Here is a 115,343-nt window from a genome sequence, read left to right on the forward strand (position 1 = left end):
AACCCCGCACTAATCTGCCGCAGCGATCTGCAACCACCGATTAAGCACGCCTCAACATCGGTGCCTTAGTCTTGCCCCACTCACTTTTCGCAAACAACGGTGGCCTATTCTGCCGGGCGAAGTGACATCAGGGGGTTCATCATGCGCATTGCGTTGCTGCTGACCGCAACCATTGTCGGCGCGCTCTTCGCCAATCCATCCCAAGCCGGATCGCTCGATGCCGATGCAGCGCAGTCGCTGCCGCCGGGCTTCCAGAGCTATCGCGGCTACATGTTCGACCTGTCGGAGAACTCCGATCGTAAGGATGTCGATAAGCTCACCGACAATCTGAAGGGCCAGATCGACACGGTCGAGGCGGCCGGGCTGTCGCCGCGCGTGCTGCGCTTCTTCCGCACCGTGCCGATCATCGCCAGCGAGCTCGCCTGCCTCGACGAAGGCGCCGCCACCGCCTGCTACGGCCGCATCGCCCCCAACGTCGAACGCCGCGTACCGCGGACGCTGACGGTCTGGGACCACGACAAGCAGCGCTGGACCAATCCGAACGCCGTCGACCTCGCGGTCGATTCGGGCCTCGGCGTGATCATGCTGCGGCCGGACATGATGCGCTACGAAAAGGAGGCGGTGCTGCTGCACGAGCTCCTGCACGCCTATCACGCGCGGCTGTTGCCGGACGGCTACGCCAACAAGGGCGTGATCGCCTACTTCGCCCTTGCCAAGTCCAAGGACTTGCTCCCCAAGGAATCCTATGCGTTGAAGAATCCCATGGAATTCTTCGCCGTGACCGCCAGCATCTTCCTGGCCGGAAAGAGCGAATTCCACGATCCGAAGTCGCGCGAGACGCTCAAGGAGAAGATGCCGGACTATTACAAGTACCTGGTCGGCGTGTTCGGCTTCGACCCGGAGCCGGCGACGGCAAACGGCCCGGTCGCCTCGCTGAAGTGAAGCGAACGTAGAGCTGCCTTAGCCAAATCAGCCAAAGAGCCGCGCGAAATGCGCGGCTTTTTTGTTTCGCAGGCCGGAAGCTGCGGATGACGCCCAGGCGGGAATTGCCAAGGCGGGGCCCGATCTGCATAGTCCCGCCCGCATCGAGACCCATTTTTCGAAGAGGATAGAACAACATGGCGGACGCCGACCTGGATGTCGTGATCCGGCAACTGGCCAGACAACTGCATACGGGCCTGATGACCCGCGCAAAAGAGCGGCGGGATCGCTTCAACGGCCTGGCGGCCAAGGCCAAGGGCAAGGAGACCGGCGACCGCTTCAAGATGATGGCCAAGGCCACCATGGAGCAGGCCACCGCCGCCGCCAAGCGCCTGCAGATGTCCGCCGACAACGTCGCCGACAGCTACGCGCGGTCAATGCGGCTTGCCGCCAGCACCCCGCTGGCGGCGAAGGTCGAGAAGAAGGCGAACGGAGAGAAGCCGGCGAAGAAGGCCGCGAAGGCGAAGAAGGCCAAAGCCAAGAAGGCGAAGTAGGCGGATGAGGAGTATCCCTCCGCACAATCGGCGCCGTAGGGTGGGCAAAGCGAAGCGTGCCCACGCGTCTGTTGCCGTATTGTAGAGATCGTGGGCACGGCGCAAGGGCGCCTTTGCCCACCCTACGATTCCAGGATTCGGTGGATAGAGCCCCCTCACCGCCTCGGCACTGACACCTGCGTCGGCTCGGCGCTGGCGAGTTCGGCGAGCCTGGCGCGCGCGGCTTCTCGGGTGCGGCCGTCCTTGCCGGCGGGCAGCGCCAGCGCCGCCTCGAAATCGGCGCGCGCATCGTCGGCCTGGCCGCGGGCGAGGAACGCAAGGCCACGGTCGAGGCGGGCCTGCGCATCCGAGGGGTCGAGGCGGACCGCCGTGTTGTAGCTCAGAATCGCGCGGTCGAGATCGCCCGTGGCGGCGAGCGCGAGACCGCGCTGGTGATAGGGCGCAGCGCGCTTGGGATCATGCGCGATCGCCTCGTCATAGTCGGCGATGGCGAGTTCAAGATCGCCGTTCTGACGGCGCGCGAGCGCGCGGTCGCGATAGAGCGAGGCGCGATTGGGATTGAGGTGAATGGCCTCGTCGAAATCGGCGACTGCCCGCCTGAAGTCGCCATGGCGCAGCGCGATCCGTCCGCGCCCCTCATAGGCAAAGGCGATCAGCGAGCCGCGCAGCGGCGAGAAGCCGATCACGGCCGAGCAGATATCGGGATCGTCCTCGTCGCCGCAATTGACGACCATGTGCGTGGACAGGCCGACGAGCACGCACAGGACGATCAGCAATGGTACGGCAGCTCTGGTCATCTTCGACGGTGGCCGGCAGCGAGCCGGTCACGCATCCCCTTTCGAAGGAAGTGTCTCGCCGGGGTCTTAACACCGGCTCCGACGATCCTGTGTGCGCCAGGTCACAAAGCCGACCGCAAATTGCCGCAGGTTCCGTATCAGCCCCAGGGGCCGCGTGAAGGACCACGCGAGGACGAGCGCCCCCATGGGCTGCGCGGGGGATAGTTCTCGTTGGCGCCAACCGACGGCGCCGGCCGCGTGCCGAGCTCGGCCGCGAGCTGCTGAAGCGCCGCGATGCGGTTCTGCGTCGAGGGATGGGTGGCGAACAGATTGTCCACGCCATGGCCCGACAGCGGATTGATGATGAACATGTGCGCGGTCGCGGGGTTTCGCTCGGCCTCATAGTTCGGCACCTGATGCGCGGCGCCCTCGATCTTCACCAGGGCGGAAGCCAGCCACATCGGCTGCCCCGCGATGCGCGCACCGAGATTGTCCGCGGCATATTCGCGGGTGCGGCTGATCGCCATCTGCACCAGCATGGCGCCGAGCGGGGCGAGGATCATCATCAGGATCGAGCCGACGATGCCGAGACCATTGTTGTTCTCGCGGTTGCCGCCGAAGAACATGCCGAACTGCGCCAGCATGGAGATCGCGCCCGCAATGGTCGCAGTGATCGTCATCAGCAGCGTGTCGTGATTCTTGATATGGGCGAGCTCGTGCGCGATCACGCCGGCGAGCTCCTCGCGGCTGAGCTGGCGCATCAGGCCTGTGGTGACGGCGACGGCGGCGTTTTGCGGGTTGCGGCCGGTCGCGAACGCGTTGGGCTGCACCTCATCCATCAGGAACACGCGCGGCATCGGCAAGCCTGCCCGGCCCGCAAGTTCCGCGACCAACCCGACCAGCTCCGGGGCGGTCGAACGATCGACCTCATGGGCACCGTACATCGAGAGCACCATGCGGTCGGAGTTCCAGTAGGTGAAGAGATTCGTTGCCGCGGCGATGACCAGCGCGATCATGGCGCCGGAGGCACCCCCGATCAGATAGCCCACGCCCATGAACAGGGCGGTGAGGCCTGCGAGCAGCATAGCGGTACGAAAATAGTTCATGGCCGTCTCCCAAGGCGGCCGCGGGCGAACCTCTGGCCGGCACCCCGGAGGTATGAATGCTGCCTGCCACCGCAAGGTTCGTGCGTCGCCCGGCCGCACATCCATTGCGGCGTCAGCCTTTCCCGTGCCGCTAAAGCTTGAGCGGGATTTGCGCAAAAACACCCGCATAAGTTTAGCAACCTGGAAAGCGCAATCGCGGCTTAATTCGTGGTAACCGGGCACGCCGCGCGGTCGCGGCGCATTGACCGGTTCCGTTGGCACCCCGTCAGCAAGGTGACCGTCATGATGGACCGCTCGAGCGCCGCCTCCGTCGATCCCGCATCTGCTCCCTCCCCTCACGACGCCAAGACTGACGCCAAGATCGACGCGAGGACTGACGCGAGGACTGACGCGAAGGGTTTGCAGGAGGCGTTGTACGAGCAGATGTTCGCCAATGACGAGCCCGGCCCCGCGCCCGATGCGCAGACACAGCCGGAATCGCAGCGGCGCTGGCCACGTCTGAGGCGCGGCGCGAAGATCGCGATCGGACTTGCCCTCATCGCCATTTTCGGCTGGCTGCCGCTGCGCGCGGTCTGGGAGTATTCAAGCGTCGAGGCCGTGTTGAATTCCCGCCTCGTCACCCTGCGCACCCCGATCGGAGGCCGTGTGGCAGCCGCGCAGCGCTTGACCGATCAGGCCAGGCTCGACGCCGGGACCGTGGTCCTGCGCGTGGTCAACCCGCGCGGCGATCGCACCCGGCTCGACGATCTCCGGCGGCAGAAATCGCGCCTGGAGAACGAGCGGCCGAGCCTTGCCGCCAAGCTTGCCTCGGCCCAGGCAGCGCAAAAGGACCTGGCGCGGCAGGCGACGCAATTCCGCGACGGGCGCGTGCTCCAGCTCGAGGCCCGGATCGCCGAGATCCAGACCTCGATCGAGGCCGCGGCAGCGCGGCGGGAGGAAGCCAGTGCCGCAGTCGAGCGCGCATCCTCGCTGGCGAAATCCGGCAACGTCTCGACCGTCGAGCTGGCACGGCTGACGCGCGAGCTTTCCGTATCGCAGCAGACCGAGCTCGGTGCGCGAAAGCGGCTGGACGCGGCCAAGGTCGAGCTTGCCGCGGCACGGAACGGCTCCTTCCTCGGCGACAGCTACAACGACCGGCCGAGCTCGGTGCAGCGCGAGGAAGAGATGCGCCAGCGTGCCGGCGACCTCGACGCTGACCTCGCACGCACCGACACCGAGATCGCCTGGCTCGCCAGCGAGATCATCACCGAAGAGATTCGCTTCGCCGATCTGTCCGAAGCCAACATCACGACACCCGTCACAGGGCGCGTCTGGGAGATGATGACCTCGCCGGGCGAGGACGTGCAAGCCGGCCAACCGCTGCTCAAGGTGCTCGATTGCAGCGGCGCCGTCATCACCGCGAACGTCACCGAGAGCGTCTACAACCGTTTGCAGCTCGGCGACCACGCTACCTTCGAGCCGAACGACGGCGGCGCAGCGATTTCCGGCACCGTGGTCAACCTGACCGGCGCCGCCGGCGCGCCCGCCAATCTCGCCATCAATCCCGACGCGCTGAGCAAGGAGCCCTATCGCGTGACCGTTGCGCTCGGTGATGGCGCTGCCCACGCCTGCACGGTGGGACGCACCGGCCGCGTGGTGTTTGCAAGGCAAGAGACCGCGCCGTGACGACGGCGCTGACGCCCGGCCTGATTGCGCTCGGCGCCTTCATGGCGATCGTACCGCTGCTCAGGCGCGACAGCACGATGGCACGCTCGTTCCTGGCCATCGTGTCAGTCGTTTTCCTGCTCCGCTATCTCCATTGGCGCGTCACAGCAACTCTCCCGCCGCCGCATCTGACCGCGGATGCCGTGATCGGCTATCCCTTCATGCTGCTGGAAGCGGCCTCGCTCGTCGCGGTCACGTTGTCTCTGCTGTTCCTGAGCCGAACAATCGATCGTTCCAGATCAGCCAGGATCGATAGCCGCGCCTTCAATCCCGGCGCGCCGCTGATCGACGTCTTCATCTGCACCTACAACGAGGAACGATCGATCCTCGAGCGCACGATCATCGGCGCGACCGGCATGACGTACGGCAACTACCGCGTCTGGGTGCTCGACGACGGCCGACGGCCCTGGCTGCGGCGACTCGCGGGTGAACTCGGCTGCCATTATCTCACGCGGCCCGACAACCATCACGCCAAGGCCGGCAATATCAATCACGCGCTCCGACATGTCGGTGCGATGCCGAAGCCGCCGCAATTCGTGGCCATCCTCGATGCGGACTTCGTGCCGCGGCCCGACTTCCTGGCGCGGACCATCTCGCTCATGGACGATGCTTCGGTCGGGGTGGTGCAGACGCCGCAGCACTTCATCAATCCCGACCCGATCCAGAGCAACCTTGCTGCAACCGACGTTTGGCCGGACGAGCAACGCTTCTTCTTCGACATCCTGCTGCCGGCGAAGGACGCCTGGGGCGTCGCATTCTGCTGCGGCACCTCCTCACTCATTCGCTACGACGGACTGGTGCGGATCGGCGGATTTCCGACCGATTCCGTCACGGAAGACTATCTCGTCACCCTTCGCCTGAAGGAACGCGGCCTCAACACGATCTATCTCAACGAGCGGCTGACGATCGGGCTCGCGCCGGAAGGGTTGAAGGAATACATCACCCAGCGCGCCCGCTGGTGCCTCGGCTTGATGCAAATCGTGCGCGGCCGCAGCGGACCGCTGTCGAGGGAGTCGAAGCTCTCCTTCATCGACCGACTCTCGCTGGTCGATGCTTTCATGAGCTGGTCCGCGGTCTACACGTCGAAGGTGGCGGGCCTCGTGGTGCCCTGGCTGTTCCTGCTCTTCGGCATCAAGGCGGTCCGGGCCGACCTGACCGAGTTGCTCCGGTTCTTTCTGCCGTTCTATGTCTGGCACAGCCTCAGCATGGCCTGGCTGTCGCACGGCCGCTCGCTGGCCATGATGACGGACGTGTCGCAACTCATCGCCGCGCCCGCAGTGCTGAGGGCGGTGGCAACCGGTCTACTGAGGCCGAAAGGACACAAGTTCAAGGTCACGGCGAAAGGCGGGGACCGGGACAGGAGATTTGTCGAATGGCCGCTGCTGCGGCTCTATGGCACCGCGCTTCTCGTCACGCTCGCAGCCATCGCCTATGCCTTCATCCTGCACCTGCGCGGCGAGAACATCGCCTACGGCGGGCTGGCTCTGACCTGGAGCCTCTACAACGCGTTCATCCTCACAGTGGTCTGCTTCGTCTGCATCGAGCAACCGCGAAAGCGCAAGGCGGAGCGTTTTGATCGCAATGAGACGGTGCTGCTGCGCCAGCAAGGCAAGTCGCATCTCGCGCGGCTCGCCGACATCTCGATCACCGGCGCCCGCCTGATCGATCCCGATCCGCCGCACCCCGGCAGCGCGATCGAATGCCGGATCTATGGCCGCCCGATCGCCGCGGTCGTGGTGCGGCGGACCGCGGATGGATTCGCGGTGCGTTTCGAGGAAGGCATGGATACACGCGTGCATGCGATCAGGGCGTTCTATGCTGGCGAGTATGTTCGCGCCTATCAGGGCGTCAGGGCGCTCCCGGTCGGGAAAGCGCTGCTGATGCGGCTGTTCGGCTAGGCCGGCATCCACTCGCATTCCGTATGCTGGCATGGGACGGAAAGGATGGCCTGAGGCCATCACTTCACCTAAACTTCGGGCGAATCCACGCCTGCCCCTTCCCCGCCGGAACCCCAATGGTCCAGACCCGATTTCTGATCGCGGCCGTCGCGCTCCTCGCATGCTCCGCCACCGCCTCCGCCCAGTTCGCGCCGCCGCCCGCCAAACCCGTGGCGCCCAGGACCACCGCAGCCTCGCCGCGTGCGGCGTCGTGCCATAACGGTGCGAACTTCGATCGCTTTCTCGCCGACGTGAAGCAACAGGCTGTGGCCGCCGGCGTATCGCAGCGGACGATCGCGGAGGCTTCGCCGTACCTCGTCTACGACCAGGGCATCGTCAACCGCGACCGCGGCCAGCGCGTGTTCGGCCAGCTCTTCACCGAATTCGCCGGACGCATGGCGGCGCCCTATCGCATGCAGAACGGGCAGCAGCACATCAAGCAATACGCCGCCGCGTTCGCACGCGCCGAAAAGGAATATGGCGTGCCGCCCGCGGTGATCGCCGCGTTCTGGGGGCTGGAGAGCGACTTCGGCGCCAACATGGGAAATCTGCCGACGCTGAAATCGCTGGTGTCGCTGGCCTATGACTGCCGGCGCTCGGAAATGTTCGTGGGCGAGACCATCGCCGCGCTGAAGATCATCGACCGCGGCGATCTGCATCCCGACGAGATGATCGGCTCGTGGGCCGGCGAGCTCGGGCAGACCCAGTTCCTGCCTGTGCATTACGTCAACTACGCCGTCGATTATGACGGCGACGGACGGCGCGATCTGTTGCGGTCGCCAGCCGACGTGATCGGCTCGACCGCGAACTACATTGCCAACGGCCTGAAGTGGCGGCGCGGCGAGCCGTGGCTGGAAGAGATCAAGGTGCCGCAAAACCTGCCGTGGGAGCAGACCGACCTCACGGTGCGAGAGCCGCGCTCGAAATGGGCGCAGCTTGGCGTCACCTATCCCGACGGCCGGCCGCTGCCGAATGACAATCTCGCAGCCTCCGTGCTGCTGCCAATGGGACGCAATGGTCCGGCCTTCATGGCGTACCCGAATTTCGCGGCCTACACCGAGTGGAATAACTCGCTGATCTATTCGACCACCGCAGGCTATCTCGCCTCGCGCATTGCAGGTGCCGCGCCGATGCGCAAGCTGATGGCGCCGGTGGCGCAGCTGCCGTTCAACGAGCTCAAGGAATTGCAGCAACTGCTCGTGCGTGCCGGCTTCAATGTCGGCAAGGTCGACGGCGTGCTGGGCCAGCAGAGCCGCGCGGCCGTCAAGGCGATGCAGATCAAGCACGGCCTGCCGGCCGATTCCTGGCCGACCGCCGACCTGCTGGCGCGCATGCGCGGCGCCACGGCGCAGGCGCAGCCGGCGGGGATGGTGAGGTAGAATTTTCGCACTGCACAAGCGGCTTCCCGCGATTGTATTTTTCCGTGAGCCTCCCATGTGAGTAGCTCAGGTTTTCTCCTGAGATTTCCCATTCACAAGCGAGCATCACATGTCCCTCTACGACGCGGCCGTCCCCGCCTATTTGCAAATGCTGAACAGCCTCACCGGCCTGCTCACCAAAGCCGAGGCGCATTGCGCGGCCAGGAAGATCGATCCCAGCGTCCTGCTCGGCTCGCGGCTCTTCCCGGACATGCTGCCGCTGTCGAAGCAGGTCCAGCTCGTCAGCGATTTCGCCGCCAAGGGCTGCGCCCGGCTGACCCATAGCGAGGTGCCCTCGACACCCGACACCGAGACCAGCTTTGCGGAATTGAAGCAGCGGCTGGCCAAGACCATCGACTATGTGAAGTCGTTCAAGCCCGAGCAGTTCGAAGGTGCCGAGACCAAGGACGTCACCTTCCCCGCCGGCCCCGACAAATCCATCACCATGAAGGGCCAGCAATTCCTCAGCGCGTTCTCGCTGCCGAACTTCTATTTCCACGCCACGACCGCCCACGGCATTTTGCGCCACAACGGCGTCGAGATCGGCAAGCGGGATTTCATGGGCGCGAACTGATTTGCGAAATTGCACGGCCGTGGCGGTCGTAATCCACTGTCACGGCCAAAATCGCACATGAATTATGCTACGCGGGCCCCGTCGCGTAGCTCGCCTGCACTTTCCGTATGGCTTCTCCCTTGCGCCCGATGTCGCGATGCACAAGTGTTCGGGACCTCACACCCCTGGAAGCATTCCCCATGAGCCGTTCGACCAAATTGTTTGAGACCTATAAGCTCGGCCCGATCACGCTGGCCAACCGCCTGGTGATGGCGCCGCTGACGCGCAACCGAGCCGTGCCCGGCACATTCGTGCCTGGTGCGCTCGCCGCCGATTATTATGGCCAGCGCGCCTCCGCAGGGCTCCTGATCACCGAAGCGAGCCAGATCTCGCAGCAGGGCCAGGGCTACCAGGACACGCCCGGCATCTATTCCAAGGACCAGGTTGCCGGCTGGCGCAAGGTCACCGACAAGGTGCACGCGCGCGGCGGCAAGATCTTCATCCAGCTCTGGCATGTCGGCCGCATCTCGCATGTCGATCTGCAGGCGGGTGGCGCAGCCCCTGTGGCACCGAGCGCGATCCGCGCCAAGGGCAAGACCTTCGTGAACGGCGGCTTCGCCGACGTCTCCGAACCGCGCGCGCTCGAGCTCGCCGAAATCCCCGGCATTATCGACGATTTCAAGCGCGCCACGAAGAACGCGCTGGAGGCCGGCTTCGACGGCGTCGAGATTCACGGCGCCAACGGTTATTTACTTGAGCAGTTTGCCAAGGACGGCGCCAACAAGCGCACCGACGCCTATGGTGGCTCGATCGAGAACCGCGCGCGGCTGATGCTGGAGGTGTCCAAGGCCGTGGTGGCCGAGGCCGGTGCCGACCGTACCGGCATCCGCATCTCGCCGGTGACGCCGGCCAACGATATCTCGGATTCCAACCCGCAAGCCCTGTACGACCATATCGTCGACGGCCTCAGCGCGCTGAAGCTGGTCTATCTCCATGTCGTCGAAGGCGCCACCGGCGGCCCGCGCGACATCGCGCCGTTTGATTATGCATCCTTGCGCAAGCGCTTTGCCGGCGCCTATGTCGCCAATAACGGCTACGATTTCGGTCTCGCCACCAAGGTGCTGGACACCAATGCGGCCGACCTCATCGCCTTCGGCAAGCCCTTCATCTCCAACCCCGACCTCGTCGAGCGGCTGAAGCAGGGCGCAGCACTGAACGACTGGGACAAGAACACGTTCTACGGCGGCGGCGCGAAGGGTTACACGGATTACCCGACGCTGGCGGCCGAGCCGGCGGAGTAAGGCTTCGCGCTCTCCGCCGTCATTGCGAGGAGCCGGCGACAAAATTGCGAAGCAATTTTGCGCTGGCGACGAAGCAATCCAGACTGCCTCCGCCGGAAGATTCTGGATTGCTTCGCTGCGCTCGCAATGACGGTGTGGTGAACAGAGTGGCTCACAACAAAAAGGCCGGGATCGCTCCCGGCCTTTCGATTTTGATGGATGGCCGGGTCCAGCCCGGCCATGACGTCTCACGACGTCACTTCGCTTCCGCGCGCTTGGGCGGGGTGGCCGGCCACGACTTGATCAGGGTGTCGTAGTCGACGGTCTCGCCCTTCGGCTTCTCGTTGGCGAGCTTGCGCTGCGGAGCAATCGTGCCGTCCTTCTGGGCCTTGGCGAACCAGTATTCGGCCGTCTCCTTCTTGTGCAGCTTGGGACCGCAGGCGCCCTGCACGCCGGACTTCTCCAGGCGCTCCATGACGGAGTCCTGAGCGGCGGCCAGCGCGTCCATCGCCTGCTGCGGGGTCTTCGCACCGGACGACGCATCGCCGATGTTCTGCCACCACAGCTGCGCGAGCTTCGGGTAGTCGGGCACGTTGTTGCCGGTCGGGGTCCACTGCACGCGCGCGGGCGAGCGGTAGAACTCGATCAGGCCGCCGAGCTTCGGCGCACGCTCGGTGAACGACTTGTCCCAGATGTCGGATTCACGGATGAAGGTGAGACCGACATGGCTCTTCTTCAAGCTCACCGACTTCGAGATGATGAACTGGAGATAGAGCCAGGCCGCCTTGCGGCGATCCGCCGGGGTCGACTTCAGCAGCGTCACGGAGCCGGCGTCCTGGTAGCCGAGCTTCATGCCTTCCTTCCAGTACGAACCGTGCGGCGAGGGGGCCATACGCCATTTCGGCGTACCGTCCGCGTTCATCACGGCGATGCCCGGCTTCACCATGTCGGCGGTGAAAGCGGTGTACCAGAACATCTGCTGGGCGATGTTGCCCTGCGCCGGCACCGGGCCTGCTTCGGAGAACGTCATGCCCTGCGCCTGCGGCGGCGCGTACTTCTTCAGCCACTCGAGGTACTTGGTGATCGAGTAGACCGCGGCGGGACCGTTGGTGTCGCCACCACGCTCCACCGAGGAGCCGACCGGACGGCAGCCTTCCATGCGGATGCCCCATTCGTCGACAGGCAGGCCGTTCGGAATGCCCTTGTCACCGTTGCCGGCCATCGACAGCCAGGCGTCGGTGAAGCGCCATCCGAGCGAGGGGTCCTTCTTGCCATAGTCCATATGGCCGTAGACCTTGACGCCGTTGATCTCCTTGATGTCGTTGGTGAAGAACTCGGCGATGTCCTCATAGGCGGACCAGTTCACGGGCACGCCGAGCTCGTAGCCATACTTGGCCTTGAACTTGGCCTTGTAGTCGGCGTTGGTGAACCAGTCGTAGCGGAACCAATAGAGGTTGGCGAACTGCTGGTCGGGCAGCTGATAGAGCTTGCCGTCCGGCCCCGTGGTGAACGACTTGCCGATGAAGTCGTTGACGTCGAGCATGGGATCGGTGACGTCCTTGCCCTCGCCGGTCATGTAGTCCGAGAGCACGACGGTCTGGCCGTAGCGGAAATGCGTGCCGATCAGGTCGGAATCGTTGATCCAGCCGTCATAGACGTTCTTGCCGGACTGCATCTGGGTCTGCAGCTTCTCGACGACGTCACCTTCCTGAATGAGGTCGTGCTTGAGCTTGATGCCGGTGAGCTCGGAGAACGCCTTGGCCAGCGTCTGCGACTCGTATTCGTGGGTCGTGATGGTCTCGGAGACGACGTTGATCTCCATGCCCTTGAAGGGCTCGGCGGCCTTGGCGAACCACTCCAGCTCCTTCTTCTGGTCTTCCTTCGACAGCGTCGAGGGAGTGAATTCCGCGATCCACTTCTGGATCACGGCGTCGTCGGCGGCGCGGACCGGCGCCGAGACGGCGAACGACACCGCAATGATGGCGGCGGCGCTGGACATGGTCAGAAAGCTATTCTTGGCCAATGGACCTTTCCTTCTCCTAAACTGTCGCATGTTGTTCCTCCGTTGCAGCGACAAACTTTTATACAGACCCGGATTGCCCCCGGATCTGGCCGTCCCTTCGCGAGCTTCAGACCGTGCGAAAAATGAGCACGGCCGTGACCAGCGAAATTCCACTTGCGAGCCACAGGCGCGAGATTTCAACGCCCTCCTCGCCGATCGGCAGCGTTGCGATCGCATCGGTGCCGAAGAAGCCGATCCAGAGAAGGTGGATGACCGCCGCCGATATCAGCGAGATGAACAGGCGGTCGCCGCGCGTGGTCGGAATTCGGAGCACGCCGACGCGCTCGGCTTCGGGATAGACCGCCGCAAGCCACGTCATCACGGCGAGCGTGCAGGCGAGCGCGGCGAAGAAGATCGCCGTCGGCAGCGTCCAGGCCATCCATGCGATGGATTCCATTGATGCCTCCTTACACGCGACCGAGCGCAAAACCGCTCGCGATGTAGTTGCGGACGAACCAGATCACGAGCGCGCCCGGGATGATGGTGAGCACGCCGGCCGCTGCCAAGAGGCCCCAATCCATGCCCGATGCCGATACCGTGCGGGTCATGATCGCCGCGATCGGCTTGGCCGACACTGAGGTCAGCGTGCGCGCAAGCAGAAGCTCGACCCAGGAGAACATGAAGCAGAAGAAGGCGGCGACACCGATGCCGCTCGCGATCAACGGCACCAGGATCTTGATGAAGAAGCGCGGGAAGGAATAGCCGTCGAGGAAGGCGGTCTCGTCAATCTCGCGCGGCACGCCGGAGACGAAGCCCTCGAGGATCCACACCGCCAGCGGCACGTTGAAGATGCAATGCGCGAGCGCGACCGCCCACGGCGTATCGAACAGGCCGATCGCCGAATAAAGGTTGAAGAACGGCAGCGCGTAGACCGCGGCCGGCGCCATGCGGTTCGACAAGAGCCAGAAGAACAGATGCTTGTCGCCGAGGAAGCGGTAGCGCGAGAAGGCGTAGGCCGCAGGCAAGGCCACCGAGATCGAGATGATGGTGTTGAGAACGACATATTCCAGCGAGTTGATGTAGCCGGAATACCAGCTCTCGTCGGTGAAGATGCGCTTGTAGTGCTGCAGCGTCGGGGTATGCGGCCACAGCGTCATCGTCGAGACGATCTCGCTGTTGGTCTTGAAGCTCATGTTGACGAGCCAGTAGATCGGCAGCAGCAGGAAGATCAGGAACAGCCCCATGATGAGGCGGCGGCCGGGAATCGAATGCATCAGGCCACTCCTTCCTTTGGCTTGAGCGCGGTCACGGGCTTGAGCGCGGCCGCAGGCTTCGGCTCCGCCGCCGGCTCACTTTCGGCCTGAACCTTCCGCTCGGCGCCGGCATTGGTCATGACGGTATAGAAGATCCAGCAGACGATCAGGATGATCAGATTGTAGACCAGCGACAGCGCCGCGGCCTTGCCGAGGTCGAACTGGCCGAGCGCGATCTTGACGAGCTCGATCGACACGAAGGTGGTGGAGTTGCCGGGCCCGCCGCCGGTGACCACGAACGGCTCGGTGTAGATCATGAAGCTGTCCATGAAGCGGAGCAGCACGGCGATCAACAGCACCCGGTTCATCTTCGGCAGCTGGATCGCCTTGAACACGGCCCAGCGCGAGGCACCGTCGATCTGGGCGGCCTGGTAATAGGCTTCGGGAATCGATTTCAGGCCGGCATAGCAGAGCAGCGCGACGAGGCTGGTCCAGTGCCAGACGTCCATCACGATGACGGTGACCCAGGCGTCGATGTCGTTGGAGACGTAATTGTAGTCGATGCCCGCGGCATTGAGGACGTAGCCGAGCAGCCCGATGTCGGGACGCCCGAAGATCTGCCAGATCGTGCCGACCACGTTCCACGGAATCAGCAGCGGCAGTGCGAGGATCACGAGGCAGGCCGCCACCGTCCAGCCCTCGCGCGGCATCGACAACGCGACGACGATGCCGAGCGGCACCTCGATCGCGAGGATCACCAGCGAGAAGAACAGATTGCGTCCGAGCGAGGCAAGGAAGCGGCCGCCGAGATCGGTCGACGGATCGAGCAATTCCTTGAACCAGCCGACGCCGTTCCAGAAGAACTGGTTGTTGCCGAAGGTGTCCTGCATCGAATAGTTCACCACCGTCATCAGCGGCAGCACCGCCGAGAAGGCGACGACCAGGAACACCGGCAGCACCAGGAACCAGGCTTTTTGGTTGACGGTCTTGTCCATCAGGCGGCCCCCTCCACCAGAAGGCTGTCGGCATAGACGTGGACGTGCGACGGATCGAATTTCAGTCCGGCCATGCCATCCGAGCTGGTGAATCCCGCGGGCGCGCGCGCCGCGAGCTTTGCATCACCCAAGCGAGCGCGCGCAAAACGGATGCGGCCGAGATCGTCGAGGCGCTCGATCTTCGCGGTGAGCAGGCCGGGCGCGGGGGCCACGACCTCCACGAATTCGGGACGGACGCCGATCTCGATCTTCGCGCCGACAGGCAGATTGTCGTAGGCACGGTTCAGCGCGATGACGTGACCGCCGATGCGCGCCTCGCGCCCCCTCACCTCGGCCGGCAGGATGTTCATGCCCGGCGAGCCGATGAAATAGCCGACGAAGGTGTGCGCCGGCTTGTCAAACAGCTCGGCAGGCGTACCGCTCTGCACCACGCGGCCGTCATGCATGACGACGACGGTGTCGGCGAAGGTCAGCGCCTCAGTCTGGTCGTGGGTGACGTAGATCATTGTGAGGTCGAGCTCACGGTGCAGCGCTTTCAGCTTGGAGCGGAGCTGCCATTTCAATTCGGGATCGATCACCGTCAGCGGCTCGTCGAACAGCACGGCGGCGACGTCGGAGCGGACGAGGCCACGGCCGAGCGAGATCTTCTGCTTGGCGTCAGCGGTCAGCCGCGTCGCCTTGCGGTTTAGATAGGGTTCGAGATCGAGCAGGCGGCCGATCTCGGCGACGCGCTTGTCGATTTCGGCCTTCGGCACGCCGCGGTTCTTCAGCGGAAACGCCAAATTCTGTCCGACCGTCATGGTGTCGTAGATCACCGGAAACTGGAACACCTGCGCGATATTGCGCTTCTGGGTTGACAGAGGTGTGATGTCCTTGCCGTCGAACAGGATTTGCCCTCGCGACGGCGTGATGATGCCGGAGATGACGTTGAGCAGCGTGGTCTTGCCGCAGCCGGACGGACCAAGCAGCGCATACGCGCCGCCCTGCCGCCAGGTCATGGTCACCGGCTTCAGCGCAAAACTGTCCTGCGGCGCATCATTGCCGCCGTAGGAATGGGCGAGATCGACGAGGTCAATGCGGGCCATGGCGCATCCCCTCCTACGATCCAGGTGCTGCGACCAGCCGGTCGGCAGCGTCGAACACGAAGACATCATTCGGATCGAGCACGGCATCGAGCATCTGGCCGGGCTCGAACTCGTGAACGCCGTGCAGCACCGCCACCCAGTTCGATCCTTCGCGGGTCAGATGCACGAAACTCTCCGAACCGGTGATCTCGGTCACCGTGACAGTGGCATGGAAGGCATGACGATCAGCCTCGCCATTGGCGAGCGCGAGCTGATGCGCGCGAAAACCGACGCGATAGGCGCCGTCGGCAAGGCCTGAATAAAGGCCGGAGGCAGGCGAAGCGGTGCCGCCGGCATATTGAACGGAGCCGCTCTTCTTCTCGATACCGACGAGATTGAGCGGCGGATCGGAAAACACCTGAGCAACGCGCAGCGTCTGCGGCCGGCGGTAGACATTGGCGGTCTCGCCGATCTGGAGCGCCTGGCCTTCCCACATGCACACCGTGTTGCCGCCGAGCAAAAGCGCCTCGGTCGGCTCGGTGGTGGCATAGACGAAGATCGCGCCCGAGGCCTCGAAGATGCGCGGCAGCTCGGCGCGCAGCTCCTCGCGCAGCTTGTAGTCGAGATTGGCGAGCGGCTCGTCGAGCAGCACGAGATCGGCGCCCTTGACCAGCGCGCGCGCGATCGCGGTGCGCTGCTGCTGGCCGCCGGAGAGTTGGAGCGGCGTGCGCTTCAGAAACGGCTCGAGCCGCAGCAGTTTTGCGGCCTCCGCCACCCGCGTCTCGATCTCGTCGCGTGGCTTGCCCTGCACGCGCAGGGGCGAGGCGATGTTCTCGTAGACGGTGAGCGAGGGGTAGTTGATGAACTGCTGGTAGACCATCGCGACCGAACGCTGGCGCACGTCGGCGCCGGTAACGTCCTTGCCGTTGACCAGCACCTTGCCCGAGGTCGGCTTGTCGAGGCCGGCGAGCAGCCGCATGATCGAGGTCTTGCCCGACAGCGTCGGCCCGAGCAGCACGTTCAGCGTTCCGCTCTCGAGCGTCAGCGAGACGTCGCGGATATGCTGGACCCCCTCGACGGTTCGGGTCACGTGATCGAGCGTCACGGTCATGAGCGTCCTCCCGCTTCCAGCAGAGGACTTTGCGGCACGGCGTGGGTCCTGATCCAGTCGTCAAGCGCAGCAATCTCATCGGCAGATAGTCGCAGGCCGAGCTTGGAACGGCGCCAGACGACGTCCTCGGCGGTCACGGCCCATTCGTTGGCCATGAGGTAGCGGACCTCGCGCTCGGTCAGCGTCGCGCCAAAGCTCTGGCCGAGATCGGCCGATGATTTGGCGTCGCCGAGCAGCTTGATGGCCTTGGTGCCATAGGCGCGCGCGAGCCGCCTGGCGTGCTCGTGGCTGAGGAAGGGATAACCGCGCTGCAGCTCGGCGATCAGGCCGTCGATGTCGGACACATTCATGTCGCCGCCGGGCAGCGGCCATTTGCCGGTCCACCCTTCCCGCGCTTTTGCGCTGCGAAGATAGGGCGCGAGCCGCTCCAGCGCTTCCTCGGCGAGGCGGCGATAGGTGGTGATCTTGCCGCCATAGATCGACAGCAGCGGCACGCCGCCGGGCGTGTCGAGCTCGAACACGTAGTCGCGCGTCGCGGCCTTGGCTTCGCTGGCGCCGTCGTCATAGAGCGGCCGCACGCCGGAATAGGTCCAGACCACGTCGTCCGGGGTCACGGGCTTTGCCAGATATTCGCTCGCCGCGGTGCAGAGATACTGGATCTCCTCCGCCGTCGCCTTCACCTTGGCGGGATCGCCGTCATAGTCGCGATCCGTGGTGCCGATCAGCGTAAAATCGTCCTGGTACGGAATCACGAAGATGATGCGGCCGTCCGCGTTCTGGAACATGTAGGCGCGGTCGTGGTCGTAGAGCTTCCTGACCACGATGTGCGAGCCCTGCACCAGGCGCACCTTGGCTTTCGCGTTGACACCGGCGCCGCGGCCGAGCACGTCCTCGACCCAGGGGCCGCCGGCGTTGACCAGAGCCTTTGCCTGGACCTGCGAGCGCTCACCGGTCAGCGTGTTGACCATGCTCACGGTCCAGAGGCCGTCGGACTGCTTGATATCCGTTGCGCGGGTGCGGGTGCGGATCTCGGCGCCCTTGTCGGCGGCATCGCGTGCATTGAGCACGACGAGGCGGGCGTCATCGACGAAACAGTCGGAGTATTCAAAGGCGCGACTGTAGCGATTCGGGATCAGCGGCTTGCCGACCTCGTCACGCCGCAGATCGACCGAGCGGGTCGCCGGCAACAGATGACGGCCGCCGATGTGATCATAAAGGAAGAGGCCGAGCCGCAGCAGCCAGGCGGGGCGCAGACCGGCGTGATGCGGCAATACGAAACGCAAGGGGCGGATGATGTGGGGCCCGATGCCCCAGAGGATCTCGCGCTCGATCAGCGCCTCGCGAACGAGGCGAAACTCGTAATATTCGAGATAGCGCAGGCCGCCATGCACCAGCTTGGTCGACCAGGACGACGTCCCGCTCGCCAAATCGTTCATTTCGCACAGGAAAACCGTGTTGCCGCGGCCCACCGCGTCGCGCGCGATGCCGCAGCCATTAACACCGCCTCCAATGATGGCGAGGTCGAAAATACGCTCCAACAGACGCATCCCCCGGCGACCGCTCGTTCCGTCGAGCGGCTACTTTCGTTTCTGATTAGATCACACCGAAAAACGAAAGCAAGACGAAAGATAGGATGAAAGGAAGTGAAAGCGAAACTTTTTCAGCGCCAATACGGCGGAGAAATCAGCGGAGAGCGGACAAGTTTTGAGGCACGGGGGGTGCACCGCACCGCTTCATCTGATCGGAAACTTGAATGTAGCAACATACCTACATATAATTTACCCCAACGCAGGCGAGGAGGCGCGAACGATGGTCACCACCCTGACCAGCCGAGAGTTCAATCAGGATACGAGCGGCGCCAAGAAAGCAGCATCAAAGGGGCCCGTCTTCATCACCGACCGCGGCCGTCCAGCCCATGTCCTGCTGAGCATCGAAGACTATCTGCGCCTGAGCGGTGGGCACATGAGCCTTGCCGAAGCTTTGGCACAGGCGAACGCGGACTTCGATTTCGATCCGCCTCGCATCACCGGCGGAATCTCCAGGCCAGCCGATCTCGACTGATGTTTCTGCTGGACACCAACGTCATTTCCGAACTGAGGCGGCCGGATAAGGCTGATCGCAACGTGCTTGCTTGGGCCAATACAGCGCCCGCGGCGAATTTCTTCATGTCCGCCATCTCGATTCTCGAAATTGAACTTGGCGCGCGCCTGATCGAGCGCAAAGACGCGGTGCAAGGTGCTGTCCTGCGCGCCTGGATCGACGATCACATTCTGGCCCGCTTCGAAGGGCGGATCCTGGCTATCGATACGGCCGTGGCGCAGCGTTGTGCCCAACTTCACGTTCCCAATCCGCGGGCCGAACGCGACGCCCTTATTGCAGCCACCGCGCTTGTCCACGGCCTGACCGTCGTTACGCGTAATGTGGGGGACTTTGAACCTACGGGCGTCCCGCTGCTCAATCCTTGGGACGACGTCTAAGCCCTATCTCAGCCGCACCACCGGCGCGGCTTCCGATGCGGCTTCCGATGCGGCTTCCTGGGCATCGGCCGGCACATCGTCGATGTCCGCGCCCTTGGGCATCGCCGCCATCACCTCGATGCCCTTGCTGTGGCAGATCGTGGCGAGGCGCTCGGGAAGCTCCTGGTCGGTGACGAAGGTCTGGATCTGGGTCATGTGGGCGATGCGCACCGGCGCGCTGCGGCGGAGCTTGGTGGAATCGGCAACCAGCATCACGCTGCGGGCATTGGCGATGATGGCCTGGGCCACCTGCACCTCGCGATAGTCGAAGTCGAGCAGCGCGCCCTCCTCGTCGATCGCGGACGCGCCGATGATGGCGTAGTCGACCTTGAACTGGCCGATCAGCTGCGTCGCGGTGGAGCCGACCACGGCGCCGTCGGCCCGCCGCACCGTGCCGCCGGCGACCACCACCTCGATGCGGGGATGACGGTAGAGCAGCATCGCGACGTTGAGATTGTTGGTGATGACGAGGAGATCCTCGTGCGAAGTCAGCGCGCTCGCGACCTCCTCCGTCGTGGTGCCGATATTGATGAAGAGCGAGCATCCGTTCGGGATCAGCGAGGCGGCCGCGGCTCCGATCGCCTTCTTTTCGTCGGCGGCGACGAAGCGCCTTGCCTCATAGGCGAGGTTTTCGACGCCGGAGGCGATGATGGCGCCGCCATGGATGCGGGTCAGCGATCTCCGCTCGCAGAGGTCGTTGAGATCCTTGCGGATGGTCTGCGCCGAGACTTCGAAGCGGCGCGCGAGCTCCTCGACCATGACGCGGCCCGAGGCCCGCGCGATGTTGAGGATTTCGGCTTGGCGATGGGTCAATCCGGTCACGGCAAAGGCCTCAAATCAGGAGAATGCATGGTGCTGCGGTTCGCGCCTTCGGTCAATGCGCGCGCCGATCACGGTTAACTTATGCGGCCGGTCACCACGCCATTTCTTACCAGGTCATGGTGCTCGCGAGACGCGCGAGCAGCTGCGGATCGTCGAAGGCGCTGGCGGACGCGACTGCGCCGGCTGCAACCAGGTCAGCATGGCTGAGGCTGGTCCGGACGCCGATGGTCGGAATGCCGGCCGCCGTGGCCGATTGCACGCCGGTACGGGAGTCCTCGAATGCGATCGAGGCCTCTGCGCTCGCGCCGACGAAACGCAGCCCTTCCTGATAGGGCAGCGGATGCGGCTTGCCGTGCGGCAGCTCGGCGCCGATCACGAGCGCCTTGAAACGATGAGAGATGCCGAGGCCGGAGAGCAGCAGCTCGGCATTGAGACGCGGCGCGTTGGTCACGGCGACCATGGGAATGCCGGCAGCGTCAGCCCGGTCGAGCAGCGCCATCAGGCCCGGCAGCGGCTCGATCTGCCCGGCCACGAGCGTCCGGAAGACCTCCTCCTTCTCATCGAGGATCGAGGCGCGCCGTTCCGGCGCCTCGTCAGGCAGGAATCGCTCACTGATCGCGACATTGGCGAAACCTTGCAGCTCTCTGGAGAAGCGCGCGTGATCGAAGACGTGGCCGCGAGGGCCGAGCACCTGGTTGAACGCCTTCAAGTGCAGCGGGTCGGTGTCGGCCAGCGTGCCGTCGATGTCGAACAGCAAAGCCCTGCCCATCGCTTCCGTTTTGGCTTCGATCATTTCCGTACTTTCCCAAATCCACGGCGCATTGATGCGCGAGGCGTATCAATATGGCTTCGACCGCGCAATGACGCATGGAGATGACGACGACGTGACACTCGACAAAGCCGCGCGCGGCTGCAACACTCGCCGCAAGATCAAAAAGGAGGAAACGATGACGATCAACCGACGCGATCTGGCTCTCTCGACTCTGGCCGTCTCAGCTCTTGCCGTCTCCGTGCTTGCGCTCACGACACCGGCGCTCGCCGCTTCGGCGGACGAGGACGCCGTGGCGAAGAAGGTCGAGGCCTTCCGCCTCGCCCAGATCGCGGCCGATCCGAAGGCGCTCGGCGCACTGTGCTGGGACGACCTCAGCTACAGCCATTCCAGCGGCAAGGTCGAGGACAAGGCGACGTTCATCGCCAACGCCACCGACGGTAAGTCGAAATTCCTGTCGATCGACTACAAGGACCCCACCATCAAGGTCGTCGGTCCTGCAGCGATCGTGCGCTTCCACTGGCTGGGCGAACAGGAGATGGCAGCCGACGGGAAGAAAGTATCGACCAACCTTCACATTCTGATGAACTGGCAGAAGCAGGGCGACGAGTGGAAGCTCCTGTCGCGGGCAGCAACGAAGTTGTGATCAACGACGTCATTTTGGCTCGCGCCGAAAGGCGCGGGCCAAGGTGCGCAATTGCGCATCTGAGAATCCATTCATCGGCATTCTCTGTGGCAGATGGATTCCGGGCTCGCGCTTCGCGCGCCCCGGAATGACGCGTACGGCTCTTCGCGCCACCTTCTCCCGCAATGGGAGAAGGAAGAAACCAGCAGTATCAAGGGCTGCAAAAAATTCCGACCACGCATTGCGTGTCAGAAATCACCAGCCGGCGCTTTACGCCGCTTCCTTCACATCACCGTTCACCAGCTTGCGCGCGGCGCGCTCGGCTTCGCGGGCGTTGCGGAAGAGCTGGCCTTCGAGACGGTTGAATCGATGGGACGAGGCAAAGAAGCAATAGCCTCCCGAAGAACGAACGACGATACCTGCGGTCTGCGAATCGACTTCGATGATGTAGCTGTCCGGCATGGTCCGTGGCTTCCTCAGTGCGGGCAAATAACGGCACTCATGCCCAAAGGTTCCCAGGCATTTTGAGGCCGTTTCCACCCCAAATCGACACGCAATTGAGTACGCCGAGACCTCATCCGTTTTATGACTGGTTCTTGACTGGTTCTTGGCGAAGCCGCCACGAGAATGACTCGCGCGCGCGACGTTAAGCAGCGCGGCACGGGTTCGCCAGATGAGGCAGAGCGTCGCGCGCGATTACGTCGCGATCGTCGTGTCGGTCGAGCGAACGGCTTGCGGGCGGCCGTGCTCGTCGATCGAGACGTAGGTGAAGTTGCCGTCGGTGACGAGGAAGGGATGCTCCTCCCCGCGGCGCAGCGCCCACGCTTCCAGATGCACGGTGAGCGAGGTGCGGCCCACGCGTACGAGATTGGCCTAGACCGACACGAGATCGCCGACGTAGACCGCCTTGCGAAAGTTCATTGCCTCGATCGCAACCGTCACGGTGCGCGACTTCGCCGCCTTTGACGCAAACACGCCGCCGCCGACATCCATCTGGCTCAGCAGCCAGCCGCCGAAGATGTCGCCATTCGCATTGGTGTCGGCGGGCATCGCCAGCGTGCGGATGCAGAGATCGCCGCTCGGCCCGGTGTCGGAGTTGATAGGGGCGTGGACGTGCGTGTCGGTCATATGGTTGATCTCCCGCGGCTCTCGGCTCTGGATACAAAGCCGAGGCGCCTTGCGCAACATCGACACGAGGCAAGCTCGCGCTATCCAATCGGCCGCGGCGACCCGACGAAGATTCCGGTATCGTTCAGTTTGCGTTGCCACTCCGCATCGTCGGCCCGCGGCGCGCGTCCGGTCGTTGCCGTTACCAACAGTTCCAGCCTGGTCCATAGCCGCAGACGGTCGCACGGATAGTTGGCCCATCCATTGATGACACAATAGCGGATGGTGTGGTCACGGTGATGACACCAATGATGCTCGGGTGAGCAGACCAGATGCAGCCGTTGCGCCATGCGCAGGAGCAGCGGGCGGACCGGCCGGTGCGCGAGATTGTGAAAGCTCATGCCAAACAGCATGCAGGTCGCGATCACGAACCAGACGATCATCAGCGCATAGGTGAGCGCGGAAACCGGAAACAACGCCGTGAGGGTGGCCGCGACTCCGACCACTGCCGCGCTCGGCGCCGCACCGAGAGACGCCTGGTCGAGGAATCCGTAGAGCAAAACGTGGCCGGGGTGGGTGTGATGCTCCCGCGTGATCGCGATGCCGCGGCCGAGCATCCCCTCGTCGAGCCAGGTGTCGACCACCCAATGCACCAGCCCTGAAAACAGGTCAGCGAGAAAATACCCGGCCAGGAGCGCCCCGATCAACCACGGCCAGCGCAATTCCACCGCGGGATAACGTCCGACGAGATAGCCTACGCAACAAAGGATCACGACGATATCGGCCCCGCAGCACAGCCGCGTGATGATGATCTCGCGCAGGGTCGCGTGCTTGAAGAACGGGATCGTCGGCATCGGCGATACTCCCCACGGGCTCCGCCACCCATGATAGCATCTTTTTACCGACGGCCCCCTATTGCAAACTGTCCCAGCCCGCATCCGGCGCGAAACGTCCGCCGAATCGCTCGGCGAGCCCGCGCAAGGTGGACACCACATTCTCCACGCCGCGCGTACGGGCATAGTTCAAAGGACCGCCGCGGAACGGTGCATAGCCGGTCCCGAAGATCATGGCGCCGTCGACCGCATCGGCGTCGTCGACGATGCCCTCGCGAAGGGCAGCAACGCAGACATTGGACATCGGCAGCACCAGGCGGTCGATCATCTGGTCGGTGACGCGTGGGCCGGTCTCGAGGAGCGGTGCCTTCTCGGCCTTGCCGTCCTTCCAGGTGTAGAAACCCTTGCCGGTCTTGCGGCCGAGCTCGCCCTTGGCGACCTTGTCGCGCAGCCACGCTGGCGTCGGCGGCAGGAAATCGCCGAACTTGGTGCGCAGCATGTCACCGACGTCGAGGCAGATGTCGAGCCCGACCTGATCGGCCAGCTCGATCGGCCCCATCGGCATGCCGAACTGCTCCGCCGCGGCGTCGATCAGCCGCTGGTCGATCTTCTCGTCCAGCATCACCATGGCTTCGAGCATGTAGGGCGTCAGCGCGCGGTTGACGAGGAAGCCCGGCGAGCTCTTCACGGGCAGCGGCAGCCGGTCGATCGCGCCGACGAAAGCGAGCGCGTCCTTCAGCACCTGCGGGTCGCTGCCGTCGTGACTGACGACCTCGACCAATTGCAGCCGAGACACCGGATTGAAGAAATGCAGGCCGACCAGCCGCTCTGGTCGCGCCAGCGTGGTGCGCAGATCCTGAAGCGGGATGCTCGACGTGTTGGTGGCAAGGATCGCGCCCGGCTTCATGCGCGGCTCGAGGCTGGCATAGACTTTCTGCTTGAGCTCGAGCTTCTCCGGCACGGCCTCGATGATCAGATCGGCGTTACGAACACCCTCCCCGTCCATGTCAGGGATGAGACGATCGAGCGCGTCGCGCACCTCGGTCGGCTTGCGGATTATCTTGCCGTAGAGTTCGGCGGCGCGCTTCACCGCGCCGGCGATCGGCTCGGCTTTCATGTCGGCCAGCGAGACGCGCAGCCCCTGCCCGGCTACCCACGCCGCGATGTCGCCGCCCATGGCGCCGGCGCCGATGACATGGACGTGCTTGATGGTGTTGCCGCTGCCGGCTGCCTTCTTCATCTGCTCGCGCAGGAAGAAGACTCGGATCAGGTTCTGGGCGGTCGGCGTCACCATCAGCTTGGCGAAGGATGCCTGCTCCGCCTTCAGCATCGCGGCCCTGCTGCCGCCATGGGTCTCCCAGAGGTCGATCAGCGCGTAAGGCGCGGGATAGTGCTCGCGGGACGCGGCCTTCGCTGCCTCCGTGCGCATGCGCCTGGCCAGGAGACCGCGCACGAAGCCAAAATTGGCCGCACGCGTGAGCAGGCCAGGCTTGACTCGTTTCAGCCGGCCGAACAGTGAATCCTTCACCGCGCCGCGGACATGCCGCTCCTGCGTCACGGTGTCGACGAGGCCGAGCGATCTGGCGCGGCGCGCGTCAATGGTGCGGCCGGTCAGCATCAGCGCCATCGACTGGGCGGGATTGACCAGCGCGGTGAAGCGCGCGGTGCCGCCGAGGCCGGGATGCAGACCGAGCATCACCTCCGGGAAGCCGAAGCGCGCGCCGTCGATGGCGATGCGCGATTGGCAGGCCAGCGCAACCTCGAGCCCACCGCCGAGGCAGAAGCCGTGGATGACAGCGACCGTCGGCAGCTTCAATGCCTCCAGATGGTCGATCACCGCATGCGCGGCGCGGATGCGCGTCTCCACCATGTCGGGATCGCTGGCACCGCGGAATTCGTTGACGTCGGCGCCCGCGATGAAGCCCGACGGTTTGGCGGAGCGGATCACGAGGCCGGCCGGGCGTTCGGTCTCGATCACCGCGAGGACGGCGTCGAACTCCTCCATCACATCCGAGGACAGTGTGTTGGCGCTGGCATTAGCGCGGTCGAACAAAAGCCAGGCGACGCCGTCTTCGTCGCGCGTCAGCTTGAAGTTTTTGTACGGACTGTCCGTCGCCGGCCTGGGCCCGAGCGCCAGGACGCGATCACCGAGCGCGGTCATGATCTTCGAGTCCATGGTCACACCGCCTCGATCAGCATGGCGCCGCCGAGCCCGCCACCGATGCACTCGGTAGCCACACCGCGCCGCGTCCCGAGCCGCTTCATCGCGTTGACGAGGTGCAGCACGATGCGGTTGCCGGAGGTGCCGACGGGATGGCCGAGCGAGATCGCACCGCCGTCGACATTCAGCCTCTCACGGTCGATCTCGCCGGCGGCGCCGTCGAGGCCCAAAATCTCGCGGCAGAACTTTTCGTCGTTCCAGGCCGCAAGACAACCGAGCACCTGGGTGGCAAAAGCCTCGTTCAGCTCCCAGGTCTCCACGTCCTTGATGGTGAGGCCGTTGCGCTGAAGCAGAGGCGTCGCTGACATCACCGGACCGAGGCCCATGATGCTGGGGTCGAGCGCGGCCCAGTTACTGTCGACGATCGCAGCCTTCGGCGTCAGCTTGTGCTTTGCGACAGCCGCGTCGGAAGCCAAAATCACCCAGGACGCGCCGTCGGTGATCTGCGAGGAATTACCGGCAGTGACCTGGCCCCAGGGGCGCTCGAACACCGGCCGGAGCTTTGCCAGCGTCTCGGCCGTGGAGTCCGGACGCACGCCATCGTCGTGGTCGAAGAACTTGCCGTCGCGAGAGAATGCGGTCTCGACTTCGCCCTTCAGATGACCCGCGCCTTGCGCATGCGCGAGCCGGCGATGGCTTTCGGCAGCATAGGCGTCCGACTGGGCGCGGGTAATGCCGAAGAGATGGCCGACGACTTCGGCGGTCTGGCCCATGTTCAGATCGGTGACGGGATCGGTCAGCCCGCGCTCGAGGCCGATGATCGGCTTCAGGTCGCGCGGGCGCAGCTTGAACGCGGCGGCGAGCTTCGCGGCGATGCCCTTGGCGGTGGCGAGGCCGGCGAACCAGCGCACGCCGGAGTTCGGCCAAACCAGCGGCGCATGGCTGAGCGCCTCGGTGCCGCCGGCGAGGATCAAGTCGGCATGGCCTTCGCGGATGTAGCGGTAGGCGGTGTCGATCGATTGCATGCCGGAGCCGCAATTGATCTGCACGGTGAAGGCGACCATGTCCTCGCCCATGCCGAGCCGCAGCGCGGCAACGCGGGCCGGGTTCATCTCGTCGGCGATCACGTTGACGCAGCCGAGGATGACCTGGTCGAAATCCGTGGGCGCAAACGGCTGGCGCGCCAAGAGCGGCCGTCCGCATTGCACGGCGAGATCGACCGGCGTAAACGGCCCCGGCCCCGAACGCGCCTTCAGGAACGGCGTCCGGCTGCCGTCGACGATGAATACCGGTCGTGCCATCAGCTCGCCGCCCTCTGTTCACCGAGTTCCTGGAAGAACTGATGCACGTCGCCGGATTTCTTGTAAATCGGCGACAGCGCTTCCGGCGCAAAATCGTCGACCTCGATCACCTTTGTGACGGCTTCGTGGGCCGCGGCCAGCTGCTCGCCTTCGACCTGTGTGATCACGCCCTTTGTAACAGCCTCTTTCCAGTCGCGGATATGCGCGGCGCGCATGCGCTTGGCGATGGCATCGGTGCTTGCGACCAGCAGGAACGCGCCATCCAGCCGGGCAAAGCCGCCGTCGTCGTCGACATGGGCAAGATCCGGCGTGAGGCGCTCGCGCGCCGCCGACGGCTCCAGCACGATGGCAGCGCATTGGTGTACGACCCGGTCGGAGGGGCCGAGCACACGGGCGCCGAACGGCTGGACCACGAGCTTGAGGAAGCCGGCAACAAAGCGGTTGGGCAGATTGGCGAGGATTTCGGCCAGCCGGTTCTCGATCGTCCTGAAGCCGGTCGCCATGCACCATTCGAGCGCGGCAAAGTCTTCCTTCTGACGGCCCTCGTCCTGCCAACGTTTCAGCGCGGCAGACAGGAGATAAAGTTCAGAGAGAATGTCGCCGAAACGGGCCGACAGCATCTCCTTGCGCTTGAGCGCGCCGCCGAGCGTCAGCAGCGCCATGTCGGCACAGAGTGCAAACGCAGCGGAGTAGCGCGAGAGCTGGCGGTAGAACTGCGTGGCATCGCCGGCGTCCGGCGCCATTGCGAAAGCGCCAAAGGTCCAGCTGCGGCCGAAGGCACGGAACAGGGTCCGGACGCTGTGGCCGACATGCTTCCAGAACGCTTTGTCGAACGCGGTGAGCCCACGCTCGCGATCGGTATCGGCCAGCGCATTCATCTCGTCGAGCAGATAGGGATGCGCACGGATGGCACCCTGCCCGAACACGATGAGATTGCGGGTCAGGATGTTGGCGCCCTCGACCGTGATCCCGACCGGCACGGCGCGGTGGAGATTACCGAGATAGTTTTGCGGACCGTCGATCACGGCCTTGCCGCCATGGATGTCCATGGCGTCGTCGATCGCGGTGCGCATGCGCTCGGTGGCGTGCAGCTTCATGATGCCTGAGATCACGGCGGGATGAACCCCGGCATTCAGCGCCGCGCAGGTCAGCCGCCGCGCCGCATCGAGCTGGTAGGCGGTCGCGACGATGCGCGCGAGCGGCTCCTCGACGCCTTCGAACTTGGAGATGGAGATGCCGAACTGCTCGCGGATACGGGCATAGGCACCGGTGGTGCGCGCCGCATAGGCGGCGCCCGCGGCAGAGAGCGATGGCAGCGAGATGCCGCGGCCGGCGGCGAGCGCGGTCATCAGCATCTTCCAGCCTTGCCCCAGCCGCTCCTTGCCGCCGATGACGTAGTCGAGCGGAATGAAGACGTCGCGGCCCCGGTTCGGGCCGTTCTGAAACACCTGCATCGACGGCAGATGGCGATGACCGATCTCGACGCCGGGCAGATGGGTCGGGATCAGTGCCACGGTGATGCCGAGCTCCTCCTGGTCGCCCACGAGGTGGTCGGGATCATAGGCCTTGAAGGCGAGGCCCAGCAGCGTCGCGACAGGGCCGAGCGTGATGTAGCGCTTGTGCCAATTGAGCCTGAGGCCGACGACCTCGCGGTCCTCGAATGTGCCCTTGCAGATGATGCCGGTGTCGACCATCGAAGCCGCGTCGGAGCCGGCTTCCGGGCTGGTGAGGCCGAAGCAGGGAATGTCGCGGCCGTCGGCGAGGCGCGGCAGCCACCGCTGCTGCTGCTCCTTCGTACCAAAGCGCATCAAGAGCTCGCCCGGCCCGAGCGAGTTCGGCACCATGACTGTGACGGCAGCGGCGATCGAGCGGGTCGAGATCTTGCGCACCACCTCCGAATGGGCATAGGGCGAGAAGCCGAGGCCGCCGAACTCCTTCGGGATGATCATGCCGAAGAATTTTTCGTGCTTGACGAAGTGCCAGACGTCCGGCGGCAGGTCGCGCCATTCCCAGAAGATCTTCCACTCGTCGAGCATGGCGCAGAGCTCGTCGACGGGTCCATCGAGGAAGGCCCGCTCCTCGTCGGTCAGCGCGGCCTGCGGAACCTTCAGCAGCTTCGACCAATCCGGGTCTCCGGTGAACAGATCGGCATCCCACCAGACATCGCCCGCCTCCAGCGCCTCGCGTTCGGTATCGGACATCGCCGGCAGCACGCCGCGGGCCCAAGAGAAGATCGGCTTTGTGATTTTGTCGCGGCGGAAGCTCATGGCGGACCTCATGCATCGGCGCGGTTGTCGGGCATTTTAGCGGAAAGCGGCCGGCGGCGGTGAAGACTTCGCCTGCGACATTGACGCGGCCAAGCGCCCCCGGACCATAACGGCCAGGGTGCGGCGGCAGTTCCGGGAGGGCAAAATGGGGTAGTCATTCCGGGGCGCGCCTCTTGGCGCGAGCCCGGAATCCATACTCCCGATGGTGGTTATGGATTCCGGGCTCGACGCTACGCGTCGCCCCGGAATGACGGCGGAGAGAGAGAGCTCGGCCTAATCCGGCCGCACCATCTCGAACATATTTTCCGGCTTGATCTCGAAATAATCGCCGCGGCGGCCGGCGCGGACGATCGGGCGGGCGGCGGCGGTCTGGTAGACGCCGTCCTTGATCATGGCCTTGTCGATATGGACGGCGACGACCTCGCCCAGCGTCAGCCAGGCGTCGGCCTCCTTGCCGTCGGCGCCCTTGAGGCGGACGATGTCGGACACCTTGCACTCGAAGGCGACGGGGCTTTCGCCGACGCGTGGCACGTTGACGAGCTTGCCGGGTACGGCGGTGAGGCCGGCGATCTCGAATTCGTCGACCTCAGGGGCAACATGCGCGGCGGTCGCGTTCATGTGTTTGGCGAGGTCCATGGTCGCGAGATTCCAGACGAACTCGCCGGTCTGCTGGATGTTCTCGACCGAATCCTTCCAGTTGGTGGAGGAGAAGCCGATGATCGGCGGCACGTAACAGAACGCATTGAAGAAGCTGTAGGGCGCGAGATTGACGTGACCCTTGGTATCGCGCGAGGAAATCCAGCCGATCGGCCGCGGCGCGATGATGGCGTTGAAGGGATCATGCTTGAGGCCGTGGCCCTTGGAGGGCTCGTAGAAGTACAGGTCTTTGTCGGTCACGCGCTGCTTCTCCGCTATCCGTCATTCCGGGGCGATGCAAAGCATCGAACCCGGAATCTCGAGATTCCGGGTTCGGTTCTGCAGACCGCCCCGGAATGACGGCAATCGTGCTTATAGGAAGAAACCCGCCGCCCCGTTAGTGGCGCGGCGACAGACCCGCGATGACGAAATCGATCATCTGGTCGATGGTCGGGCCCGGCTTGGTGGCGCACTGGGCGATCATCTGGGGGTGGAAGAAGCGTATCATCGCGGTGCAGGCGCACAGCGAGGCCAGCTGGAGGTCCGGCGCCTCGAACTCGCCAGAGGCAACGCCTTGCGCGATCATCTGGCCGATCACCCCGGCAATGCACTCCATATGGGCGACGCAGACGTCCCAGTCCTCCTCCATCGCGATCGCGACCATCTCGTGCAGCTTGTTGTCGCCGACATAGCGCTCGGTGTTCATGCGATGGATGGTGGTGAGCAGCTCCCGGAAACGCTCCTTGACCGGACCGGGCCTCGCCACGATCCGCTGCGCCTCGAGCTCGACCTCGCCCATCAAGCCCTGCGCCACCGCCTGATGGATCGCCTTCTTCGATTCGAAGAAGCGATAGACGTTGGCGGGGCTCATCCTGAGCTCCTTGGCGATGTCCCCGACCGTGGTCTTCTGGTAGCCGATCTGGCGGAACAGCCGCTCGGCCACCTCGAGAATACGATCCCGGGTGTCGCCTTCGATATGTTCCGCAATCAGTGTCATCGGTCAGGACTCGTCAATCAGCACTTCATCTCACTTATTCAGCCGCTTCAGCAAGCGGAATTGCGTGCGGGTCATTGCTCCCATGCTGCGGCGCGGCAGGCTGCTCGGGGGTACCCGCCTCGTCCAGGCTCTTCCTGAACCACAGCGCGTAGAGGCCCGGCAGGTACAGCAGCGTCAGGAAGGTCGCGACGAACAGACCGCCCATGATCGTGATCGCCATCGGGCCCCAGAAGGCCGAGCGCGACAGCGGGATCATGGCGAGGATGGCGGCGAGCGCCGTCAGCACCACCGGACGGGCGCGGCGGACGGTTGCCTCCACGATCGCCTCGCGCCGGGTCAGGCCATGCGAGACGTCGGTCTCGATCTGGTCGACCAGGATGACCGTGTTGCGCATGATCATGCCGGCGAGCGCGATCAGGCCGAGCAGCGCCACGAAGCCGAACGGCGCGTTGGCGACGTTGAGTCCGAAGGAGGCGCCGACGATGCCGAGCGGCGCGGTCAGGAACACCAGGATCAGGCGTGAGAAGCTCTGCAGCTGGATCATCAGCAGCGTCAGCATCACCATGACCATCAGCGGGAAGAGGACGAAGATCGAGGCGTTGCCCTTGGCGGATTCCTCGAACGCGCCGCCCGGCTCGATGCGGTAGGCCGGCTCGAGGTGGTCCTTGATCGCCTTCAGCTTCGGCGTGATCTGGCCCGTGACGTCGGGCGCCTGCACGCCGTCGACGACGTCGGAGCGCACGGTGATGGCCATGTCGCGGTTGCGCCGCCACATGATCGGCTCCTCATGGGCATACTCGATCTTGGCGATCTGCTGCAGCGGCACGGCGACGCCATTGCGCGAGGTGATGGTGAGATCGCCGACGCCGCCGAGGTCGAGGCGCTCGGACGGGATCGCACGCGCGACCACGCCGACCTTCTCGATGCCGTCGCGCACGGTCGTGACCTGCGAGCCCGAGATCAGCATCGCGAGCGCCTGCGATACGTCCTGCGGGGTCAGGCCCATGGCGCGGGCACGGTCCTGGTCGACGACGAGCTTGAGGTAGGGCGACTGCTCGTTCCAGTCGAGCTGGACATCCTTGACGCTCTTGTTCTGCCGCATGACGTCGCGGACCTGGTAGGCGATCTCGCGCACCTTGTTGGCGTCGGGGCCGATCACGCGGAACTGCACGGGGAAACCGACCGGCGGACCGAAGTTGAAGCGGTCGACGCGGACGCGCGCCTCGGACAGCATGCCGTCGGCAACCGCGTTCTCGATCTTGGCCTTGACGCGCTCGCGCCCCTCAACGCCCTTGGCGACGATGACGATCTCGGCAAAGGCCTCGTTCGGCAGCTGCGGATTGAGGCCGAGCCAGAATCGCGGCGAGCCCTGGCCGACATAGGACGTATAGGTCTCGATGTCCTTGTCGTCCTTGAGCAGCGTCTCGGCCTTCTTCACCGCCTTTTCGGTGACGTTGAAGGCGGTGCCCTCGGGCAAGCGCAGCTGGAAGAACAGCTCGGGCCGCTCCGACAGCGGGAAGAACTGCTGCTGGACATGGCCGAAGCCGACGACCGAGGCGATGAAGACGCCGACGGTCGCGACCACCACGGTGATGCGGTGATTGACGCACCATTGCACGATGGCGCGCAGGCCCCGGTACATGCGGGTCTCGTAGACCGCGTGCGGATCGTGGTTGTGATGGGCCTTCATCTCCGGCAGCAGCTTGACGCCGATATAGGGCGTGAAGATCACCGCCACGAACCAGGAGGCGACCAGCGCGATCGCCACGATCCAGAAGATGCTGCCGGCATATTCGCCGACCGCGGAATTGGCAAAGCCGATGGGGAGGAAGCCAGCGGCCGTGACCAGCGTTCCCGTGAGCATCGGAAACGCGGTAGATTCCCAGGCAAAAGACGCCGCGCGCATGCGGTCCCAGCCCTGCTCCATCTTCACCACCATCATCTCGACCGCGATGATGGCGTCGTCGACGAGCAGGCCGAGCGCGATGATCAGCGCGCCCAGCGTGATGCGGTGCAGGTCGAGCGACATCATGTTCATGACGACGAAGACGATGCCGAGCACCAACGGCACCGACAACGCGACCACGATGCCGGTGCGCCAGCCGAGGGCCAGGAACGACACGAACAGCACGATGACGAGGGCTTCCATGAAGGAGTGCACGAACTCGCCGACGGCGTGCTCGACCACCTTGGGCTGGTCGGCAATCAGCTTGACGTCGACGCCCTGCGGCACCGCCTTCATGAACTCGGCGGTCGCCTTCTCGACCTCCTTGCCGAGCTCGAGGATGTTGGCACCCTTGGCGGTGACGACACCGATGCCGATCGCAGCCTTGCCTTCCTGACGGACGACGAAGCTGGGCGGATCGACATAGCCATGGGTTACGGTGGCGATGTCGCCGAGGCGGAACACGCGGCCGTTGCTCTCGACCGGTGTCTCGGCGACGGCCTTGGCACCGTCGAGCGCGCCGGTGACGCGCAGCGGCACGCGTTGCGAGGAGGTTTCGACCGTACCGGCCGGCGTGACGTTGTTCTGCTTGGCGAGCGAATCGAACAGCGCCTGCGGGGTGATGCCGAGGGTGGCGAGCTTGGCGTGGGAGAACTCGACGAAGATGCGCTCATCCTGGTTGCCGTAGACGTCGACCTTGGTCACGCCGGGCACCTTCAGGAGGCGCTGGCGGAATCCTTCTGAGACCTTCTTGAGCTGGGCATAGTCGGCGCCGTCGCCGGTCATCATGTAGAGGATGGAATCGACGTCGGAGAACTCGTCGTTGACGACGGGACCGAGGATGCCGGAGGGCAGCTGGCCCTGCACGTCGACCAGCTTCTTGCGCAGAAGATAGAACAGGTAAGGCACGTCCTTCGGCGGGGTAGAGTCGCGGAAGGTGACCTGGAGCGCGGTGAAGGCGGGCTTGGAATAAGTCTGCACCTTCTCGAAATAGGGCAGTTCCTGGATCTTCTTCTCGATGGGATCAGCGACCTGGGTCTGCATCTCCTGCGCGGTCGCGCCGGGCCAGATCACGGAGACGTTGACCACCTTCACCGTGAAGAACGGATCCTCGGCGCGGCCGAGCTTCTCATAGGAGAAGAAGCCGGCGACACCGAGCACGAGCATCAGGAAGAGAACCAGCGTCGGATGGCTGACGGCCCAGGCCGAAAGGTTGAAGCGCTTCATCGCTCTCTCCGAAAAGACGATCCAGTTGCCAAAAAACGACAGCCACTCTGTTCAGGCCGTCATCGCGAGGCAGCGAAGCAATCCAGGGGGCTGGGCAGATTCTGGATCGCTTCGCCGCTTCAGCCTCTGCTTAGGGACAAAGGCCGAAACTCACCTCACACGACGTAACTCGACTTCTCCTGTCATTCCGGGGTGCCCGCAGGGCGAACCCGGAATCTCGAGATTCCCGGTGCGCAATTGCGCACCTGCGGTCTGGTCCTTCGGACCATCCCGGAATGAACTAGAAAGACAGCGACGAGACGACCCGCACCCGCTGGGCCGGATCGAGCTTCTGCACACCGAGGGCGACGATCTTGGCGCCCTCTTCCACACCGCCGGTGATGACGACGTCGTTGCTCTCGTAGGACTTCACCGCCACCGGCTTCAGCGTGAGCGCACCGTTGTCGTCGACGACGTAGAAGGAGGGCTTGTTGCCTTCGTTGAACAAGGCCGACAGCGGCAGCCGCGCGACGCGCTCGGTCGCGGCGTCCGACAGCGTCAGCGTCGCGGTCATGCCGAGCGCAACCTTGTCGTCGGCCTCCGGCAGCGAGAACTTTGCCAGATAAGTGCGCGTGGCCGGATCGGCCGTCGGCGCGATCTCGCGTAGCTTGGCCGTATACTTCTTGTCCGGCTCCGACCAAAGAGTGACGCTGGCGACGCCCGACTTGGCGCGTCCGACCAGCGTCTCAGGGATCGCGACGACCGCTTCCTTTTCGGCAAAGCGGGCGACACGGATCGAAGCCTGGCCCGCGGAGACCACCTGGCCGGGCTCGATCAGCGTTGCGGTGACGACGCCTCGGGCGTCGGCAACGAGCGTCGCGTAGGAAAGGGAATTCTTGGTCAGCTCGACCGAGCGGACCGCACGATCGAGGCGCGCGCGGGCCTCATCGGCCGATGCCCGGCTCGAATCCAGCTGCGCGTCGGTGGTCCAGCCCTTGGCCTTCAGATCCTTGGCGCGCTGCTCGGCAGCGGCGGCCTGGGCCAGCACGCCGGTCGCGGCGGTCTGCTCGGCGACGGATTGCTCGGCCTGGAGCTTCAGATCGACCTCATCGAGAGTCGCGAGCGGCTGGCCGATTTCGACGGTCTGGCCGACCTCGACGAGGCGCTTGGCGACCTTGCCGGCGACGCGGAAGCCGAGATCGCTCTCGATCCGGGGCCTGACCGTGCCGACGAAGCTGCGCTCGGGGGTTTCGGCACCATAATGCGCGGTTGCGACCAGAACCGGCCGCGGCGGCTCGGCTTTCTCGGCGACGGTGTCATTGCACCCGGCAAGGCCAGCCGCCATCAGGGCCAACGACACGCCTGCCAACAGCCTGGAATAGCTCGACAAAACCGACCTGACGAACATCGAAGGACACTCCTGCATCTTCAATGAGAGGAATGTCGACTAATCACTGATAAAAGTCAATAATCGTCAGTCATCAGGAATGCGTGATCGTTAAGGGGTGGTGAGGTTTGAGAGGGGTTGTCAGGAAGGTGAAATTTTTAGGGCGGGCTGAGGCTCACAGCCCGGGTCCGGCGCCTCAGGCTAGGCACCGTGGGGTGGGCAAAGGCGCGCTAGCGCCGTGCCCACGACCTGTTTGGGTCGGAGAGAGGTGGTGGGCACGCTTCCGCTTTGCCCGCCCTACGGAACCGTTTGCTCTATTCCTTCTGCTCGGCGAACTCGTGCTTGCTGTCGTGGCCACCGACGAACACCAGGATGCCGGCGATCAGGGGCAGCACAGCGAGCACCAGCAAGCCGGTCGAGGTCTGGCCGGTGGCTTCCTTGACCCAGCCGATCAGGTATGGCCCGCCGAAGCCGGCGAGGTTGCCGATCGAGTTGATCAGGGCGATGGCGCCGGCGGCAGCAGTGCCGGAGAGCCAGGCGGTCGGCAGGGTCCAGAACACACCAAAGCAGCAGAACACGCCGATCGCGGCGACCGTCAGCACCACCATCGTCATGGTGGGATCGGTGAGGTAGCTGGAGACGGCGAGCGCGACGGCAGTGAGCAGCAGCGGCGCGCCGACATGCTTCACGCGCTCGCGCGTCGCATCGGAGTGACGCGCCCACAGGATCATGGCGATGGTGCCGAACAGATACGGGATCGCGGTGACGAAGCCGGTCTGCGCGTTGGTCAGCCCGAACGCCTTGACGATCTGCGGCAGCCAGAACTGCATGCCGTAGAGCGCACCGACGAAGCCGAAATAGATCAGGCTGAGCGCGATCACCTTGGGCGAAGACAGCGCCTCTCCGAGCGAGAAATGCTTCACCGCCTGCTTAGCGGCGATTTCCGAATCGAGCTTCGCCTTCAGCCACGCCTTCTGCTCGGCCGACAGCCAATCCGCCTTCTCCGGCTTGTCGGTGAGATAGAACCAGGTGACGATGCCGAGCAGCACCGAGGGAATGCCCTCGATGATGAAGAGCCACTGCCAGCCCTTCAGGCCCATCGCACCGTCGAGCCCGAGCAGCAGGCCCGAGATCGGCGCACCGATCACGGTCGACACCGGCACGGCGATGGCGAAGGCCGCAAGGAAGCGGGCGCGATATTCGGCCGGATACCAGTAGGTGAGATAGAGGATGATGCCGGGGAAGAAGCCGGCCTCGGCGACGCCGAGCAGGAAGCGCAGGACGTAGAAGCTCGTGACGCCGCTGACGAGCGCCATCAGGGCGGAGATGATGCCCCAGGTCACCATGATGCGGGCGATCCAGCGGCTGGCGCCGAACTTCTCCAGCGCGAGATTGCTCGGGACCTCGAAGATGAAATAGCCGAAGAAGAAGATGCCGGCGCCCCAGGAGAAGATCAGCGGCGTGAACTTCAGCTCGGCGTTCATGGTCAGCGCGGCGAAACCGAGATTGACGCGGTCGAGATAGGAGAAGAAGTAGGCCAGCACCAGGAACGGGATCAGGCGCCAGGAGATGGCGCGGATCGTCGAGGTCTCGATGTCCGACTTGTTAAAGTTCTTGGCCGCGCCGGCGGAACCGGCATAGGTCGTGGTCTGGCTCATGGCTTCCCCCAGGGTTGTTGCTTTTATGAGCTGGTTGCGGTTTTCAGCATCGCGGGCGAAGAGTCAATGGAGCGAGCAATGCACGGGACGCAGCCGGATAAACCTGTTGCGCTGTTAGAGACATCGCTGACCCGCGCCGCCCTCGCGCTCGCGGTGATCGTCTGCGGGCTGTCGCTGCGCTGGTACGGCTTTCCGCTCGGCCTGCCTGCCTTCGTCGTGAAATACGGCGGCTCGCTGCTGTGGGCGACGATGGTGTTTCTGCTGGTCGGGGTTCTGCTGCCGCGGCTCACCCCGACGCAGATTGCGGCCATCGCAGCGGTGATCGCGGTCGTCGTGGAATTCTCCCGGCTGGCGCATCCGCCCTGGCTCGATGCGTTCCGGCTGACGACGGCCGGCGCGCTGTTGCTCGGGCGCATCTTCTCGCTGTGGAATTTGGTGGCGTATGCGGTTGGGATTGAGTTCGGCGTCTGGATCGATCGGCTGGTTCAGCTGCGTAGGGCGGGTTAGCCGAAGGCGTAACCCACCACTGTTTGTATCCGCGGAAACTGAAATGGTGGATTACGCTTCGCTAATCCACCCTACGAGACCGGCGCCGCGCCGATCAGCGTTCACTCCGCCAATTGAAACCGCTCGAAGCGATCGAGCTCGTCCTCGATCTTTTGCTTGAGCTCCTTGCGCCCCGCCGTCTTCTTGCCCTGCCCGACCCAGGTCCATTTCTGCATCAGCAGCTTCTTTGCCTGCCGGTCGGTCTTCAGATCGAGCGCGGCGACGATCTCGTCGCCGACCAGCACCGGCAGCGCAAAATAGCCGAGCTTGCGTTTGGCCTTCGGCACATAGGCCTCGAACAGGTGGTTGTAGCCGAAGATGAGACTGGTGCGCTTGCGCTGGATGATCAGCGGGTCGAACGGCGAGAGGATGTGGACGAGATCAGGCGAGACTACCTCACCGTTCGCCTCGAGCGTGGTCGGCACCGCCCAATGCTCCTGCTTGCCGGCGCCGTCGATCACAACAGGCACGAGCTCGCCGCGGCGGACGCGGGCGGCGATCAGGCCGGCCACCGCCTTCTTGCGCGGCGCGTCGAGGTGGCAGATCGAATCCAGACTCACCACGCCCTGCGACCGCAGCGCGCGGTCGAGCAGATAGGTCGTAATCTCCCTGGCTGAGGCTGGCCTGGGCAGTGTGTCCCAGCCGAAATGCCGCGTCATCAGCTCGTAGGTCTTGAGCATGCCCTGCCGCTCGCTGATGGTCACGGCGCCGGTATAGAAGGCGAGCTGCAACGCCCGCTTCGAAGGCTTGCGGCTCTGCCACAGATGCTCCTTCTCGGTGAGCACGTCGTCCTCGATGTCGCGGATCGTCAGCGGCCCGGCGCGCACCAGCCGCATCACCTTGCGCGTGTCGGCCGGCTTCACCGAGGCGAACCATTTGTGTCCTTCGCGGCGGTGCTCGCGCATCGCCGGCAGGAAGAAGCGGAAGTCGCCGGCGGGTACGTAGGAAAGCGCGTGCGTCCAATACTCGAACACGCTTCTGTCGACGCTCTGGGCGTGGCGCAAATCGGCGCGCCGGTAGGACGGGATACGGCTGAACAGGATGTGGTGATGGCAGCGCTCGATGACGTTGATGGTGTCGATCTGCACATAGCCGAGATGAGCGACCGCGTCCGCGACGGCCTGAGCTCCGTCGCCGAACGGTGCGCGCTCATCCAGCCGCTGCGCATGCAGCCAGATCTGCCGGGCCTGTGTCGTGGTGAGGTGGAGCGGTTTTGGCGCGCGTGACATTGCGGGGAGGAATGTAGCGGGATTCGCGCCAAGAAAAAGAAGAAGAAAAAGAAGACCTCGAGGCAGCAGTCAAAAAAACCGCGCTGCCATCTGCTGACAGCGCGGCCGGATGGTGGCGCGCCTCGCGCCTACTTCATCGTCATCGCCTTCTGCGACTTCATGTAGTGCATGCAGGCGCTCTTCATCTTGCCGTTGCTCATGTCCGTGTTGGCCCTGGCCATTTCCTTGTTCGCCGCCATCTTGGCCGGCGTGTCGGGCGTGCCGCCCATCATGGCTGCGGATTTCATCATGTTGTCCTTGGTGCACGCCATCATCGCGGCAGATGCGGGGGACAGCGAAAGGGTAAACGCGACAAAGGCTGCAGACGTGAGCAAGATCTTCATCGAAAAGTCTCCTCCGTAAAACAAAACCGGCGTCATGCCGGCCTTCGCAATTACGTATTCTCTCGCGCTGACGTTTCGCGGAGAAGACAATTTTCTTGCTGCAGTGCGAAGGCGGAGGGCCTAGCGGCCATCCTTCGGGGTCTTGGGCCGGTCCCCGAGGCTTCCGGTGGCGACATCCGGCGCGCACAGGGCCTTGCCGCGCCCCTCCGCCTGGCAGCGATAGACGCTGCCGGTGAGGCGGTCGACCAGCCACACGTTCTCGTCGGTCGGCGCTTCGAGTCCGACATAGCGGGAGGTCAGCCCGGTGATCAGCGTCGACAGCAGGATGGCCACCGCGATCATGGCCGCACCGATATAGATGGACATTGAGCTCAGGGACACTGTCCGATCCGGCGGGCCGCTGCGATTGAAGTAGTCACGCTGATAGTCACTTGGCCTCGGCACTGGACGGAACTCGGCTCCTTCATTCGGAGATTGGCGGGGACAACGTCCTGCTAGGCGCGCATCTGGCCGATTTCTTGTTCACGGCCGGGCCGTGCGGCGACGGCTTTGCGACGATCGGTGTGCACCGCCGCCGAGTCTGCCGGCCCTCGCCAGCGCCGGAACCCTTGGTCAGCCACCTCCCACGGTACGGAGGGGAATGAGCATGCGCTCGCAAGGTGATTCCAATCACACCGGGGATTGCCGCTGCTTGAACCCACGCCGCGGCGCGTGCGACGACTGCTATTGGTCCGATCGGCCCTTGTCCCCGGGGCCATCGCGAAACGTGCCGGTTCGATGCCCGAAACACCCGGAATGAGCTAGGATGGGCCCGGAACCGGCTGTAGCCACCGTGACCAAGATCACATCAGGACCTTTGAACCTGCCTTATGCTCGCAGCATCAAATCGCTATCAGGCGTAACAGCGAGGATACGACAATGACCCGTTTTGATAAGTTCTTTGGACTGAAGGCGATAGCTCTTTCCGCCGCGCTGTCGATGACGGCGGGCCTGGCTGTAGCCGGTGACAACAATGTCTCCACAGGCCAGATCCTGGATGCACTGAAGCCGAAGCCGGCGACCCGTGGCCTGTCCGCCGGTCCGCAGGCCGATCCGGCGGCGCAGGCCAAGGAATCGACATTCCTCAACACCGTGCGCAACCGCTCGACCCGTTCGCTCTCGACGGGTGAGCGCGAGCAGATTGCCGAACTCGCCGCGACCAAGCCGAAGATCGATCTGGAAATCCAGTTCGACTACAACTCGGCCGACATCGCCAAGACCTCGGTGCCCTCGGTGCAGGCGCTCGGCAAGGCGCTGTCCGATCCGGCGCTGAAGGGCTCGACCTTCGTGGTCGCCGGCCACACCGACGCGGTCGGTGGTGAAGAGTACAATCAAGGCCTCTCCGAGCGCCGCGCCGACACCATCAAGAAGTACCTGGTGCAGAACTACGGCCTGAACGGCACCGATCTCGTCACCGTCGGCTACGGCAAGACCAAGCTGAAGGATGCCGCCCACGGCGCCGACCCGGTCAACCGCCGCGTCCAGGTCGTGAACATGGACACCAAGACCGCGTCGAAATGATCTCGATTTGATCGCGACAGAAGGCTCGCCGCCTGCCGCCCCGGCAGGCGGCGATGTCATATCCAGCTCTGGAACAGCATCAGCCGGCCAAAACTCCGCATCGACGTGCCGATGAAGGCCGCAGAGATGGGCAGCATGACCGCAAAGCCGATCGCGGCGACACCGACATAGGCCCACAGCAGCCAGCGCGGCAGGCCGTCCCGGCGCAACACATAGACCAGCGCGAGCGACGCCGCGGTGGCGGCCGGCAGATAGTAGTAGATGAACCCGAGCGTGCGCGGCAGCAATGCCCAGGCGAGCCAGGGACCGAAATAGAACGCCGCGATCAGGAACGCATCCCAGCGGCGCAGCACGATGAAATCGCGCAGCACGAGCGCGAGTGCGAGCAGAGCCGGCCACAACACCAGCGGATTGCCGAGGAAGACGATTGCGGAGACGTTGTCCTCCGCGCTCTTGTCGAACAGGAACCACACCGGGCGCGCGAGCAGCGGCCAGGATGGCCACGCGCTCATATAAGTGTGTCCGGCGATCGCGGTCGTGGTGTTGTCGGCGAAGATCCGGCGCTGCGCCTCGATCAGATCCGGCAACGACACGCCGTAGAGCGGAACGAAAGCCGCAAGATACGTCATCGCCGGGAGGATGGCGAAGCAGAGCGCGACATGATGCAGCCTCAGGCCGGGCCAGAGGTCCGGCCGGTACCAGTCGTCCGGCTTCGCGTCGGCGAACAGCATGCGCCAGCCCTGCATCAGGCGGATCACCGCAACGATGACGATGCAGACGCCGAGTGGAAACAGGCCACTCCATTTGCAGGAAGCGGCCAGGCCGAACAGGCTGCCGGCGAGCGCGAACAGCGCCTGCGGCCGCTCCCGTCGAAAACCATGCATGAAGGCGGCGGTCGCGAGCAGACCGAAGCCGAGCGCAAAGATGTCGAGCATGGCGATGCGCGCCTGCACGTAGAGCATCTGGTTCAAGGCGGCGATCAGCGCCGCGGCGATCGCCGGCCCTTGCGCGGAGAACAGCGCGAGCCCGCACAGATAGATCGCGACGATCGCCAATGCGCCGAACAATGTTGCGGGATAACGCCAGCCGAGCGCGTTGTCGCCGAAGGCCGCGATCGACGCCGCGATCAGCTCCTTGGCCAGCGGCGGATGCATCGGATTGAGCATCGGCTGCGACATCGCCGGGGCCAGCATCTGCCGCGCCGCCGGCACGTAGTGCACCTCGTCAAAGACGAACTTCTCCGGCGTCGCGAGGCCGATCAGCAGCGCGAGATGGGCAGCTAGGAAAATAGCGACAGCTACCACTGCGCTTCGCGACAATCTCGGAACTGCGGACCGTTCAAGCAGCTGCTGTGGGGATGTTTTGCGTGGCAAATTTGCGTCACCGCGGACAAAAATAGAGATCGCTGCTTTCATTGAACGCATTCCCCCGCGGCTGTCACTAAGCATAACGCACGTACCGCTCCGCTTGTGATAATTTCGCCACATCAGAAGCGCGCGCGATCCGGTACGATCAGGGACACATCGATCGGTTGCGAAATGAATTTCCGTTTCTGGCTTTTCCCTATCCTGTCGTCGGCCGCATTGTGCGCGGCGCCTGCTGCGCAGGCGCAGACGCGCGTCGGCGAAGCGGTCGTGATCCAGAACGAAGTGGTGCGCGTGGCCGCGGCCACCACGCCGATCAGTGTCGGCGACAGCATGCTGCGCGACGAGACCGTGCGCACCGGCGTCGACAGTGCCGCGCGCTTCGTGATGGCCGACAGCACCAATCTGTCGCTCGGCCCCGGCGCCACGCTCAAGCTCGACCGCACCGTCTTCAACGACGAGCACAGCTATCGTGACGTCGCGATCCGCATGACCACCGGCGCATTCCGTTTCGTTACCGGACATTCCGAGAAGACCGCCTACAAGATCACGACGCCGCTTGCGACCATCGGTGTGCGCGGCACCACGCTCGACATCCTCTCGCAGCGCGGACGCTCCGTCGTGGTGCTTCAGGACGGCGCGGCGAGCGTCTGCACGACGAGCTCACAATGCGTGCAGCTCACCCAGCCGGGCGACACCGCAATCATAACATCAACCGGCGGCAAGGTCTCGATCACCAAGACCAACACGCCGCCCTGGACCTTCGCCGCCAACTGCGCCGCAAGTGCCGGCCTGTGCGCGGTGAACCAATATGCCGGCGCCTCGCCGACCATCACGCCGGCCGTCCAGGACGACGGCATGCTGTGCGGGCGCTGACGATGGCGAAATTCAACTTTCGGCTCTTCGCCCTCACCGGCCTGCTGACCGCGGCCGCTGCGCTGGCGTTTGTCGCGCTCGACATTCGTCCCGCCGCAGCTCAAGCGACCTGCGAAATCGGATGCGGCGAGCCGACGCCCTACCCGACCTATTCACCATCTCCGACGCCGACATATTCTCCGTCGCCCTCACCCACCCCTTCGCCGAGCCCCTATCCTTCCCCGTCGCCGAGTCCATATCCGTCGCCGAGCCCGACACCGACCGGGGCCGATTCCAGCGGCAATTCGATCGGCGGCCTCGCGGGCCAGCGCTTCAACCAGATGATCACCAACCGGGTGCTCGGCACGGTCCTGCTCGGCGTCAACGAGCAGGTCAATTGCAGCGACTGCATCAGCGCGTTCGGCTCGGCCGGCTCGTTCTCGGCCGGCATCCACGGCCGCAAGGAGCTCACCAACAATCTGTCGCTGCTCGCCGGCATCGCCTACACGCACTACAACGAGGGGGGCTACAAGATCACCGGCGCGCCGATCGGCGCCTTTGCCCTCCGCTACGACTTCACCGACTGGGGATCGTCACGTCCGTTCTTCGACGTCGGAACGATCCTGACGCCGTGGGAGAAGGCGCGCTACACCCGCAGCTACAATACCAGCCTCGGTCCTGTGAGCGTGACGAGCTCGACCAACGCTTCGAACTATGCGGTCTACGGCCGCGCCGGCTGGATGAGCCGCGTCTCGCCGCGCGACGAGGTCGCAGCTTCGATCGAAGTCTGGCAGCTCTGGCAGCGCGTGTCCGGCTACAGCGACAATGCCGTGGCCTTCAACCCGTTCGACGCCACCATCGCGACCGGCACCGACCGTACCAGCCTGGTCAAGATCGGCGGCCAGTGGACGCATCTGTTCGGCAGCAACGTCGAGACCAACATCAACGGCGGCTGGGTGCAGTCGTTTGCGAGCCACAGCGGCATCGTCGCCACCGTGACCGGCGATGGCGTGGTGGTGCCGACCATGGGCAACCAGGGCTGGTTCGAATATGGCGGGCGGCTCGGCTTCCGCGTGCAGAAGGGCTGGGTCGTGGATCTCTTCGCCAACGGCACGCTCGGCCCGCAGCCCGTCGGCAACACCATCCACGGCGGCGTGGGCTTACGGATAAATTACTGAGGCAGCTTCGTAGGGTGGGCAAAGCGAACGCGTGCCCACCACTTGTCTCCACCGGAGTCGGATCGTGGGCACGGCGCAAGATCGCCTTTGCCCACCTACGGCACCCGTGTCGTCGTCACGCCGCCGACTTGCCCTCGAACGCGCGGCGCAGCACGTCGACATCCAGCTTCACCATCTTCATCATCGCCTGCATCGCGCGCGCGGCCGCTGCCCTGTCCGGGCTCGACAGGAATTCGAACATCACCTTCGGCACCACCTGCCAGGCCACGCCCCAGCGATCCCGGAGCCAGCCGCATTGCTCTTCCTTGCCGCCATGGGCGAGGAACGCATTCCAGACGCTGTCGACCTGGGCCTGATCATCACAATGGATCATCAGCGAAATGGCATGGGTATATTCCATCTTCATCCCGCCGTTGAGCGCGACCAGCGGCTGACCGGCGACCATGAACTCGACGACGAGCACGGAGCCTTCCTTGCCGGAGGGGCCGTCCGAAACATTGCGCTGAACGTGCGTGATCGCCGAGTTCGGCACGAGCGAGACATAGAACTTCGCGGCTTCCTCGGCATCGCCGTTGAACCACATGCAGGGTACGACCTTGGACATCGTGAATGCTCCTCGTTGGTTTAGCGTTCGACGGACTGGGATCAGGCATTCGCCATAACGGGCTGCGGAGGGACAGCCGCCATGTCCAGCCAGTTCACACCCCACATGTGGCCATCCGGATCCTCGAAGCTGCGGCCGTACATGAAGCTGTATTCGTCCTTCGGGCTGGGATCGGCCACCCCGCCTGCCGCCTCTGCCTTGCCGACAATCGCGTCGACCTCGTTGCGGGTGTCGGCGGACAGGCAGAACAGCGCCTGATTCGAGGTCCTGGCATCTGCGATCGGCTTCGGCGTGAACTGGCGGAATTTGTCGTGGGTCGCCAGCATCACGTAGATGGCCTCGGAAAAGACCATGCAGCTCGCCGTGTCGTCGCTGAATTGCGGGTTCCGGGTCGCGCCGACCGCCTCATAGAAGGCGGTCGCACGTTTGAGGTCGGTCACGGGAAGATTGAGGAAAATCATCCTGGGCATCGGAAGCTCCTTGGGCGGGTTCTGCCCAAGGACGGATCGCCAGGGGGCCACCCGACACGGCTTCCGGATATTTTTTCACCCCCCGGAGACGATCGCGCCTCCCACCGCGGGGCGGTCTTACTTCTTCTCGTTCGGATCCCGGTGGATGGGGTCGACCCACAGCACTGTCTGGGGCTTCTCGACCGGCTCGATGTCGAGGTTGATCGCCACTGCCTCGCCGTCGCTGCGCACCAGCACGCATTCCAGCACCTCGTCGGGGCTGGCGTTGATCTCCTGGTGCGGCACGTAAGGCGGGACGAAGATGAAATCGCCGGGGCCGGCCTCCGCGGTGAATTGCAGGCTCTCGCCCCAGCGCATCCGCGCCTTGCCCTTCACCACGTAGATGACGCTTTCGAGATGGCCGTGATGGTGTGCGCCGGTCTTGGCATCGGGCTTGATGCTGACGGTGCCGGCCCACAATTTCTGGGCGCCGACGCGCGCGAAATTGATCGCGGCCGCGCGGTCCATGCCCGCCGTCGACGGCACGTTGGTATCGAGCTGGTTGCCGGGAATGACGCGCACGCCGTCATGTTTCCAGCGATCGTCGTGATCGTGGTCATGGTGGGAATGCGAATGGTCATGGCCGGTCATGGACTTGCTTTCTGTTGGTTCCGTACGCGGCAAACTAACCCGAAGCCGCACTCGCGAGCCATACCAAAATCGGAACCCTCGTAGCTGCGGGACGTTGCCTTTGCGAGCAAAATGGAAGGAGAGTCTCATGGGTAGCACGACCGACAAGATCAAGGGTAACGCCAACGAAGCGATCGGCAAGGCCAAGCAGGGCATCGGTGAAGCCACCGGTTCCGAACGCATGAAGGGCGAAGGCGTGGTCCAGGAAGTGAAGGGCAAGGGCCAGCAGGCCATGGGCGATGCCAAGGACGCCGCAAAGGACGCGATCGATCGCGCAGCGGCAGGAGCAAAGCGCGCGACGGAATGACGCGCGGCATCCAAAAGCGAAAAGACCGGCCGAAAGGCCGGTCTTTTTCTTGCCGTCATTCCGGGGCGGCGCGTAGCACCGAGCCCGGAATCTCGAGATTCCGGGTCTGGTCCTTTCGGACCATCCCGGAATGACCCGATGCGTCACTTCACCGCGAGCAATTCCACGTCGAACATCAGCGTCGCGTTCGGCGGGATCACGCCGCCGGCGCCGCGGGCACCGTAGCCGAGCTGCGGCGGGATGATCAGCGTGCGCTTGCCGCCGACCTTCATCGAGGCGACGCCCTCGTCCCAGCCGCCGATGACACGGCCCTTGCCGATCGGGAATTCGAACGGCTCCTTGCGATCGACGGAGCTATCGAATTTCTTGCCCTTCTGGCCGTTCTCATAGAGCCAGCCGGTATAGTGCATCACGCAGATCTGGCCGGGCTGCGGCGAGGCACCGGTGCCGACGGTGGAGTCGATGATCTGCAAGCCTGAAGCTGTGGTCATGGTCTTTCCTGCGGTCTGGGCCGAGGCCGTGGTGGAAACGAAATGCGACACGCCTGCGATCACCGTGATCGCGAGTGCCGACATCAGGGTGAGGAGCGCGCGCTGGAAACGCTGCATAAGGCACCTTCCGTTTGAGGCGGAAGGTGTCTAGCGCAACGCGGGTGCGGTTTCCACCCCTCACACCTCGATATTTTCCAGTCGGACCGGGAGCTTGCGGATGCGCTGGCCGGTGGCGTGGTGGATCGCGTTGCAGATCGCGGCATTGGTGCCGACATTGGCGAGCTCGCCGAGGCCCTTCACGCCGACGGGATTGATGCGGTCATCCTGCTCGGAGAGCAAAATGACCTCGACTCCGGCGACGTCCGCATTCACGGGCACGAGGTAGTCGGCAAGATTGTCGTTGACGTAGCGCGCATTGCGCTCGTCGATTTCGGTGGCCTCCAGCAGTGCCGACGACATGCCCCAGATCAGTCCGCCCATCAGCTGGCTGCGCGCCGTGCGCGGATTCATGATCCTGCCCGCCGCAAACGCACCGACGAGGCGAGGACAGCGGATTTCGTGGGTGAAGCGATTGACACGGACCTCGACGAACTCGGCGCCGAATGCGTAGGCGATCTGGTCTTTCATGGCATGACCGCCGACGAGCCGCACCTGCCCGTTGTGCATGGCGCGGAAGGAATCCAGCGGCGCGCCTTCCGGCTTCCACTCGCCATATTCCTCGACGACGCCGACACCGAGCGCATCGAAGGCCTTCTCGATGTCGAGTGGACGATCGCCCTTCGCCGCCTGCGTGGCCGGTGTCTGGCCGAGACCCACGGTCTCCTTGGCCCGGTCGGTCAGGCTTTGAGCCGGCATCGCGGCCTTGAACAGGCGCTGGCGAATCTGGTCGCACACCATCATCACCGCCGAGCAGGTGCTCGCGGTCGAGTTCGAGCCGCCGGCAACCGGCGCCGGTGGCAGATCGCTGTCACCCATGAAGACCGCAACTTTCTCGAGGGGCACGCCGAGGCGCTCGGCCGCGGTCTGGGCGATGACCGTATAGGCACCGGTGCCGATCTCGTGGCCGGCGATCTCGACCCGGGTCCGGCCGTCGCGCTGCAGGCGCACGCGCGCGGCCGACGGCCCCATCTGCGTCGGATAGCAGGTCGCGGCACAGCCATAGCCGATCAGCCAGTCGCCGTCCGACATCGATTTCGGCTGCGGCGAGCGCTGCGCCCAGCCGAAGGCCTTGGCGGCCTCGTCGAAGCACGCCATCAGCGAGCGCGAGGTGTAAGGCTTGCCACCGATCGGCTCGTTGGTGGTGTCGTTGATGCGCCGAAGCTCGACCGGATCCATGTTCAGCTTAACCGCGAGCTCGTCCATCGCGCTCTCCAGCGCAAACAGATAGGGCACCTCCGGCGGCGAGCGCATGAAGCCCGGCGTGTTGCGGTCGGCACGCACGATCGACACCAGGCTGTCGACGTTCGGGCAGGCATAGAGCCGCGTCGTCGTCTTGGTGCCGCCGACGCAATAGGCATCGGCGCGCGAGGAGACCTCGGCGCCCTCGTGCCTCAAAGCCAGCAGCTTGCCGTCCCGGTTTGCGCCAAGCTTTATCTCCTGGCGCGTCTCGGCACGGTGGGTCGTAATTGTGAAACCTTGATCGCGAGTCGGGACCAGCTTGATCGGGCGGCCCAGGCGCTTGGCGATGCCGGCGATGATGGCGGTCCGCGGCGTCATCGAACCGCGCGAACCAAAGCCGCCGCCGACATAGGGATTGACCACGCGCACCTTGTCGGCGTCGATGCCGAGCTGCTCGGCGACGCCGTGCTTCAAGCCATAGACGAACTGACTGCCTTCGTAGATGACCAGATTGTCGCCCATCCAGGCGCAGCTCGTCGAAAACAGCTCCATCGGATTGTGGTGCTGCGTCGGCGTGTCGTAGGCGGCGGTGAGCTTGACCTCGGCCGCATCGAATGCCTTGGCGAAATCGCCGACCGCGGGGTCTTCCTTGAACTGCGCGTTCTGGCCCTTTGCGGCCGCCGTGGTTGTTCCCGGCGAATCGAAGCTCGCGCTGGGCGCGGTGGCGGTGTAGCTGACCTTGACACGATTGGCGGCCTCGCGCGCGGCCTCGTAACTCTCCGCGACGACGACAGCGATAATCTGGCCGTCATGGGCGATCTCGGCCGACTTCAGCGGCTGTATCGTGGTTCCGGCATAGCCGCCATTGCTGAACAGCTTCGACTCCTTCAGCTTCGGGGCGTTCTCGTGGGTGACGATCTCGATTACGCCGCGGACACCCTTGGCCTCATCGAGATCGAAACGGTCGATGCGGCCCTTGGCAATCGCACTGGTGACCAGGAATGCATAGGCCGGATTATCCAGCGGCATGTCGGAGGCGTAGGTCGCCCGCCCCGTGACCTTTGCAGCCGCATCATAGCGCGGCATGGGCTGGCCCATATTCGCCTTGGGCGAGGGAGCTGCAGCGGTCATGATCAGATCTCCATCGTTACGGCCTGCTGGAGCGCGCGCGCCACCACGCGCTTGCCGAGCGCGATCTTGAAGCTGTTGTGCCGGCGGCCGCGGGCGTCTGCGAAAGCAGCATCAGCGACGCGTTGCGCCAGAGCTTCGTCGAACTTTTGTCCCTTCAGCAGCGCCTCCGCCTCGCGCGCCCGCCAGGGCATGGTGGCGACGCCGCCGAGCCCGACGCGCGCATCCCGGATCGTGCCCTCTTGCACGTCGAGCGCGATCGCAGCCGAGGACAGTGCGAACTCGTAGGATTGCCGGTCGCGCGCCTTGAGATACACCGAGCGCGGCCAGCGGCCCTGGATCGAGAAGGCCGAAATCAGCTCGCCGGGCTGAAGCGTTGTCTCGATGTCGGGGGAGTTCCCCGGCGCCTTGTGCAGCTCTGCGAACGGCATCGTGCGCGTGCCGGCCCTGCCCGTGATCTCGACCACGGCATCGAGGGCGATCAACGCCTGCGCGAAATCGCCGGGATAGGTCGCAATGCACTGATCTGACGTGCCGAGCACGGCATGCATGCGGTTGACGCCGTCCATGGCGGCGCAGCCTGAGCCGGGATTGCGCTTGTTGCAATTCTCGTAGGAGACGTCGCGGAAATAACTGCAGCGCGTCCGCTGCATCACGTTGCCGCCGAGCGTCGCCATGTTGCGCAACTGGGCGCTGGCGGCGAGCTTCAGGGAATTGGCGATCACCGGATAATTGCGCTGGATCTCGGCATGGGCGGCCACATCGGACATCTTTGCGAGCGCGCCGAGCCGCAAGCTGTCGCTGCCGGGCTCGATCGCCGACCAGGCGTGCGCGAACGGATTGATATCGACGATCGCGGCGGGCCGCATCACGTCGAGCTTCATCAGATCGATCAGCGTGGTGCCGCCCGCAAGCGGCTGGGCTGTCGCCTGGGTCAACGGATTGCTGGCTGCCGCCGCGGCAGCGCTCAGCGCCTGCACGGCCATGTCGGGGTCTGTTGCCCGCTGATACGAAAAAGGTCGCATGCGCCTAGCCTTTCATGATCTCGGGCGCGGCCTGCTTCACGGCCGCGACGATGTTGGGATAGGCCGCGCAACGGCAGATGTTGCCGCTCATGTATTCGCGGATGTCGGCTTCGCTCCCGGCATGTCCCTCCTTGACGCAAGCCACGGCGGATATGATCTGGCCAGGCGTGCAATAGCCGCATTGGAACGCATCGTTGTCGACGAAAGCCTGCTGCATCGGGTGCAGGCGATCGTCGGTCGCCAGCCCCTCGATCGTCGTGATCTCCTGCCCTTCCGCCGCGAGCGCGAGCGTCAGGCACGACACCACCCGCCGATCGTCGATCAGCACCGTGCAGGCGCCGCACTGGCCGTGGTCGCAGCCTTTCTTGCTGCCGGTGAGCTTGAGGTGGTCGCGCAGCGCATCGAGCACCGTGGTGCGCGCGTCGATGCGCAGGCGCTTGTCCTTGCCGTTGACCCGCAGCGTGACGTCGACGGGAAGTGAGGGGTCCTGTGCAGCTGGGGCTTTGGCTTCCTCTGTGGCCGCGCGCGCGGTGATCGGGACGAGCGCACTGCCAGCTGCGCCGGCCATGAAGGCGCGCCGATCGAATGCTGATTGTTTGGAACTTGATGTGTCGGACATCGACGCCTCCGCCGCTTATCTGCAAAGCAGCGCACGCCTGCACCGCCCATCGCCCCTTAACCGGAAGCAATGAACTCTGTTCCGCACGAGAAAGGGCGACGCAGCAAATGCCGCGCCGCCCTTCGTCAACTTTTCCTGATCTTGCGCGCGGAACCCCGCGCGGCAGCACTCAATAGCCGAGCGCGCAGCCGTCCTTGCGCGGATCGGAGCCGCCGGTGAGCGTGCCCTTCTCCCAGTCGATCCAGATCGCCTGCGCACCACCGAGCGGGCCGACCACACTGGTGGTCTTGTGGCCGAGCTTCTTCAGGCCCTCGACGATGTCAGTCGGCACGCTGTCCTCGAGCTGATACTGGCCCTCGTAGTGCAGGCCGCGCGGCATGTCGATCGCCTCCTGCACATCGCAGCCATAGTCGAGGATGTTGGTCACGACGCGGGTCTGGCCGACCGGCTGGTACTGCCCGCCCATCACCGCGAACGGCATCACGGAGCGGCCGCCCTTGGTGAGCAGGCTCGGCATGATCGTGTGCAGCGGCCGCTTGCCGCCGGCGATGCAGTTGGGATGGCCGGGCTGGATGCGGAAGCCGCCGGCGCGGTTCTGGAACAGGACGCCGGTCTTGTTCGAGACGATCGCCGAGCCGAAGGAATGCGCGATCGAATTGATGAACGAGCAGACGTTGCGGTCCTTGTCCACGACGGTGATGTAGATCGTCGACGGATTCATCGGCGGTGCGACGTTCGGCAGGTCGAGCATGCCGTCCATGCGGATCTTGGCGATGTGCTCGTCGCAGAATTCCTTGGCGAGGATCCTGGCGACCTCGACCTGCATGTGGTCGGGATCGGCGACGTGCAGCTCGCGGTGCATGTACGCGATGCGCGCGGCCTCAGCTTCGAGATGGAAACGCTCGATGCTGAGCGGCGCGTATTTCGTCAGGTCGAACCGCGACAGGATATTCAGCATCAGCAGCATGGTGAGGCCGGGTCCGTTCGGCGGGCACTGCCAGACGTCGTAGCCCTTGTACACGGTGCCGATCGGCGTCGTCGTCTCGGTGGTGTGCGCGGCGAAATCGTCGAGCGTGTGCAGGCCGCCGATGCCCCTGAGGGTCTCGACCATGTCTTCGGCAATCGGGCCCTTGTAGAAGGCGTCGCGGCCGTCCTTGGCGATCGCGCGCAGGGTCTTGCCGAGCTCGGCCTGGCGGATGACGTCGCCGGCCACCGGCGGCTTGCCGCCCGGCAACAGGTAACGCACTGTGTTGGTACCGCCCTTCAGCTTCTCGAACTGGTTCTTCCAGTCGAAGGCGATGCGGGGGGCGACGACGTAGCCTTCCTCGGCCGCCTTGATCGCGGGCTGGAGCAGCCGGTCGAAGCCGAACTTGCCATGGTCGCGCAAGACGGTCGCGAAGGCATCGACCACGCCGGGGATCGAGACCGCATGCGCCGAGGTCAGCGGCACCGAGTTGATCTTGCGCTCCAGGTACCAGTCGGCGTTCGCCGCCTTCGGGGCACGGCCGGAGCCGTTATAGGCGATGATCTTGCCCTCGCCGCGCGGCTGGATCAGCGCAAAGCAGTCGCCGCCGATGCCGGTCGATTGCGGCTCGATCACGCCAAGCAGGGCCGAACCCGCTACCGCCGCGTCCACCGCGGTGCCCCCTTCGCGCAACACCTCGATCGCGGCGAGCGAGGCCTGCGGATGCGAGGTCGCCACCATCGCGTTGGTGGCGTGGACCGTGGACCTGCCTGGGAAATGAAAGTTTCTCATCGAATTCTTGCTCTCTTGGGCCCGTGGCGCGGATGGCGCGCCATCTCGGAAAAAACCGGGGTTACATGACACATTCCGGCCCGCCGGGGCAATGCTGGCATACCAGGGAAATGGCTGCCATCCGCTGAGCGAATAGACCTTTCGAGGCCGGCGGCCATGCGGGTTTTCCGGACGGCGGCCGCCTGCTAAACGAGCCGCCATGTCTAATCCGGATTCGATCAAGGTCGCCGCCTTCTACCAATTCGCCGCACTCCCGGATTACCGCGAGCTGCGCGAACCCCTGCGCGCGTTCTGCGCCGGCCTTAAGCTGAAGGGCAGCGTGCTGCTGGCGCATGAGGGCATCAACGGCACGCTCGCCGGTGCGCCGGAGGCAATCGACGTCCTTGCCCACGAGCTCGCTCACGGCGACATGTTCGGCGGCAGGCTGAACAATCTCGAATTGAAATTCTCGGCCGCCGAAGCGATGCCGTTCGGGCGGCTCAAGGTGCGGCTGAAGAAGGAGATCGTCACGCTTGGCGATGAGGCTGCCGATCCGACCCGCCAGGTCGGCACCTATGTCGATGCGAGCGAATGGAACGCGCTGATCTCAGCGCCCGATATGCTGCTGCTCGATACCCGCAACGCCTTCGAGGTGGCGATGGGAACGTTCGAAGGCGCCGTCGATCCCGGCATCAGGAGCTTTGGCCAGTTCAAGGATTTTGCCGCCGTCGAGCTTGATCCGGCTAAGCACCGCAGGATCGCGATGTTCTGCACCGGCGGCATCCGCTGCGAAAAGGCGAGCGCGCATCTGCTCGCGCGCGGCTTTGCCGAGGTCTATCACCTCAAGGGCGGCATTCTCAAATATCTGGAAGAGGTGCCGGAGGCGCAGAGCCGCTGGCGCGGCGAATGCTTCGTGTTCGATGAGCGCGTCGCGCTCGGCCATGGCCTGCAAGAATCCGGCCTGCAAGAATCCGGCCTGCAAGAATCCGGCTTGCAAGAATCCGGTTTGCGCGAACGAAACAAGGATGCGACGCGTGACGAATGAGATCAAGACGCTGAGCGAGCGCATCGACACACTGGAAACGCGCCTCGCCTACCAGGACGACACGATCGAGACGTTGAACCAGACCATCACCGCGCAGTGGAAGCAGATCGATCTGCTGACGCGGAAGATCGCAGAACTCGGCGAGCGGCTGCAGGAAGCCGAGGCCAATGCGCCTGGACCAGCCAACGAACCTCCGCCGCATTATTGAGCCGTCTTACTGGCCGGAGGCCTTGGGCATCAAATTCATGAGCTCGCCGGACATCACCAGGCGGTCGCGGCCTGCGTCCTTGGCAGCGTAGAGCGCCCGGTCGGCAGCCTCAACCAGCGAGGCCACGCCCGCCGTGCGTTCCAGCGCCGGCCGACAGGTCGCACCGCCGACCGAGGCGGTGACGCATCCGGATTCCAGATTGGTGGCATGAACGAGGCCGGCCTCGTGGATGGCGCTGCGGATCCGTTCGCCGAAAAGAGCGCAGCCGGCGGCATCGGTGTTCGGCAGCAGCATGGCGAATTCCTCGCCGCCATAGCGCGCCGCCAGATCGCCGGCGCGCTGCGTCTCGGCCGCGATGATCTTTGCGACCAGACGCAGGCAGGCATCGCCCGCGGGATGGCCGTATTCGTCGTTATAGGCCTTGAAGTGGTCCACATCGATCATCAGCAAAGCAAGGCTCGAGCGGTCGCGATAGGCGCGCGCCCATTCCTCTTTCAGCCGCTCGTCGAAGCGGCGGCGATTGGCAAGGCCGGTGAGGCTGTCCTCGATCGCGAGCGTCTCGAGCCTGGTTTCCAGCTTCTTGTGCTCGGTGATGTCGCGGGAGATCGCGACCACGCCGTCGACGCGGCCATTGTCCTTGCGCGTCACCCGCATGGTCGATTCCAGCCAGACTTCGCCGTTCTGCCGGTGCGAGTTGCGATAAGTGAGGCGCGCCTCCTCCCGCTCGCCACGCTTCATGGCGTCGACGATCGCCTGGACCTCCGGCAGATCCTCCGGATTGATGCCCGCGAGCGCCGGCGTGCCGATCAATTGATTGGCGCGCCAGCCGACGACCCGCGCGGACGAGGGCGAGACATAGCGCAGCCGCTCGTCGAGCCCGATGCGCGTCACCATGTCGCTGGAGCCTTCGGCGAGCAGGCGGAAATGCGCCTCTTTCTCGACCAGGGCCGCGGCCATGCGCTGGCCGCGCTGCAACTGTCGCACCAGCACGGCGCCGATGACCGCAATCAGCATCACCAGCGCGACGACGTAGAGCATGCGGGAGATTGCCGCGGCGCGCCAGGGCGCGAGCAACTCGTCCTTGTCGACTGTGGCAAGCAAAAGGAGCGGGAAACGGCTGCTGCGCTTGAAGAAGCTGACGCGCTCGGCGCCGTCCAGGGGGGACTTGAAATAGTAGGCCCCACTCGGCCGTTGCAGGCTCGCGTCGCGGAATAACGGCTTGTCGGAAACGCTGCGTCCGACGAATGTCTCGTTGCTGGGGTTGCGCGCGATGATCAGGCCATCGCCATGCGTGAGCGAAACCGAGCTGTTGCGGCCGATCTCGAACTGCTCGTAGAAATGCGAAAGATATTTTGAGCTGATGGTCGCGAGCACGACCCCGCCGAAGCTGCCGTCGGGCTTGTCGAAGCGGCGCGACAGGGTGACGACCCATTGGCCGTCGAGGAGGCTCTTTACGGGACGGCCGACATAGGGCTCTCGTTTCGGGGAGAGCTGATGATAGCGGAAAAACGCGTCGTCGCTGAGCGTTGAGCCGATCGTCCCGGGCGAGGTCAGCCAGTTGCCCTGGTCGTCGATGATGGCGAGGCTGTGAACGCGCTCGATGGCCTTCTTGCGTACTTCCAGCAGGGTGCGCAGTTTGGCGATCGTGGCCGGTGCAGTGCCGTCCATCTCGAGCCGGCTGACGACGCCGACGACGCCGGAATCCAGCAGATCGAGGCTGTCCTCGGCATGCTGGGTCAGCGAGCGGGCAACGTTCGCCATCTCGGTCTCGGCGCCCCTGAGCACCGCGTCGCGCGCAGCCCATTCCCGCCAGCCGCTGACGCCGAGGATGGTCGCGCAGGTCAGCACAACGAACGCCGCCGCGCGCAGCGGCAGACGGCTCCATCCAGCTCGTTGGGTCGCAAGGCTCATGCGGCAGAATTCTCCGATCGTCGGAAACTCTGCCGCTTCTATTATTGAACTCTGAAATCACTACTGGAATACGTAGCCATCTACACGGTTTCCAGTAGTCCTACGGACGCCGCGATAAGCACATCGCTAACAAGGTATTAGCAAGCCGATCGGAATCCCGGCGTCGCCTTCCCCTAGCTGAAGATCGCCTTCACCTTGTCCCAGAGCGAGGGACTGTCGGCTTCCGCATCGGCCTTCGAGGGCGTCGGCTGGGTGGCGCTTACGGGATCAGATGCTGGGAAGCTGTCCCTGAGCCCGGCGTCGAGCTTGGATTGCCGGTCGGCGACGAGCGCCTCACGCAGATCGTCGGCGTGCTTGTCATGCGGCGCGGGATTGAATGTCTCAGCCATGATGTCCTCCATCGGCTGGTCAACGCGGCCCGATTGCGCTGGTTCCCCTGTTCCGCTGAGGGCCGGAGCGGTGTATCAGAGGCCATAACCTTTCTCAGGACCATTCGTGCCCCAATCTGCGACGAAACCTTTCATCGACGTGCTCTCCGGCCAGCGCCAGAGCATCCCGCCCATGTGGATGATGCGGCAGGCCGGCCGCTATCTGCCGGAATATCGCGAGGTCCGCGCCAAGGCCGGCGGCTTCCTCGATCTGTGCTTCAACCCGGAGCTTGCGGCCGAGGTGACGCTGCAACCGATCCGCAGATTCGGCTTCGATGCGGCGATCATCTTCTCCGACATCTTAGTAATCCCCTATGCGCTCGGGCGCTCGGTGCGGTTCGAGGTCGGCGAGGGCCCGCGGCTGGATCCGCTGGATCATCCGGCGAAGGTCGCAACGCTCGCCGCGCGCGCCGACTTCGGCATGCTCGAGGCGGTGTTCGAGGCGCTCAAGCTCGTCCGCGGCGCGCTCGATCCAAAGACCGCGCTGATCGGCTTCTGCGGCGCGCCGTGGACGGTTGCGACCTACATGGTCGCCGGCCAGGGCACGCCGGATCAGGCGCCGGCGCGGATGATGGCCTACCGGCATCCGGAGGCGTTCTCGAAAATCATCGACGTGCTGGTCGAGAACTCGATTCAATATCTGCTGTTGCAGCTCGCCGCCGGCGCCAATGCCTTGCAGATCTTCGACACCTGGGCGGGCGTGCTGCCGCCGGCCGAGTTCGCGCGCTGGTCGGTCGAGCCGACCCGCCGCATCGTCGAGGGCGTGCGGGCCAAGGTGCCGGATGCGAAGATCATCGGCTTCCCCCGCGGTGCCGGTGCGCAATTGCCTGGCTATGTCGAGGCGACCGGCGTCAATGCGGTCAGCATCGACTGGGCCGCGGAGCCGGGCTTCATTCGCGAACGCGTGCAAAGCAAGGTCGCCGTGCAGGGCAATCTCGATCCGCTGGTGTTGATCACGGGCGGCGCGGCGCTCGACCGCGCGGTCGACAACGTGCTGGCCAATTTTGCTCAAGGCCGCTTCATCTTCAATCTCGGCCACGGCATCCAGCCGGAAACGCCGATCGCCCATGTCGAGCAGATGATCAGGCGGGTGCGGGGGTAATTCGCCCGCCCTAACGGGCGCGGAAACAAAAACGCGAAAACAACCCCATGCACAGTAGACAAGTCATTGAAAACTCTGGGCCTGCCACGCGCGGCTCAGAGGCGAGTTTGACACGTCGGGCAAATCAGGCGCGGAATCATAAGATGGCCGGTTGCGCTTTCGCGGGAAGGCTTAGCGCGGCCGGCTGCGCTCGATGATCTCGGCGGCGCCCTTCGTCAGCAGATCCAGACCCACGGCACGGCCGAGCTCACGCGGCCGATTGGCGGGGCCTTCGCGCGAGGCTTCGATGATGGTGTTGCCGGAGAGGTCGAGCACGGAGGCCGTCAGCGACATCTGATCGCCGGCAATGGTCGAGAAACCCGCCACCGGCGAATTGCAGTGGCCGTTCAGCACCCACAAGACCTCGCGCTCGGCGTCCGCGCTGGCATGCGCGGCGGGATCGTCGATCGACGACAGGATCTGCCGCGTCTGCCAGTCCTGCGCCGCGCATTCGACTGCAACGATGCCCTGCCCCGCCGCGGGCAGCATCTCGGCTGCGGTGAATTCGTACGCGATGCGGCCGGCAAGGCCGACGCGGTCGAGGCCCGAACGCGCCATGATCAGCGCATCGGCCGGCCCCACCGTGCCGCCGTCCGGCAGGCGCTGCTTCTCGCCATTGTCGAGCTTTCGGACGCGCGTGTCGGCGGCACCGCGGAAGTGGATCACCTCTACATCCGGCAACAGGCGTCGCGCGTAAGCGGCCCGGCGGACCGCGTTGGTGCCGATCTTAAAACCCTTGCCGCGGGACTGGCGCAGCGCCTCCAGCGTCACCCCGTCGCGCAGCACCAGCGCGTCGTTCGGCGGATCGCGCGACAAGGTGGCGCCGATGACGAGGCCGGGCGTGTCCTCATTGCCCGGCATGTCCTTCAGCGAGTGCATCGCCGCCTGCAATTCGCCCGACAGCACCGCGGCGCGGATCTGCGCCACGAAGGCGCCGCCCTTGCCGCCATGCGGCAGGAGCTTGCTGGTCTGGTCGAGATCGCCCGTGGTGTCGAACTTGACGATCTCGACGTCGAGACCGGGCACGGCGGCGGTCAGGCGGCGCGCGATCTCTTCCGTCTGTGCCAGCGCCATCGCGCTCTTGCGTGTGCCGATCTTGAATCGCGTAGCCAAGTCCAAACCCTCTCAAGCAGCGAAATTACCGCGCATCCTCCAATATCATGTCGGAGGCCTTTTCGGCGATCATGATGATCGGGGCGTTGGTGTTCCCCGACACGAGGTCCGGCATGACCGAGCCGTCGACGACGCGAAGGCCTTCGAGCCCCCTCACCTTCAGCCGCTGGTCGACCACCGCGAGCGCGTCATTGCCCATACGACAGGTCGAGGTCGGATGGTAGATGGTGCTGCCGCGCTCGCGGCAATAATCGAGCAACTCGGCGTCCGTGGATACCTTCGCACCGGGATCGTACTCACCAGCCACGAACGGCTTCAGCGCCGGCGCATTCAAGATCTTGCGCAGGATCTTCAGACCTTCGACGTTGGTCGTGCGGTCGGTCTCGGTCGACATGTAGTTGATGCGGATCTCCGGCGGCACCGTCGGATCGGCGCTCTTGATGCGCAGGGAGCCGCGGCTCTCAGGACGGAGCTGGCACACAGAGGCGGTAAAGCCGGAGAAATCATGCAGCTTCTCGCCCATCTTGTCGGTCGAGAACGGCAGGAAGTGAACCTGGATGTCGGGCGAGGCCAGCCGCGGGCTGGTCTTGAAGAACGCGCCCGCCGTGCCCGCCGCAATCGTCAGCCACCCCTTGCGGAACAGCGCATAGCGCGCGCCGGCCATGGTGCGGCGGAGCGGATGATTGACGGTGTCGTTCAGCGTGATCTTCTGCGAGCAGCGCATCACGATGCGGACCTGCATGTGGTCCTGGAGGTCGTGACCGACGCCCGGCGCATCCAGCACGACATCGATGCCATGCTTGCGCAGGAGGTCGCCGGGCCCGACGCCGGAGAGCTGCAGCAGCTGCGGCGAGTTGTAGGCGCCGCTCGACAGCACGATCTCCTTGCGCGTGCGGGCACGTCGGATTTGCGAGCCTTGCCGATATTCGACGCCGACGGCGCGGCGGCCCTCGAACAGCACGCGCTGGCCGAGCGCGGAGGTTTCGACCTTGAGATTGCCGCGGGCCTTCGCCGGCCCGAGATAGGCCACCGAGGTCGAGGCGCGCCGACCGTTGCGCGTCGTGGTCTGGAACAGGCCGACGCCTTCCTGCGTGGCGCCGTTGAAATCGGGATTGTAGGGCAGACCGGTCTCGACCGCGGCGTCGATGAAGGCCTTTGACAGCGGATCGGTCACGACCATGTTGGAAACCGGCAGCGGGCCGCCGCTGCCGTGATACTGGTCGGCCCCGCGCGACTGGTTCTCGGCCTTCTTGAAGTAGGGCAGCACGTCGTCATAGCCCCAGCCGGTGTTGCCGAGCTGACGCCAGCGGTCGTAGTCCTCGTGCTGGCCGCGGACATAGAGCAGACCGTTGATCGAGCTCGATCCGCCCAGCGTCTTGCCGCGCGGCTGGAACACCTGACGTCCCTTCAGCTCAGGCTCCGGCTCGGTCTGGTACATCCAGTTGACCGTCTTCTCCTTGAACAGTTTGCCGTAGCCGAGCGGCACGTGGATCCAGATGTTGGAATCCTTTGGCCCGGCCTCGAGCAGCAGCACGCTGTGCTTGCCGCTTGCCGATAGACGGTTGGCGAGCACGCAGCCGGCGGAGCCGGCGCCGACGATGATGTAGTCGAATTCGGGATCGGTGGATGCGAGAGAGGAATTTGCGTTCATGCGCTAGTCTTCTTGTTGTGTGGGCGTTTCTGGTTCGTCACTAGCACAATCATGCGCGATGGCGCAGCGCCTCGACCAGCGACTTGAACGCACGGGCATATTCCGCACCCGCCCTTGCGATATCGGCGCGCCCGGCGCAGGCGACCGCGGCCTCCGTCACCGCGCCGAGCAGCAGCCGCGCCAGCGGCTCGACCGGCTGCTTTGCGATGAGGCCGGTCTCCATCGCCACCGAGAGCGCACGTGGCAGCTTGCCGCCGAAATGCCGTGCGTCGATCTCGCGCCACCTCTCCCAGCCGAGCACGGCCGGCCCGTCCCGCAGGATGATCTGGCCGGTCGGGCCCTTGGCGGTCGCCGCGAAATAATGCTGCGTGCCGGCGACCATCGCCGCGAGCACATCCTTCTCGGCGCGGGCGGCGCTGTCGATCTCGACGACGAGATCCCGCGAGACCTGGTCGAACACGGCTTCGAACACTGCCTCCTTGGTCTTGAAGTGATGATAGACCGCACCCTTGGCGACAGAGGCCGCCGCCGCGATCTCGTCCATGGTGGTGGCGGCAAAGCCTTGCGTCCCGAACAGACGGCGCGCCGCCGTCAGGATCGCCTCCGATGTCGCCGCCCGCCGCTCCGCCTGTTTTGCCATGGGTCTCGTCTAATCGAATTCGGCAGAAGCAGCCAGTTGACTTTTCGACCACCGGTCGGTATTTACCGACTATCAGTCGGTTTTAATTGCGGGGTTTGATATGCCGAGCCGTGACGTCGTCGAAGCTTTTGCGCAGCGGCTGGAGGCCGGGGATTTCATCGGCGCGATCGAGCAGTTCTGCACGCCCGACGCCGCGACCTATGAGAACAACGGCGCTCCGACGATCGGCCGTGACAAGCTCGTCGCCAAGGAGCGTGCCGTGCTGGCGGCCTCGAAAGAGGTCAGGGCCGTCCGCATCGGTCCGAGCCTGATCGACGGCGACCATGTCGCGACGCGCTGGACGTTCAGCTTCACCAACGCAGAGGGTGTCGCACGAACGCTGGACGAGATCGCGTGGCAAACCTGGCGCGGCGACAAGCTGATCGAGGAGCGGTTCTATTACGACCCCAAGCAGCTCGGGCGGTGACAAGCCGCCCTTTCGCAATCGATTTCAAGCTGACTCGCCCGGCGACATCATCGCGTCGGCGAGCTTGCGCATCAGGCGCACCAGATCCTCGACATCCTGATCGTCCCAGGTCGCAAACATCCCCCCGACAATCCGTTCGCGTGCCCTGTCCACCGCGTCCGTCATGGCCTTGCCGCTGGGCGTGATGGTGGCTTCACTGACGCGGCGATCCGCTTCGCTGGCGTGGCGCTTGATCAAGCCGAGATTTTCCAGTTTCGCGACCTGCCGGCTGACCGTGGTGTAGTCCCGCCCCATGCGATCCGCGAGGTCGACGACTCCGATCGGGCCGCGCCGCTCGATGCCGACGAGCAGCGGAAACAGCGCACGATCCAGCGAGATGCCCGCCTCGCGGATCATCATGTCGTCGCCCTGCCGGCGGTTCATGACACTGACGATGTCGATCAACGCTTCGTGAAGCGAGCGCACCTGCTTTTTAATATGTGTATTTTGCACCTTTCTTGACATCCCGATGACCCTCTGCCTAATGTGTGCATATTACACATATTGAGGATGCCATGACAAAGCAATTCACGGCGGACGTTCTGATCTGCGGAGCAGGTGCGGCCGGCCTTACGCTCGCCATCGACCTCGCGCGGCGAGGCGTGTCTTTTCGGCTGATCGAGAAGCAAGCCGGTCCGTTCCATGGGTCTCGCGGCAAGGGAATCCAGCCTCGAACCCTCGAGATCTTCGAGGATCTCGGCATCATCGACCGCATCGTTGCCGCCGGAGGTCTCTACCCGCCGCAGCGCAAATACCGCGATGACGGCAGCTTCATCGAGTCGGAGATTGCAGAGCACGCAGCCCCCACCCCGGCCGAGCCCTACAACATGGCGCTGATGATCCCGCAATTCCTGACCGAGGGCGTGATGCGCGAACGGCTGCTCGAACTCGGCGGGCGGGTGGAATTTGGCTACGAATTGGTCGGCCTGGAGCAGGATGAGGACGGTGTGACTGCGCGCCTTTCAGGCCGGGCCGGCGAAGAGACGATCCGCGTGCGTTACCTCGTCGGTGCAGACGGCGGCCGCAGCTTCGTGCGTCACGCACTCGGCATTGGTTTTCAAGGCAAGACGCTCGGCGTACGAGCCGTGGTGGCCGATGTCGTGCTGACGGGCCTGGACCGCCTGGCGTGGCACCGCTTCCACGATGGCGCGATGGACCGCCAGATTTCGCTGTGCCCACTGGCCGGAACGGAGCTGTTTCAGTTGCAGGCACCCGTTCAGCTCGATGGCGAGATCGATCTGTCCGCCGAAGGGCTGTCGGCCATGGTCGCCGAGCGCACGGGACGCAACGACATCCGCATCCAGTCCGTGCTTTGGGCGTCGGCCTATCAGATGAATGCGAGACTCGCCGATCGCTACCGGGATCGCCGTGCATTTCTGATCGGCGATGCGGCTCACATCCATCCTCCGACAGGTGGACAAGGTCTCAATACCAGCGTGCAGGATGCCTACAATCTTGGCTGGAAGCTGGCGAGCATTATCGGCGGTGCGTCCGCAACTCTGCTCGACAGTTACGAGGCAGAACGACGCCCCGTCGCTGCAAAGGTGCTCGGCCTTTCCACCGACTTGCTGGAGGCGGCCAAGCGCGGCGACATGAGGCGCGGCCGCGAGGTGCAGCAACTCGACATCGGCTATCCGGGATCGCCCTTGGCACTGGAAAAACCAGGGCGCATGGCAGGCCCGTCCGCGGGAGCCCGCGCGCCGGATGCGCCGCTACGCGGAGCCGCCGGACAACCCATACGCTTGTTCGCGTTGCTCAAGGGGACTCATTGGACGCTGCTTGGCTATCAGGTGAAACGCGAGACCGTATCGGCGTGCACTGGACTGCACATCCACCGTATCGGCCCGGATGCCGAGCTCGTCGACGACAGCGAGCACTTTCGCCACGCATACGCCGTGTCGCCCGGGGATTGGGTGCTGGTGCGTCCTGACGGTTACATAGGCGCATTCGTGGGCTCGCGGCAGGTCGATGGGCTCACGCATTTCCTGGCCGAACAGGGCCTCCAGCCGCCTCCGTAAGTGTCGAAGTCTGCATTTGTATCGATTTGTTATCGATATCGCGTCACGAACACGCAGAAATGGTCGCGGCGAAGGCCGCAGTCAGGGATAATTCATAGTTCGTCAAAGGTTTGCGGCGAATTCTCCCTGAAGGAGCCGACCAACGGCCCGTCCTGCTAGGCTCTGAAATGCGGACTCAAACGACCAGCTATGTCGCGCGGCTGTTCGCGGGCGATTTGTCGGCCTTTGGCGGTCCCGCAACCGACGAAGCCTTGGCCGGCCATATCCGCGCCGAACAGATGTCGCTGGTGCTCGGCTATTCGGTCGGCATCATGCTCGCCAATGCCTGCAACGCCATCGTGCTCGCCATCGCACTGTGGCAATCGCCGGACAGGATTCTTGCGTTGATCTGGGCAGGCGCTGTCGCAAGCGGCGCGATCATGTTCGGTCTGCAATCCCGCGCCGCGCGCCGCATCACCAAGCCGCAATTCGTCTCGCGCCGCGCCATGCACCGGCTGGTGCAAAATGCCTTCGTCCTCGGCACCGCCTGGGGCATCGTCCCCGTCGCCTTCTTCAATAATGCTTCGACCGGCGGCCAGCTCGTCATCACCTGCCTGTGCTCGGGCATGCTGGCCGGCGGCGCGCTCGCCTTCGCCACCATCCCGATCGCAGCGATCGCCTTCACGGCCCCGATCTTCGTCGGGATCGCGATCTGCCTCGGCAGCAACGGCGATCTGGCCTTCCTGCTGATCGCCTTCCTCGTCGTGGTCTACGGCAGCGTGCTGCTGCGCGGCGTGTTCGTCAATTCGTTCTCGTTCGCGCGGCGCGTGATGCGGCAGATCGAGGCGGAGCGCACCGTGCGGCTCGATCCTCTGACCCACCTGCCCAACCGCGTCGCCTTCAACGAGACGCTCGAGGCCGCGCTCAAGCGGCTGGCATTGTCAGGCGAGGAGTTTGCGGTGCTCCTGCTCGATCTCGATCGCTTCAAGGAGGTCAACGACAAGTTCGGCCATCCCGCTGGCGACGAATTCCTGGTCCAGGTTGCAAGCCGCCTGCGACGCTGCACGCGCGCCGCCGAGCATGTCGCACGCATCGGCGGCGACGAGTTCGCGCTGGTGATGGCCAATCTGGCGCGTCCCGAGGATGCACTCGAGATCGCCGAACGCTTCGTCGCCGCCTTCACTGAACCGTTCCGCATCGAGGGCCGCCAGATCGTGGGCGCGACCAGCGTCGGCATCGTGCTGGCGCCGCGCGACGGCACCACGGCGCTCGACGTCATGAAGAATGCCGATGCCGCCCTCTACCGCGCCAAGAAGGCGGGCCCCGGCACGATCCGCTTCTTCGAGACCAGCGACGACAGGGTGTCACGCGATCGCAAGGCGCTGCAATCCGACCTCGAGGGCGCGATCGCGCGAAACGAGCTGTTCCTCGTGTTCCAGCCGTTCCTCGATCTCGACCAAAGCCGGATCACTGGTTTCGAAGCGCTGCTGCGCTGGCAACATCCTGAGCGCGGACTGGTACCGCCGAGCGAATTCATTCCGATCGCGGAAGAGACCGGGCTAATCCACGAGATCGGCGAATGGGTCGTCCGCCGCGCCTGCGCGACGGTTGCCGAGTGGCCGGACGACATCAGGGTCGCCGTGAACTTCTCGGCCGCGCAGTTTCACAACGCCGGCATCCTCCAGATCATCGTACAGGCGCTCGCGGAGGCGAAGATCGCCCCGCACCGGCTCGAGATCGAGATCACGGAATCGATGCTGCTGTCGAAATACGGCTCGGCCGAGCCGGTTCTGAACGCGCTGCTGCAGCTCGGCGTCACCGTGGCGCTGGACGATTTCGGGACCGGCTTCTCCTCCCTCACCTATTTGCGCAAGCTGCCGTTCAGCCGCATCAAGATCGACCAGTCCTTCATCCGCGACATGCTGGTGCAGCCCGACTGTGCCGCCATCGTCAAATCGGTGATCTCGCTCGCGCGCGACCTGCGCATCGCCGTCGTCGCCGAGGGCGTCGAGACCGCCGACCAGCTCGACTATCTCAGGCAGATCAGTTGCGACGAGGTGCAGGGCTATCTGATCAGCCGGCCGGTGTCGGTGGACGGCGTGCTGGCGCTGCTGGATACGAAGAAGCTTCGGGCGACGTTTGCGGCGTAGGTGGAACTTCGATTTGACCTAGTGAAGACCACGGCGGCGGTAAGCCCCCTCGCCCGCTTGCGGGAGAGGGTTGGGGAGAGGGTGTCTCCGCAACGGGACACTCCCTCAGAGGAGAGAGCCCTCACCCGGCGCTTCGGCGCGCCCTCTCCCGCAAGCGGGAGAGGTCGAGCCCGCGGGGCCGTCCATTCCTTCTTAATGGAGTCCAGCTCAAGGCTCGCTCAAACCGCGTCCGCGCGCAGCAGCGTGTCCACCGTGATGGTGCCACGGGCCCGCGAGACGCAGGCGCAGATCTTCTGGTTGCTTTGCTTCTGATGGTCACTGAAGAAGACGTCGCGGTGGTCGATCTCGCCGTCGACCTCGACCACGTCGATGGCGCAGAGGCCGCATTCGCCGCGCTTGCAATCGTACATCACGTCGTGACCGCTGGCGTTGAGCACGTCCAGCATCGAGCGCTCGCGCGGGATTTCGAGCTCGACATCAGAGCCCTTCAGGCGCACGCGAAACGTCTCGGTCGGCAGCGTGCCGCTGGAGCCGAAGGTCTCGTAGCGGAGGTCGGGCAGCGGATGGCCTGCGCCGATCCAGGCGTGGCGCGCGGCATCCAGCATCCGCATCGGGCCGCAGAACAGCGACAACGCGCCTTGCGGCAATGATGCGAACACCGCATCGAGGTCGAGTCGTCTGCCTTCATCGCTGGCATGAACGACCAGGCGATCGCCGAGCATCGCGGCGAGATCGTCGAGATAGGCGGCCTCGGCGCGCGAGCGCACCGCATAGTGCAGCGTGACATCCACGCCGCGCCGCGCCAGCGCCTGCGCGGCACCGAGGATCGGCGTGATGCCGATGCCGCCGGCGATCAGACAATAGCTTTCGCGAGCCCAGTCGACCGCGAGTAGCGAAGCGGGCTGGGTGATGTCGAGCCGCGCGCCCGGCGCGAGCTGCCACATGTAGCGGGAGCCGCCGCGGGAATCCTCGGCACGGCGCACCGCGATCTTGAGGCCGGCCGAGGTGGCTTCGCCGACCAGCGAATAGGACCGCGTCTCCGGCAGGCCGTCGATGGTCACGCTGATATTGATGTGGCTGCCGACCGGATAGGCGGCGGCGTCGAACCGATCAGGCCGGATCAGGAATTCACGGATGCCGGGAGCGAGATCGCGCGTCGAGACGAGCGTTGCCGGAATCCAGGTTTCGATGAAGCGCATGGCACTGCCCTCAATCGGCTGCGGTCTTGATCAGCGCCAGCGCCGGCAAGAGGTCGAGATGGGTCCGGTTGCGCAGCGCGAGCCTCAAGTTTCGTACCGCGAGCCGCGCATGCTCGCGCATGACGGCTTCGGCGCGCGCGCCTTCGCGGTTCTCGATGGCGTCGATCACGACGCGGTGGTGCTCCTGCCCGATGATCAGGATCTGCTGCGCCTCGGGCAATGCGGATTGCGCCATCACGAAGCCGCTCGGGGATGCGAACGGCAGCGCCGAGGCGCGGTCGATCTGGCGGACCAAGGGTGGGCTGCGCGACAATTCCGTGAGCAGGGCGTGGAAGCGCGCGTTCAGCGTGACATAGGACGAGAACGCTTCGATCGAGATCGGCACCTGGCGCAGCAATTCGTCGATCGCGGCAAGGCACTCCTTGAGCGGCTCGAGCTCGCGCGCGGAGACACCGCGCTCGGCAGCGAAGCGCGCGGCGAGCCCTTCCAGCGTGCCGCGCAGCTCGATGGAATCGGAGATGTCGCGTTCCGAAAACGCCTTCACCATGAAGCCGCCGGACGGGATCGCCTCCAGCAGGCCCTCCTCCTCCAGCCGCACCAGTGCCATGCGCACCGGGGTGCGCGAGGCGCCGGTGGTCTCCACCGCCTGGAGCTCGGAGATGCGCTCGCCCGGCCGCAGAGAGCCGGACAGGATCTGGTCGCGCAGCGCAAGCTGCGCCTTCACGGTCTGCGAGACGGAGCGGTCGACCTCACGTTCGGGGGCTGCTGCTTTCACCTGGCCTACTCCGCCGCCTGAAGGTGCTGCGGCCCGTTTTCCTTCGCTACCATCCGGTCGATCAGCTTGCGCGTCCACATCGCGCCGGCGTCGATGTTGAGGTTGTAGAAGATGCGATCGGGGTTTTCGTCCATCGCGCGCTGCTGCGCTTCCAGGATCAGCTCGTCCTCGTGGAAGATGCCGGAGACGCCCTCGCGGATCTCGGTGGTGATGCGCTGCTCGCCGAGCTGGTAGTTGCGCACGAAGGCCCAGAAATAATGGCAGGTCTTCTCGGTCTCGGGCGTGATGGTGTTGAGCACGAAGCCGTTGACGCCCTGCGAGCGATCACCTTCCGGCGCACCGGTGCCTGTCGGCGCCACGCCGACGTCGATGGCGATGGTGCATGGCGCCTCAAAGCGGATGATCTGCCAGCGATCGACCAGGCCGGTCTTGCCGAGCTGTTTCGCCCAGAACGGCGGTGGCTCGATGTTCCGCATCCAGCGCGTTACCGTGACAGTCTTCTCGCCATGAGTGACGTCGAACGGCGCCTCCGCCACCGCGTCGTTGCCGATGGAGGAGCCGTGCACGAAGGTCTCATGGGTGAGGTCCATGAGATTGTCGAGCACGAGGCGGTAGTCGCAATTGACGTGGATGGTCTTGCCGTCGCCGGCCCAGGCCGGATCGTGATTCCAGTGCATGTCCGGCACGAGCGCGGGATCGGCCAGCGCGGGATCGCCCATCCAGAGCCAGATGTAGCGATGGCGCTCGACCACGGGATAGGCGCGGACGCAGGCCGACGGGTTGATGGTCTCCTGCGAGGGCATGAAGGTGCAGCGCCCCTGCGCGTTGTATTTCAGGCCGTGATAGCCGCAGACGACGGTGTCGCCTTCGAGCCGGCCCTTGGACAGCGGCACCAGACGGTGCCAGCAGGCATCCTCCAGCGCGGCGACCGCACCGTCGGCCTTCCGGTACATCACGACATGCTTGCCGCAGATGGTTCGCGGCAGCAGCGCAGCTTTCACGTCCGCGTCCCAGGCCGCGGCGTACCAGGCATTCATGGGGAAGGGCTTTGTCATTGGTCTCACTCCCACGGCTTATGTATGCGTTATGTATACAATAGCTGAGGGATGAAATTATTCAAGGCCGAAATCGGCGCATTCAGATACCTTTAACTTCATGAATGTATACATACCAGCAGAAGTATTTCGGAGCCGGGGAATCCAGGACTCCGCAGCGGACATTGGTTCAGACAATTTCTGCCCGGATCGCCCGCCCCTGTGCGCAATTGCGCACCAGGCGGGCGATGACACCGTGTGATGCGGCGAGGCCTACCCTTGGTCGAAGAAGGCGATACGGCGATTTGGTCCGGCGCTTTACGCCCCGAACACTTTCGCCAGTCCTGCCTTGGCCTCCTCCTGAATCCGCGTCAGGTGCTCGGTGCTGCGGAAGCTCTCGGCGTAGATCTTGTAGACGTCCTCGGTCCCTGACGGCCGCGCGGCGAACCAGCCGAAATCGGTCTCGACCTTGATGCCGCCGAACGGCTGGCCGTTACCGGGCGCCTTGCTGAGCGTTGCGCGGACGGGGTCGCCGGCGAGATCCTTCAGACCGAGCTGCTCAGGCGTGACGGATTTGAGGATGTTCTTTTGCGGTCCGGTCGCGGCGACGTCGATGCGCGCGTAATGCGGCACGCCGAACTCGGCGGTCAGATCATTGAACAGCTGGCTGGGGTCGCGGCCGGTCTTCGCCATGATCTCGGCGGCGAGCAGGCCAAGGATGACGCCGTCCTTGTCGGTCGTCCACACCCCGCCGTCACGGCGCAGGAACGAGGCGCCCGCACTCTCCTCGCCGCCGAATCCGAAGCCGCCCGTGAGGAGACCGTCGACGAACCATTTGAAGCCGACCGGCGTCTCGACCAGCTTGCGCCCGAGCTTCTTGGCAACGCGATCGATGATCGAGCTCGACACCACGGTCTTGCCGATCGCAGCATCCCTGCCCCAGTTCGGACGATGCGCGAACAGATAGGAGATCGCAGTCGCCAGATAATGGTTCGGATTCATCAGGCCGCCGGAGCGCGTGACGATGCCGTGGCGATCGGCATCGGTGTCGTTGGCAAAGGCGACGTCGAAGCGGTCGCGCATCGCGATCAGGCTCGCCATCGCGTAGGGCGAGGAGCAGTCCATGCGGATCTTGCCGTCCCCGTCCACCGTCATGAAACGGAAGGTCGGGTCGATCGCCTCGTTCACCACGGTGGCCTTCAGGCCGTAGCGCTCGATGATCGGATGCCAGTAGTGTACGGCGGCGCCGCCGAGCGGATCGATGCCGATCTTGATGCCGGCGGATTTGACGAGGTCGAGATCGACGACATTGCCGAGATCGGCGACGTAAGGCGTGACGAAGTCGGTGGCATGGACGTTCGAAGACTTCAGCGCCTTGGCATAGTCGATGCGCTTCACGCCCTTGAGGCCGTCGGCGAGATAGGCGTTGGCGCGCTTCTCGACGACGCCCGTAACGTCCGTGTCGGCCGGGCCGCCATGCGGCGGATTGTATTTGTAGCCGCCATCCTCCGGCGGATTGTGCGAGGGCGTGATGACGACGCCGTCGGCGAGACCCGATGTGCGGCCCTTGTTGTAGGTGAGGATCGCGTGCGAGATCACCGGCGTCGGCGTGTAGCCGCCGTCCTTGTCGATCATGATGTCGACGCCGTTGGCGGCGAACACCTCGACGGCGCTGACCAGTGCCGGCTCGGCCAGCGCGTGAGTGTCGATGCCGATGAACAGCGGTCCGGTCAGCCCCTTTTCCCGTCTGTGGTCGCAAATGGCCTGCGTCGTCGCGAGGATATGGCCTTCGTTGAAAGTGTTCTTGAGCGAGGTGCCGCGATGGCCGGAGGTGCCGAACGCCACGCGCTGCGCGGGATCCGCGACGTCGGGCTTGCCGGCGAAATAGGCCGTCACCAGCCGCGGAATATTGGTGAGCGCGTCCGGCGAAGCCTGCTTGCCCGCCCCGGGATGAACATCAGCCACTGAAATATCCTCGTCCTGTCGTACTGAGATAGCGCGACACCATAGCATCGGCCGGGTCCCCGCCAAGGGGCACAACACCCGCGGTGGGGAAGGCGTTCCCTGGGTAGGTGGCTGCAGCGAAAGTCCGCGCCCCCCCAGAGAACCGTCATACCCGCGCAACCGCGAAGCGGAGGCTCGCCTTGCGACGGTCATGAATCTGAGCCTGCATCATCGATGTTGAGATCTTCAATGAGGACATGCCTTCGCGGCCTCGCGGCTTGATTCGCCCGAGCTTTGCTTCGTCGCTCCACCCTCTAATCCAAGAGGGCGCAGGGAAGGCCGGGTGCTGGCTCGCACCCGCGGTCCGCTGCGCGAAATGCACACGCAGAAAGAACCGCACAGCAGCATACAGGTGTGGCCAATCACTCGGCCTTCCCTGCGCAGTGGCTGGACGGCTTATGCCGTGATCTCCCGGGAGCCGACCATTCCTTCTGGCCTCCCTCGCCCCGCGAATTGGATGATGCAGTCTGCCCGGTTGGGCTCGCTCGCATCTCCGCGGAAGCTTGACCGTAGCAACGACGGCCAGGACCACACGGTTTTGCCGTACGCACGGCCCGCCATTTCGCCGCAGTTTTTCCAGCCCTGTCGACGAAGCCGGAAACTTACAGACGAGACGAAGCCTAGCAGCGCCGCTCATCCGCACGAAGCCTCGGGCTCACAGGGACTACCCGCCCTGCCCGCGCCTCTCGTGCCGACGCTGCCGCGTCCACCGCAAACCCGGCTCGCGATGCGTGACGACACATGATCGCCCCTCTTGGGTGAGCCGGGATGTGCGATAGATACGACAAAACCGAATTTCGGCAAAGTGGAATATTTTTGTGGGGATGGGTTGACAGAGGGCGACACAGGCCGGCGCCCGTCCCGTCATCCTGAGGACGACGGCGATAGCTGCGAGGTCACGGTTCAAGCAAGGAGATCATGCTATGCTTCCGGCCATCGAGGCCCTCCGAATCGCCCAATGGCTCTTTCACGCAAGCTGCTTCTGCTGATCGCCGGCCTCGTCGTGGCCGGTGCGCCAGCGCGTGCTGCGGAGTTCTACACCGAGGATCTCCGTATCCCCATGGCGGAGGCCGGGCCACAGGGGCTGGAGGCCTTCCTGGTGCGCCCGGCCGGGACGAAGCGCTATCCGCTGGCGCTGCTCAGCCACGGCTCGCCGCGCAGCTTCGACGACCGCGCGACGATGTCCGCGCATAAATATTACGGCATTGCGCTCGAATACGCCCGGCGCGGCTTTGCCGCGCTGATCGTGATGCGGCGCGGCTACGGCACCTCGCCTGGCGGTCGCGTCGACAGCGTCGGCGGCTGCGCGAAAGCCGCTTACCTGCCTGCAGCCGCGGTCGCGGTTGCCGACTTGCGCACCGCGATCGATGCGATGGCGCGCCGGACCGACATCACAACAACAGGCATGATCGCGGCCGGTCATTCCGCCGGCGGGCTCGCCACCGTCGCACTGACCGCGCAGGCACCGGCCGGTCTCGTCGCCGCGATCAACTTCGCGGGCGGCCGCGGCTCGCGCGACGACGACGACGTCTGCAATCCCGATGGGCTGGTGCAGGCCTTCGCCACCTTCGGCAAGACCTCGCGCGCGCCGATGCTGTGGGTCTATGCGACCAACGATTCATATTTCGGCCCCGACCTCGCGCGCCGCCTCCATGACGGATTTCGCACCAGTGGTGGCAACGCAAAATTCATCGCGGCGCCGCCGTTCGGTGACGACGGCCACTACCTCTATGCGGTGGCGAGCGGTGCGCAATGGACGCCCTATGTCGACGCCTTCCTGCGCGAGCGCGGCCTCCTCAGTCGCGATATCCTGAGCCCGCCCGACCCGCTGCCGCCGCCGCGCCAGCTCAACGAGGCCGCGCGGGCCGAGTTCGCGCGCTATCTCGCCAGCATGCTGCCGCACAAGGCTTTCGCGGTGTCGCCGAACGGCGGCTACGGCTGGCGTTCGGGACACATCACGGCCGACGACGCCCGGCGCGATTCGCTAGCGGCCTGCATGAAATGGTCGCCCACCTGTACGCTCTATGCGATCGACGACCGGCTGGCTGAACCTGCGCAAGCGACGTCCACCGATCAGAGCGCCCGCGCGCGCTAGTCGCCGCAGCGGAGGCCGGTTTGTTAACTCCGGGGCTCTATGACGGACCGATGCTGTGGGATCGGGCATACTCCAATCTCGGCGCGACGTGGAGACACGTGGCGGTCGTCCTGCTGTTGTCGGCCCCGATCTGCGCACAGGCTGGAGACGGCGATCTGGGCGGGCCGGACACGACGTCGGCGATCTCCAGGCCGGAGATCGGTGCCGGCGAAACGCCGTCATCCCGGGCCATGATCCGGAAGATCATCGAGCGAGAAACCGCAAACACCAATTTGCCGGCCGATATCGCCGAAGCGGTCGTCTTCGTCGAAAGCGGCTACAATTCGGCCGTCGTCGGCAGCGTCGGTGAGATCGGCCTGATGCAGGTGCGGCCCGAGACGGCCGCGATGCTGGGCTTCAAGGGCAGCGAGGCGGAACTCGCCGAACCCGACATCAACATCCATTATGGGGTGCTTTATCTCAGCCAGGCGTGGAGGCTGGCTGGCGGGGACATGTGCCGCGCGCTCATGAAGTATCGAGCAGGCCATGGCGAGGAAGCGATGACCGCGCGGTCGCAGGTCTATTGCAACCGCGCCCGTAACCGTCTTTCCGCCATGAATTCGAAGGCTCTTGAGACCGACGTTGCGGCCGCTCCGGATCCGGCGCCCCGGCCCACTTCCGCAGCACCTGCAGCAGCTCCGGCAAAACCGGCGAGCCGCCCGAAGATGGCGGCGCAGCCCAAAGCCGTCTATGCCCGCTATCGCCAAGGCACTGCAGCCGCCAGCCGCGCCTATTGGGCCTCGCACGAGGCCAGGGTCAGCCAGATCAAGGCTCGCATCGCAGCGCGATGGAAGCGCGTCGCATCGCGCTGACAACAAGTGCCTATAGCCGCTCGCTAAGCGCGAGCTTGTAGCCGACGCCGGTGACGGTCGCGATCACGGGCGTACCGCTGCCGACGAGCTTGCGGCGCAGTCGTGCTACCAGCGCGTCGACCGTGCGGATGTCGACCTCGGCCTGGCGGTTGCTGACGACCTCGATCAGATAGTCGCGGCTGAGCGGCCGTCCGTCGGCGCCGACGAGCGCCGCGAGCAGGTCGAATTCGGCGCGCGTCAGCGCCACAGGCTTGCCGTCGCTGCCGAGCAATTCACGCCGGGTGAGGTCGATGATCCAGTCGCCGAAGGCGATCGAATTGTGGTTGCGCGCCGCCTTGCGGTCGAGCGAGCGTCGCCGCAGCACGCTGCGTGCGCGCGCCAGCAGGTCGCGCAGATTGATCGGCTTGGTGACGTAGTGGTCGCCGGCGATCTCGAGGCCGAGGATGCGATCGACGTCGGTGTCGCGGCGCGTCACGAAGATGATGCCCGCGTTGCTGGTCGCCTGGATCTCCTTGGCGAGCTCGAAGCCGTCGCCATCGGGCAGTTGCACGTCGAGGAAGATGAGATCGGTTCGGGCGCGCAACGCCTGGCGGCACTCAGCGCAGGAACTGGCGCCGACCACGTCGAAATTGTTCTCGCTGAAATAGCCGACCAGCATGGTCCGCGTCACCGGATCGTCCTCGACGACGATCAGCCGCTCGCGGCCGGCGGGACGCAACTCCTTAAGTGCGGGATCAACCACGGTCTTGGGTGTCCTGTGTGCCTGGGACCCGACCTGGAAATTCAAGTCACCGCGCAATGCGCTGTCATGTGAACGGACATTCACGACTTGTTCGAGCCCCCGAAATTGCCTGCCGGAATATTAGGCGCGTTGCGACGCGCAAACAATATTGCTCATGGTCTCCAGGGATTAAGTATGAATTGGCCCACAATTCTCATTCCGCGCATCATAGCGCAGGGCGGCCCCCGCAGGGCCCTTGCGCCGGCCCGTGCCCGCCGATCCCTCACATTCGGCTTCGGACTCAACCGCCGGTTAACGTAAAAATGGCCTTCGGCTTCGGAAGGCCCACCTGCGCCTCTATTGTCCCGCCCGCACAATGTGGAACCACGGAGCAGACGTGATGCAGGGGCAGGCCCGGTTGGCTGCCGGTCGAACCGAGCAAGGCACGGCGCCGTTCGGCCGTTCGCACACGCTCGATGTCCTGCGCGGCCTCGCCATCGCCGGCGTGATGGCCATCCACGTCTCGCAGTCGTTTCCATCAAATATCCACGCCGTCGACTACGCCTTCATGTGTGGCTGGACCGGCGTCAACGTGTTCTACTTCGTCAGCGCCATGACGATGTGCCTGATGTGGACGCAGCGTGTCGAAACCAGTCCGACGCGGAAGTTCTATATCCGCCGCTTCCTGCGCATCGCGCCACTGTTCTGGCTCGCGATCCCGATCTACCTCGTCATCAACGGCACCGGGCCGAGCGACAACGCGCCTGGCGGCATCGGGCCAGCTCAAGTGATCCTCACCGTGGCGTTCCTGCACGGCTTCTGGCCGGACAGCGTCAACAGCGTCGTGCCCGGCGACTGGTCGATCGCGGCCGAGATGACCTTCTATCTTGTCTTCCCGCTTCTGATCACCGCGTTCGGCTCGCGCCGCCATCTCTATCTCGCGCTGGCGATCGTGCTGCATCTCGTCAATGTCTGCCTGTTCAAGCCGTGGGCCTTCGCGCTGTTCTCCGCCTATTACGGTCCCGGTCACGAAGCGTTCGTCTGGACCACGCTGCACATCAGCTTCCTGAACCAGCTTCCGGTCTTCCTGGTCGGATGCGCGCTGTTCTTCGCGCTACGCGACGGGTTTGCCCGGTCGGACGCAGCGATCTACGCGGTCTTCATCGCGCTGTCCTTCGTCGCCAACCGCATAACCGGCTCGCACGAATTCAACTATCTCATGATCAACCTCGTGCTCGGCGCACTGGTTGCCGGCTGCATCAAGCTTGCGATCCGCTTCCAGCCGCTCGAGGCGGTCGGCCGCAATTCCTATTCGATGTACCTGTCGCACTTCGCGGTGATCTACGGCCTGCATCAGCTCTGGCCGTTCGCCGATGGACTGGTCTCGCTGCTCATCGCCTATGTCGTCACCGCCGCGCTGAGCTATCTCGTCGCGCGCGCGACCTGGCATCTGGTCGAACGGCGCGCGCAGGATTTGGCGCACCGTCTGACATCGGCGGGATCGGACCGATCAATCCTCCCGCCGACCATCGCCGCCACTGCGGCCGGCACGCGCTGAACGCCCCCGCTCCGTCCCTGCCGGCCCGATGCGGCTTGCTTCATTGCCGCCTTAAACTCTACTGTGGAGACACTTCACGCTGGAGTAGGCACCATGCAGGTCATACTGCTCGGCACCGGCGGCCCGCGGCCGGACCCGCGCCGCATGGCGACGACCACCCTGATCAGGCTCGGCGACGAGAATATCCTGTTCGACGCAGGCCGCGGCGTTGTGGTGCAGCTCAGCAAGGCCGGCGTTCCGCTCGGCGCGATCAACACGGTTTTTCTCACGCATCATCACTTCGACCACATCGGCGACCTCTACGATGTGATGCTGAATTCATGGATGCACGGACGCAAGGACGAGCTGCGCGTCTATGGACCGCCGGATACCGAGCGGCTCGTCGACACGCTGATCACGCAGGTCTACGACAAGGACATCACCTGGCGCGATAAGGGCGAGCCGGCCTTCGGCGGCTGGAAACCCGTGGTCGCGACGGACATCATACCAGGGCCCGTTCTCGACACCGGGCGCTGGAAGATCAGCGCCGAGCTGGTGTCGCATGGCGACGGCCTCGACATGCCGCCGGCCTTTCTCGCGCGATGGATGTGTCTCGGCTACCGCTTCGAAGCGGAGGGCAAGGTCATTGCAATTTCGGGCGACACGGTCCCCTGCCCCGGGCTCGAGCGGCTGGCTGAGGGAGCCGATTTGCTCGTCCAGTGCTGTTTTCTCGCAACGCCGGAGATCAACAACGAGCACCTCCGCCGCCTTGCGAAATTCACGATCGCCTGCGGCGACGCCGTCGGCAAGGTTGCGGCCAAGGCCGGCGTCAAGAAGCTCGCGCTGACCCATCACCGGCCGCGCGCCGACGATGTCATGCTGAACGCGCTGCTTGCGGATGTCCGGCGGGATTATGCGGGGCCGGTCGTGCTCGGCGAGGATCTCACGCGCATCGAGGTCTGAGGGCCGACGATCGGTTCGCCCTTCGGCCTCAAGACGTTCCGACCTCGATCCGGAACGACAAGCGCTCTTCCGCACCCGGCGCGATATGCATCAGGCCGGGCTTGTCCGTGAATTCGCCGTCAAAGCCGGCGGGACTGGCATAGCCGCGCCAGGGCTCGATACAGAGGAACGGCGCGCCCGACGGTTTCGACCAGACGCCGAGCTCGCGAAAGCCGCGCCAGGACATTTTCAGCCAGGGGCTGGAGGACGCAGCATAGCGGACCGCGTTGCTGTCGATCCGGTCGAAGATGATGGCGTCATCGACGAACAGGGATTCGGACAAGGCGAGCTGATTACCCTTGACGGGACCAGGCTCCTCGGCCGCGCGCAGCAGCCCGCCATCAAGACGGCGGACGGGAGACGATTCCACCTTCGCAAAGGTCAGCGCGTAGTCCTCTTTCGCGCTCTCGGGCCGGAGGGGCCAATTGAAGGCGGGATGGCCGCCGATCGAAGCCGGCAATGTCTCCTTGCCGGTGTTGGCGATCGAAAGTGTCAGATCGAGGCCGGCGGCGTCGAGCGCATAGATTGCGGTCAGACGGAACGCGAACGGATAGAGCGCGCGGGTCGTCTCGCTGTCTTCGAGCACCAGCGTGCAGCGGCTTTCGCCGCGCTCCGCCCATGCAAAGCGGCTGTCGCGCGCAAAGCCGTGCTGGGTCATCCGGTATGTCTTGCCCCGGTGCCGCAATTCGTCCCGGGCAAGGCGTCCCACGATCGGAAACAGCAGCGGCGCATGGCGCGGCCATTCCGGCCCGGCCTGCCAGACGAACTCGGTGACATCGTCCTTCAACGAGCACAACTCGGCGCCGTGCGCCTTGACGGTCGCGGTCAACCCTCCGCTGCGGAGGGAGTGGGTATCGTCACTCATGGCGGACATCTACACCGCGACCTCGCACGCAGCAAGGCAGCGCCAGCCATGCAGGCAGAGCGCCTCCACTGTGCGAGGCTGCGTCATATTTCTGTACCTAACGGTTGCTCCTTTGCGGCTCGTCCTCCGCCTTGCTTCGCCGCAAGGTCGGCCCGGACTCCGATCAACCAATGTGGTAGCCAATTGAAATTCTTCATCAACGGCCGCTTTCTGTCGCAAAAGCTCACCGGCGTTCAGCGCTATGCCGCCGAGATCGTCAAGGCGATCGACGTGCTTCTGGCGTCGGAGCAAACTCCCGCCGCGCTGCGGAACGCAGACTGGCAGTTGCTGACGCCCGTGGATGCAAGCGAGCAGCTCCAGCTGGAGCGAATCAAGATTCGCGCCGTCGGCCGGTTGCGCGGGCACGCCTGGGACCAAATCGACCTGGCGCGCGCCGCTGCGGGAGGCCGCTTGATCAGTCTCGCCAATTCCGGCCCCGTGTTCCATCGCGACCACATTGTGGTGATCCACGACGCACAAGTCTTTCGCAGGCCCGACTTCTTCAACTGGCGCTATCTTGCAGTTCACCGAACCATGGGCCGGCTGCTCGCCCGGCACGCAAGCATCGCAACCGTATCGGCCTTTTCGCGCAAAGAGCTTGCCGAGGTGCTGAATCTGTCAGCAACGGCGATCCCGGTTTTCCCCAATAGCGCCGAACACTTCGCCAGGACGAACCCTGATCCCGACATCATTGCCCGGCTCGGCGTTCGGCCGCAGAAGTTCTTTCTTTATGTGGGCTCCAGAACCAAGAACAAGAATCTTTCGGTCGCGATCCGTGCCATCCAGCTGCTCGACCGGACTGACGTTCCTCTGGTCATCGTCGGCGGCGACAACAGCAAGGTCTTTCAGGACAATTCGGGCGAGGGCGCTGCCGGCCTGCTGCTCGCCGGGCGTCTGACGGACAGCGAGATCGCAGCGCTCTACGCGCATGCATCGGCATTTGTGTTTCCCTCGCTGTACGAGGGCTTCGGCGTGCCGCCGCTCGAAGCGATGATCTTCGGTTGCCCGGTCATCGCCTCGACGGCCGATGCCGTCGTGGAGACGTGTGCCGACGCCGCTGCGTATTTTGACGCCAATGATGCCGAATCGTTGAAGCAACTGATGCTCGAAAGATTGGCAATCGGCGCCATCTCCGATCAGGAGCGCCGGCGGCAGCAGGAACGCGTTGCGTTCTTTTCGTGGCAAAAGTCGGCGAAGTCGTTGCTCGATCATCTCACACCATCGGCAAACGTTGCCAGCGCTGCTTGAAGTTCGATGCACTTCGCTTATCGCGCGCATCGGTTTTCGCACAAACAATTTGCAACTGGCTGCAACTCGCGCACGTGCGCTTGGTTCCACGAGAATTTTTCGTTTCTTCCATCGTGCGCACAAAGAGCTTGGCGCAACATCACCACATCGCTGCCCCAATATCGCTACGTATTCGAGGAACTGTCTCTCGCACTAGCGAACTCAGAACAGGGATACAGGATGTCCGCCTCTCCAACGCGGCCCTACGGAAGGCAAACGATGAAAGTGCTGCACATCGCCGAGACGATCCGGGGCGGGATTGCCAGCTACCTGAACGAGTTGCACCCACAGCAACAGGCGAGCTTCGGCACCGGGAACGTGCACTACGTTGTGCCGTCGGATCATCGCCGCGATCTTCCGGCGATCGATGACAACCAGATTACGACGTTCGAACGATCCGGCCGCGGCATCGCCGGGCTATTCCAGATGTTGCGCGCAAGCATGCAAGCGCTGGATGCCTTTCGTCCTGATGTCGTCCACCTGCACTCCTCGTTTGCGGGCCTCGTGCTGCGTCCGGCGCTGGCGGCCCGCTCCGACGGTCCGCGCGTCGTCTATTGCCCGCACGGCTGGGCGTTTTCACGCGAGACCGGCCGCCTCAGTCATCTCGCGACGAAAGCGGCGGAGAACCTCCTTGCACGCACGTCGGACCGAATCATCTGCATCTCGAGCGACGAGTTCAACGAAGCCGTCCGCGCCGGAATTCCCGCCGAGCGCCTCACCCTCGTCCATAACGGCATCTCGAAGAGCCGCACACCGCAGCCTGTCGCGGCCGACTGGACGTCCAAAAAGGTCAAGGTGCTGTTCATCGGACGACTGGACCGCCAGAAGGGCTTTGATCTCCTGATCGAGGCGGCACGCTCGCTCGAGGATGTGTTGGAGATCCGCATGATCGGCGCCTCCGTCGTCAATAAGTACGAAGGCCCTAGCGTCCCGTCCAACGTGTCCCTGCTGGGCTGGCTCGATCGCCCGACCATCGAGACCCAGCTCGAGGCCGCCGACCTCGTCGTGATCCCGTCACGATGGGAGGCCTTCGGCCTCGTTGCCCTGGAAGCGATGCGCGCAGCCAAACCCATCCTGGCGTTCCGCAGCGGAGCATTGCCCGAGATCGTCGTCGATGGCGTGACCGGCGTGCTTTGCGAGCCCGTCGCGGTCCAGCCGCTCGTCGACGGTTTCCGGCGAGCACTCGATCTCGACCTCAAGGTGCTGGGACAACGCGGCTACGACCGGTTCAAGCAGTTTTATGACGTTCAGAAGACGCATGGGCAATTGCAGCAGGTCTATGCCGAGCTGCTCCATGACGACCGTACACCGATCGACGCGAAGGCGGGGCTGCGGTCGGACCTCTCCAAGAATTTCTGATGGCTCGACGTTCACACTTGCCGTCGCAGATACAGGAGATCGCGATGGCGATGTCATGGACCGGACTGGGTGTCAGCGCGAACGCCGCGCTCGCGAGCATGATCTAGCCGATGATATTCTCACGCACCTTGGTTCGCGGCAGCTTCCGCCTCGCGGGCCTCATGGCATCGATTTTTCTGCCGGTCTCTGTCTGCGCACAGCAGGCGCAACCGCTCGATGCTCGATTCCTGCTGGGCGTCGGCACGCATCAGGGGCTGGGTGGCCCGGTGAGCGCGCGCGGATACGTTCCTTCGGAAAACGTCGCACAGATCAAGCAACTCGGCCTCAACGCCTTCCGCGATGATTTTCCCTGGTCCGATTTCGAGGCGGGGGGACGCCGGATGGGCTTCACGCCCAGGCTCGGCAGGCTCGAAGCGCAGGTCAGGTCCGGCGTCGCGCGCCCTCTCCTGATCCTCGCGTTCGGCCATCATCTGGTTCCGAATTCCACGCCACCGACCACCGATGAGGCCCGGCAGCGGTTCGCCGATTATGCTGCTGCTGCGGCGCAATCGGTCGTGGCGCAGCATCCGGTCTTCGAGCTCTGGAACGAATGGAATCTGGCGGCAAAGAAGGATCCGGCGTTCTCGCCGGAGAACTATCTGGCGCTCGCGCAAGTCGCGCGGCCGGCGGTGAAGCGCGTAGCACCGCATGCGCCTTTCCTGATCGGAGCTCTTGGCGACGATCCGGGCTGGACATGGACGGAGAAGATGCTGCGAACCGGCATTCTTCAGCATGCGGACGGTGCTTCGATCCATCTCTACAATTTCTGCATGGGCCCGAGCAAACGCACGTCGGCCGAGATCATCGACCGGCTCACGGCGTTTCACCGCATGGTCGGCCAGGCCAGCGGAAATCCTGACTTCCCGATCTATGTCACCGAGACGGGCTGGACCACGGCCACCAACAAATGCGGCGTCAGCGAGCAGGCCCAGGCCGACAATACCGCGCAGCTCATCCTGTGGGCGTCGACCGCGACACGCTGGCTCAAGGGCATGTGGCTCTACGAGCTCAAGGACAGTGGAAAGAACCCGTCGGAGCTGGAGGATAATTTCGGACTCTATCGTTTCGATAATTCGCCAAAGCCGGTTGCCTGCGCGGCCCAGGGGGCCTGGGCCTTCATTCGCCCCAGCCTGAGTGCCGAGCGCCGCGAGCTCGCCAGCGGCGTCGTGTCGATCAATGCATCGACGACTTCCGGCGGCAGAGTTGCGGTCTGGTCCGAGGCCCCGGACCGACGTTACGAGATCCGGCTCAAGGGCGATCAACAGGGCGCAAGCTTTGCGATGCCGTGCGACCAGGCGGCAAGGCCTGCGTCCGGGGTCTGGATCCCCGTTTCGAGCACACCGGTTCTGATTGCAGCCAATGACAGTGCCGTTCCCGCCCTGGAGATCAGGCCGGCGCGGTAGACGCGATTTTGCAGACATGAGGTTGACGCGATGAAAGTTCTTTTGACGTCCACGCTTTATCCAACGCCTCAGGCCCCAAAGATCGTCGGCGGCGCGGAGATCTTCGCCCGGCGCTTCGCAGAAGGCCTGGTGCAACGCGGTGACGAGGTGGAAGTGATCCGGGCCGCATCTACGCCTCATCAGGCTCCGGAAACCTGCGACGGCATTAACGTCTATTCCGCGCCGGTGCGAAACGTGTATCTGCCCTTCACGGAGCAGAAGAACGTCGCATTGCGCAGCATCTGGCACGCGATCGACGACTGGCAGATGCAGGCCCCCCTGATTGCGGAACGCATCCGGGCCTTCAAGCCGGACGTGCTGCACTCCAACAATCTGTCGGGACTCACCACCGCGGTCTGGCGCGTTGCCGCCCAGCTCGGGGTCCCCGTGCTCCATACGCTTCATGACTATTATCTGACCTGCCCGCGCTGCTCCCGCTTCGAGAACGGACGGTCCTGCGAGCACACCTGCACGAGCTGCGGAATTCTGAGCTTTCATCGCAAGCGTGCCACGCATTGGCTCAGCGCCGTGGTCGGCGTGAGCGAGCGCGTCCTGTCCATTCATACCGACATGGGCATGTTCTCGGAGACGCCGATCCGCACAGTGATCCGCAACGCCTCGACCGAGCCGCCGCGCGAGCCCTACCCTCGGCCGGTCTGCACCACGGAAGTGACGTTCGGGTTCATCGGCCGCCTCACCGAGGAAAAGGGCATCGACAATTTGATGCAGGCCCTTGCTCAGCTGCCCCGCGATCGGATTCGCATGATGATCGCCGGACGGGTCAGCGAGGAGGAGCAACGGCGCCTCAGGGCGTTCGCGCCTGATGCGCGGATCGAGTTCATGGGCTTCGTGGTGCCGGACGATTTCTACAAGCAGGTCGACGTCGTAATCGCGCCCTCCATCTGGCACGACCCCGGTCCGCTCGTCGTCGCAGATGCCAAGGCTGCCGGCAGGCCGCTGCTCGGAACGCGCTTCGGCGGCATGCCCGAGGTCATCGAGCACGGGGTGACCGGCTGGCTGACCGAAGCCGATCCACAATCCCTGGCCAGGAGCATGCTCGCGGTCGCAGCCGATCCGCACAAGATCGACGAGATCAGCCGGCGCCTGATCGCGGATACCAACAAATGGATATTCTCTGACGTGCTGTCTTCATACAAGAACCTGTATGAACAATTGCGCGAGCAGCGGATGTCGCACGTGCGCGCAGCAACGGCCGAAGCGTCGCAGGGGCCGTCGATCGTCGGCAAGGAGCGCCTCATTCCGCGATGACACGCCTCCTCGCGATGGCGGGCTATGTCTACCAGAGCGCCGCGGCGATCATCCTGATCTTCGCGATCAGCCATCTGTTGCCCGCCGCCGACTACACCAACTTTTCCCTCGCGCTGGCCTCGAGCCAATTGCTCTGCGTCCTGATGTTCGAGTGGCTGCAGCTGGCCGGGTTGCGCTTTCTGGCGGCAGCCAAAGAAAACGAGGCGGCGCGGCTGAGGTGGTCGCTGTTTGCAGCAGGCCTGTCGAGCGCAGCCGCGCTCGTCGTGGTCGGGAGTTGCGCGTCTCTGGCCAGCGTGCTCCCGACGCGGATCGTCGCCTTGGGTCTCGGCATATCCGTGCTACAGGGCTTGACGGATCTCTACTTCCTGTCGGTCCGCCTGTCCGACCGGCTGGGCATCGCATCCTTTCTGCTTGCGTTGCGTGCCACCGCCCTCCTGATCGGAGCCGCCGCGGGGGCAATGATCTCGGGAACGGCGGAAGCGGCGCTGCTCGGTATTGCCTCGGGTCACGCCCTCGGCCTGCTCGCCGGCCTTGTCGCCTATCGCACGCCGATGGAGCCCGTCCCGCTGCAGACGATGCTGGCCGACTGGAAGGATTTCTCCCGCTACGGCATGCTTGCGGCAGGCGCGTCGGTTATCCATCTGTCGGTGCCGGTGCTGCTCCGTGTCATCGTCGTCGGCCAGCTGGGTGCGACCGGAGCCGGGGCGGGCTTTTCGATTGCGCTTGACCTCCTGCAGCGTCCCTTCTGGGTCCTCAATGCAGCGATCCACACCGTGAGCTATCCGGAAGTGGTCAACGACTTCGAACACGGAGGCAGCGCAAAATCGGTGCAGTCGGCGCGGCGGATGTTCGAATTCATGATCTGCACGACCCTCGTGCTGCTCGGTGGTCTGATTGGATTTATTCCAGATGCAGCCCGTATCCTGGTGCCGCAGGCCAGCCTGGATGGCTTTCTGGAGACGGCCCCAACGGTCGCCGCCTTTTATTTCCTGCACACCCATCTGCAGGCGACGATCGCGGTCGTTCCCCACCTCGAGAAGCTGGCGACCAGGCTCGTCGTCGTCGCGGCCGGCCAGCTCGCCCTCGTCGTGTCCTTCGCCGCGGTCGCGGTATCGGCCGGCCTGTCGCCGCGAGCGGCAGTCAGCTGTGCTTCGCTCGCCACGCTCGCGACCATACTGGTCGCACTCGGCCCCACGCTGCGGTTTGAGGCGCTCCCGCGCTGGCCGTTGGTCATGCAGGCGGGGGTGGCCGCAATCCTGATCGGATCGCTCGGTTCGATACCGACGGAGCCCGCGGCATGGCTGGCCGGCAAGATCGCGATCGCCGCGATTGCAACGGCGGTCATCGGATGGCGCGGAGATTTTCTAATGCTGGCCCGCCGCGGCTGATTGGCCGCACCAGCGTTATGCGAAGCGAATCTGGTTCCGATACGGAACCGGGTCTTCATCAGCAGTTTCCGCGGCGATTGCTGCACCATCCCTGAGCAACCACAACCATTGCGCGCAAATTGATTGGTTTAACCGCCCATGGAAGCGGCATCTGCGAACTTCCCGTGCAGGAAAGCGCGAGCTGCGAAGGAATGAGACGAAGATACTTCGATTGACGGCCAGCGAGAAAATGTCTTGCTGCTCCTTGCCGATCTCGCGCGCCGCGAGCGCGCCGACCGCTCGCTCAGATCTGTCATATAAAATCCAATTCGCGCGGCCTGCGCATACATTCAGCAGCGCAAATCGCGAAAATCTTGAAAGCGCCTTCCTCACGCCATGCTGCCCGGGCATCGCATCAATATTCTGCTGCAACACAGAGCAAGTCTGTTCCTGCACAAGGAACCTCGTTTCGCTCGCGATTTGTAGCTTCCATTTTTATCTGAAATTCACACTCGACAGAGAAGCTTGAACGCAATCCCTGCGAGCAATTTCGTTCGCGCTGAAACTCGAGTGTGCAATGTCCGATCAAACCATCCTGTCCGCCAGCGGCTTCATCGACTCCATCGGCGTCAACACGCACGCCGGCTTCGGCTGGACCGGCTACAACAATCTCGCGCTGATGGTCGATGACCTCGAGTATCTCGGCGTCACCCATCTCCGCGACGCGATGGGGACCAGCCCGGCCGCGCAACCCGTTGTCGAGGGTCTGGCCGCTGCCGGCTACAAGTTCGACTTCCTGGTGTCATCGGCGCTGCCCCAGACGGGCACAACCGGGCTGCAGAACTACATCGCCTCGCTCCAGAAGTTCGCGGCGAGCCACCCGGGCAGCATCAGCGCGATCGAAGGGCTCAACGAGGCCAATCACCAGCCCTTCAGCTACAACGGCAGTTCGAGCCTTACCGCCGCAGCTCAGTTCCAGAGCGCGCTCTATCAGGCCGTCAACGCCAACGCCGCGCTCGGCAGCATCCCGGTCTACAATCTGTCACTGGCCTACAACGATCCGCAAGGCTACAGCCAGCTCGGCGACATGTCGGGCTCGGTCGACTACGCCAACGCCCACGCCTATGTCAGCACCAGCCTGACGACCGGCAGCTCGATTTCGGCAACGCTGAGCGCAGTGATGGCCGCGGCCCCGGGAAAGCCGGTCGTCATCACCGAGACCGGCTACACCACGCAAGCCAACACCCAATATCTCGGTGTCAACGAGACGGTGCAGGCCAAATCGATCCTGAACACCCTGGTCGATGCCTACAAGGCCGGCGTCAGCGAGACTTATCTCTACGAGCTGTTCGACCGCGACTCCTCCGCCGGCAATACCAATCCCGAAGCCAATTTCGGACTGTTCAATTCCGACGGGACGCCGAAGCTCGCCGCCACCGCCATTCACAACCTGACGACCATTCTGGCCGACGACGGCAAGGGCGGCCTGCAGCCGACTGATCCGTTGAACTACACCCTGAGCAACATGCCAGCCACAGGCAACAGCATGGTGCTCGGCAAGAGCAACGGCGCCTACGAGCTCGTCGTGTGGGCGGAGCCGAAGCTCTGGAAGGATGCCAACGACACCGAGATTTCCAATCCGACCGAGACCGTCACGGTGAATCTCGGCGGCGTGCATCATTCGGTGAAGGTGTACGACACGCTGACGGGGACCACGGCGATCGCCAGCTACACCGACGTCAGCACGATCACCATCCCGGTCAGCGATCACCCGCTGATCATCGAGATCGACGCGCCTCCAACGACCACGACTCCGCCGGATACAAGGACCACTGTCAGCGGCACGGCCGCCGAGATCGTGCCGCAACTGTCCGACCTCAGCGACTCCACGGCCCTGCAGACCATCACGCTGACCGACTCACACGTCCTTCCGGTCGCCTCGAAGGCGACCATGGACTACATGATCGCCCATTACGGCAGCGCCCTCTCCAAGATCCAGGGCGGCTACTCGTTCTCGGTGACGAACTCGGCTGCGACCTGGAGCAGCACGAAGACCTATAATTCCAGCGGATCGCTTGTGTCGAAGTCGGACACCGGCCTGAACTCAAGCGGACAGCCGACCTCGACCACCGTCGCCTACACCGATGGTTCCAAGGACCTGATCAGCTACACCGGCGGCGTGAAGACGAAATTCGTTCATGTCGACACCGACGCAACCAGGACCACCGACACCTACAACACGGCCGGAACCCTTCTGAGCGAAGTCGTCCAGAAGTCCGACGGCTATTACTCCACCACGCTCTACACGAGCGGTGTGAAGACGGCCGCCTACGTCAAGAATGCCGATGGCTCGCAAGACAATTACACCTACGGCATCACGGGCAAGAGCTTCACCACCCAGGTGCAGCATCTCGATGCATCCGGAAAGGTCACCTCGGTGACCCGCAGCCATGCCGACGGCTCGCTGGACTCGACGCAGGTCTACAACGCCGACGGCAGCAGCGTGATCACCACCTATAGCGCCACCGGCGTCAAGCTGGTCGAGACCGCCTATCATGCCGACCACAGCAAGGATGTCTGGACCTACAACATCACGGGCCAGAACTACACGACCGAGCACGATGTCTACAATTCGACTGGCTTTCTCACCAGCCTGACGCGGCTGCACACCGACGGCAGCCTCGCCTTCAAGCTCACTCAGACGACCGACGGCACCAAGACGACCGATTGGTACAATGCCGCCGGCAGCCTCACCAGCGAGGTGATCCAGAAGGCCGACGGCTTCTCCTCGACCACGCTCTACAGCAACGGGGTCAAGACCAACGCCTACGTGAAGAATGCCGACGGCAGCCAGGACAATTATGCCTACGGCATCACCGGCCAGAGCTACACCACGCTGATCCAGCACGTCGATCCCACGGGCAAGGTCACCGCCGTCACCCGAAAGCATGCCGACGGCACGCTCGACTATACCCAGGTGATCAACGGCGACGGCAGCAGCGTCGTCACCAATTATGATGCCGCGGGAACGCGGACCAAGGAAACCGACTATCACGCCGACGGCAGCAAGGACGTTTTCCTCTTCAACATCACCGGCCAGACCTACACGACTGAACACGACATCTACGATGCGACCGGCTTCCTCACCACGCTGATTCGCAAGCACGCCGACGGCAGCATGGCGTTCAAGCTGGTGCAGAGCGCCGATGGGGCCAAGACCACGGACTGGTACGATGCCAGCGGCGTGCTGACCAGCGAGGTGGTCCAGAAGCCGAGCGGTTACAGCTCGACCACGGTGTACACCAATGGCGTGAAGACCGCGGCATACATCACCAACGCGGACATGAGTCACGACAATTACAGCTACAACATCACCGGGCAGAGCTATACCACGCAGTACCAGCACCTCGATCCATCCGGCCAGACCACCGAGGTGACCCGCTGGCATGCCGACAACTCGCTCGACTATACCCAGGTCGTCAACAGCGACGGCAGCAGCGTGGTGACCAACTACGATGCATCAGGGGTCAAGAAGACGGAAACCGACTACCACGCCGACGGGTCGAAGGACGTCTTCCAGTTCAACGTCGTCGGCCAGAACTACACGAACGAGCACGACAGTTACGATTCCACCGGCTTCCTCACCGATATTGTTCGCACCCACGCGGACAACAGCCTGGCCTTCACGCTGGAGCAGAGCGCCGACGGCACCAAGACCTCCGACTGGTACGATGCCAACGGGGTCATCACCAGTGAGGTAACGACCAAGAGCGACGGTTACAGCTCCACGACCGTCTATGCCGGCGGCGTGAAGAGCGCTGCCTACATCAAGAACGCCGACGGCACATCCGACAACTGGAACTACAACATCACCGGGCAGTCCTATACGACCCAGCATCAGCACCTCGATGCCTCGGGCAAGATGGTCGAGCTCACCCGGACGCACGCCGACGGCACCCTGGACTATACCCAGGTCATCCATGACGACGGCAGCAAGCTGACCGACATCTACAACAGCGCCGGCACCAAGACCCAGGAGATCGCCAACAACACCGACGGCTCGAAGGACGTCTTCCTGTTCAACTTCAACGGACAGACCGGGACGACGCAGCACGAGAATTACAACTCCGCCAGCGCGCTGCAATTCTTCGATCAGACCAAGGCCGACGGCACCCACAATGTCACAGCCGTCGCCGGCGGCGTGACGATCCAGGGCGGGGCCGGCAATGACGTGTTCTCGGCCGCGCCAAACTCGACCACGGTTGCCTACGATCACGGCCAGGACCAGATCCTCAACTTCCAGGCCGGTGACGGCACAACCCACGACGTGGTCCAGATCTCGAAGCTCCTGGCCGCTGACTACAGTCACCTGCAGATCACGCAGTCCGGTACGAATGCGCTGATCACGTTCTCGGCCAATGATTCGATCCTGCTGAAGAACGTCTATGTCAGCAGCCTGACGAGCCACGATTTCTTGTTCGTCTGAGCACGGCGCACTGACGACAGGACGCATCAATGTTGACACGGGCCGGGACCAGCCAAGGTCCCGGCCCGCTCATTAGGCGCCTGCCTCATCAAGAGGCAGAATTGGGACGATGAAGTCGTTCCCTTCCCGGGCAAGATGGTCTCGAGGAACTCAAGGCCGACCGATCCGCGATCACGCCACCTTCCCCGCTCCATCCAGCGAACTTGCGTCACAATTCGTCTCTAGAAGCGAGACGAACCGCGCAAGGACTCCGAGGCCCGATGGAAGCAAGTGAAGCAAGACGTTTTGTCGTTCTCGACTTCTACCGCTTCGTCGCTGCGCTCGGGGTCTTCATCTTCCACCTGAAGCTGATCGACACGGGCATTTCGCCGGCCTGGAACGGGTCCTACGGCCTGTTCGTGGACATGTTCTTCATCCTGTCCGGCTTCGTGATCTCCTATTCCTACCCGTCCGATGCACGTGGCGTGGCGGCCTATTCCCGCTTCATGATCCGGCGTATTGCACGGATCTATCCGCTGCATCTGCTGAGCTTGCTCATCTTCGTGGTGCTCATCGGCGTCGGCCTGGAGCGCACGGCCCGCTCGACCCCGCTGGACTTCCTGTACAACCTTCTGCTGCTCCAGGCGTGGGGCGTCACCGACCATCTCAGCTTCAACTCGCCGTCCTGGTCGATCAGCGCGGAGTTCTTCTGCTATCTGATCTTTCCACTGCTGATGCTGCTTGCACGCAAGATGCAACCGATCGTGCTCGGCGCGATCGTGGCCGCGCTCTATCTGGTCCTTGCCCACGGCCATTTGCCGATCTGGCAGGAACGGTCGCAAATGTATGGCGCCAATTTCGATTACGGGATGCTCCGCGCACTGCCGAGCTTTCTGAACGGTATCCTGCTCGCCATTCTATTCCGGATGTCGCATCCCTACCGGCACAAGCGGATGATCTTCGCCGGCATCGGCACGTTCGGCCTCTCCGTGCTCGTCCTCAACGTCTTCGCCAAGCCGGACCTCGCCATCCTGCTGTTCTCCTGCGCCATCCTGCTCACTGCGGTCGGCGAAAGCGCCTTCAAGGAGTTTCCGGGCGCCCGCCTGCTCGGACGGCTCGGCAACACCTCATATGCGATCTACATGCTGCACGATGCCATCCTCATTGCCGTGTTCAAGCCGTTGTGGATCTGGCTCGGACTGCGTCCCGATCAGTTCGGCCTCTTCGCCCTGGCGTGCTGTGCGGTCCTGACCATCGCCGCGGACCGCACCTACGCCTATTTCGAGAATCCGGCGCGGCGCTTCATCAACCGCTGGGCCGACATTGGTGCCACGTCCTCGCGCAAGCGGGCCGCAGCCGACACCCCCGTGCGCTTTGAAAACACCGAGCGGGCGGTCAACTGACGTCTGCCGGCGACATAAGGGCGTTCAGGCGACCTTGCCGCCGGCCTCCTGCACCGTGCGCATCGCGCTCTCGCCCAGTAGCGGTGCGATGTTGGCGCGGGACAGCTCCATGACATTCGGCAGCATCTGACGTACCTTCTCACCGACGGCTTCGTGCGCGCCAAGGAACTGCAGCACAAACTTCTCAAAACTGTCGTCGACCAGGAATTGGGCCGGCGACAGCAACAGCGATTCGCTGACGCCAAAGTGCGCAAACAGGCCCTGGAACTTGTCCTGATAGGTAATCGCTGCGACGGGCGTTCCCTGCCCCAGCGCCGCAATCGCCAGATGCATGCGGCCGGTGATCACGCCGTCGACCAGACCGACAACGGCCTTGATCTCGCCCGCCGACAGCGCCTGATCGACATGATGCACGTGATCGCCGAGCGTGGGCTTCAGGCGGTCAGCCAGCGGCCGTAGGCAATTGTCGTCGGCGATCTCGGGGCGGTAGTCGTGAGCGAGCAACAACCAGCTTGCATTGTGCTCGCGAGACAGCCGCTCCATGGCGCCCGCGGCGAGCTCTATCATTTGCCGCAGCTTGGCCGGCTCCGGCTTCCTGAACAACATCGGATGGATGTTGAAGACGAAGACCTTGCGACCCTGCTCGCGCTGTCGCGCGATCGTGGCAGCGATCTGCTTCACCGCGGCCGTATCCGCCCGCGGAGTCAGCATGAACGCCGCATCGGCAACCAGACGGGCGCGTTTCCGGGCAAAATCGTCGAAACGCTGGAGAGATATTGTATCGCGCAGATTCAGGACCACGCCCGGGTCCAGCAGCCGGAACACCTCGCGCAGCGCCTTCGCCGGCCGGGAGTTGAAACTGAAGCCGAGCACGCTGACCTTGGCGCCGAACGCAGCCATCAAGTCTGCAACGAGCAGCATGCGCGCGGCATCCACCGGCGAATAGTAGCCGTCGAGCACGTCGGCCCCCAGAACCAATCCGAAATCCGGCCTGGTGAGCGACAGCTCCTGCGCCACGGTCTCGTATGAGAACGGCTGTCGCCAGAGTTCGAGCGGCTTGAAACCCATCGCGCGCACGTCCGCACTGGCCGTTGGCGTCGCGGTGACGATGTAGATCTCGAGGTTCGGATAGGTCCGCTTCACCTCCCCGGTGGCCGCTTCGATCATCGCCTCATCGCCCCGCGACTGACGAACGCTCCAGGGATCGGAAGGCAGCACGACGAGCCGGCGCGGATCGTTGCGCGGCGCGACGTTGACGCCGACGTCTCTCCGGGCGATCTGCCACCTGCGCAGTTCGAGCAGATCGAGTGCCAACGGCGTATTCTTCGCGCTGTTGAGCCAGCCTCGGAGCTGCCTGCGTACGGGCACCGGGATCAATTGCTTCACGACGTCCTCCTCGTCTTCATCAGGCGGTCGCACCGCGCTTCACGACGAAATCAATCAGGGAAAGGAGCTGCTTCCGCCAGAACAGCAGAATGCCCGTCAAATAGGTCGCGCCAAAACAGGACGCCAGCAGTCCAATCCGCAAATAGGGATTCATGCCCGGCGTCGCCTCCCGGCACAGCACGACCGCGCCGTAAGCCAGAACGATGGCGCAAAGGCATCCCGCAATGGGGCGCAGAAACTGGCTCCAGCTCAAGCCCAACAGCCGGAGCGCCAGCGCAAACGTGACGGGGGTCACCACGAGCTGCGAGAATGCGAAGATCGTGGCCAGTTGACCAATGTCGCGCGAGGGAAGCAGGAACATTGCCGGCACGACCGTACAGAATTTGAGGATGTTGAGCAGAAAGACGTAGTTCGGCTTGCCCAGAGCGCCAAAATAGGCGCTGTTGACGAACTGCACCGTCTGGACCGCGCCAATCAGCATCAGCGGCCGCATCACCGCTTCGCTGCCACCCCACTTCGCACCGAACAGCAGCAGGGAGAACTCCGGCGCGATCGCCGCGAGGAGCACGAAGACCGGAGATCCGATCAGTGCGCCGAGACTGACGCTGCGCAAATAGGCGCCCGCGATGCGGTCCCGCTCGTGCGCGATTTTGGACAAGGCGCTCAGCGCCACGTCCATGACCGCCTGGGTGAGCAACTGCATCAGGATGATGTAGACCCTCGCGCCGACCGTGTAGATGCCGAGGGCGGCGACGCCATAGAGCGACAGGATGATCATGTCGATCGTCCGAACGATGGCGAAGTCCAGCAGCCTGTTCAGCATGACGTGGATGCTGTAGCCGGAGAGCTCGCGAAAGCTCTTCAGATCGTAGCCGCGCATCGGCAACCATCGCGGTTGGCTCCAGAGCCATAAGCCGCTGATCGCGCTCTGCACGACCACCTGGATCACGAGGCTGAGGGCGCCAAACCCTGCATAGGCACAGGCGATCCCCACGACGCCGGAGATGGCTGTCGCCACCATGGTCCTGACTGCGAGCACCCGAAAATCCATCTGGCGCTTGTAGAGCGCCTCCTGGAACAGGGTCGCGGTGCCGATCGGAAGCGAGAGACTGGCGGCCGTCAGCAGCGGCGCGAGCCCCTTCACGTCGAACCATTGCTCGATATGCGTCGCCAGCAATGCGATCAGAACGGCCAGGAGCACTGAGGCAGCAAACGAGCAGAAGAACGGCAGCGTCACATCGGCGGGCTCGAGCGTCCGCCGCTGGATCAATGCATCACCGAAGCCGAATTCCGCGATGGAGCTCAAAAGCAGCAGGATGAAGGCGACCAGCGCCGCAAGTCCGAAATCCGCGGGATCGAGCAGCCGCGCCAATACCAGGAACAGCACGAACGACAATGCGCGGCCGCCCCAATTCTGCGCGAGCGACCAAAACAGCGCCACCACGACCTGATGTTGCCTGCCTCGAGTGACGTTCATCAACAATTCGACCCAATTCCGATCCAGACGACGCGGCAATGATGATGACACGCCACCGCTTGTCGCCGCTCACAACGGCGACTGATTGCTCGCTACAATACGACGGAGTGATGGCAATCAGATGAGCGCCATCACGATTCCGATTTAGAGTGGAAGTGAGTTCAAATCGTGGACTACACTCCAATCGCTCTCTGCGATGTGATGCAAAATGGATGCCTTGATGAATTCGCCGGCCCCGCGTTCTCTCCGTAGCTCCAAACGCTTGCGCGTGGCGATTTACGCCCCGCATTTTGCGGAATATTCCTATCGGCTCGCTTCGGGATTGGCTCACCATTGCGACGTCAGGCTCGTGCTCAACCGCAAGGACGCCAACCAGCAATGGGAACTGGCCGACATCGCCGTGGCGGCTCCCTTCGAGACCCGGGTTCGCGATTTGAGCCTGCGCCGCGGTGGCGTGATTGGCATCCCGGCTTCTTTCCTCGACATAATTTCGTTTCGTCCGGACGTCGTTCATTGTCACGAAGTTCCGGAGATCTATACGTCCAAGCTGATTCAGTTCCTTCGCCCCCTCGGCATTCCCCTGGTGCTGACAGTTCACGATGCTATCCCGCATTCGGAAGGCGGCTCCGGCACCTCGCCGCGCGAGGACGCCTGGCGCGGGCACATGCGTGCCGCCGCGTCGATCGTCACGACGCATGGCGAGAGCTGTATTGCGGATTTTCGTCGCGCCTCGCCCGACTTCAAGGGCGGAACGGTCTCAAGCATGCACGGCGTGCTCATGGTTCCACCGGCCCGAGATGCGGTCACCGCGCCCGAAGCCGCTCGCATCCTGTTTTTTGGACGAATGTGGGCCTACAAGGGCCTCGACGTCTTCATCGACGCGATCGACATGTTGGCCAAGCGCGGTGTGGCGCATGAGGCAATCGTCGCCGGCCGCGGCCCCGAAATGACACGGCTCGGCGCGCGGATGGAAGCGATGCCGACGGTCAAGACCATCAACGCCTACATTTCGCCCGCGGACACCGGACAGCTGTTTCAATCCGCCACGGTGGTCGCCTTGCCCTACAAGGATGCGACACAGAGCGGTGTGCTTGCCTCCGCTTACGGCAATTCTCGTCCCGTCGTTGCCAGCGCCACCGGCGGCATTCCCGACGTCGTCACCGACGGAGTCAACGGGCTGCTGGTTCCTCCAGGGGATGCCACTGCATTGGCCGATGCACTCGAACGCGTGCTGACCTCCAAGCCGCTTGCCGCGACATTGACGGATGGCGCACGGCAAACCGCGGCCGGCATCCTGAACTGGGACCACATCGCCGAACAGCTGCTGGGGTCCTATCACAAGCTCGCAGGCCGTACCGTGAGCTGACCGCGACGGGCACGCGGTCGCTCAAACCGATTGCCCGACCTTCAGCGGTCGAAAGAACATGCCGCGGATCGCGCCGTCCAGCAGGCGCCTCAACCTGACCTCGATCAGCTCATAACTGATCGCGCTTGCAACCAATGACATCACCAGCCCAAGCACGATGAACGCGGCCCACAGCAGCCAGCGATCGACGCCGGCGGCGACCAGCTTCAGGCCGATCACCTGCAGGGGAAAGAGCACGAAGGGATGCACGAGATAGAGGCTGTAGCTGATCTTGCCGACATATTGCAGTGCCGGGGCACTCAGAGCCCTGCCCAGGCCCGACTCCGGAGCAAGCACCATGCCGAACAGCAGGAATCCGGGAAGGAGTCCCACGAACGGGTGAAACAGCACCAAGCTCGCATACAGGGCGGCTGCGCAGGCGAGGCCCGCGAGCAGGCCGACCCGTCCGGGAATGGAGATGCGAAACCCGGTGGCGCTGAACAGCATGCCGATGCAGAAGAACGCCGTGATCGGCCAGTGCATCAGGCAAGCCAGACCCAGCAGGATCAGGGGCGCCGCCAGCAGCTTGCCCCCGCCGCGCCACATCGAGAATGTCAGCGCAAACCAGATGTAGAACGCCCACTCGTAGGTCAGTGTCCAGGCGTTCTGCTGGGCAATGGGCAAGCCAAGCGCGTCCTGCACGAAGAAAAGATTGGCCGTGAAAATCCCGAGATAGCTGGTCAGATCGATGCCACGGAAGAACTTGTAGCCGACGATCGGACCTATCGCGAACAGCGCAAGATGCAGGACCACGAACACCGGCATGATGCGCAGGACGCGATCGAAGAAGAACCGCGGCAGCGAGCCGTGCCGCACCAGGCTCGCCGGGATCAGGAAGCCGCTGATCATGAAGAACAGCTCGACGCCGTGCCCGCCGACATTGATCGCCGATTGCAGCCAGAGCCAGAGCGGCGGCAGGAAGCCGGGATCCGGGATGTCGTACATGCCTCCCTTCGGCATGTCGTAGAAATGATCCATCAGCACGCTCAGCGCGGCAATCCCCCGAAGCCCCTGGACCGAGGGAACGAACGATCCGTCGTAGGCGGCGCCCGGCTGGTGCAGCGCGTTACTCACTCTGCAGCACCCTGGGTACTGAGGACGGGCTCAAGAACGACCTTTTTTCGCCGTGCTGATCGGAACCTTTGTCCGAAGGCGATGCTGGGCTTCTCGACGAATGTAAACGTCATCCAGCTGACGAGGATCGACAACGCCAGGATCAGGGTCATGAAGATCGACCATCCGAGCGGCCCGTCGCCGAACCAGACGAGGCGATGGATGAAGACGAGCACGAACGGCGACATCAGGTAGACCGAATAGCTGATCACGCCGACGAATGCCATCGGCCGCCACGCCATTCTCTCACCGAACACGGCAAAGCCGATGAAGACGAGCGCCGCACAGACATAGGCCGATGCGATCGAATAGCTGTAGAAGAAGTTCTCGTGGTACACGCCTCCGAACCGCCGGTCGGCCAGGGTGATGGCGAAGATCGCATACAGGAGCGTGCAGACCGCCACGTGGGACCATCGCAGCTTTCCGCCGATGACGGTGTCGCGGATGATCTTGCCCAGGAACATCGCCGACAGATTCAGCCCGACCTCCATCACCGAGGAAACCGCCCTGTTCTCCACCAGGAGCGCAGCGGTGGTTCCGACCAGCGCGGCCGCAACGACGATCGTCACCGCCGTGAAGCGCCGGTTCAGCAGCCCCATCGCAAACAGAATGGTGCATCCGACATAGAACAGCAGCTCGATCGCCAGCGTCCAATAGAACACCCAGAGGTTCGGGACGTTCACGAAGGTCTGCAACATCGTCACGTTCGCGGCGATCTGCCCGAGCGGATAGATCTTCGAATCCATCAGCTGCATCGTCACGAGCCCGACCACGAGCGAGGTCCAGTAGGCCGGGTAGAGCCGGAAGAAGCGGCTGATCGAAAAATCCCGCACGGGCGTGGCGCTGTCCGGGAAGCTGAACGGAATGACGAAGCCGCTGACGAAGAAGAACAACACCACGCCGAACCGGCCAAAGTTCATGTAGTAGCCGAACAAATCGTGGATGGGCCAGTAATAGGCGCCCGTCGGGTGCTTCTCGACGATCACCTCGAACACATGCTGGACCAGGACCGACAACACGGCAATGCCGCGCAGCGTGTCGATAAATGCGAGCCGTTTATGCATCGTTCGTTCTCACCTGCTTCCGCTCGCCGCCGGTATGTCCGGGCGGAAGCCTTCCAAAGACGGCATCGGCGGCCGCATGACGATCGGCACGGCGTCGCCCGCCCGTGCGGAGGCCGCGCGGCGCGAAAACACGTCGCTGAAGCTCAATGCGATGATCAGGAGGCCGGACGCCGGGCCGTAGTTCAACACCGTGATCGTGAACAGGTTGACGACGAAGATCAGCGTCAGCTTGTACACGTCGGTCGCGCCGAATGTCGCCCTGAACACCATCACCATGAACGCGACGAACGGCAGACCGAACATCAGGTAGGTCCCGATGTAGAAATTGTCGACGGGCACCCAGAAGTGCGCAAGCGGCGAGAACAGCTTCTGCGGATAGTTGAAGCAGCCAGCGCCGCAGCCCGTCACCAGACCGATCGGCATGAGCTGGTTCATGTAGACGAACGGCAACTGCCAGCTGTTGTTGATGCGATCGACGATGCTGAACAGGGTCGAGTGCGGGACGGCGGCGGTGCCGGAAGCGATCACGATCATGAAGAACGGAACGAAGATCGCGGCAAAGGACCATTGCGCGATGCCCCTGATTGCGGGAAAGCGCGACTTCTCCGGCAGCATACGCACGAACACGAGCAGGATCAGATAGAGCACGAGGACGATCATCGTCGTCTTGCTCGTGGTCAGCTTGATGACATAGACCGCGAGCGAGCCGAACAGAAGGCACCACGTCGTGCTCTTGCGAATCGAGGTGATCGCGAACGACACGAGAATGAAGAAGGCGGCCATGGTGTTGTCGGCCGCAAAACCCATGAGCCGCTGGTCGTCGCCGCCATAGGCCCACCACAGCCGGCCCGCCTCCCGAACCGCGCCAAAAGACTCATATTTATACCCGACCCAGGGCATGAGGTAGAACTTCGTCAGCAACACCCCGATGACCGAGAGGTAGAAGGTCACGGCGATGACCGACAGCAGCTTCTTGTACGAGCCGAGACTCGCATCACAGAAGCAGAAGCCGACGAACACCGGCAGCATCATCTTGAAGGACGAGATCGCTGCGTTTGCCGTTCCCATCATGAAATAGCCAAGCACGAGCGACAGCATGATCTGGACCAACACCAACAGGGCCAGGGTGCTGCGATTGCGCAGGATGCAATGCACGATGAACTGGATCAGACACGCAAGCGCGACCGCATCGGGCAGATACCAGAGCGCATCCATGTGATAGATGCTGGTGTAATAGCGGATCACGCCACCAAAGGCGTCGCGGACCAGATAGACCCCGAGCGCGATCGCCTCGATGCTGAGGCTGATCAGGATCAGTCGCGGCCGTTGCAGTGCGAGGATGCTCATGACCGACTCAGTTCGTCAGCCGCGCCGACGGCGCGGGGGATCGCGCGAAATCCCGACGGCTTCCGAGCACATTTCGCATGAACCTGCCGCCGGGAATTTCGATGTAGAGATAGGTGAAGTGCGAGACCGCTAGCACAGCAGCCAGTGAGACGACGAGATTCAGCGTGGCCGGCAGGCCTGCCCAGACCGAATCCAGCGCGGCGATCCGCCCCGCCCCCACTGCCCGCACGAAATATTCAGCGAGCAGCACCACGAGCGCGTGCACCATATAGATGGAGTAGGAACGTTTCCCGAGCCAGACCAGCGGCCCGGCCACCAGCATCCGCGGCACCAGCAGCGCATCCGGAAAGGCCAGCAAGCTGCCGAGGAAGATCGCGAACGTCACCGGCGCGAGGAAGGTCGCGGCAGGATTGGTCTCCGCCGCGGACACCAGAGCGATGCTGGCGATCATGGCGGCGAACTGCAGCACGCCCTGCACGGCAGGGCCCGGCTTGGCCGGCAGGCGATCGACGATCCTCACCGTCAGCACGCCCAGGAAGAAGCTCACGAAGCAGCGCAGGATGCCGAAGTCGGTCTGAAGCCCGAGGCTCCTCTTGTCGAGCACGAAGATGATGAAGACCAGACTGCTAATCGCAAGGGCTCCACAGAGGACGTAGAACCAGAGCAGGGAACGCATGCGCTGGGCCAGCAGCACGATCAGGCCAAACACCAGATATGTGTAGAACTCGACGCTGATGCTCCAGCTCGGCGCATTCCAGCTGAGATAATCGATGAACCCCATCGAATGCAGCAGCAGCACGTTGAGACCGAAGGAATAGGCATTGTTCACTTCGAACGCCGCCGGCGCGGCCACCACGACACCGGCCATGACCAGACCGATCCGCAGGAGGCGAAACAGAAGATTTGCCATCAGCATGACGATATGCAGCGGATAGACCCGCGCCAGGCGCCGCGCCATGAACTCACGCAGCGAGAAGCGCCCGAAGTCGCTCTCGACGTAGCTGAGCGACATGACGATCCCGCTGAGAACAAAGAACAAGTCGACCAGCAGCCAGGAGCTTCTGAAGAACGAGCAATTGATCCACGCATTGTGCGGGAACGCCGCGAGGAAAGTCGGCATCAGCAGGAGATGGTGAATCACCACCGACGTCGCGGCGATCCCCCGAATGCTATCGAGCGGCAGGACATGCGCCTTCTCACGATGAACCATCTCCGTCACATCAACATTCCGTAGCTATTGCACCGCAGCAGTGTGTATCAGGTCTTGCGCGTGTTCAATCTCTGCGATCGCGGACTCGCATTCGACGCATGAGGGTCGACGATAATTTCAACCCTCGCAGATCATTCGGACATGCGAGCGCCAAGTTCACGCCACTTTTTGCCTGAGATCGACATGCGTCGGCGCGCAAATCAATTCGGTCGTGATGATTGCGAGTATTTGCGTGCAAAGTGTGCGCGAAATTCGGCGCTGTTGCGATCAAGCCGACCGCGAAAGACGTTGATCTCTCCGCAAGCACGATGCCACATATCGCACCGATAATTTTTCGCAAGCGGGGAACAATGAGTCGCGTGACGACTTGTGTCGGTTTTGCGACGCATGCTCGCGGCCCTTCGACTTTCAACGCCTCTTATGTTTTCAGTTTGCAACATTCCTAGGCGCCAGCGTGCCGATCTCGCAGGCATTGCAGATCTTCATTTTTGCAACCGACCGAAACAGGCAATGCACGCGTTGTCTCACCGAGCACGCGCACGCAGCTTTTGCGTCGCACAAAAATTGACACAGTTGCCTGCCAAGTTTCACGTGTTCTCCTATTGCAACAGGGAGCAAGGGACACAGATGGGTTGCGGACTAACACGTCGTCTTGCGAGATCGCGATGGCTACCGATCATCTTGGCAGCTTCTGCCTTGATGGTGGCGAGCATCGATGCTTGCCGCGCCCAGTGTGTCGAATTTACGGATCGTGCCTCGCAGCTCCAACTCGACACGTTCGTAAAATCGCCCTCCTCGCTTCTGGAACAGCTGCGCAATGACAAGGAGAAGCTGAGATATCGGCTCGCCACCTTTATCGCCACGAACCCCTCGGTGTTGCCGTCCGTGCAGACCCTCATCTCGGCGTCGAGTTCAACCGACCGTTCAGCCATTGGCGCCGCGTTGAGGATCGCCGAAGGGCGGTGCACGTCGACGAAGCCGGACGCTGCGCGCAAGATCAGGGATTTCACGCAGCGGATCGGCGATCTCAACGTGCAAGCAGGCTATGCCGCCGCCGGCGAGGACGCCTCCGGCGCCCAGACCCAATCCCAAGACAAGGGCCGTGCGCAACCGCCCCGAGGCGGGGCGCTGCTCGACGGCGAGTGGAAGACCAAGCTGGCCAACCCGTTCAAGCCCGTCCCCCTTCCGAATTGATCAGCGATCGTCAAAAGGCAGCGAATTAACAAATGTATCAGCCTAGAGAACATTTTCCGTCGGGTCACAGATTCGGCATCGAATTCGGCGGAGCAGTCCTCAGCTTCGAACGCGTGGCCGATGTCCTGCGCCGGCAATGGCCGATCATCGCGGTGTGCACCGGCGCTTCGCTGGCGCTGGTGATCGTCTATCTGATCATGGCGCAACCCATGTACACGGCGAATGCCCGCATCATGATGGATACCCGTCAGGCGCAGGTGCTGGACAAGGACAGCAACGCCAACAGCGCCCTCATCGATACCGGATACGTCGACAGCCAGGTCGAGGTCATCAACTCGGACGACCTGATCCTCTCGGTGGTCCGTCGCCTGAAGCTGACGGACGATCCGGAGTTCAATGGCTCCAATCCGGGTTTACTTTCCATCGTCCTCGGCAAGTTCATGTCGTTGTTCGGCACCGGAGAACCGGCGTCGCAGGAGCGACTCGAGCATGCCGTGGTCGAGCAGGTTCAGAAGAACCTGAGGACGGAACGTGTCCTGACGACCTATGTCTTGTCGCTGAACTATCGCTCGCGAAGCCCTGACAAGGCCGCCAAGATCGTCAACGCCGTCGCCAGCGCCTACCTTGTCGGCGCCCTGGAAGCCAAATATCAGTCGACCAAGCGGGCGACCGAATGGCTTCAGCAGCGCAGCATCGAGCTGAGCGAGCAGGCAACCGCCAGCGACCGTGCCGTGCAGACCTTCAAGGCCGAAAACAACATCGTCGGAACCAGCCGCGGCCTGATGTCCGAACAGCAATTGTCGGACCTCAACACCCAGCTGGTTCAAGCGCGGGCGTCGACGGCCGAAGCCAAGGCCCGGCTCGACCGGATCACCGCGATTTCGGACCAGGACGTCGCACAATCGACGGTGACCGATGCTCTCAACAACTCGGTCATCACCCGCCTGCGCGCGCAATATCTGGACCTCCAGGCCCAGTATGCCGACTGGTCCCGGCGCTATGGCAAGCAACATCTTGCTGCGGTCAATCTGGCCAACAAGATGGAGGAGCTGCGCAAGAACATCGCCGACGAGCTGCATCGGATCGGCGACGCCTATCGCAGCGACTATGAGATCGCAAAGAGCCGAGAAGCCTCGCTCGAGAAGAACGTAAAGGAACTCGTCGCCCAGGCCGGCGATACCGGCCAGGCTGCAGTCAAGCTGCGCGATCTCGAAAGCGCCGCGGACACCTACCGCAACCTCTACAACAACTTCCTCGAGAAGCTGCAGAGCGCCACGCAGAACCAGAGCTTCCCGCTCAGCGAGGCGCGCCTCATCAGCACCGCCGCCAAGCCGGATCGCAAGAGCTCGCCGCGCACGGTGCTGGCGCTGGTGGGCGGCCTGGTGGGCGGCCTCTGCCTCGGCTTCGGCGCCGCCTTTGCCCGCGAACTGCTCAGCGACGTGTTGCGGACCCCTGGCGAGGTCGAGGACGAGCTCGGCGTGAAGTGCCTCGGGGTCCTGCCCGACATTCGTCCGCCGACGAAGACCGGCGCGTTGCTATCCACGTCCGGGAAGACCGGTCCACCCGATCTGTCCCGCTACGTCGTCGACCATCCATTCTCGCGATTTGCCGAGACGTTGCGCAATATCAAGGTGTCGATCGACGTTGCGCGCCTGACCCGCGAGATCAAGGTGATTGGCATCGTCTCGTCCCTTCCCAAGGAAGGAAAGACGACGGTGGCGGCCAACTTCGCCCAGTTGATCGCCCTCACCGGGCATCGCACGGTCCTGATCGACGGCGATCTGCACACGCGCTCGCTCACGCGGGAGCTCGCGCCGAACGCCAAGAGCGGACTGGTAGAGGCGCTCAGCGATCCGGCCAGCCTCGGCTACCATGTGCAGCGAAGCAAGGAAACAGGCCTGGATTTCCTGCCGTCCGTCGTGGCCTCCCGCATGGTCAATTCGGCAGACGTCATTGGATCGAAGGCGATGGCCGATCTGCTCAAGGTGCTGAAAGAGCACTATGAGTACATCGTGATCGATCTTGCCCCGGTGATGCCGGTGGCGGATTCAAAGGCCGTCAGCTTCCTGATCGATGCCATGGTCTATGTGATCGAGTGGGGGCAAACGACACGAAGCGCCCTTCAGGAGTCGGTTTCCGGGTCGGAAGTCCTGCAGAAGAAATTGCTCGGCGCCGTGCTCAACCGCGCCAACCCGAAGATGCTCAAGCGCATCGAGGCGTACAAGGGCAAGCACCACAACAGCTACTACGTCGAGCATGCCTAGGCGGAGGCGCGTCAGGCCGCGCCCAGCCGATTTCTAAAGACGACGGGCCCGCTGCCATTTGGCAGCGGGCCAATTTTTTTGCGTTCTTCGAAACTGTCGCCTGAAGAGCAGCGAGTGCGCCTTCGCACACGAACGGAGGATTGCGCCGAGCCCACCTCGGACTGCCGAGGCCTCCGTATTCGCCCGGAATCCACAACTTGCAGTTATTGCTCTAGCCAAAAGCAAGGATTGACGAAGGCTGCGATGGCTAGGACAGTGCGCCAATTGGCAACCATTCATCGGCAAGACGAGACAATCCGGTCCTCGATGCTTTAAAATGCTGAAACTTTGGGCATCTTTCTTTCTGGGTTCCCTGAGGCTAACCTCGGCTGATATTTGTCGTTCATTTCCGGCGGGCTCGGAATGCTGATCGTCCTGACGATTTTGACTATTTGGGTTCTGCTCAACATCCTGTTCGTGTTGATCGTGGTTCCTCCACGCAAGCCGCGTCCGCAGCCAATGGCGACGACGCTCTCACCCGCGCCCATCGACCCGAGTCAAAGGGAAATCGAGCAGGACGAACCCTTCTCGATCCGCCATGTCATCGTTTCCGTTGCGATGGGGGCTTTCTTCGTGCTGGTGCCGCCGTTGCTTGCCTTGCGCGACGCGATCATGCGGCTCTTCAGCAGGTCGTCGAGAGACGGAACCTGATCCCTTAAGCTGGCAGGTTCCGGACAGTGAAGAAATCAAACGACTAGTAAGCTTCCTGGAACATCACTGCGGACGCCGTCCGGGCCATAATCTTCAGGTCGAGCCAGATACTCCAGTTGCTAACGTACCAGACGTCATATTCGACCCGCTTCTCCATCAGATCGATCGTCGGCGTTTCCCCCCTGAAGCCGTTCACCTGGGCCCAGCCGGTCAGGCCCGGCTTCATGTGATGGCGGTAGACGTACTTGCTGATGATCTCGTCATAGTAATTGTCATGGGCCAGCGCGTGCGGACGCGGTCCAACCAGCGACATGTCCCCGCGCAGCACGTTCCAGAGCTGCGGCAGTTCGTCGATGCTCGTCATACGAAGGAAGCGCCCGATCTTGGTGACCCGAGCATCCCGCTTGGTCGCCTGGGCAATCGTTTCGCCGTTCTCGCAGACGGTCATGCTCCGGAACTTCCAGATCTCGAACGGCCTGCCATTGAAGCCGCGGCGCGACTGGCGGAATATGACGGCTCCCGGGGAATCCAGCTTGATCAGCACGGCAACGGTGAGCAGCAGCGGCGTCAAGATTACGAGCGCGAACAGGGCCACGCCGACGTCGAGACAGCGCTTTTGCAGCCGTTCGAGAATGGTGAGAGGCGGCCGCTGGATTTCGACCGCTACGGTTCCACTGACCGGCAGGAAGGGACGAGCCACCAGATCGGCGACCGGATCGTCCGGCAGCAGGCGTATCGGCTGGGGGACGGCGCGCAGATATGGCCCGAGCTTACGGAGCATCGGCAATTCGTTCCAGTCGATCGCAAGCAGGTATTCATCGACGTCGGCCGAGCGCGACTGACGGATCACGTCGCGAATCTGCCGCTCCCAATGGCCATCATCCCGGTCGTCGCCGAGCACGAAATGGCGCGTGACGTCGAAGCCATTCCGCCGCAGGTCCTTGAAGCGGCTGGAGGTGAAGTCGAGCGGCTTGAGGCTGAGCAGGATCACCTTGCGATCGACCAACCGGCTTCGCGCAAAGCTCGTGCCGAACACCGCCTGCCAGACGAAGCGCAGGCTGACCAAACCAAGTCCGCCGATCACGGCGAACACGATGACGGTGCCGCGGGACAGATTGTCGGTCGATTTCAGCAGGAACGCCGCAACAGCAAGGATCGTCAGCGACGTCAGCCAGATTAACACCGCCTTTCGAAGCTGCCAGACGATGTTGAGCAGCCGGTGCGTGGCATAGACGTCCCGGAAATAGGCGACTGCGACGAACACCACGCCGACAAACAACCCCGCTCCCACCGAAGCGCCGTCGGTGGGCGAAGCGACGGCGACGCCGTACAGCGAAGCCCCGGCGGCATAGCTCAACAAGATCAGCAGAAAGTCAGCCGCCATGACGACGATCTGAAATGGCCTCTGAAGAGCGCCACCTCGCGTCGACGACAGCGCGTGAGCGTTTTCAGAACCATAAGTTGCAACAGCCATTCGAACCTCTGCCTATCGAGAGTGTGCCTGACGCTCATCGTGATGCTGAAGACTCGTCACTGCCCCGCACGGAAAGTGTTGAGTGATCGCAGCGACATTGTGGCGTTGCACGCAAAACTTTTGCGGCGCAGGGATCATGCGTCGTGTTGAAATGCGCAGCGAAATTCGACGCGCTGAAAATGTCGTCACAGTGATGACATACGAGCGAACGCGTTGCCCTATTTTGAATCAAGTTCCACGTCCACCGCGATGCTTGGCCATCGCGCGAGCACCTCTTCGCTCATCTTTCAGGCGATGCAATCCTTCGACGAAGCACAATGAGTCATTTGCGAGAATTTCGATGATTTTCTATCTGGGCGTGCGATGCGAAATCGCGCCCAGGCATGCATCTTTGCTGCACGCTCGCCTTCAGCGATGCGATTCCCGCGGGCCGCGCCATTCGCGCTGCCGATCGCCGAACAAGGTCGGCAAAAAATGCCGCCCTTCTTTTGGCGTGATCGAGCCGGAGAACAAGGACGCTCCCTCACCGAATTCACGTCGTTCGTGTTGAATGGAAGCTCTCCGGTGCCGGCGACTTGGGGAAATTTTTCAACCACCCGATCGATTGAGCGCCATGATATCTCTCGCCCGACCACGCCCGCCTATTCCCAAACCGCAATTGCCGGAGGGAGTCCGCATCTATGCGATCTCGGACATTCACGGCTGCGCGCATCTGCTGCAGCCCATGTTGCGGGTGATCGACGCCGACGTCGCCTGCAGCCGACCGCGCTACGCGGTCGAGGTCTTCATGGGCGATTACATCGATCGCGGCCCGGATACGCGCTCCACCCTCGACGTCCTGATCGAACGGAGCCGCCGGGGCAACGCAGTCTTCCTCAAAGGGAATCACGAGGCATTTCTGGTGAGGGTGTTCGAAGATCCCTCATTATTCGAGGATTGGATTGCCGTCGGCGGGACCCAGACACTGATGTCCTACGGGCTTGCGCCGCCGGACCTGAAGCGCGACGAGCCGGCATCGATCATGCGCGATCTGATTCGGGCGATGCCCACCGAGCATCTGGAATTCCTCGACAATCTGCGGCTGAGCTTCAGTTGCGGGGACTTCTTCTTCGTTCACGCCGGCGTTCGCCCAGGCGTTCCGCTGGCCGAGCAGACGGAGCGCGATCTGCTCTGGATTCGCGAAGAGTTCCTGCGCAGCGAGGAGCAATTCGGCAAGTATATCGTGCATGGCCATACGCCGGTCCGTAGTGCCGAATTCATGGCGAACCGCGTCAACATCGACACCGGTGCCTATGCGACCGGTAACCTCACCCTGATGAGCATCCAGGGCAGCCGCATGCTCGCGGTATGACGTGGAGCCTTGGTTCGCGACGGCTCGCCTATCGGACCATGGGCATCGACCTCGAGCGGATCTAGTTGAGCAAGCGGGGCTTTTCCAGCCGCGCACGTGTTTCAGCCATCCAATCGTTCCAGGCTCGCTCGTGCTTGACGTAAAGCTCCAGCCAGCGCTCCCCATGTCTGTCCTGGCGGACACGGCGCGCCTCGACAAGCAAATCGGCGCCGGGGCGGGAGCTCGGATTATCCAGCGCTTCGAACTCGATCGTCTCCGAGATCGTCAGCCCGACAAGCACGCGTTGTCCGGCGCCATCGACGATGTAACGCCGCGGCGCATCCTTCTTGGGTTCGCTCATCTCGTCATGCCCCATTCGTACCAGTGAGATCCCGCCAGCGAATCGGACGTTGCCTAAAAGGCTCGTCGGGCGTGGCCGAACGTCGAGGTGGGAGTCGGTCCGGTCATTCGGCGCGAGGCGCCGCGGGATGAGCTCGCAGGGCTTCGTTGCACGCGCCAAGCGCGTAGCGCGTATCCCAAGGTGAGGCCAGCGCCGAAGATGAAAGCGGAGAGGAATGCAGAAGTCATAGGAGTCGCCCTAGATAGTCCGGGACTCATCAAGAGCGAGCAGTGTGTCGACATCATGGTTCTTGCCGACTTCGGGCGCCGAAAGATTGTTCATGCCTGACCTCTTACGTGCATGCGGCATAACTCGTGCATCAAACTCTGCGATCAAGATCGCTCTATTAGAGTCACTCTATATAGAGAGATGCCTTCGCGATCCTGTTCTGTCCAAAGGCTGCTGCCGTCGAACGGGACCTGGCACGCCTTCCCACGAACAGGAAATTTCGGGCCAACCGACCAATCCATGCCCTTGCAACCATTCGGGACCCGTCGCATTATTTCGCATCTCATATTACGAGGGATTCAATCCAATGACCGTCCGCGCTCTTATTCCATCCATTGCCCTGTCCGCTCTCGGCCTCGTTTTGACAGCATCCGTAGCGCCGGCCGCCGAGCTCGCGCTTGCGCCGGCACATCAGCGGGCGGCCTACGCCCAAACCGGGGTCGTGCTGTGGGATGACGTCTATCCGCCCGCGATCTACGGCCCGCAGCTTCGCTCCGTCGAGGAAGTCGCCGCCATGAAGGCGCAGGCGCGTCCAGTGTCCCAACGCTGGTGGGGCTATTGGTACGTTCGGTGAGCGCGGGAACGCTTGGCTAAGAGCCTCCTGAGAGGCCAGCCACCTTCGACCCAGCGACCTTCGACTATAGACCGCCGATCCACCGGATAGCCGGTGGCGGCGGTTTTTGCTTGGGCTCGCGCGGCGATTGCTTCGACGGTTTCACTCGGGTTGGAGCTCGTAAATCCCGGCGGCGACTGCCGGGACGACGGTTCCGGAGACAGACGGCGGGACTGGCGACGCCTGCTCCAAAGCGGGCTTGCTCTCAAGCCAACAGGAAGTTGCCGTTGTGCAGCGTGCCCGTGACATTTTGCAGGCTCACGTCCATATCGCTCGTTCCGTCGCCGTCGATATCGATCTGAAGATAGTCGTTACCCGGCCCGGAATTCTGCAGGTGAGCCGAAGCCTGGTTGGCACCGAGCAGCGCCGCATTCTCCACGTACTCGATGTGACCGCCAGCGACGCTAATGCCCGAGAACGTAAAGCTGTCATTATCGGCGTCGAAATTGTGAATGGTATCGGCAGCGCCGGCGGCGGAATCCGCGGTGCTGACGAAGCGGAAGTTGTCATGGCCCGCGCTGGCGAAGATCTCATCCGCACCCGCGCCGGCAGTGATCGTCGTGTTACCTGACGCATTGCCGATCGTGATCCTGTCGAAATTCGCGGCGGCATTGACGGTTTCGACGTTGGTCACCGTGATGTCGTAGACATTCGCGCTGAAGTTCAGAGTGTCGTTGCCGCCGCCGAGATTGATCACGTTCGCCGGGCTGCCCTGCAACGTCAGAATGTCGTCCGACGAGCTCCCGTTGAGCAGATTCACGTTCCACAGATTGTCGAACGAATTGCTGCCTGCGGCGAGATTCAGGACGTTGGTCCCTTCGCCGAGATTGACCGACACCCCGGACACTGTATTCAGAAGCGTGACCGTATCGTCCGACGGGTTGAGATTGCCGGTGAAATCACTGCCGTTGAGGTTTTCGACGCCACTGATGCTGACCGAATTCACTCCATTGGCGAGCGACACCAGATCGTTTCCACCGCCCATGTCGATGACGATGCCATCGACATTGTTCGTCAAGCTGAGTGAATTGTCGCCCGAATTTCCGTTGATGTGCTCGACGCCGGTCGCGGCGAATGCAGCGAAGTTTCCGTTGAGGGCGATCGTATCCTCGCCGCCGCCAAGGTCGATCGCGACGCCGTTGACCGCTGCGATCGCACCGGTGACAGTCAAGGTGTCGTCGCTCGCGGTGCCGTTCACGTGATTGACGTCGTAGATGTTCACGAACGAGTTCGCGCCGGCAGCGAGGTTCATCGTATTGTCGCCGTTGCCGAGGCTGATGTTCAGGCCCGTCACCGTCGTCGACAAGGTGAGTACGTCGTTGACGCCGGGCGTCGCACCGAAATCGGATCCGCCGACCCCCTCGACGCCGATCAGGCTAAGCGTGTTGGCGCCGCCCGCGAGATTGAGCTGATCATTGCCACCCCCGAGGTCGACGACCAGTCCGTTGGCGGTCGTCGTGAGGTTGACGAACTCGTCGTTGCCGCTGCCGACCAGGTTTTCGACACCCGAGAGATTGAGCGTGTAGCCGTTACCAAAGGTGCCGTTGAGCAGGACGGTATCCCCCGTCCCGGCTCCCAGATTGATCCCGTGTCCGAAGATATTGGCTCCGACGCGAAGATAATCGTCTCCGGCCGTTCCGATCACGGGTGCCGTGTTAGAGAACTGTTGCGTCGAGAGATCGATCGGACTCGCCAACGAGCCCGATGACAGCAACACGATGGCGTCGCTGAACTGCAGCACTTCGACATTGGTCAGACCGTCGGTGCCGTCACGGTTCACGACATTGTCCTGAACCTGGATGGTTCCAGCCGTCGTGACAGTGTATTGCGATTGCGTACCCGAGAAGATCACCATGTCGGTACCGGCGTCGCCGTCGATCGTATCGTTGCCGCCCTGGCCGGTGATGCCGTCGTTCCCGCCACCTGCGTTGATCGTGTCGCCACTGCCGCCGCCGAAGAAGAATTCGTTATTCGAGCTGCCGACCAGCGTGTCGGCCTGGTTCGAACCCTGGACGCTGTTGACGCCTCCCGTGATGAAGTCGGCGCCGGCCGCACCGCTCACAAGTCCCGTCGAAAGGTCGACGGAAACTCCGCCCCCGCTCGCCTGGGAATACGAGACCCGCGTATTGCCGTTACCGGTGATGGTATCGTTGCCGAGCAGGCCTTCGAACAGGTTGAAGGTACCGAACGATCCTGCCGAGGTGACGCCGGTGAAGCCTGTGGCATTGTAGGTGTCGTTCAGGTTGCTGCCGGTCGCACTGTTGACGCCTACATAGGTGTCAGTGCCGATTGAGCCGCCGCCGGTCGCAGTCCCCGCCTGCAGGTTGATGGTCACGGCATCGGTGGCGCTGGAATAGATGATCCGGGTGTTACCGTTGCCGGTGATCGTGTCGTTGCCGGCCAGGCCTTCGAACTGGTTGAAGTTGCCGTTGTTGCCGACGTTGTTGGTTGCACCGTTCTGGAAACCGACGGCGCCGAAATTCGTGGCCGTGAAGACGTCGTTGAAAGTGGTGCCCTGGGCGCCCTCGATCCCGCGGAACGTATCATTGCCGATCGAGCCGTCGCCGGTCGCGGTGCCCGCCGTGAAGTTGATCGTCACCGCGCCGGTGGAGAAGTAGATGTTGTTGTAGCTGATGATGTCGAAGCCGCCGCGGCCGTCGATGAAGTCGTCGCCGGCAAGGCCGGTGAACGTTTCCGTCGCCGTGGTGGTGTTGCTACCGCTGATGGTGTCGTTGAACATCGAGGCCATCACGGCGTTGACGCCGCTGAACGTATCGTTGCCCGTGGACAAGTCACCGCTTGCGGTACCTGCCAGCAGATCGACCGTCACCGCGCCGGTGGCGTTGGTGAATGCAACGCGCGTGTTGCCGTTACCGGTGATGCTGTCGTTGCCACCCATGCCGATGAATTCGTTGAACGTCCCGTTGGAACCGGCATTCTGGCTGCTTCCGGTGAAACCAGCGGCGTTGAAGACGTCCGCAGCGTTCGAGCCGCGCACGGACTCGACCGATCGCAGCGTGTCGGTGCCGACCGTCGCGGCGTCGCCCGTCACGGTTCCCAAGGCCAGTTGAACGTCGATCCCGCCCACCGCGGCCGGATCGAGCGCGTAGTCCGCCCGGTCGAAACCAGCCCGGCCGTCGATGAAGTCATCGCCGGCGCGGCCTTCGAACGTTTCCACGGTTCCTGGGCCATTGGCACTGCCGAGCAGTTGGTCGCCAGATCCAGAGCCGACAACACCCGCAAAGCCCGAACCCACCAAGGTATCGGTACCGACCGAGGCATCTCCCGCCGCCGAGTGGGCCGTCAGATCGACGGTCACGCTGCCCGTTGCATTGGCATACGAGATGCGTGTCAGGAGCGCACCCAGGCTGTTCATCGCTCCCGTGATGCTGTCGTTCCCTCCGCGGCCTTCGAACTCGTTGAAGCCCACATTGGTGCCGGCAATGCCGGTATCGCCTGCAAAGCCGGTCGCGTTGAACGTGTCGGCATAGTCGCTGCCCACGATCCCCTCGACGTTCGCCAGCGTGTCCGTGCCGACCCCCGGACCTGTCACGGAGCCTGCCGCGAGATTTGCGGTAATGCCGCCCGTTGCCGCGACATAGTCGGCGCGGTCGAAGCCGAGGCCGCCGTCGAGCAGATCATTGCCATCGAGGCCCTTGAGGCGATCGTTGCCGGCGAGGCCGCTCAGACTGTCGGCGTAGGCGGTGCCGATAAGCGTATTTGCACCGGCGTCGCCGGTGAGGTGCACGCCCTGCCCCAGGATGAAGTCGGCAGCCGTGAGGTTCGACAGCGTCACGTTCAGCAGGGTGAGGGTGTCGCCATTGCCGAAGTTGATGACCGTGTTCGGCCCCTGTTGGGTGGCAAGCGCCTGAATGTCGGCAAGGGTCGAGACTCCAGGGATCCCCGTGAGGTCGATCTTGTCGGCGTCCGCCTGCAGGAAGTCGCCGATGGTGTCCGCGCCGCCGCCGGCAGCGTAGACAAAGGTGTCTGCACCGATGCCGCCGTTCAGGCCGTCGTTGCCAACACCACCGCTGAGCAGATCGTTGCCGCCGTTGCCGAACAGCTGGTCGTTGCCACCAGAACCGGTGATCGTGTCGTTGAAGTTCGAGCCCGCAACGTTGGTCACCCCTCCCAAAATGGTGTCATGACCTACCGAACTATCGCCGTCCACAGTACCGTTTGCGAGGTTAACGGTCACGCCGCCGGTCGCGTTGGCGAACAGCAGCTGCGTGCTGCCGTTGCCGGTGATGAGGTCGTTGCCGGCAAGACCCTGGAAGGAATTGAAACCGATGAAGCCTGACGCGTCGTAAGTGTCGGCGAAATTGCCGCCATAAACGCTGTTGACGCCCGTGAAGGTGTCGTGCCCGACCGATACGTCACCCGTGATCGAGCCGGCGTTCAGGTTGACGGTGACGCCGCCGGTGGCATTCGTGTAGAGCAGCCGTGTGTTGCCGTTGCCGGTGATGGCATCATCGCCGCCGAGGCCCTCGAACTGGTTGAAGGTGCCGTTGTTGCCGATATTGAGCGCACCGGGCTGGCCATAGCCCGTCGCCACGTAGGTGTCGGCGTAGCCCGTGCCCTGAATGCCCTCGATCGAACGCAGCGTATCGGTCCCGATCGACCCGTCGCCGGTCGCCGTGCCTGCCGCCATGTCGATCGCGACGCCGCCCGTGACCGTGCTGAGGCTGTTGTAGATGGCAACGTCGAAGCCGCCGCGGCCGTCGATGTAGTCGTCGCCGCCAAGACCGGCGAAGTTGTTGTTGAAGCTGCTTCCGAGCAGCGTGTCGGCGAAGGTCGAGCCCTGCACCGCGTTGACGCCGGTGAAGGTGTCGGTGCCCTCGGTCGCACCTGTCGCGCTGCCGGCAACCGTGACGGCATTCGTGGTCCCGACGACGCTGGTCTCGAGGTCAACGCTGACGCTCGAGGCCGCGATCTGGTAGTTCAGGCGGGTGGAGCCGTTGCCGATGATGGTGTCGTTGCCGCCGGCGCCGGCGAAGTCGTTGAAGGTCCCGGAGGAACCGACATTGGTCGCCCCGGCCTGGCCGAAGCCGGTCGCGTCGAACGTGTCGTCGAAATTGGTGCCGCGCGCGGCCTCGACGCTGCGCAGCGTGTCGGTGCCGACCGTGGCGTCGCCGTTCACGGTGCCCGCGGCGAGGTGAACATAGATGCCGGACGTGGTCGTCGTGTCCGAATTGTAGGTGACCTGGTCGTAGCCGCCGCGGCCGTCGATATAGTCGTCGCCGCCGCGACCTTCATAGGTCTCGTAGGTGAAGGCCGCATTGTCGCTGCCGTAGAACGTGTCGTTGGAGGCCGAGCCCCAGATCGTCGAGACGTTGGAGAAGGTGTCGTGGCCCACCGAAGCGTCGCCATCCGCGGTCCCGGCCCCGATGTCGACGATGACCGCGCTGCTCGCGCTCAGATAGGACAGTCGCGTCACTGCCTGCCCCAGGGCGTTGAGATCGCCGATGACGCTATCGTTGCCGCCGCGCCCTTCAAACTCGCTCTGGCCGGCGGCTACGCCGGGCAGACCGGTCGATCCGGTGAATCCGGCCGCATTGAACGTGTCGGCATAATTGCTGCCGAGGATCCCCTCGACATTCGCCAGCGTATCTGTGCCGACGCCCGGGCCGGTCACGGAGCCGGCCGCAAGATTGGCGGTGATGGCTCCCGTTGCATCGCCGTAATCGGCGCGGTCGAAGCCCTGGCCGCCATCGAGCTGGTCGTTGCCGCCGAGGCCTTGCAGGACGTCGTTGCCGCCGAGGCCGCTCAAATTGTCGGCATAGACTGTGCCGACCAGCGTGTTCGGATTGGCGTCGCCGATCAGGTGAACGCCCGGCGCGAAGATGAAATCCGCAGCAGTCAGGTTCGATAGGGTCACGTTCTGCAGCGTCAGGCTGTCGCCATTGCCGAAATTGATGAACGTGTTCGGTCCCTGCTGCGAGGCGATCGCCTGCACGTCAGCGAGGTTGTAGATACCTGCGCCCGAAAGGTCGATCTTGTCGGCTTGCGCCTGCGAGAAGTCACCGATGAAATCGGCACCACCGCCGCTCACATACACGAAGGTGTCGGCGCCGCCGTTGCCGAGCAGATTGTCGGCGCCGCCGCCGCCCTTCAGCGTATCGTTGAAGCCCGATCCGGACACGCCGTTGACGCCACCGGTGATGGTGTCATGCCCAACCGAGGCATCCCCATTGACGGTGCCGCTGGCGAGATCGACAACAACGCCGCCGGTCGCGTTGGCGAACAGCAGCTGCGTGCTGCCGTTGCCGGTGATGAGGTCGTTGCCGGCAAGACCCTGGAAGGAATTGAAACCGATGAAGCCTGACGCGTCGTAAGTGTCGGCGAAATTGCCGCCATAAACGCTGTTGACGCCCGTGAAGGTGTCGTGCCCGACCGATACGTCACCCGTGATCGAGCCGGCGTTCAGGTTGACGGTGACGCCGCCGGTGGCATTCGTGTAGAGCAGCCGTGTGTTGCCGTTGCCGGTGATGGCATCATCGCCGCCGAGGCCCTCGAACTGGTTGAAGGTGCCGTTGTTGCCGATATTGAGCGCACCGGGCTGGCCATAGCCCGTCGCCACATAGGTGTCGGCGTAGCCCGTGCCCTGAATGCCCTCGATCGAACGCAGCGTATCGGTCCCGATCGACCCGTCGCCGGTCGCCGTGCCTGCCGCCATGTCGATCGCGACGCCGCCCGTGACCGTGCTGAGGCTGTTGTAGATGGCAACGTCGAAGCCGCCGCGGCCGTCGATGTAGTCGTCGCCGCCAAGACCGGCGAAGTTGTTGTTGAAGCTGCTTCCGAGCAGCGTGTCGGCGAAGGTCGAGCCCTGCACCGCGTTGACGCCGGTGAAGGTGTCGGTGCCCTCGGTCGCACCTGTCGCGCTGCCGGCAACCGTGACGGCATTCGTGGTCCCGACGACGCTGGTCTCGAGGTCAACGCTGACGCTCGAGGCCGCGATCTGGTAGTTCAGGCGGGTGGAGCCGTTGCCGATGATGGTGTCGTTGCCGCCGGCGCCGGCGAAGTCGTTGAAGGTCCCGGAGGAACCGACATTGGTCGCCCCGGCCTGGCCGAAGCCAGTCGCGTCGAACGTGTCGTCGAAATTGGTACCACGCGCGGCCTCGACGCTGCGCAGCGTGTCGGTGCCGACCGTGGCGTCGCCATTCACGATGCCCGCGGCAAGGTGAACATAGATGCCCGACGTGGTCGTCGTGTCCGAATTGTAGGTGACCTGGTCGTAGCCGCCGCGGCCGTCGATATAGTCGTCGCCGCCGCGCCCCTCATAGGTCTCGTAGGTGAAGGCCGCATTGTCGCTGCCGTAGAACGTGTCGTTGGAGGCCGAGCCCCAGATCGTCGAGACGTTGGAGAAGGTGTCGTGGCCTACCGAAGCGTCGCCATCCGCGGTCCCGGCCCCGATGTCGACGATGACCGCGCTGGTGGCGCTCAGATAGGACAATCGCGTCACCGCCTGCCCCAGGGCGTTGAGATCGCCGACGACGCTATCGTCGCCGCCGCGCCCTTCAAACTCGCTCTGGCCGGTGGCCACGCCGGGCAGACCGGTCGAGCCGGTAAACCCGGCCGCATTGAACGTATCGGCATAATCGCTGCCGACCACACCCTCGATGCCGATGAGCGTGTCTGTCCCGACGCCAGCTCCCGAGGCCGTGCCGGCAGCGAGGTTGACGGCGATGCCGCCGGTCGCATCGGTATAGATGGCGCGATCGAAGCCCGCACCGCCATCCAGAAGGTCGCTGCCGCCGAGGCCCTGGAGGCGGTCGTTGCCACCGAGACCGCTGATGGATTCGGCATTGGCGGTGCCGACGAGGTCGTTCGCGTTTCCGTCGCCGACGATCGGCGCGGCCGGCGCGCCGAACAGGAAATCGCTCGCCGTCAAGCTGCTCAGATTGACGTTCTGAAGCGTGAGGCCGTCACCCGAGCTGAAGGTAATGACCGTGTTGGGGCCGCTCTGCACAGCATGCGCTTGCAAGTCAGAGAGGCTGAAGATGCCGTAGACCCCGGTCAGATCGAGCTTGTCCTGGCCATGGACGAAGTCCTGGATGAAGTCGAAGCCGCCGCCGCTCGCATAGACAAAGGTGTCCACGCCGGCGCCGCCACTGAGGAAGTCGTTGCCGGCACGACCATCCAGGATGTCGTTGCCGACGTTGCCGGAGAGACTGTCGTTGCTGGCGCTGCCGATGATGGTG

Annotated in this window: 92 protein-coding genes and 2 pseudogenes (1 of these 94 only partly in view); 38 read left to right on the top strand and 56 right to left on the bottom strand. The window is 63.8% G+C overall.

The window, feature by feature from the left end; translation table 11 throughout:
• Positions 1-141: 141 nt before the first annotated feature.
• Positions 142-942, top strand: a complete 801-nt coding sequence (locus tag GDN70_RS30115) for a hypothetical protein (protein WP_038972164.1) — start codon at positions 142-144, stop codon at positions 940-942.
• 176 nt (positions 943-1,118) lie between these two features.
• Positions 1,119-1,475: a hypothetical protein gene (locus GDN70_RS30120; protein WP_038972165.1), complete on the top strand. Its 357-nt coding sequence runs from the start codon at positions 1,119-1,121 to the stop codon at positions 1,473-1,475.
• A gap of 155 nt (positions 1,476-1,630) precedes the next feature.
• On the opposite strand, the gene GDN70_RS30125 is transcribed toward GDN70_RS30120, so the two are convergent.
• Both GDN70_RS30125 and htpX read right to left on the bottom strand, forming a co-directional pair.
• The gene (locus tag GDN70_RS30125; RefSeq protein WP_028141730.1) at positions 1,631-2,272 is read right to left on the bottom strand and encodes a tetratricopeptide repeat protein; all 642 of its coding nucleotides are present in this window, start codon (positions 2,270-2,272) and stop codon (positions 1,631-1,633) included.
• A 137-nt stretch (positions 2,273-2,409) separates the two neighbouring features.
• Entirely contained in the window at positions 2,410-3,357 is a 948-nt protein-coding gene (htpX, locus tag GDN70_RS30130) for a zinc metalloprotease HtpX (RefSeq protein ID WP_028141731.1), read from the bottom strand.
• A gap of 282 nt (positions 3,358-3,639) precedes the next feature.
• Here htpX and GDN70_RS30135 point away from each other — a divergent pair, with 282 nt between their 5' ends.
• The 5 genes from GDN70_RS30135 to GDN70_RS30155 all read left to right on the top strand — a co-directional run bounded on the left by GDN70_RS30135 (position 3,640) and on the right by GDN70_RS30155 (position 10,270).
• Entirely contained in the window at positions 3,640-5,022 is a 1,383-nt protein-coding gene (locus tag GDN70_RS30135) for an HlyD family secretion protein (protein ID WP_097668767.1), read from the top strand.
• Complete coding sequence (locus GDN70_RS30140) at positions 5,019-6,959, top strand: glycosyltransferase (RefSeq protein ID WP_028141733.1); 1,941 nt, start codon at positions 5,019-5,021, stop codon at positions 6,957-6,959. Before GDN70_RS30135 ends, GDN70_RS30140 begins: the two co-directional genes overlap by 4 nt.
• A gap of 116 nt (positions 6,960-7,075) precedes the next feature.
• On the top strand, positions 7,076-8,377 hold the full coding sequence (locus tag GDN70_RS30145; RefSeq protein WP_028141734.1) for a lytic murein transglycosylase: 1,302 nt from the start codon (positions 7,076-7,078) through the stop codon (positions 8,375-8,377).
• Between the two features lie 109 nt (positions 8,378-8,486).
• Entirely contained in the window at positions 8,487-8,990 is a 504-nt protein-coding gene (locus GDN70_RS30150) for a DUF1993 family protein (protein ID WP_028141735.1), read from the top strand.
• Between the two features lie 179 nt (positions 8,991-9,169).
• Positions 9,170-10,270, top strand: a complete 1,101-nt coding sequence (locus tag GDN70_RS30155; protein ID WP_028141736.1) for an alkene reductase — start codon at positions 9,170-9,172, stop codon at positions 10,268-10,270.
• A gap of 235 nt (positions 10,271-10,505) precedes the next feature.
• Here GDN70_RS30155 and GDN70_RS30160 read toward each other — a convergent pair whose 3' ends face one another.
• The 7 genes from GDN70_RS30160 to glpD form a co-directional block, all read right to left on the bottom strand.
• The gene (locus GDN70_RS30160) at positions 10,506-12,248 is read right to left on the bottom strand and encodes an ABC transporter substrate-binding protein (RefSeq protein WP_026202903.1); all 1,743 of its coding nucleotides are present in this window, start codon (positions 12,246-12,248) and stop codon (positions 10,506-10,508) included.
• Positions 12,249-12,378: 130 nt separating this feature from the next.
• Entirely contained in the window at positions 12,379-12,708 is a 330-nt protein-coding gene (locus tag GDN70_RS30165; RefSeq protein ID WP_018323269.1) for a DUF2160 domain-containing protein, read from the bottom strand.
• 10 nt (positions 12,709-12,718) lie between these two features.
• The gene (locus GDN70_RS30170) at positions 12,719-13,525 is read right to left on the bottom strand and encodes a carbohydrate ABC transporter permease (RefSeq protein WP_018323268.1); all 807 of its coding nucleotides are present in this window, start codon (positions 13,523-13,525) and stop codon (positions 12,719-12,721) included.
• Complete coding sequence (locus tag GDN70_RS30175; protein WP_028141737.1) at positions 13,525-14,499, bottom strand: carbohydrate ABC transporter permease; 975 nt, start codon at positions 14,497-14,499, stop codon at positions 13,525-13,527. Before GDN70_RS30175 ends, GDN70_RS30170 begins: the two co-directional genes overlap by 1 nt.
• On the bottom strand, positions 14,499-15,584 hold the full coding sequence (locus GDN70_RS30180) for an ABC transporter ATP-binding protein (RefSeq protein ID WP_028141738.1): 1,086 nt from the start codon (positions 15,582-15,584) through the stop codon (positions 14,499-14,501). Before GDN70_RS30180 ends, GDN70_RS30175 begins: the two co-directional genes overlap by 1 nt.
• A 13-nt stretch (positions 15,585-15,597) precedes the next feature.
• Positions 15,598-16,674, bottom strand: a complete 1,077-nt coding sequence (locus tag GDN70_RS30185) for an ABC transporter ATP-binding protein (RefSeq protein ID WP_028141739.1) — start codon at positions 16,672-16,674, stop codon at positions 15,598-15,600.
• Positions 16,671-18,221, bottom strand: coding sequence for a glycerol-3-phosphate dehydrogenase (gene glpD, locus GDN70_RS30190; protein ID WP_028141740.1), 1,551 nt, complete (start codon positions 18,219-18,221; stop codon positions 16,671-16,673). The genes GDN70_RS30185 and glpD overlap by 4 nt, the downstream gene beginning before the upstream one ends.
• Before the next feature lie 262 nt (positions 18,222-18,483).
• Between glpD and GDN70_RS30195 the strand changes: the two genes are divergently transcribed.
• Both GDN70_RS30195 and GDN70_RS30200 read left to right on the top strand, forming a co-directional pair.
• On the top strand, positions 18,484-18,735 hold the full coding sequence (locus tag GDN70_RS30195) for a type II toxin-antitoxin system Phd/YefM family antitoxin (protein WP_028141741.1): 252 nt from the start codon (positions 18,484-18,486) through the stop codon (positions 18,733-18,735).
• Positions 18,735-19,151 carry a type II toxin-antitoxin system VapC family toxin gene (locus tag GDN70_RS30200; RefSeq protein WP_038948341.1) on the top strand — a complete coding sequence of 139 codons (417 nt, stop codon included), beginning with the start codon at positions 18,735-18,737 and terminating at the stop codon, positions 19,149-19,151. The genes GDN70_RS30195 and GDN70_RS30200 overlap by 1 nt, the downstream gene beginning before the upstream one ends.
• Before the next feature lie 3 nt (positions 19,152-19,154).
• Here GDN70_RS30200 and GDN70_RS30205 read toward each other — a convergent pair whose 3' ends face one another.
• Positions 19,155-20,012, bottom strand: a complete 858-nt coding sequence (locus GDN70_RS30205) for a DeoR/GlpR family DNA-binding transcription regulator (RefSeq protein ID WP_152103391.1) — start codon at positions 20,010-20,012, stop codon at positions 19,155-19,157.
• A 106-nt stretch (positions 20,013-20,118) separates the two neighbouring features.
• On the bottom strand, positions 20,119-20,805 hold the full coding sequence (locus GDN70_RS30210) for an HAD family phosphatase (RefSeq protein WP_152103392.1): 687 nt from the start codon (positions 20,803-20,805) through the stop codon (positions 20,119-20,121).
• A gap of 154 nt (positions 20,806-20,959) precedes the next feature.
• On the opposite strand from GDN70_RS30210, the gene GDN70_RS30215 reads away from it, so the two are divergent.
• Complete coding sequence (locus tag GDN70_RS30215; RefSeq protein ID WP_152103393.1) at positions 20,960-21,427, top strand: nuclear transport factor 2 family protein; 468 nt, start codon at positions 20,960-20,962, stop codon at positions 21,425-21,427.
• Positions 21,428-21,676: 249 nt separating this feature from the next.
• Here GDN70_RS30215 and GDN70_RS30220 read toward each other — a convergent pair whose 3' ends face one another.
• The 11 genes and pseudogenes from GDN70_RS30220 to GDN70_RS30270 form a co-directional block, all read right to left on the bottom strand.
• Positions 21,677-21,868 carry a hypothetical protein gene (locus tag GDN70_RS30220; protein WP_018645288.1) on the bottom strand — a complete coding sequence of 64 codons (192 nt, stop codon included), beginning with the start codon at positions 21,866-21,868 and terminating at the stop codon, positions 21,677-21,679.
• A 234-nt stretch (positions 21,869-22,102) separates the two neighbouring features.
• Positions 22,103-22,534: pseudogene (locus tag GDN70_RS30225) on the bottom strand (acyl-CoA thioesterase).
• A gap of 209 nt (positions 22,535-22,743) precedes the next feature.
• A pseudogene (locus GDN70_RS30230) lies at positions 22,744-23,532 on the bottom strand (fatty acid desaturase CarF family protein); the annotation flags it as partial.
• A complete protein-coding gene (locus tag GDN70_RS30235) occupies positions 23,426-25,522 on the bottom strand; it encodes a 3-hydroxyacyl-CoA dehydrogenase NAD-binding domain-containing protein (RefSeq protein WP_173015892.1) in 2,097 nt (698 codons plus the stop codon). The gene GDN70_RS30235 and the pseudogene GDN70_RS30230, both read right to left, overlap by 107 nt.
• 2 nt (positions 25,523-25,524) lie before the next feature.
• Positions 25,525-26,808 (bottom strand): acetyl-CoA C-acetyltransferase, encoded by a 1,284-nt coding sequence (locus tag GDN70_RS30240; RefSeq protein ID WP_152103395.1) that lies wholly within the window; start codon positions 26,806-26,808, stop codon positions 25,525-25,527.
• Complete coding sequence (locus GDN70_RS30245) at positions 26,808-29,075, bottom strand: acyl-CoA dehydrogenase (RefSeq protein ID WP_173015893.1); 2,268 nt, start codon at positions 29,073-29,075, stop codon at positions 26,808-26,810. The genes GDN70_RS30240 and GDN70_RS30245 overlap by 1 nt, the downstream gene beginning before the upstream one ends.
• 273 nt (positions 29,076-29,348) lie before the next feature.
• Complete coding sequence (locus GDN70_RS30250) at positions 29,349-29,972, bottom strand: flavin reductase family protein (RefSeq protein ID WP_095424579.1); 624 nt, start codon at positions 29,970-29,972, stop codon at positions 29,349-29,351.
• 136 nt (positions 29,973-30,108) lie between these two features.
• On the bottom strand, positions 30,109-30,708 hold the full coding sequence (locus GDN70_RS30255) for a TetR/AcrR family transcriptional regulator (RefSeq protein WP_091956126.1): 600 nt from the start codon (positions 30,706-30,708) through the stop codon (positions 30,109-30,111).
• Positions 30,709-30,742: 34 nt separating this feature from the next.
• Complete coding sequence (locus GDN70_RS30260) at positions 30,743-33,880, bottom strand: efflux RND transporter permease subunit (RefSeq protein ID WP_152103397.1); 3,138 nt, start codon at positions 33,878-33,880, stop codon at positions 30,743-30,745.
• 280 nt (positions 33,881-34,160) lie between these two features.
• Positions 34,161-35,267 carry an efflux RND transporter periplasmic adaptor subunit gene (locus GDN70_RS30265; protein WP_028141754.1) on the bottom strand — a complete coding sequence of 369 codons (1,107 nt, stop codon included), beginning with the start codon at positions 35,265-35,267 and terminating at the stop codon, positions 34,161-34,163.
• 293 nt (positions 35,268-35,560) lie between these two features.
• Entirely contained in the window at positions 35,561-36,904 is a 1,344-nt protein-coding gene (locus GDN70_RS30270; protein ID WP_152103398.1) for an MFS transporter, read from the bottom strand.
• 78 nt (positions 36,905-36,982) lie between these two features.
• Here GDN70_RS30270 and GDN70_RS30275 point away from each other — a divergent pair, with 78 nt between their 5' ends.
• Positions 36,983-37,411: a DUF2809 domain-containing protein gene (locus tag GDN70_RS30275; protein ID WP_173015894.1), complete on the top strand. Its 429-nt coding sequence runs from the start codon at positions 36,983-36,985 to the stop codon at positions 37,409-37,411.
• A gap of 101 nt (positions 37,412-37,512) precedes the next feature.
• Here the strand turns inward: GDN70_RS30275 and GDN70_RS30280 are convergent, their stop codons facing one another.
• The 3 genes from GDN70_RS30280 to GDN70_RS30290 all read right to left on the bottom strand — a co-directional run bounded on the left by GDN70_RS30280 (position 37,513) and on the right by GDN70_RS30290 (position 39,428).
• The gene (locus GDN70_RS30280) at positions 37,513-38,679 is read right to left on the bottom strand and encodes a winged helix-turn-helix domain-containing protein (protein ID WP_095424458.1); all 1,167 of its coding nucleotides are present in this window, start codon (positions 38,677-38,679) and stop codon (positions 37,513-37,515) included.
• Between the two features lie 128 nt (positions 38,680-38,807).
• The gene (locus GDN70_RS30285) at positions 38,808-39,062 is read right to left on the bottom strand and encodes a hypothetical protein (protein ID WP_038948354.1); all 255 of its coding nucleotides are present in this window, start codon (positions 39,060-39,062) and stop codon (positions 38,808-38,810) included.
• A gap of 120 nt (positions 39,063-39,182) precedes the next feature.
• Positions 39,183-39,428, bottom strand: a complete 246-nt coding sequence (locus tag GDN70_RS30290; RefSeq protein WP_152103400.1) for a hypothetical protein — start codon at positions 39,426-39,428, stop codon at positions 39,183-39,185.
• A 552-nt stretch (positions 39,429-39,980) separates the two neighbouring features.
• On the opposite strand from GDN70_RS30290, the gene GDN70_RS30295 reads away from it, so the two are divergent.
• A complete protein-coding gene (locus GDN70_RS30295; RefSeq protein WP_028141760.1) occupies positions 39,981-40,622 on the top strand; it encodes an OmpA family protein in 642 nt (213 codons plus the stop codon).
• Positions 40,623-40,678: 56 nt separating this feature from the next.
• Here GDN70_RS30295 and GDN70_RS30300 read toward each other — a convergent pair whose 3' ends face one another.
• Positions 40,679-42,109, bottom strand: a complete 1,431-nt coding sequence (locus GDN70_RS30300; RefSeq protein WP_152103401.1) for a phospholipid carrier-dependent glycosyltransferase — start codon at positions 42,107-42,109, stop codon at positions 40,679-40,681.
• Between the two features lie 51 nt (positions 42,110-42,160).
• Here GDN70_RS30300 and GDN70_RS30305 point away from each other — a divergent pair, with 51 nt between their 5' ends.
• Positions 42,161-42,862 (top strand): FecR domain-containing protein, encoded by a 702-nt coding sequence (locus GDN70_RS30305; protein ID WP_028141762.1) that lies wholly within the window; start codon positions 42,161-42,163, stop codon positions 42,860-42,862.
• 2 nt (positions 42,863-42,864) lie between these two features.
• Entirely contained in the window at positions 42,865-44,019 is a 1,155-nt protein-coding gene (locus GDN70_RS30310; RefSeq protein ID WP_038948360.1) for a hypothetical protein, read from the top strand.
• A gap of 115 nt (positions 44,020-44,134) precedes the next feature.
• Here the strand turns inward: GDN70_RS30310 and GDN70_RS30315 are convergent, their stop codons facing one another.
• From GDN70_RS30315 to GDN70_RS30325, 3 genes are all read right to left on the bottom strand, one after another.
• A complete protein-coding gene (locus GDN70_RS30315) occupies positions 44,135-44,623 on the bottom strand; it encodes a VOC family protein (RefSeq protein WP_028141764.1) in 489 nt (162 codons plus the stop codon).
• Positions 44,624-44,664: 41 nt separating this feature from the next.
• Positions 44,665-45,093 (bottom strand): VOC family protein, encoded by a 429-nt coding sequence (locus GDN70_RS30320; protein ID WP_028141765.1) that lies wholly within the window; start codon positions 45,091-45,093, stop codon positions 44,665-44,667.
• A gap of 117 nt (positions 45,094-45,210) precedes the next feature.
• On the bottom strand, positions 45,211-45,723 hold the full coding sequence (locus GDN70_RS30325) for a cupin domain-containing protein (protein ID WP_028141766.1): 513 nt from the start codon (positions 45,721-45,723) through the stop codon (positions 45,211-45,213).
• A gap of 127 nt (positions 45,724-45,850) precedes the next feature.
• Here GDN70_RS30325 and GDN70_RS30330 point away from each other — a divergent pair, with 127 nt between their 5' ends.
• Complete coding sequence (locus GDN70_RS30330) at positions 45,851-46,069, top strand: CsbD family protein (protein ID WP_026202894.1); 219 nt, start codon at positions 45,851-45,853, stop codon at positions 46,067-46,069.
• 143 nt (positions 46,070-46,212) lie between these two features.
• Here GDN70_RS30330 and GDN70_RS30335 read toward each other — a convergent pair whose 3' ends face one another.
• From GDN70_RS30335 to ggt, 5 genes are all read right to left on the bottom strand, one after another.
• On the bottom strand, positions 46,213-46,677 hold the full coding sequence (locus GDN70_RS30335; protein WP_028141767.1) for an FKBP-type peptidyl-prolyl cis-trans isomerase: 465 nt from the start codon (positions 46,675-46,677) through the stop codon (positions 46,213-46,215).
• 60 nt (positions 46,678-46,737) lie between these two features.
• On the bottom strand, positions 46,738-49,029 hold the full coding sequence (locus GDN70_RS30340; RefSeq protein WP_152103402.1) for a xanthine dehydrogenase family protein molybdopterin-binding subunit: 2,292 nt from the start codon (positions 49,027-49,029) through the stop codon (positions 46,738-46,740).
• Positions 49,030-49,031: 2 nt separating this feature from the next.
• A complete protein-coding gene (locus GDN70_RS30345; protein WP_152103403.1) occupies positions 49,032-50,051 on the bottom strand; it encodes a xanthine dehydrogenase family protein subunit M in 1,020 nt (339 codons plus the stop codon).
• A 4-nt stretch (positions 50,052-50,055) separates the two neighbouring features.
• Positions 50,056-50,670: a (2Fe-2S)-binding protein gene (locus GDN70_RS30350; protein WP_038948363.1), complete on the bottom strand. Its 615-nt coding sequence runs from the start codon at positions 50,668-50,670 to the stop codon at positions 50,056-50,058.
• A 169-nt stretch (positions 50,671-50,839) separates the two neighbouring features.
• The gene (gene ggt / locus GDN70_RS30355; RefSeq protein ID WP_038948364.1) at positions 50,840-52,426 is read right to left on the bottom strand and encodes a gamma-glutamyltransferase; all 1,587 of its coding nucleotides are present in this window, start codon (positions 52,424-52,426) and stop codon (positions 50,840-50,842) included.
• A gap of 199 nt (positions 52,427-52,625) precedes the next feature.
• Here ggt and GDN70_RS30360 point away from each other — a divergent pair, with 199 nt between their 5' ends.
• Together GDN70_RS30360 and GDN70_RS30365 are read left to right on the top strand one after the other, a co-directional pair.
• Positions 52,626-53,450 carry a rhodanese-related sulfurtransferase gene (locus GDN70_RS30360; protein WP_152103404.1) on the top strand — a complete coding sequence of 275 codons (825 nt, stop codon included), beginning with the start codon at positions 52,626-52,628 and terminating at the stop codon, positions 53,448-53,450.
• The gene (locus GDN70_RS30365) at positions 53,440-53,658 is read left to right on the top strand and encodes a SlyX family protein (RefSeq protein ID WP_028141773.1); all 219 of its coding nucleotides are present in this window, start codon (positions 53,440-53,442) and stop codon (positions 53,656-53,658) included. Before GDN70_RS30360 ends, GDN70_RS30365 begins: the two co-directional genes overlap by 11 nt.
• 6 nt (positions 53,659-53,664) lie before the next feature.
• Here the strand turns inward: GDN70_RS30365 and GDN70_RS30370 are convergent, their stop codons facing one another.
• Positions 53,665-55,569 carry a diguanylate cyclase gene (locus GDN70_RS30370; RefSeq protein WP_038948366.1) on the bottom strand — a complete coding sequence of 635 codons (1,905 nt, stop codon included), beginning with the start codon at positions 55,567-55,569 and terminating at the stop codon, positions 53,665-53,667.
• Positions 55,570-55,742: 173 nt separating this feature from the next.
• On the bottom strand, positions 55,743-55,958 hold the full coding sequence (locus GDN70_RS30375; protein ID WP_028141775.1) for a hypothetical protein: 216 nt from the start codon (positions 55,956-55,958) through the stop codon (positions 55,743-55,745).
• A 106-nt stretch (positions 55,959-56,064) separates the two neighbouring features.
• On the opposite strand from GDN70_RS30375, the gene hemE reads away from it, so the two are divergent.
• Positions 56,065-57,099, top strand: coding sequence for a uroporphyrinogen decarboxylase (gene hemE / locus GDN70_RS30380; RefSeq protein WP_028141776.1), 1,035 nt, complete (start codon positions 56,065-56,067; stop codon positions 57,097-57,099).
• Positions 57,100-57,270: 171 nt separating this feature from the next.
• On the opposite strand, the gene hemC is transcribed toward hemE, so the two are convergent.
• From hemC to GDN70_RS30395, 3 genes are read right to left on the bottom strand one after another with little or no spacing between them, the layout of a single operon-like run.
• The gene (hemC, locus tag GDN70_RS30385) at positions 57,271-58,251 is read right to left on the bottom strand and encodes a hydroxymethylbilane synthase (RefSeq protein ID WP_028141777.1); all 981 of its coding nucleotides are present in this window, start codon (positions 58,249-58,251) and stop codon (positions 57,271-57,273) included.
• Positions 58,252-58,276: 25 nt separating this feature from the next.
• Positions 58,277-59,902 (bottom strand): GMC family oxidoreductase, encoded by a 1,626-nt coding sequence (locus tag GDN70_RS30390; protein WP_028141778.1) that lies wholly within the window; start codon positions 59,900-59,902, stop codon positions 58,277-58,279.
• Between the two features lie 49 nt (positions 59,903-59,951).
• Complete coding sequence (locus GDN70_RS30395) at positions 59,952-60,542, bottom strand: TetR/AcrR family transcriptional regulator (RefSeq protein WP_095424445.1); 591 nt, start codon at positions 60,540-60,542, stop codon at positions 59,952-59,954.
• 100 nt (positions 60,543-60,642) lie between these two features.
• Between GDN70_RS30395 and GDN70_RS30400 the strand changes: the two genes are divergently transcribed.
• Positions 60,643-61,008, top strand: a complete 366-nt coding sequence (locus GDN70_RS30400; RefSeq protein ID WP_028141780.1) for a nuclear transport factor 2 family protein — start codon at positions 60,643-60,645, stop codon at positions 61,006-61,008.
• A 24-nt stretch (positions 61,009-61,032) separates the two neighbouring features.
• Here GDN70_RS30400 and GDN70_RS30405 read toward each other — a convergent pair whose 3' ends face one another.
• Positions 61,033-61,512, bottom strand: a complete 480-nt coding sequence (locus GDN70_RS30405; protein ID WP_152103405.1) for a MarR family winged helix-turn-helix transcriptional regulator — start codon at positions 61,510-61,512, stop codon at positions 61,033-61,035.
• Positions 61,513-61,562: 50 nt separating this feature from the next.
• On the opposite strand from GDN70_RS30405, the gene GDN70_RS30410 reads away from it, so the two are divergent.
• Positions 61,563-63,065 carry an FAD-dependent oxidoreductase gene (locus GDN70_RS30410; protein ID WP_152103406.1) on the top strand — a complete coding sequence of 501 codons (1,503 nt, stop codon included), beginning with the start codon at positions 61,563-61,565 and terminating at the stop codon, positions 63,063-63,065.
• Between the two features lie 167 nt (positions 63,066-63,232).
• Positions 63,233-65,194: a bifunctional diguanylate cyclase/phosphodiesterase gene (locus GDN70_RS30415; RefSeq protein ID WP_152103407.1), complete on the top strand. Its 1,962-nt coding sequence runs from the start codon at positions 63,233-63,235 to the stop codon at positions 65,192-65,194.
• 218 nt (positions 65,195-65,412) lie between these two features.
• On the opposite strand, the gene GDN70_RS30420 is transcribed toward GDN70_RS30415, so the two are convergent.
• The 4 genes from GDN70_RS30420 to pgm form a co-directional block, all read right to left on the bottom strand.
• The gene (locus tag GDN70_RS30420; RefSeq protein ID WP_038948369.1) at positions 65,413-66,393 is read right to left on the bottom strand and encodes a PDR/VanB family oxidoreductase; all 981 of its coding nucleotides are present in this window, start codon (positions 66,391-66,393) and stop codon (positions 65,413-65,415) included.
• Between the two features lie 10 nt (positions 66,394-66,403).
• Positions 66,404-67,168, bottom strand: a complete 765-nt coding sequence (locus GDN70_RS30425) for a GntR family transcriptional regulator (protein WP_038948370.1) — start codon at positions 67,166-67,168, stop codon at positions 66,404-66,406.
• A 5-nt stretch (positions 67,169-67,173) separates the two neighbouring features.
• On the bottom strand, positions 67,174-68,223 hold the full coding sequence (locus GDN70_RS30430; RefSeq protein ID WP_038948371.1) for an aromatic ring-hydroxylating dioxygenase subunit alpha: 1,050 nt from the start codon (positions 68,221-68,223) through the stop codon (positions 67,174-67,176).
• Between the two features lie 297 nt (positions 68,224-68,520).
• Entirely contained in the window at positions 68,521-70,215 is a 1,695-nt protein-coding gene (pgm, locus tag GDN70_RS30435; RefSeq protein WP_152103408.1) for a phosphoglucomutase (alpha-D-glucose-1,6-bisphosphate-dependent), read from the bottom strand.
• 949 nt (positions 70,216-71,164) lie between these two features.
• Here pgm and GDN70_RS30445 point away from each other — a divergent pair.
• Together GDN70_RS30445 and GDN70_RS30450 are read left to right on the top strand one after the other, a co-directional pair.
• On the top strand, positions 71,165-72,301 hold the full coding sequence (locus GDN70_RS30445) for a S9 family peptidase (protein WP_152103409.1): 1,137 nt from the start codon (positions 71,165-71,167) through the stop codon (positions 72,299-72,301).
• A gap of 98 nt (positions 72,302-72,399) precedes the next feature.
• Positions 72,400-73,152: a transglycosylase SLT domain-containing protein gene (locus GDN70_RS30450; RefSeq protein WP_152103410.1), complete on the top strand. Its 753-nt coding sequence runs from the start codon at positions 72,400-72,402 to the stop codon at positions 73,150-73,152.
• A 10-nt stretch (positions 73,153-73,162) separates the two neighbouring features.
• On the opposite strand, the gene GDN70_RS30455 is transcribed toward GDN70_RS30450, so the two are convergent.
• Positions 73,163-73,978 carry a response regulator transcription factor gene (locus tag GDN70_RS30455; RefSeq protein WP_038951059.1) on the bottom strand — a complete coding sequence of 272 codons (816 nt, stop codon included), beginning with the start codon at positions 73,976-73,978 and terminating at the stop codon, positions 73,163-73,165.
• A gap of 295 nt (positions 73,979-74,273) precedes the next feature.
• Here GDN70_RS30455 and GDN70_RS30460 point away from each other — a divergent pair, with 295 nt between their 5' ends.
• Positions 74,274-75,431, top strand: a complete 1,158-nt coding sequence (locus GDN70_RS30460; RefSeq protein WP_152103411.1) for an acyltransferase — start codon at positions 74,274-74,276, stop codon at positions 75,429-75,431.
• Between the two features lie 93 nt (positions 75,432-75,524).
• A complete protein-coding gene (locus GDN70_RS30465) occupies positions 75,525-76,373 on the top strand; it encodes an MBL fold metallo-hydrolase (protein ID WP_038972566.1) in 849 nt (282 codons plus the stop codon).
• 28 nt (positions 76,374-76,401) lie between these two features.
• Here the strand turns inward: GDN70_RS30465 and GDN70_RS30470 are convergent, their stop codons facing one another.
• Positions 76,402-77,277, bottom strand: a complete 876-nt coding sequence (locus tag GDN70_RS30470; protein ID WP_038972565.1) for an aldose 1-epimerase family protein — start codon at positions 77,275-77,277, stop codon at positions 76,402-76,404.
• A 183-nt stretch (positions 77,278-77,460) separates the two neighbouring features.
• Here GDN70_RS30470 and GDN70_RS30475 point away from each other — a divergent pair, with 183 nt between their 5' ends.
• The 5 genes from GDN70_RS30475 to GDN70_RS30495 all read left to right on the top strand — a co-directional run bounded on the left by GDN70_RS30475 (position 77,461) and on the right by GDN70_RS30495 (position 84,100).
• Positions 77,461-78,564 (top strand): glycosyltransferase family 1 protein, encoded by a 1,104-nt coding sequence (locus GDN70_RS30475; RefSeq protein WP_038951063.1) that lies wholly within the window; start codon positions 77,461-77,463, stop codon positions 78,562-78,564.
• 6 nt (positions 78,565-78,570) lie between these two features.
• Complete coding sequence (locus tag GDN70_RS30480) at positions 78,571-79,962, top strand: glycosyltransferase (RefSeq protein WP_244625834.1); 1,392 nt, start codon at positions 78,571-78,573, stop codon at positions 79,960-79,962.
• A gap of 161 nt (positions 79,963-80,123) precedes the next feature.
• The gene (locus GDN70_RS30485; RefSeq protein ID WP_244429229.1) at positions 80,124-81,404 is read left to right on the top strand and encodes a hypothetical protein; all 1,281 of its coding nucleotides are present in this window, start codon (positions 80,124-80,126) and stop codon (positions 81,402-81,404) included.
• 30 nt (positions 81,405-81,434) lie between these two features.
• Positions 81,435-82,712 (top strand): glycosyltransferase family 4 protein, encoded by a 1,278-nt coding sequence (locus GDN70_RS30490; RefSeq protein WP_038951065.1) that lies wholly within the window; start codon positions 81,435-81,437, stop codon positions 82,710-82,712.
• Complete coding sequence (locus GDN70_RS30495; protein ID WP_028141797.1) at positions 82,709-84,100, top strand: hypothetical protein; 1,392 nt, start codon at positions 82,709-82,711, stop codon at positions 84,098-84,100. The genes GDN70_RS30490 and GDN70_RS30495 overlap by 4 nt, the downstream gene beginning before the upstream one ends.
• Before the next feature lie 15 nt (positions 84,101-84,115).
• Here GDN70_RS30495 and GDN70_RS30500 read toward each other — a convergent pair whose 3' ends face one another.
• The gene (locus GDN70_RS30500; protein WP_152103412.1) at positions 84,116-84,535 is read right to left on the bottom strand and encodes a hypothetical protein; all 420 of its coding nucleotides are present in this window, start codon (positions 84,533-84,535) and stop codon (positions 84,116-84,118) included.
• 121 nt (positions 84,536-84,656) lie between these two features.
• On the opposite strand from GDN70_RS30500, the gene GDN70_RS30505 reads away from it, so the two are divergent.
• Together GDN70_RS30505 and GDN70_RS30510 are read left to right on the top strand one after the other, a co-directional pair.
• A complete protein-coding gene (locus GDN70_RS30505; RefSeq protein ID WP_152103413.1) occupies positions 84,657-88,565 on the top strand; it encodes an RHS repeat protein in 3,909 nt (1,302 codons plus the stop codon).
• A 260-nt stretch (positions 88,566-88,825) separates the two neighbouring features.
• A complete protein-coding gene (locus tag GDN70_RS30510) occupies positions 88,826-89,947 on the top strand; it encodes an acyltransferase (protein ID WP_028141799.1) in 1,122 nt (373 codons plus the stop codon).
• Positions 89,948-89,971: 24 nt separating this feature from the next.
• Here the strand turns inward: GDN70_RS30510 and GDN70_RS30515 are convergent, their stop codons facing one another.
• Complete coding sequence (locus GDN70_RS30515) at positions 89,972-91,333, bottom strand: polysaccharide pyruvyl transferase family protein (protein ID WP_244439140.1); 1,362 nt, start codon at positions 91,331-91,333, stop codon at positions 89,972-89,974.
• A gap of 19 nt (positions 91,334-91,352) precedes the next feature.
• On the bottom strand, positions 91,353-92,810 hold the full coding sequence (locus GDN70_RS30520) for a lipopolysaccharide biosynthesis protein (RefSeq protein WP_028141801.1): 1,458 nt from the start codon (positions 92,808-92,810) through the stop codon (positions 91,353-91,355).
• 268 nt (positions 92,811-93,078) lie between these two features.
• On the opposite strand from GDN70_RS30520, the gene GDN70_RS30525 reads away from it, so the two are divergent.
• Positions 93,079-94,176 (top strand): glycosyltransferase family 4 protein, encoded by a 1,098-nt coding sequence (locus tag GDN70_RS30525; protein ID WP_244439141.1) that lies wholly within the window; start codon positions 93,079-93,081, stop codon positions 94,174-94,176.
• Positions 94,177-94,197: 21 nt separating this feature from the next.
• Here the strand turns inward: GDN70_RS30525 and GDN70_RS30530 are convergent, their stop codons facing one another.
• Genes GDN70_RS30530 through GDN70_RS30545 form a run of 4 tightly spaced genes read right to left on the bottom strand, consistent with a single transcriptional unit; the run spans position 94,198 to position 98,949 of the window.
• A complete protein-coding gene (locus GDN70_RS30530) occupies positions 94,198-95,289 on the bottom strand; it encodes an acyltransferase (protein WP_028141803.1) in 1,092 nt (363 codons plus the stop codon).
• Complete coding sequence (locus tag GDN70_RS30535; RefSeq protein ID WP_028141804.1) at positions 95,286-96,392, bottom strand: acyltransferase; 1,107 nt, start codon at positions 96,390-96,392, stop codon at positions 95,286-95,288. Before GDN70_RS30535 ends, GDN70_RS30530 begins: the two co-directional genes overlap by 4 nt.
• Before the next feature lie 9 nt (positions 96,393-96,401).
• Entirely contained in the window at positions 96,402-97,739 is a 1,338-nt protein-coding gene (locus GDN70_RS30540; RefSeq protein WP_028141805.1) for a hypothetical protein, read from the bottom strand.
• Positions 97,740-97,746: 7 nt separating this feature from the next.
• The gene (locus tag GDN70_RS30545; protein WP_152103759.1) at positions 97,747-98,949 is read right to left on the bottom strand and encodes an acyltransferase; all 1,203 of its coding nucleotides are present in this window, start codon (positions 98,947-98,949) and stop codon (positions 97,747-97,749) included.
• 699 nt (positions 98,950-99,648) lie between these two features.
• Between GDN70_RS30545 and GDN70_RS30550 the strand changes: the two genes are divergently transcribed.
• The 3 genes from GDN70_RS30550 (at position 99,649) to GDN70_RS30560 (ending at position 103,097) form a co-directional block, all read left to right on the top strand.
• The gene (locus GDN70_RS30550; RefSeq protein ID WP_038951073.1) at positions 99,649-100,143 is read left to right on the top strand and encodes a hypothetical protein; all 495 of its coding nucleotides are present in this window, start codon (positions 99,649-99,651) and stop codon (positions 100,141-100,143) included.
• A 32-nt stretch (positions 100,144-100,175) separates the two neighbouring features.
• A complete protein-coding gene (locus tag GDN70_RS30555) occupies positions 100,176-102,407 on the top strand; it encodes a Wzz/FepE/Etk N-terminal domain-containing protein (RefSeq protein WP_028141808.1) in 2,232 nt (743 codons plus the stop codon).
• 402 nt (positions 102,408-102,809) lie between these two features.
• Entirely contained in the window at positions 102,810-103,097 is a 288-nt protein-coding gene (locus GDN70_RS30560; RefSeq protein WP_028141809.1) for a hypothetical protein, read from the top strand.
• Between the two features lie 43 nt (positions 103,098-103,140).
• Here GDN70_RS30560 and GDN70_RS30565 read toward each other — a convergent pair whose 3' ends face one another.
• A complete protein-coding gene (locus tag GDN70_RS30565) occupies positions 103,141-104,571 on the bottom strand; it encodes an undecaprenyl-phosphate glucose phosphotransferase (protein ID WP_152103414.1) in 1,431 nt (476 codons plus the stop codon).
• 613 nt (positions 104,572-105,184) lie between these two features.
• Here GDN70_RS30565 and GDN70_RS30570 point away from each other — a divergent pair.
• Complete coding sequence (locus GDN70_RS30570; RefSeq protein ID WP_050995698.1) at positions 105,185-105,922, top strand: metallophosphoesterase family protein; 738 nt, start codon at positions 105,185-105,187, stop codon at positions 105,920-105,922.
• A gap of 61 nt (positions 105,923-105,983) precedes the next feature.
• On the opposite strand, the gene GDN70_RS30575 is transcribed toward GDN70_RS30570, so the two are convergent.
• Positions 105,984-106,262, bottom strand: a complete 279-nt coding sequence (locus GDN70_RS30575; RefSeq protein WP_244625836.1) for a hypothetical protein — start codon at positions 106,260-106,262, stop codon at positions 105,984-105,986.
• A gap of 574 nt (positions 106,263-106,836) precedes the next feature.
• Between GDN70_RS30575 and GDN70_RS30580 the strand changes: the two genes are divergently transcribed.
• Positions 106,837-107,103 carry a hypothetical protein gene (locus tag GDN70_RS30580; protein ID WP_028141813.1) on the top strand — a complete coding sequence of 89 codons (267 nt, stop codon included), beginning with the start codon at positions 106,837-106,839 and terminating at the stop codon, positions 107,101-107,103.
• A 244-nt stretch (positions 107,104-107,347) separates the two neighbouring features.
• Here the strand turns inward: GDN70_RS30580 and GDN70_RS30585 are convergent, their stop codons facing one another.
• On the bottom strand, positions 107,348-115,343 hold the 3' portion of the coding sequence (locus tag GDN70_RS30585) for an S-layer family protein (RefSeq protein WP_173015896.1). Its footprint extends 5,423 nt past the window's final position; only the last 7,996 of its 13,419 coding nucleotides appear in the window; the start codon falls outside the window, past its right edge — the gene reads right to left on this strand; the stop codon is at positions 107,348-107,350.

Origin of the sequence: Bradyrhizobium sp. TM102, from assembly GCF_009176685.1 — a bacterium.
GTDB classification, from domain to species: domain Bacteria; phylum Pseudomonadota; class Alphaproteobacteria; order Rhizobiales; family Xanthobacteraceae; genus Bradyrhizobium; species Bradyrhizobium ottawaense.

What these genes read in the sequence shown, in the direction of transcription:
- GDN70_RS30115 (WP_038972164.1), top strand. Translation starts at nt 142, where the DNA reads ATGCGCATTGCGTTGCTGCTGACCGCAACCATTGTCGGCGCGCTCTTC.
- GDN70_RS30120 (WP_038972165.1), top strand. Translation starts at nt 1,119, where the DNA reads ATGGCGGACGCCGACCTGGATGTCGTGATCCGGCAACTGGCCAGACAA.
- GDN70_RS30125 (WP_028141730.1), bottom strand. Translation starts at nt 2,272, where the DNA reads ATGACCAGAGCTGCCGTACCATTGCTGATCGTCCTGTGCGTGCTCGTC.
- htpX (WP_028141731.1), bottom strand. Translation starts at nt 3,357, where the DNA reads ATGAACTATTTTCGTACCGCTATGCTGCTCGCAGGCCTCACCGCCCTG.
- GDN70_RS30135 (WP_097668767.1), top strand. Translation starts at nt 3,640, where the DNA reads ATGATGGACCGCTCGAGCGCCGCCTCCGTCGATCCCGCATCTGCTCCC.
- GDN70_RS30145 (WP_028141734.1), top strand. Translation starts at nt 7,076, where the DNA reads ATGGTCCAGACCCGATTTCTGATCGCGGCCGTCGCGCTCCTCGCATGC.
- GDN70_RS30150 (WP_028141735.1), top strand. Translation starts at nt 8,487, where the DNA reads ATGTCCCTCTACGACGCGGCCGTCCCCGCCTATTTGCAAATGCTGAAC.
- GDN70_RS30155 (WP_028141736.1), top strand. Translation starts at nt 9,170, where the DNA reads ATGAGCCGTTCGACCAAATTGTTTGAGACCTATAAGCTCGGCCCGATC.
- GDN70_RS30160 (WP_026202903.1), bottom strand. Translation starts at nt 12,248, where the DNA reads ATGTCCAGCGCCGCCGCCATCATTGCGGTGTCGTTCGCCGTCTCGGCG.
- GDN70_RS30165 (WP_018323269.1), bottom strand. Translation starts at nt 12,708, where the DNA reads ATGGAATCCATCGCATGGATGGCCTGGACGCTGCCGACGGCGATCTTC.
- GDN70_RS30170 (WP_018323268.1), bottom strand. Translation starts at nt 13,525, where the DNA reads ATGCATTCGATTCCCGGCCGCCGCCTCATCATGGGGCTGTTCCTGATC.
- GDN70_RS30175 (WP_028141737.1), bottom strand. Translation starts at nt 14,499, where the DNA reads ATGGACAAGACCGTCAACCAAAAAGCCTGGTTCCTGGTGCTGCCGGTG.
- GDN70_RS30180 (WP_028141738.1), bottom strand. Translation starts at nt 15,584, where the DNA reads ATGGCCCGCATTGACCTCGTCGATCTCGCCCATTCCTACGGCGGCAAT.
- GDN70_RS30185 (WP_028141739.1), bottom strand. Translation starts at nt 16,674, where the DNA reads ATGACCGTGACGCTCGATCACGTGACCCGAACCGTCGAGGGGGTCCAG.
- glpD (WP_028141740.1), bottom strand. Translation starts at nt 18,221, where the DNA reads ATGCGTCTGTTGGAGCGTATTTTCGACCTCGCCATCATTGGAGGCGGT.
- GDN70_RS30195 (WP_028141741.1), top strand. Translation starts at nt 18,484, where the DNA reads ATGGTCACCACCCTGACCAGCCGAGAGTTCAATCAGGATACGAGCGGC.
- GDN70_RS30200 (WP_038948341.1), top strand. Translation starts at nt 18,735, where the DNA reads ATGTTTCTGCTGGACACCAACGTCATTTCCGAACTGAGGCGGCCGGAT.
- GDN70_RS30210 (WP_152103392.1), bottom strand. Translation starts at nt 20,805, where the DNA reads ATGATCGAAGCCAAAACGGAAGCGATGGGCAGGGCTTTGCTGTTCGAC.
- GDN70_RS30215 (WP_152103393.1), top strand. Translation starts at nt 20,960, where the DNA reads ATGACGATCAACCGACGCGATCTGGCTCTCTCGACTCTGGCCGTCTCA.
- GDN70_RS30220 (WP_018645288.1), bottom strand. Translation starts at nt 21,868, where the DNA reads ATGCCGGACAGCTACATCATCGAAGTCGATTCGCAGACCGCAGGTATC.
- GDN70_RS30235 (WP_173015892.1), bottom strand. Translation starts at nt 25,522, where the DNA reads ATGGACTCGAAGATCATGACCGCGCTCGGTGATCGCGTCCTGGCGCTC.
- GDN70_RS30240 (WP_152103395.1), bottom strand. Translation starts at nt 26,808, where the DNA reads ATGGCACGACCGGTATTCATCGTCGACGGCAGCCGGACGCCGTTCCTG.
- GDN70_RS30245 (WP_173015893.1), bottom strand. Translation starts at nt 29,075, where the DNA reads ATGAGCTTCCGCCGCGACAAAATCACAAAGCCGATCTTCTCTTGGGCC.
- GDN70_RS30255 (WP_091956126.1), bottom strand. Translation starts at nt 30,708, where the DNA reads ATGACACTGATTGCGGAACATATCGAAGGCGACACCCGGGATCGTATT.
- GDN70_RS30260 (WP_152103397.1), bottom strand. Translation starts at nt 33,880, where the DNA reads ATGAAGCGCTTCAACCTTTCGGCCTGGGCCGTCAGCCATCCGACGCTG.
- GDN70_RS30265 (WP_028141754.1), bottom strand. Translation starts at nt 35,267, where the DNA reads ATGTTCGTCAGGTCGGTTTTGTCGAGCTATTCCAGGCTGTTGGCAGGC.
- GDN70_RS30270 (WP_152103398.1), bottom strand. Translation starts at nt 36,904, where the DNA reads ATGAGCCAGACCACGACCTATGCCGGTTCCGCCGGCGCGGCCAAGAAC.
- GDN70_RS30275 (WP_173015894.1), top strand. Translation starts at nt 36,983, where the DNA reads ATGCACGGGACGCAGCCGGATAAACCTGTTGCGCTGTTAGAGACATCG.
- GDN70_RS30280 (WP_095424458.1), bottom strand. Translation starts at nt 38,679, where the DNA reads ATGTCACGCGCGCCAAAACCGCTCCACCTCACCACGACACAGGCCCGG.
- GDN70_RS30285 (WP_038948354.1), bottom strand. Translation starts at nt 39,062, where the DNA reads ATGAAGATCTTGCTCACGTCTGCAGCCTTTGTCGCGTTTACCCTTTCG.
- GDN70_RS30290 (WP_152103400.1), bottom strand. Translation starts at nt 39,428, where the DNA reads ATGTCCATCTATATCGGTGCGGCCATGATCGCGGTGGCCATCCTGCTG.
- GDN70_RS30295 (WP_028141760.1), top strand. Translation starts at nt 39,981, where the DNA reads ATGACCCGTTTTGATAAGTTCTTTGGACTGAAGGCGATAGCTCTTTCC.
- GDN70_RS30300 (WP_152103401.1), bottom strand. Translation starts at nt 42,109, where the DNA reads ATGTGGCGAAATTATCACAAGCGGAGCGGTACGTGCGTTATGCTTAGT.
- GDN70_RS30305 (WP_028141762.1), top strand. Translation starts at nt 42,161, where the DNA reads ATGAATTTCCGTTTCTGGCTTTTCCCTATCCTGTCGTCGGCCGCATTG.
- GDN70_RS30310 (WP_038948360.1), top strand. Translation starts at nt 42,865, where the DNA reads ATGGCGAAATTCAACTTTCGGCTCTTCGCCCTCACCGGCCTGCTGACC.
- GDN70_RS30315 (WP_028141764.1), bottom strand. Translation starts at nt 44,623, where the DNA reads ATGTCCAAGGTCGTACCCTGCATGTGGTTCAACGGCGATGCCGAGGAA.
- GDN70_RS30320 (WP_028141765.1), bottom strand. Translation starts at nt 45,093, where the DNA reads ATGCCCAGGATGATTTTCCTCAATCTTCCCGTGACCGACCTCAAACGT.
- GDN70_RS30325 (WP_028141766.1), bottom strand. Translation starts at nt 45,723, where the DNA reads ATGACCGGCCATGACCATTCGCATTCCCACCATGACCACGATCACGAC.
- GDN70_RS30330 (WP_026202894.1), top strand. Translation starts at nt 45,851, where the DNA reads ATGGGTAGCACGACCGACAAGATCAAGGGTAACGCCAACGAAGCGATC.
- GDN70_RS30335 (WP_028141767.1), bottom strand. Translation starts at nt 46,677, where the DNA reads ATGCAGCGTTTCCAGCGCGCGCTCCTCACCCTGATGTCGGCACTCGCG.
- GDN70_RS30340 (WP_152103402.1), bottom strand. Translation starts at nt 49,029, where the DNA reads ATGACCGCTGCAGCTCCCTCGCCCAAGGCGAATATGGGCCAGCCCATG.
- GDN70_RS30345 (WP_152103403.1), bottom strand. Translation starts at nt 50,051, where the DNA reads ATGCGACCTTTTTCGTATCAGCGGGCAACAGACCCCGACATGGCCGTG.
- GDN70_RS30350 (WP_038948363.1), bottom strand. Translation starts at nt 50,670, where the DNA reads ATGTCCGACACATCAAGTTCCAAACAATCAGCATTCGATCGGCGCGCC.
- ggt (WP_038948364.1), bottom strand. Translation starts at nt 52,426, where the DNA reads ATGAGAAACTTTCATTTCCCAGGCAGGTCCACGGTCCACGCCACCAAC.
- GDN70_RS30360 (WP_152103404.1), top strand. Translation starts at nt 52,626, where the DNA reads ATGTCTAATCCGGATTCGATCAAGGTCGCCGCCTTCTACCAATTCGCC.
- GDN70_RS30370 (WP_038948366.1), bottom strand. Translation starts at nt 55,569, where the DNA reads ATGAGCCTTGCGACCCAACGAGCTGGATGGAGCCGTCTGCCGCTGCGC.
- GDN70_RS30375 (WP_028141775.1), bottom strand. Translation starts at nt 55,958, where the DNA reads ATGGCTGAGACATTCAATCCCGCGCCGCATGACAAGCACGCCGACGAT.
- GDN70_RS30390 (WP_028141778.1), bottom strand. Translation starts at nt 59,902, where the DNA reads ATGAACGCAAATTCCTCTCTCGCATCCACCGATCCCGAATTCGACTAC.
- GDN70_RS30395 (WP_095424445.1), bottom strand. Translation starts at nt 60,542, where the DNA reads ATGGCAAAACAGGCGGAGCGGCGGGCGGCGACATCGGAGGCGATCCTG.
- GDN70_RS30400 (WP_028141780.1), top strand. Translation starts at nt 60,643, where the DNA reads ATGCCGAGCCGTGACGTCGTCGAAGCTTTTGCGCAGCGGCTGGAGGCC.
- GDN70_RS30405 (WP_152103405.1), bottom strand. Translation starts at nt 61,512, where the DNA reads ATGTCAAGAAAGGTGCAAAATACACATATTAAAAAGCAGGTGCGCTCG.
- GDN70_RS30410 (WP_152103406.1), top strand. Translation starts at nt 61,563, where the DNA reads ATGACAAAGCAATTCACGGCGGACGTTCTGATCTGCGGAGCAGGTGCG.
- GDN70_RS30415 (WP_152103407.1), top strand. Translation starts at nt 63,233, where the DNA reads ATGCGGACTCAAACGACCAGCTATGTCGCGCGGCTGTTCGCGGGCGAT.
- GDN70_RS30420 (WP_038948369.1), bottom strand. Translation starts at nt 66,393, where the DNA reads ATGCGCTTCATCGAAACCTGGATTCCGGCAACGCTCGTCTCGACGCGC.
- GDN70_RS30430 (WP_038948371.1), bottom strand. Translation starts at nt 68,223, where the DNA reads ATGACAAAGCCCTTCCCCATGAATGCCTGGTACGCCGCGGCCTGGGAC.
- pgm (WP_152103408.1), bottom strand. Translation starts at nt 70,215, where the DNA reads ATGCTATGGTGTCGCGCTATCTCAGTACGACAGGACGAGGATATTTCA.
- GDN70_RS30445 (WP_152103409.1), top strand. Translation starts at nt 71,165, where the DNA reads ATGGCTCTTTCACGCAAGCTGCTTCTGCTGATCGCCGGCCTCGTCGTG.
- GDN70_RS30460 (WP_152103411.1), top strand. Translation starts at nt 74,274, where the DNA reads ATGCAGGGGCAGGCCCGGTTGGCTGCCGGTCGAACCGAGCAAGGCACG.
- GDN70_RS30465 (WP_038972566.1), top strand. Translation starts at nt 75,525, where the DNA reads ATGCAGGTCATACTGCTCGGCACCGGCGGCCCGCGGCCGGACCCGCGC.
- GDN70_RS30470 (WP_038972565.1), bottom strand. Translation starts at nt 77,277, where the DNA reads ATGAGTGACGATACCCACTCCCTCCGCAGCGGAGGGTTGACCGCGACC.
- GDN70_RS30480 (WP_244625834.1), top strand. Translation starts at nt 78,571, where the DNA reads ATGCACTTCGCTTATCGCGCGCATCGGTTTTCGCACAAACAATTTGCA.
- GDN70_RS30485 (WP_244429229.1), top strand. Translation starts at nt 80,124, where the DNA reads ATGGCATCGATTTTTCTGCCGGTCTCTGTCTGCGCACAGCAGGCGCAA.
- GDN70_RS30490 (WP_038951065.1), top strand. Translation starts at nt 81,435, where the DNA reads ATGAAAGTTCTTTTGACGTCCACGCTTTATCCAACGCCTCAGGCCCCA.
- GDN70_RS30495 (WP_028141797.1), top strand. Translation starts at nt 82,709, where the DNA reads ATGACACGCCTCCTCGCGATGGCGGGCTATGTCTACCAGAGCGCCGCG.
- GDN70_RS30505 (WP_152103413.1), top strand. Translation starts at nt 84,657, where the DNA reads ATGTCCGATCAAACCATCCTGTCCGCCAGCGGCTTCATCGACTCCATC.
- GDN70_RS30510 (WP_028141799.1), top strand. Translation starts at nt 88,826, where the DNA reads ATGGAAGCAAGTGAAGCAAGACGTTTTGTCGTTCTCGACTTCTACCGC.
- GDN70_RS30520 (WP_028141801.1), bottom strand. Translation starts at nt 92,810, where the DNA reads ATGAACGTCACTCGAGGCAGGCAACATCAGGTCGTGGTGGCGCTGTTT.
- GDN70_RS30535 (WP_028141804.1), bottom strand. Translation starts at nt 96,392, where the DNA reads ATGCATAAACGGCTCGCATTTATCGACACGCTGCGCGGCATTGCCGTG.
- GDN70_RS30540 (WP_028141805.1), bottom strand. Translation starts at nt 97,739, where the DNA reads ATGAGCATCCTCGCACTGCAACGGCCGCGACTGATCCTGATCAGCCTC.
- GDN70_RS30545 (WP_152103759.1), bottom strand. Translation starts at nt 98,949, where the DNA reads ATGGTTCATCGTGAGAAGGCGCATGTCCTGCCGCTCGATAGCATTCGG.
- GDN70_RS30550 (WP_038951073.1), top strand. Translation starts at nt 99,649, where the DNA reads ATGGTGGCGAGCATCGATGCTTGCCGCGCCCAGTGTGTCGAATTTACG.
- GDN70_RS30555 (WP_028141808.1), top strand. Translation starts at nt 100,176, where the DNA reads ATGTATCAGCCTAGAGAACATTTTCCGTCGGGTCACAGATTCGGCATC.
- GDN70_RS30560 (WP_028141809.1), top strand. Translation starts at nt 102,810, where the DNA reads ATGCTGATCGTCCTGACGATTTTGACTATTTGGGTTCTGCTCAACATC.
- GDN70_RS30565 (WP_152103414.1), bottom strand. Translation starts at nt 104,571, where the DNA reads ATGGCTGTTGCAACTTATGGTTCTGAAAACGCTCACGCGCTGTCGTCG.
- GDN70_RS30570 (WP_050995698.1), top strand. Translation starts at nt 105,185, where the DNA reads ATGATATCTCTCGCCCGACCACGCCCGCCTATTCCCAAACCGCAATTG.
- GDN70_RS30575 (WP_244625836.1), bottom strand. Translation starts at nt 106,262, where the DNA reads ATGAGCGAACCCAAGAAGGATGCGCCGCGGCGTTACATCGTCGATGGC.
- GDN70_RS30580 (WP_028141813.1), top strand. Translation starts at nt 106,837, where the DNA reads ATGACCGTCCGCGCTCTTATTCCATCCATTGCCCTGTCCGCTCTCGGC.